103 protein-coding genes, 6 tRNA genes and 1 pseudogene (1 of these 110 cut by a window edge) are annotated in these 115,343 nt (G+C 30.8%); 60 read left to right on the forward strand and 50 right to left on the reverse strand.

The window, feature by feature from the left end; translation table 11 throughout:
- Both GFV00_RS03620 and GFV00_RS03625 read left to right on the forward strand, forming a co-directional pair.
- Positions 1 to 448: the 3' portion of a citrate synthase gene (locus GFV00_RS03620; protein WP_160557182.1), read on the forward strand. The gene continues 836 nt to the left of window position 1, outside the view; only the last 448 of its 1,284 coding nucleotides appear in the window; the start codon falls outside the window, past its left edge; it ends in the stop codon at positions 446 to 448.
- Between the two features lie 97 nt (positions 449 to 545).
- The gene (locus GFV00_RS03625; protein ID WP_160557181.1) at positions 546 to 1,814 is read left to right on the forward strand and encodes a DUF2851 family protein; all 1,269 of its coding nucleotides are present in this window, start codon (positions 546 to 548) and stop codon (positions 1,812 to 1,814) included.
- 120 nt (positions 1,815 to 1,934) lie between these two features.
- On the opposite strand, the gene GFV00_RS03630 is transcribed toward GFV00_RS03625, so the two are convergent.
- The 10 genes from GFV00_RS03630 to GFV00_RS03675 form a co-directional block, all read right to left on the reverse strand.
- Positions 1,935 to 2,603 (reverse strand): rhomboid family intramembrane serine protease, encoded by a 669-nt coding sequence (locus GFV00_RS03630; protein ID WP_160557180.1) that lies wholly within the window; start codon positions 2,601 to 2,603, stop codon positions 1,935 to 1,937.
- Between the two features lies 1 nt (position 2,604).
- Positions 2,605 to 3,648: an FAD-binding oxidoreductase gene (locus tag GFV00_RS03635; protein WP_160557179.1), complete on the reverse strand. Its 1,044-nt coding sequence runs from the start codon at positions 3,646 to 3,648 to the stop codon at positions 2,605 to 2,607.
- A gap of 105 nt (positions 3,649 to 3,753) precedes the next feature.
- Positions 3,754 to 4,689 carry a gliding motility protein GldN gene (gldN, locus tag GFV00_RS03640; protein WP_160557178.1) on the reverse strand — a complete coding sequence of 312 codons (936 nt, stop codon included), beginning with the start codon at positions 4,687 to 4,689 and terminating at the stop codon, positions 3,754 to 3,756.
- A gap of 28 nt (positions 4,690 to 4,717) precedes the next feature.
- Positions 4,718 to 6,244, reverse strand: coding sequence for a gliding motility protein GldM (gene gldM / locus GFV00_RS03645; protein ID WP_160557177.1), 1,527 nt, complete (start codon positions 6,242 to 6,244; stop codon positions 4,718 to 4,720).
- Positions 6,245 to 6,276: 32 nt separating this feature from the next.
- Complete coding sequence (gldL, locus tag GFV00_RS03650; protein ID WP_160557176.1) at positions 6,277 to 6,960, reverse strand: gliding motility protein GldL; 684 nt, start codon at positions 6,958 to 6,960, stop codon at positions 6,277 to 6,279.
- Positions 6,961 to 7,013: 53 nt separating this feature from the next.
- Positions 7,014 to 8,426: a gliding motility lipoprotein GldK gene (gene gldK, locus GFV00_RS03655; protein ID WP_160557175.1), complete on the reverse strand. Its 1,413-nt coding sequence runs from the start codon at positions 8,424 to 8,426 to the stop codon at positions 7,014 to 7,016.
- Positions 8,427 to 8,535: 109 nt separating this feature from the next.
- Positions 8,536 to 9,654: a hypothetical protein gene (locus GFV00_RS03660; protein WP_160557174.1), complete on the reverse strand. Its 1,119-nt coding sequence runs from the start codon at positions 9,652 to 9,654 to the stop codon at positions 8,536 to 8,538.
- The gene (gene topA / locus GFV00_RS03665; protein WP_160557173.1) at positions 9,655 to 11,979 is read right to left on the reverse strand and encodes a type I DNA topoisomerase; all 2,325 of its coding nucleotides are present in this window, start codon (positions 11,977 to 11,979) and stop codon (positions 9,655 to 9,657) included.
- A 471-nt stretch (positions 11,980 to 12,450) separates the two neighbouring features.
- A complete protein-coding gene (locus GFV00_RS03670) occupies positions 12,451 to 13,770 on the reverse strand; it encodes an aspartate kinase (protein WP_160557172.1) in 1,320 nt (439 codons plus the stop codon).
- A 281-nt stretch (positions 13,771 to 14,051) separates the two neighbouring features.
- Entirely contained in the window at positions 14,052 to 14,336 is a 285-nt protein-coding gene (locus tag GFV00_RS03675) for a hypothetical protein (protein ID WP_160541966.1), read from the reverse strand.
- A gap of 296 nt (positions 14,337 to 14,632) precedes the next feature.
- On the opposite strand from GFV00_RS03675, the gene dnaE reads away from it, so the two are divergent.
- Positions 14,633 to 19,003 carry a DNA polymerase III subunit alpha gene (dnaE, locus tag GFV00_RS03680; RefSeq protein WP_160557171.1) on the forward strand — a complete coding sequence of 1,457 codons (4,371 nt, stop codon included), beginning with the start codon at positions 14,633 to 14,635 and terminating at the stop codon, positions 19,001 to 19,003.
- Between the two features lie 48 nt (positions 19,004 to 19,051).
- Here the strand turns inward: dnaE and GFV00_RS03685 are convergent, their stop codons facing one another.
- Together GFV00_RS03685 and GFV00_RS03690 are read right to left on the reverse strand one after the other, a co-directional pair.
- A complete protein-coding gene (locus GFV00_RS03685) occupies positions 19,052 to 19,741 on the reverse strand; it encodes a family 16 glycoside hydrolase (RefSeq protein WP_221411013.1) in 690 nt (229 codons plus the stop codon).
- A gap of 49 nt (positions 19,742 to 19,790) precedes the next feature.
- Positions 19,791 to 20,438 carry an NADPH-dependent F420 reductase gene (locus GFV00_RS03690; RefSeq protein WP_160557170.1) on the reverse strand — a complete coding sequence of 216 codons (648 nt, stop codon included), beginning with the start codon at positions 20,436 to 20,438 and terminating at the stop codon, positions 19,791 to 19,793.
- A 208-nt stretch (positions 20,439 to 20,646) separates the two neighbouring features.
- Between GFV00_RS03690 and GFV00_RS03695 the strand changes: the two genes are divergently transcribed.
- Positions 20,647 to 21,003, forward strand: a complete 357-nt coding sequence (locus tag GFV00_RS03695) for a helix-turn-helix domain-containing protein (RefSeq protein ID WP_160557169.1) — start codon at positions 20,647 to 20,649, stop codon at positions 21,001 to 21,003.
- 16 nt (positions 21,004 to 21,019) lie between these two features.
- Here GFV00_RS03695 and GFV00_RS03700 read toward each other — a convergent pair whose 3' ends face one another.
- From GFV00_RS03700 to GFV00_RS03730, 7 genes and pseudogenes are all read right to left on the reverse strand, one after another.
- Positions 21,020 to 22,030 carry an FUSC family protein gene (locus GFV00_RS03700; RefSeq protein WP_160541962.1) on the reverse strand — a complete coding sequence of 337 codons (1,011 nt, stop codon included), beginning with the start codon at positions 22,028 to 22,030 and terminating at the stop codon, positions 21,020 to 21,022.
- An 84-nt stretch (positions 22,031 to 22,114) separates the two neighbouring features.
- Complete coding sequence (locus GFV00_RS03705) at positions 22,115 to 22,720, reverse strand: CDP-alcohol phosphatidyltransferase family protein (RefSeq protein ID WP_160557168.1); 606 nt, start codon at positions 22,718 to 22,720, stop codon at positions 22,115 to 22,117.
- A 50-nt stretch (positions 22,721 to 22,770) separates the two neighbouring features.
- Positions 22,771 to 23,652 carry a DMT family transporter gene (locus tag GFV00_RS03710; protein ID WP_160557167.1) on the reverse strand — a complete coding sequence of 294 codons (882 nt, stop codon included), beginning with the start codon at positions 23,650 to 23,652 and terminating at the stop codon, positions 22,771 to 22,773.
- Positions 23,653 to 23,959: 307 nt separating this feature from the next.
- On the reverse strand, positions 23,960 to 24,253 hold the full coding sequence (locus GFV00_RS03715; RefSeq protein WP_160557166.1) for a Dabb family protein: 294 nt from the start codon (positions 24,251 to 24,253) through the stop codon (positions 23,960 to 23,962).
- A gap of 50 nt (positions 24,254 to 24,303) precedes the next feature.
- Positions 24,304 to 24,792, reverse strand: a complete 489-nt coding sequence (locus tag GFV00_RS03720) for a GNAT family N-acetyltransferase (RefSeq protein ID WP_160557165.1) — start codon at positions 24,790 to 24,792, stop codon at positions 24,304 to 24,306.
- A 55-nt stretch (positions 24,793 to 24,847) separates the two neighbouring features.
- A pseudogene (locus tag GFV00_RS03725) lies at positions 24,848 to 26,382 on the reverse strand (YifB family Mg chelatase-like AAA ATPase).
- 143 nt (positions 26,383 to 26,525) lie between these two features.
- Complete coding sequence (locus tag GFV00_RS03730) at positions 26,526 to 26,927, reverse strand: hypothetical protein (protein WP_160557164.1); 402 nt, start codon at positions 26,925 to 26,927, stop codon at positions 26,526 to 26,528.
- A 177-nt stretch (positions 26,928 to 27,104) separates the two neighbouring features.
- Between GFV00_RS03730 and typA the strand changes: the two genes are divergently transcribed.
- Positions 27,105 to 28,859: a translational GTPase TypA gene (gene typA / locus GFV00_RS03735; protein ID WP_160557163.1), complete on the forward strand. Its 1,755-nt coding sequence runs from the start codon at positions 27,105 to 27,107 to the stop codon at positions 28,857 to 28,859.
- A gap of 83 nt (positions 28,860 to 28,942) precedes the next feature.
- Here typA and trxA read toward each other — a convergent pair whose 3' ends face one another.
- Positions 28,943 to 29,263, reverse strand: coding sequence for a thioredoxin (gene trxA, locus GFV00_RS03740; protein WP_105298011.1), 321 nt, complete (start codon positions 29,261 to 29,263; stop codon positions 28,943 to 28,945).
- A gap of 496 nt (positions 29,264 to 29,759) precedes the next feature.
- Here trxA and lipB point away from each other — a divergent pair, with 496 nt between their 5' ends.
- The 6 genes from lipB to GFV00_RS03770 all read left to right on the forward strand — a co-directional run bounded on the left by lipB (position 29,760) and on the right by GFV00_RS03770 (position 36,944).
- Positions 29,760 to 30,473: a lipoyl(octanoyl) transferase LipB gene (gene lipB, locus GFV00_RS03745; protein ID WP_160557162.1), complete on the forward strand. Its 714-nt coding sequence runs from the start codon at positions 29,760 to 29,762 to the stop codon at positions 30,471 to 30,473.
- Between the two features lie 388 nt (positions 30,474 to 30,861).
- A complete protein-coding gene (locus GFV00_RS03750) occupies positions 30,862 to 32,811 on the forward strand; it encodes a DUF349 domain-containing protein (RefSeq protein ID WP_160557161.1) in 1,950 nt (649 codons plus the stop codon).
- Positions 32,812 to 32,839: 28 nt separating this feature from the next.
- Positions 32,840 to 33,892, forward strand: coding sequence for a bifunctional diaminohydroxyphosphoribosylaminopyrimidine deaminase/5-amino-6-(5-phosphoribosylamino)uracil reductase RibD (gene ribD / locus GFV00_RS03755; RefSeq protein WP_255448788.1), 1,053 nt, complete (start codon positions 32,840 to 32,842; stop codon positions 33,890 to 33,892).
- Positions 33,893 to 33,925: 33 nt separating this feature from the next.
- Entirely contained in the window at positions 33,926 to 34,546 is a 621-nt protein-coding gene (locus GFV00_RS03760) for a YigZ family protein (protein WP_160557160.1), read from the forward strand.
- Positions 34,547 to 35,064: 518 nt separating this feature from the next.
- Positions 35,065 to 36,495 (forward strand): chromosomal replication initiator protein DnaA, encoded by a 1,431-nt coding sequence (dnaA, locus tag GFV00_RS03765; protein WP_105298016.1) that lies wholly within the window; start codon positions 35,065 to 35,067, stop codon positions 36,493 to 36,495.
- Positions 36,492 to 36,944 carry a low molecular weight protein-tyrosine-phosphatase gene (locus GFV00_RS03770; RefSeq protein WP_255410618.1) on the forward strand — a complete coding sequence of 151 codons (453 nt, stop codon included), beginning with the start codon at positions 36,492 to 36,494 and terminating at the stop codon, positions 36,942 to 36,944. The genes dnaA and GFV00_RS03770 overlap by 4 nt, the downstream gene beginning before the upstream one ends.
- A gap of 12 nt (positions 36,945 to 36,956) precedes the next feature.
- On the opposite strand, the gene GFV00_RS03775 is transcribed toward GFV00_RS03770, so the two are convergent.
- Positions 36,957 to 37,826 (reverse strand): NifU family protein, encoded by an 870-nt coding sequence (locus GFV00_RS03775; protein WP_160557159.1) that lies wholly within the window; start codon positions 37,824 to 37,826, stop codon positions 36,957 to 36,959.
- A 77-nt stretch (positions 37,827 to 37,903) separates the two neighbouring features.
- Here GFV00_RS03775 and GFV00_RS03780 point away from each other — a divergent pair, with 77 nt between their 5' ends.
- Together GFV00_RS03780 and crcB are read left to right on the forward strand one after the other, a co-directional pair.
- On the forward strand, positions 37,904 to 38,446 hold the full coding sequence (locus GFV00_RS03780) for a gamma carbonic anhydrase family protein (protein ID WP_160557158.1): 543 nt from the start codon (positions 37,904 to 37,906) through the stop codon (positions 38,444 to 38,446).
- An 80-nt stretch (positions 38,447 to 38,526) separates the two neighbouring features.
- Complete coding sequence (crcB, locus tag GFV00_RS03785) at positions 38,527 to 38,901, forward strand: fluoride efflux transporter CrcB (protein ID WP_160557157.1); 375 nt, start codon at positions 38,527 to 38,529, stop codon at positions 38,899 to 38,901.
- Positions 38,902 to 39,062: 161 nt separating this feature from the next.
- Here the strand turns inward: crcB and GFV00_RS03790 are convergent, their stop codons facing one another.
- Positions 39,063 to 40,622, reverse strand: a complete 1,560-nt coding sequence (locus GFV00_RS03790) for an Rne/Rng family ribonuclease (protein WP_160557156.1) — start codon at positions 40,620 to 40,622, stop codon at positions 39,063 to 39,065.
- A 263-nt stretch (positions 40,623 to 40,885) separates the two neighbouring features.
- Positions 40,886 to 41,179, reverse strand: a complete 294-nt coding sequence (locus tag GFV00_RS03795) for an HU family DNA-binding protein (protein ID WP_105298021.1) — start codon at positions 41,177 to 41,179, stop codon at positions 40,886 to 40,888.
- A 95-nt stretch (positions 41,180 to 41,274) separates the two neighbouring features.
- On the opposite strand from GFV00_RS03795, the gene mutY reads away from it, so the two are divergent.
- The 4 genes from mutY to GFV00_RS03815 all read left to right on the forward strand — a co-directional run bounded on the left by mutY (position 41,275) and on the right by GFV00_RS03815 (position 44,956).
- Positions 41,275 to 42,267: an A/G-specific adenine glycosylase gene (gene mutY, locus GFV00_RS03800; protein ID WP_160557155.1), complete on the forward strand. Its 993-nt coding sequence runs from the start codon at positions 41,275 to 41,277 to the stop codon at positions 42,265 to 42,267.
- A gap of 47 nt (positions 42,268 to 42,314) precedes the next feature.
- Complete coding sequence (locus GFV00_RS03805) at positions 42,315 to 42,695, forward strand: single-stranded DNA-binding protein (protein WP_160557154.1); 381 nt, start codon at positions 42,315 to 42,317, stop codon at positions 42,693 to 42,695.
- Between the two features lie 332 nt (positions 42,696 to 43,027).
- On the forward strand, positions 43,028 to 43,609 hold the full coding sequence (gene gldD, locus GFV00_RS03810; protein ID WP_160557153.1) for a gliding motility lipoprotein GldD: 582 nt from the start codon (positions 43,028 to 43,030) through the stop codon (positions 43,607 to 43,609).
- Between the two features lie 21 nt (positions 43,610 to 43,630).
- Positions 43,631 to 44,956: a hemolysin family protein gene (locus tag GFV00_RS03815; protein WP_160557152.1), complete on the forward strand. Its 1,326-nt coding sequence runs from the start codon at positions 43,631 to 43,633 to the stop codon at positions 44,954 to 44,956.
- Between the two features lie 300 nt (positions 44,957 to 45,256).
- Here the strand turns inward: GFV00_RS03815 and GFV00_RS03820 are convergent, their stop codons facing one another.
- The 6 genes from GFV00_RS03820 to GFV00_RS03845 form a co-directional block, all read right to left on the reverse strand.
- The gene (locus GFV00_RS03820) at positions 45,257 to 46,888 is read right to left on the reverse strand and encodes a M1 family metallopeptidase (protein ID WP_160557151.1); all 1,632 of its coding nucleotides are present in this window, start codon (positions 46,886 to 46,888) and stop codon (positions 45,257 to 45,259) included.
- Between the two features lie 363 nt (positions 46,889 to 47,251).
- A tRNA-Arg gene (locus GFV00_RS03825) sits at positions 47,252 to 47,325 on the reverse strand.
- Positions 47,326 to 47,408: 83 nt separating this feature from the next.
- Complete coding sequence (locus GFV00_RS03830) at positions 47,409 to 48,479, reverse strand: acyltransferase (protein WP_160557150.1); 1,071 nt, start codon at positions 48,477 to 48,479, stop codon at positions 47,409 to 47,411.
- A 10-nt stretch (positions 48,480 to 48,489) separates the two neighbouring features.
- On the reverse strand, positions 48,490 to 49,155 hold the full coding sequence (locus GFV00_RS03835) for an HAD family hydrolase (RefSeq protein ID WP_160557149.1): 666 nt from the start codon (positions 49,153 to 49,155) through the stop codon (positions 48,490 to 48,492).
- Between the two features lie 12 nt (positions 49,156 to 49,167).
- Entirely contained in the window at positions 49,168 to 49,746 is a 579-nt protein-coding gene (locus tag GFV00_RS03840; protein WP_160557148.1) for a sugar transferase, read from the reverse strand.
- A 104-nt stretch (positions 49,747 to 49,850) separates the two neighbouring features.
- Complete coding sequence (locus GFV00_RS03845) at positions 49,851 to 51,173, reverse strand: ammonium transporter (protein WP_160557147.1); 1,323 nt, start codon at positions 51,171 to 51,173, stop codon at positions 49,851 to 49,853.
- Between the two features lie 682 nt (positions 51,174 to 51,855).
- Between GFV00_RS03845 and GFV00_RS03850 the strand changes: the two genes are divergently transcribed.
- The 3 genes from GFV00_RS03850 (at position 51,856) to GFV00_RS03860 (ending at position 56,227) form a co-directional block, all read left to right on the forward strand.
- A complete protein-coding gene (locus GFV00_RS03850) occupies positions 51,856 to 53,526 on the forward strand; it encodes a hypothetical protein (protein ID WP_160557146.1) in 1,671 nt (556 codons plus the stop codon).
- A 234-nt stretch (positions 53,527 to 53,760) separates the two neighbouring features.
- Positions 53,761 to 55,461, forward strand: coding sequence for a lysine--tRNA ligase (gene lysS / locus GFV00_RS03855; protein ID WP_160557145.1), 1,701 nt, complete (start codon positions 53,761 to 53,763; stop codon positions 55,459 to 55,461).
- 181 nt (positions 55,462 to 55,642) lie between these two features.
- Positions 55,643 to 56,227, forward strand: coding sequence for a cysteine dioxygenase family protein (locus GFV00_RS03860; RefSeq protein WP_160557144.1), 585 nt, complete (start codon positions 55,643 to 55,645; stop codon positions 56,225 to 56,227).
- Between the two features lie 251 nt (positions 56,228 to 56,478).
- On the opposite strand, the gene GFV00_RS03865 is transcribed toward GFV00_RS03860, so the two are convergent.
- The 3 genes from GFV00_RS03865 to GFV00_RS03875 all read right to left on the reverse strand — a co-directional run bounded on the left by GFV00_RS03865 (position 56,479) and on the right by GFV00_RS03875 (position 59,319).
- A complete protein-coding gene (locus tag GFV00_RS03865) occupies positions 56,479 to 58,137 on the reverse strand; it encodes a hypothetical protein (RefSeq protein ID WP_160557143.1) in 1,659 nt (552 codons plus the stop codon).
- Positions 58,138 to 58,244: 107 nt separating this feature from the next.
- Positions 58,245 to 59,132, reverse strand: coding sequence for a PstS family phosphate ABC transporter substrate-binding protein (locus tag GFV00_RS03870; RefSeq protein ID WP_160557142.1), 888 nt, complete (start codon positions 59,130 to 59,132; stop codon positions 58,245 to 58,247).
- Entirely contained in the window at positions 59,122 to 59,319 is a 198-nt protein-coding gene (locus GFV00_RS03875; protein ID WP_105298037.1) for a C4-dicarboxylate ABC transporter, read from the reverse strand. Before GFV00_RS03875 ends, GFV00_RS03870 begins: the two co-directional genes overlap by 11 nt.
- A 99-nt stretch (positions 59,320 to 59,418) precedes the next feature.
- Here GFV00_RS03875 and tsaE point away from each other — a divergent pair, with 99 nt between their 5' ends.
- The 6 genes from tsaE (at position 59,419) to GFV00_RS03905 (ending at position 64,605) form a co-directional block, all read left to right on the forward strand.
- Positions 59,419 to 59,820: a tRNA (adenosine(37)-N6)-threonylcarbamoyltransferase complex ATPase subunit type 1 TsaE gene (gene tsaE / locus GFV00_RS03880; RefSeq protein ID WP_160557141.1), complete on the forward strand. Its 402-nt coding sequence runs from the start codon at positions 59,419 to 59,421 to the stop codon at positions 59,818 to 59,820.
- 1 nt (position 59,821) lies between these two features.
- The gene (locus GFV00_RS03885; protein WP_160557140.1) at positions 59,822 to 61,015 is read left to right on the forward strand and encodes an alanine dehydrogenase; all 1,194 of its coding nucleotides are present in this window, start codon (positions 59,822 to 59,824) and stop codon (positions 61,013 to 61,015) included.
- A 2-nt stretch (positions 61,016 to 61,017) separates the two neighbouring features.
- The gene (locus tag GFV00_RS03890) at positions 61,018 to 61,374 is read left to right on the forward strand and encodes a DUF4258 domain-containing protein (RefSeq protein ID WP_160557139.1); all 357 of its coding nucleotides are present in this window, start codon (positions 61,018 to 61,020) and stop codon (positions 61,372 to 61,374) included.
- Positions 61,375 to 61,455: 81 nt separating this feature from the next.
- Positions 61,456 to 62,310: an acetyl-CoA carboxylase, carboxyltransferase subunit beta gene (accD, locus tag GFV00_RS03895; RefSeq protein ID WP_105298041.1), complete on the forward strand. Its 855-nt coding sequence runs from the start codon at positions 61,456 to 61,458 to the stop codon at positions 62,308 to 62,310.
- A gap of 86 nt (positions 62,311 to 62,396) precedes the next feature.
- Positions 62,397 to 63,815 carry a nucleoside recognition domain-containing protein gene (locus GFV00_RS09695; protein ID WP_221411012.1) on the forward strand — a complete coding sequence of 473 codons (1,419 nt, stop codon included), beginning with the start codon at positions 62,397 to 62,399 and terminating at the stop codon, positions 63,813 to 63,815.
- Between the two features lie 118 nt (positions 63,816 to 63,933).
- A complete protein-coding gene (locus GFV00_RS03905) occupies positions 63,934 to 64,605 on the forward strand; it encodes a DedA family protein (RefSeq protein ID WP_160557138.1) in 672 nt (223 codons plus the stop codon).
- 247 nt (positions 64,606 to 64,852) lie between these two features.
- Here GFV00_RS03905 and GFV00_RS03910 read toward each other — a convergent pair whose 3' ends face one another.
- Positions 64,853 to 65,455 carry an RNA polymerase sigma factor gene (locus GFV00_RS03910; RefSeq protein WP_160557137.1) on the reverse strand — a complete coding sequence of 201 codons (603 nt, stop codon included), beginning with the start codon at positions 65,453 to 65,455 and terminating at the stop codon, positions 64,853 to 64,855.
- A 315-nt stretch (positions 65,456 to 65,770) separates the two neighbouring features.
- On the opposite strand from GFV00_RS03910, the gene GFV00_RS03915 reads away from it, so the two are divergent.
- Positions 65,771 to 66,151, forward strand: coding sequence for an START-like domain-containing protein (locus tag GFV00_RS03915; RefSeq protein ID WP_105298045.1), 381 nt, complete (start codon positions 65,771 to 65,773; stop codon positions 66,149 to 66,151).
- Between the two features lie 69 nt (positions 66,152 to 66,220).
- Positions 66,221 to 67,030 carry an aminotransferase class IV gene (locus GFV00_RS03920; protein ID WP_160557136.1) on the forward strand — a complete coding sequence of 270 codons (810 nt, stop codon included), beginning with the start codon at positions 66,221 to 66,223 and terminating at the stop codon, positions 67,028 to 67,030.
- Positions 67,031 to 67,316: 286 nt separating this feature from the next.
- Here the strand turns inward: GFV00_RS03920 and GFV00_RS03925 are convergent, their stop codons facing one another.
- The 4 genes from GFV00_RS03925 to GFV00_RS03940 are packed head-to-tail and all read right to left on the reverse strand — an operon-like array spanning position 67,317 to position 71,005.
- Positions 67,317 to 68,018 (reverse strand): SAM-dependent methyltransferase, encoded by a 702-nt coding sequence (locus GFV00_RS03925; protein ID WP_160557135.1) that lies wholly within the window; start codon positions 68,016 to 68,018, stop codon positions 67,317 to 67,319.
- Positions 68,019 to 68,020: 2 nt separating this feature from the next.
- Entirely contained in the window at positions 68,021 to 69,697 is a 1,677-nt protein-coding gene (gene gldG, locus GFV00_RS03930) for a gliding motility-associated ABC transporter substrate-binding protein GldG (protein WP_160557134.1), read from the reverse strand.
- The gene (locus GFV00_RS03935) at positions 69,697 to 70,425 is read right to left on the reverse strand and encodes an ABC transporter permease subunit (RefSeq protein WP_160557133.1); all 729 of its coding nucleotides are present in this window, start codon (positions 70,423 to 70,425) and stop codon (positions 69,697 to 69,699) included. Before GFV00_RS03935 ends, gldG begins: the two co-directional genes overlap by 1 nt.
- Before the next feature lie 7 nt (positions 70,426 to 70,432).
- Complete coding sequence (locus GFV00_RS03940; RefSeq protein ID WP_160557132.1) at positions 70,433 to 71,005, reverse strand: CopD family protein; 573 nt, start codon at positions 71,003 to 71,005, stop codon at positions 70,433 to 70,435.
- A gap of 356 nt (positions 71,006 to 71,361) precedes the next feature.
- On the opposite strand from GFV00_RS03940, the gene GFV00_RS03945 reads away from it, so the two are divergent.
- From GFV00_RS03945 to bla, 4 genes are all read left to right on the forward strand, one after another.
- Positions 71,362 to 71,901 (forward strand): DUF1440 domain-containing protein, encoded by a 540-nt coding sequence (locus GFV00_RS03945; RefSeq protein ID WP_160557131.1) that lies wholly within the window; start codon positions 71,362 to 71,364, stop codon positions 71,899 to 71,901.
- A 124-nt stretch (positions 71,902 to 72,025) separates the two neighbouring features.
- Positions 72,026 to 73,390 (forward strand): histidine--tRNA ligase, encoded by a 1,365-nt coding sequence (gene hisS / locus GFV00_RS03950; RefSeq protein ID WP_160557302.1) that lies wholly within the window; start codon positions 72,026 to 72,028, stop codon positions 73,388 to 73,390.
- Between the two features lie 138 nt (positions 73,391 to 73,528).
- Positions 73,529 to 73,963 carry a hypothetical protein gene (locus tag GFV00_RS03955; protein ID WP_160557130.1) on the forward strand — a complete coding sequence of 145 codons (435 nt, stop codon included), beginning with the start codon at positions 73,529 to 73,531 and terminating at the stop codon, positions 73,961 to 73,963.
- A gap of 61 nt (positions 73,964 to 74,024) precedes the next feature.
- Entirely contained in the window at positions 74,025 to 74,909 is an 885-nt protein-coding gene (gene bla / locus GFV00_RS03960) for a class A beta-lactamase, subclass A2 (RefSeq protein ID WP_160557129.1), read from the forward strand.
- Positions 74,910 to 74,995: 86 nt separating this feature from the next.
- Here the strand turns inward: bla and GFV00_RS03965 are convergent, their stop codons facing one another.
- A complete protein-coding gene (locus GFV00_RS03965; RefSeq protein WP_160557128.1) occupies positions 74,996 to 75,280 on the reverse strand; it encodes a hypothetical protein in 285 nt (94 codons plus the stop codon).
- Between the two features lie 159 nt (positions 75,281 to 75,439).
- Here GFV00_RS03965 and GFV00_RS03970 point away from each other — a divergent pair, with 159 nt between their 5' ends.
- The 3 genes from GFV00_RS03970 (at position 75,440) to GFV00_RS03980 (ending at position 76,950) form a co-directional block, all read left to right on the forward strand.
- Positions 75,440 to 75,847 carry a helix-turn-helix domain-containing protein gene (locus tag GFV00_RS03970; protein ID WP_160557127.1) on the forward strand — a complete coding sequence of 136 codons (408 nt, stop codon included), beginning with the start codon at positions 75,440 to 75,442 and terminating at the stop codon, positions 75,845 to 75,847.
- Between the two features lie 300 nt (positions 75,848 to 76,147).
- On the forward strand, positions 76,148 to 76,387 hold the full coding sequence (locus GFV00_RS03975; protein ID WP_160557126.1) for a hypothetical protein: 240 nt from the start codon (positions 76,148 to 76,150) through the stop codon (positions 76,385 to 76,387).
- 32 nt (positions 76,388 to 76,419) lie between these two features.
- Entirely contained in the window at positions 76,420 to 76,950 is a 531-nt protein-coding gene (locus GFV00_RS03980) for a DUF2335 domain-containing protein (protein WP_160557125.1), read from the forward strand.
- 96 nt (positions 76,951 to 77,046) lie between these two features.
- On the opposite strand, the gene lpdA is transcribed toward GFV00_RS03980, so the two are convergent.
- From lpdA to GFV00_RS03995, 3 genes are all read right to left on the reverse strand, one after another.
- Positions 77,047 to 78,450 (reverse strand): dihydrolipoyl dehydrogenase, encoded by a 1,404-nt coding sequence (lpdA, locus tag GFV00_RS03985; RefSeq protein ID WP_160557124.1) that lies wholly within the window; start codon positions 78,448 to 78,450, stop codon positions 77,047 to 77,049.
- Between the two features lie 155 nt (positions 78,451 to 78,605).
- Entirely contained in the window at positions 78,606 to 79,160 is a 555-nt protein-coding gene (locus GFV00_RS03990; RefSeq protein ID WP_160557123.1) for a YcxB family protein, read from the reverse strand.
- A gap of 172 nt (positions 79,161 to 79,332) precedes the next feature.
- Positions 79,333 to 80,871: a glycine--tRNA ligase gene (locus GFV00_RS03995; RefSeq protein WP_160557122.1), complete on the reverse strand. Its 1,539-nt coding sequence runs from the start codon at positions 80,869 to 80,871 to the stop codon at positions 79,333 to 79,335.
- Positions 80,872 to 81,089: 218 nt separating this feature from the next.
- Between GFV00_RS03995 and rpsU the strand changes: the two genes are divergently transcribed.
- The 20 genes from rpsU to GFV00_RS04095 all read left to right on the forward strand — a co-directional run bounded on the left by rpsU (position 81,090) and on the right by GFV00_RS04095 (position 101,118).
- Positions 81,090 to 81,284, forward strand: a complete 195-nt coding sequence (gene rpsU, locus GFV00_RS04000; RefSeq protein WP_055425292.1) for a 30S ribosomal protein S21 — start codon at positions 81,090 to 81,092, stop codon at positions 81,282 to 81,284.
- Positions 81,285 to 81,354: 70 nt separating this feature from the next.
- Complete coding sequence (locus tag GFV00_RS04005; protein WP_160557121.1) at positions 81,355 to 82,275, forward strand: tyrosine-type recombinase/integrase; 921 nt, start codon at positions 81,355 to 81,357, stop codon at positions 82,273 to 82,275.
- Entirely contained in the window at positions 82,265 to 82,555 is a 291-nt protein-coding gene (gene hpf / locus GFV00_RS04010) for a ribosome hibernation-promoting factor, HPF/YfiA family (protein WP_160557120.1), read from the forward strand. The genes GFV00_RS04005 and hpf overlap by 11 nt, the downstream gene beginning before the upstream one ends.
- A gap of 131 nt (positions 82,556 to 82,686) precedes the next feature.
- A tRNA-Thr gene (locus GFV00_RS04015) sits at positions 82,687 to 82,760 on the forward strand.
- A 10-nt stretch (positions 82,761 to 82,770) separates the two neighbouring features.
- Positions 82,771 to 82,853 (forward strand) — tRNA-Tyr (locus GFV00_RS04020).
- An 81-nt stretch (positions 82,854 to 82,934) separates the two neighbouring features.
- Positions 82,935 to 83,007: transfer RNA gene (locus tag GFV00_RS04025), tRNA-Gly, on the forward strand.
- Between the two features lie 13 nt (positions 83,008 to 83,020).
- Positions 83,021 to 83,092, forward strand: a tRNA-Thr gene (locus GFV00_RS04030).
- A gap of 176 nt (positions 83,093 to 83,268) precedes the next feature.
- On the forward strand, positions 83,269 to 84,456 hold the full coding sequence (gene tuf / locus GFV00_RS04035; RefSeq protein ID WP_105298061.1) for an elongation factor Tu: 1,188 nt from the start codon (positions 83,269 to 83,271) through the stop codon (positions 84,454 to 84,456).
- A 51-nt stretch (positions 84,457 to 84,507) separates the two neighbouring features.
- Positions 84,508 to 84,580: transfer RNA gene (locus tag GFV00_RS04040), tRNA-Trp, on the forward strand.
- A gap of 14 nt (positions 84,581 to 84,594) precedes the next feature.
- Positions 84,595 to 84,801 (forward strand): preprotein translocase subunit SecE, encoded by a 207-nt coding sequence (gene secE / locus GFV00_RS04045; RefSeq protein WP_105298062.1) that lies wholly within the window; start codon positions 84,595 to 84,597, stop codon positions 84,799 to 84,801.
- Between the two features lie 12 nt (positions 84,802 to 84,813).
- Complete coding sequence (gene nusG, locus GFV00_RS04050) at positions 84,814 to 85,359, forward strand: transcription termination/antitermination protein NusG (RefSeq protein ID WP_105298063.1); 546 nt, start codon at positions 84,814 to 84,816, stop codon at positions 85,357 to 85,359.
- Positions 85,360 to 85,405: 46 nt separating this feature from the next.
- Positions 85,406 to 85,849: a 50S ribosomal protein L11 gene (gene rplK, locus GFV00_RS04055; RefSeq protein ID WP_105298064.1), complete on the forward strand. Its 444-nt coding sequence runs from the start codon at positions 85,406 to 85,408 to the stop codon at positions 85,847 to 85,849.
- 11 nt (positions 85,850 to 85,860) lie between these two features.
- A complete protein-coding gene (rplA, locus tag GFV00_RS04060; protein WP_105298065.1) occupies positions 85,861 to 86,553 on the forward strand; it encodes a 50S ribosomal protein L1 in 693 nt (230 codons plus the stop codon).
- An 18-nt stretch (positions 86,554 to 86,571) separates the two neighbouring features.
- Positions 86,572 to 87,096 carry a 50S ribosomal protein L10 gene (gene rplJ, locus GFV00_RS04065; RefSeq protein WP_105298066.1) on the forward strand — a complete coding sequence of 175 codons (525 nt, stop codon included), beginning with the start codon at positions 86,572 to 86,574 and terminating at the stop codon, positions 87,094 to 87,096.
- A gap of 52 nt (positions 87,097 to 87,148) precedes the next feature.
- Positions 87,149 to 87,526, forward strand: coding sequence for a 50S ribosomal protein L7/L12 (gene rplL / locus GFV00_RS04070; protein ID WP_105298067.1), 378 nt, complete (start codon positions 87,149 to 87,151; stop codon positions 87,524 to 87,526).
- A 91-nt stretch (positions 87,527 to 87,617) separates the two neighbouring features.
- Positions 87,618 to 91,442, forward strand: a complete 3,825-nt coding sequence (gene rpoB, locus GFV00_RS04075; RefSeq protein WP_160557119.1) for a DNA-directed RNA polymerase subunit beta — start codon at positions 87,618 to 87,620, stop codon at positions 91,440 to 91,442.
- Between the two features lie 61 nt (positions 91,443 to 91,503).
- On the forward strand, positions 91,504 to 95,778 hold the full coding sequence (gene rpoC / locus GFV00_RS04080; protein WP_160557118.1) for a DNA-directed RNA polymerase subunit beta': 4,275 nt from the start codon (positions 91,504 to 91,506) through the stop codon (positions 95,776 to 95,778).
- 17 nt (positions 95,779 to 95,795) lie between these two features.
- Positions 95,796 to 96,098, forward strand: a complete 303-nt coding sequence (locus GFV00_RS04085) for a DUF3467 domain-containing protein (protein WP_105298070.1) — start codon at positions 95,796 to 95,798, stop codon at positions 96,096 to 96,098.
- A 227-nt stretch (positions 96,099 to 96,325) separates the two neighbouring features.
- Complete coding sequence (locus GFV00_RS04090; protein WP_160557117.1) at positions 96,326 to 99,523, forward strand: SusC/RagA family TonB-linked outer membrane protein; 3,198 nt, start codon at positions 96,326 to 96,328, stop codon at positions 99,521 to 99,523.
- 14 nt (positions 99,524 to 99,537) lie between these two features.
- A complete protein-coding gene (locus GFV00_RS04095) occupies positions 99,538 to 101,118 on the forward strand; it encodes a SusD/RagB family nutrient-binding outer membrane lipoprotein (RefSeq protein ID WP_160557116.1) in 1,581 nt (526 codons plus the stop codon).
- An 85-nt stretch (positions 101,119 to 101,203) separates the two neighbouring features.
- Here the strand turns inward: GFV00_RS04095 and GFV00_RS04100 are convergent, their stop codons facing one another.
- The 5 genes from GFV00_RS04100 to GFV00_RS04120 are packed head-to-tail and all read right to left on the reverse strand — an operon-like array spanning position 101,204 to position 105,007.
- Positions 101,204 to 101,740, reverse strand: coding sequence for an adenine phosphoribosyltransferase (locus GFV00_RS04100; RefSeq protein ID WP_160557115.1), 537 nt, complete (start codon positions 101,738 to 101,740; stop codon positions 101,204 to 101,206).
- Between the two features lie 32 nt (positions 101,741 to 101,772).
- On the reverse strand, positions 101,773 to 102,915 hold the full coding sequence (locus tag GFV00_RS04105; RefSeq protein WP_160557114.1) for a hypothetical protein: 1,143 nt from the start codon (positions 102,913 to 102,915) through the stop codon (positions 101,773 to 101,775).
- A 30-nt stretch (positions 102,916 to 102,945) separates the two neighbouring features.
- On the reverse strand, positions 102,946 to 103,764 hold the full coding sequence (locus GFV00_RS04110) for a 3'(2'),5'-bisphosphate nucleotidase CysQ (protein WP_160557113.1): 819 nt from the start codon (positions 103,762 to 103,764) through the stop codon (positions 102,946 to 102,948).
- Positions 103,764 to 104,507, reverse strand: coding sequence for a deoxyribose-phosphate aldolase (gene deoC / locus GFV00_RS04115; protein ID WP_160557112.1), 744 nt, complete (start codon positions 104,505 to 104,507; stop codon positions 103,764 to 103,766). Before deoC ends, GFV00_RS04110 begins: the two co-directional genes overlap by 1 nt.
- A 26-nt stretch (positions 104,508 to 104,533) precedes the next feature.
- Positions 104,534 to 105,007, reverse strand: a complete 474-nt coding sequence (locus GFV00_RS04120; protein ID WP_160541906.1) for an Lrp/AsnC ligand binding domain-containing protein — start codon at positions 105,005 to 105,007, stop codon at positions 104,534 to 104,536.
- 158 nt (positions 105,008 to 105,165) lie between these two features.
- Between GFV00_RS04120 and GFV00_RS04125 the strand changes: the two genes are divergently transcribed.
- Positions 105,166 to 106,239 carry a hypothetical protein gene (locus GFV00_RS04125; RefSeq protein ID WP_160557111.1) on the forward strand — a complete coding sequence of 358 codons (1,074 nt, stop codon included), beginning with the start codon at positions 105,166 to 105,168 and terminating at the stop codon, positions 106,237 to 106,239.
- Positions 106,240 to 106,267: 28 nt separating this feature from the next.
- Entirely contained in the window at positions 106,268 to 107,239 is a 972-nt protein-coding gene (locus GFV00_RS04130) for a deoxyhypusine synthase family protein (RefSeq protein WP_105298079.1), read from the forward strand.
- A gap of 67 nt (positions 107,240 to 107,306) precedes the next feature.
- Here GFV00_RS04130 and GFV00_RS04135 read toward each other — a convergent pair whose 3' ends face one another.
- Genes GFV00_RS04135 through GFV00_RS04150 form a run of 4 tightly spaced genes read right to left on the reverse strand, consistent with a single transcriptional unit; the run spans position 107,307 to position 109,935 of the window.
- On the reverse strand, positions 107,307 to 107,855 hold the full coding sequence (locus GFV00_RS04135) for an RNA methyltransferase (protein WP_160557110.1): 549 nt from the start codon (positions 107,853 to 107,855) through the stop codon (positions 107,307 to 107,309).
- A 45-nt stretch (positions 107,856 to 107,900) separates the two neighbouring features.
- On the reverse strand, positions 107,901 to 108,668 hold the full coding sequence (locus GFV00_RS04140; protein ID WP_160557109.1) for a class I SAM-dependent methyltransferase: 768 nt from the start codon (positions 108,666 to 108,668) through the stop codon (positions 107,901 to 107,903).
- Between the two features lie 8 nt (positions 108,669 to 108,676).
- Entirely contained in the window at positions 108,677 to 109,495 is an 819-nt protein-coding gene (gene map, locus GFV00_RS04145; protein WP_160557108.1) for a type I methionyl aminopeptidase, read from the reverse strand.
- On the reverse strand, positions 109,492 to 109,935 hold the full coding sequence (locus GFV00_RS04150) for a BT0820 family HAD-type phosphatase (protein WP_160557107.1): 444 nt from the start codon (positions 109,933 to 109,935) through the stop codon (positions 109,492 to 109,494). The genes map and GFV00_RS04150 overlap by 4 nt, the downstream gene beginning before the upstream one ends.
- A 252-nt stretch (positions 109,936 to 110,187) precedes the next feature.
- On the opposite strand from GFV00_RS04150, the gene GFV00_RS04155 reads away from it, so the two are divergent.
- The 3 genes from GFV00_RS04155 to GFV00_RS04165 all read left to right on the forward strand — a co-directional run bounded on the left by GFV00_RS04155 (position 110,188) and on the right by GFV00_RS04165 (position 115,047).
- The gene (locus GFV00_RS04155; protein ID WP_160557106.1) at positions 110,188 to 110,721 is read left to right on the forward strand and encodes a DUF4136 domain-containing protein; all 534 of its coding nucleotides are present in this window, start codon (positions 110,188 to 110,190) and stop codon (positions 110,719 to 110,721) included.
- Positions 110,722 to 111,407: 686 nt separating this feature from the next.
- Complete coding sequence (locus tag GFV00_RS04160; protein ID WP_160557105.1) at positions 111,408 to 113,075, forward strand: amino acid permease; 1,668 nt, start codon at positions 111,408 to 111,410, stop codon at positions 113,073 to 113,075.
- A 352-nt stretch (positions 113,076 to 113,427) separates the two neighbouring features.
- Positions 113,428 to 115,047 (forward strand): aldehyde dehydrogenase family protein, encoded by a 1,620-nt coding sequence (locus tag GFV00_RS04165; RefSeq protein ID WP_160557104.1) that lies wholly within the window; start codon positions 113,428 to 113,430, stop codon positions 115,045 to 115,047.
- Positions 115,048 to 115,343: the final 296 nt, after the last annotated feature.

The following is a 115,343-nucleotide window of genomic DNA, read 5'->3' on the forward strand; positions in this document are numbered from 1 at the left end:
AAATGACGGAGGTGATCTTCAAAAATGGATCGATAAAGCAAAATCGAAAGATGATAGTTTCCGTCTTATGGGATTTGGACATCGGGTATATAGAAATTTTGACCCTAGAGCTAAGGTTATAAAAAAGGTGGCAGACGATGTATTCAATAGATTAGGTGTTGAAGATGAAACCCTTGAAATTGCTAAGAAATTAGAAGAGGTAGCTTTAAATGATCCTTATTTTATTGAGAAAAAGCTTTATCCTAATGTCGATTTTTATTCCGGAATTATCTACAGAGCTCTTGGCATTCCTACAGAGATGTTTACAATTATGTTTGCTTTAGGCAGATTGCCCGGGTGGATTGCACAATGGAAAGAAATGAGAATGAATAATGAGCCTATTAACAGGCCAAGACAAATTTATATCGGCAATCCTAAAAGAGATTATATCGATATAGATAAAAGATAAAACATAAATTCATTGTAGAAAAAGTTTTAGTTATTAGCTAAAACTTTTTTTATTTTCATTAAATTTATCTTATTAATTACTTGAATAAGACTAAATTATGAAAGAAAAGTTACTGCATTATATTTGGCAATTTAAAAAATTTAACACTTTAGATCTGTATACTAATGATGGCAAAAAAGTTGAAATAATTCAAGCGGGAACTTATAATACGAATGAAGGACCGGATTTTATTTTTGCTAAGCTAAAAATAGATGATATTGAATGGAACAGTAATGTTGAAATTCACGTAAAATCATCGGATTGGTTTAAGCATAAACATGATCTCAATAATTATTACAAAAATATAATTCTTCACGTTGTATACGAAATTGATGATAATAACGATAAAATACAAAATTTATCTTTCCCTATTCTTGAATTGAAATCCTATGTTTCCAATGAGATTTATAATAATTATGATTTATTGGATCATCAAACATTCAAATTTATCCCTTGCGCAAATTTAATTGACAACTCATTAATTTCTGATATTTTTTCTTTTTCAGAAAATTTATATTTGGACAAATTAAAAAATAAATGTGAACGTATCTATGAAATTTTGAAAAGAAAAAAGAATGATTGGGAAGCCACCCTAACTACTGTTTTAGGGTACACATTAGGTCTCAAAATAAATGCTTATGCATTTGAATATATATTTTTATATTTAGATTATGGGATAATTAGAAAAATTTCTAAAAATCTATTTCAAACCGAATCTTTATTATTTGGAACAACTCATAAACTGGAAAATAGCGTTGATTCGTATCCTCAAGATTTATATAAAGAATTTAAATTTTTGCAATCAAAATTTAAACTATCGGAAAAAATTACTGACGTAAAATACTTGAGATTAAGGCCTTCAAATTTTCCTACCATTAGATTATCCCAACTTGCAAACATTATCTCTACTTATCAAAATTTATTTTCTTATATCATAGGTATCAAATCTGTAAATCAGTATTATAGGCTATTAGATGATGTCAAAGCATCCGGCTATTGGAATGATCATTATGTTTTTGATAAAAAAACATCATCAACCTTTGAAAAAAAATTATCTAATTCACAAAAAGATTTGCTAATACTAAATGCATTTCTTCCCATAAAATATGCTTATTCTTTAAGTATCGGAAAACCTATGGAAGAAGAAATTTTTGAAATACTTTCTGAAGTTAAAGCTGAAAATAATTCGATTATAAAAAGTTATAATCAATTAGGTATTAAAATTAATTCTGCTTTAGACTCTCAAGCATTTCTATATTTATATAAAAATAAATGTTTAAAAAAACAATGTTTAAGCTGTAAAATAGGATATAAGATTTTAAAGTAAATAAGTAATTGTTTCTATGATTATTTTAACCAATTAAGTTATATCTTAAATTTTAATTATAATACAATCACTATTACTTAAAATAAAAATCATTTAAAAATTATAGTTGATTAAAAGTGCTTATTCTTTGCGTTTATTAACAATTAAGTAAATTAAATATGCGATAGGAATTAGCATTAATAATAAATAAATGGGTCTAAAATTAGTAAAAGGATAATAGGGATATTCACTAACAAATAAGAGTCCACAAAGAATACCAAAAAGAGCTCCTCCTATATGAGCATCATGTCCAATATTACCCAATTGAGTCTTCATCCCATATAAAGAATAGGTTAAATAAACAACACCAAAAATCCATCCCGGAATAGAAAATGGTAAAGGAAAAATTCCTATTGAAATTTCTGAATTTATAATAATTGTAGCAAATAAGATCCCGGATACACCGCCTGAAGCTCCTATTGCACTATATTGTGGATTATTTTTATGCATCCATAATGCCAATAAATTACCGCTAATAATGGATCCAAAGTAAGTTATAAGAAAAAACAGATTTCCATAATTTAGTAAAAAGACTGAAAAAAAATAAAAGGTATACATATTGAAAAACAAATGAGCGATATCTCCGTGTAAAAATGTTGAAGTAATCATCCTTTCCCATTGTTTTCCTTTTAAAATAGCATCGATGTTAAACTTATAACGGTTAAAAAAATTCTGATCATTAAACCCTTTAAAACTAAGTATACTGGTAATTATAATAATACCTATTACAATAATATTTGAATTTTCCATTTTATAAATTAAATCTATTAATATTTACTTCAGACATTAATTCTTTTCCATTTTCCATATAATCAAATAACTCTTCTGCCATAATAGGGGCTAACATAACTCCCCTACTGCCCAAACCATTAAATATAAACATATTTTTATGTTCAGAATGCTCTCCTAATAAAGGTCGACGATCAACAACTGTAGGTCGTATTCCTGCAAATTTTTTAATAATTTTATAATCAATAGTTAAAAACTTATTTAAATTATTAATTAGTTCGCTCTGTCCCTCTTCAGATATTTCATCATTTACTTCACGATAATGATAAGTAGCCCCTATATAATAATAGTCTTTTTCCATAGGCATAACAAAAACCTTAGCTTTTACGATATCAGTAAGGCCTAATCCATTGGCATGAATTACCATGGTTTCCCCTTTGACACCTTCCATAGGAAGATAGCTAAAAAAAGGGTTATACTTCAAAGCATAACCATCACAAAATACGACTTTTTTAGCTTTAATTCCTTTATATTCATAATTATTTATCTCTTTATTTAATTGATTAAAATCAAATATATCATCAATTATCCTATTTTCATTAAGTAAAAATTTTCTAAATTCCCTTAAAAGTTCTCTTACAAATATCTTCCCAGCCTTGTATACTCTTCCCATTCCAAATTTTGCTAAAATATTTGGATTAATCGAATCATAAATTTCAGGATCTAAAAAGGGTTTTAAATTTTCATTCTTTACAGACTTTTTTTTCCAAGTTTTAACTTCGTCCTCATTTGCAAAAATTCTGTATAAATTTGAATTATAAACTAGTTTTACCTGTAATAAATCTTCAAATTCTGTAAATTCTTTACGTAATTTATCAATTTCAATTTCTGCGTTCCAAACAGGCGTAAATCGTTTTAATACCACGGGATTATACATTCCCGATGAAACAAATGAAGCCGAATTGGAAACTATATCTATTATTTTAAATGATTTGTTTTCTTTATATAATTTATGAGCCAAACAGGAACCTGCCAATCCTTGACCTATAATAAGATAATCTAGCATATTTTTTATATTATCGGAAGTAGTATTTTTTATTTGTAAAGTTAAAAAAAAAGTCCTGAATCAATTTGTGTGATTCAGGACTGTATTTTATTAAAATTCATTTAATTAATAATTCCACATATTGTTTTCTTTCTGTAGAATTTCATTTTTAATTCTATTACTTTCTTCAAGCTGAGATTTTGCATCTCCGGGTATATAATTTGTTATCAACCCGTCGCCATATTCAGATTGCGATTTATAAATAATGGAACTGAATCGTCTTGCGTTAAGCACATCATCATAGGTAATTGATGAAGATCCGTTTTTAGGATTATACACTGTACAACTGGATAAAACCTCTCTGGCTCCAGGATAAAATACCCAAAATAAGTCGATCAACTCTTCATCTCCTTGATATCCAAGCATAGCAGCTTCTGAAAGACCCATGACTTGAGGATCCGGTCCCATAGGTGCAATTCCTAACAAACGATATTTCATTTGACCTAATCGTTTATCTATATACCACATTCCTTTAATCTTAATTAATTTCACGCTACGTGTATCCGTTTTAAAATGATCCACTCCTTCAATCAAATCTTGAGCAGTAATTTCTTCTCCGGAAGCTCTTTTATCTTGAAGCCATTCAGATTCTCTTATTGCTTGGATTTTATTTTGAAGATTTTCGGGTGAAATCCTTGAAGTAAAGTTATCATCATCATATACTTCAGTTATATTTCCTGAATCAATACCCTTAAAAAGAGCATCGTATAGGGAGATATAAGTAGCTGAAACATCCTCATAAGAATAGTAATAAGGTTGATTTAATTTTTCATTTAAATCTATAATCTCCCATACTACTTTAGACCATAAAATATCTTTATCTTCAATATACCCATAAGGTAAGACAGTCGGAGCAGTTGAAATTGTATCTGTTCCATTTACAATATCATATCTCTCTTCTCTCATTTCTCTTAATTCAACAGGAGATTTTGCATTTAAGATATTTTGTGCAAATACTCCTGAACTTATTAAGACTGTTATGCTAAGTAATAAAGATTTCATGTTAAAAATAGTATTATTAATTTCTTTTTTATTGAACATTTATAAGAATAGGTGAAATACTTTGTTGAGATATTCCGGATGCTGTAGCAGAAATATCAAATATTAATACTTGATCACCTGATTTTAATCCTTTTAAATAATCTGCAGCCGGTCTTAGCGAATTTCCGGAATAAGGTCTTGCTGCAGCTCCCGGTCTCTTCAATTTAAATCCGGTAACGTTGAAGTTAACAGGGAATTCAAAATCCGGTATAGCTGCTGATACGGTTTGATTAGATACAGAGCTTGGCGGCATACTTACTACATTCGCACCTCGTATGGTACCTTGCGCTTTAGGTACATTCTTAATTCTAAATGGTACGGTTGTAGAAACTGTTTTTCCAGAAGAAGTTTTTCCTGAAATGGTAAAGTTTGTAGTTTTTCCTGAACCTGCTTTATATATCCAACCCTTTCCTGATCTTGAAAGACTACCGTTTGAAGTACTCATACTGATAGTAGATGCATCAACTCCGGTAACCGATCCGCTCATAGGGTTATCTACCCCTCTATAAACTACATTCATATTATCTGCTACTACAGTTCCTCCGGTTGGTAAATCCTTAACAACATCTTGTACAACTTCGTATGTTTCGTCGAACGACTCTGTTTTAACACCATTTGCTGTTTGGTATGATATATTACCTGATAAACGTTGTTTTCCTACTCCTGAAGCAACCATATTAACTATAGCTTTTCCTCCAGATAAAGGAATATTCCGTCCGTTCAGAGTTATAGATCCTTTTAATGTGTTATCGTACGCACCGAAACCAATTGTAACATTAAATTTCTCTCCTGCTCTAACAAATTTAGGTGCAGAAACGATTGGAACAAAGGCTTTCAATTCGATTTCATCTTGCAGTTTATTAGCTAATAAATCTCTAACTCTATTCCCTTCTTCAGTTCTAATATTTGATTGTAATCTTGTTAAGTTAGTTAGAGCTGAAATCATAGGTTGATCATAAAATTGATTAACAATCCACGGTTTATTTTGTTTATCTGTAAAATCAAATAATTGATCAATCCTTTTCTTTGCATTCTCATTCGCTCCTTGCAAAATAAATTGGGTAAATGTTTTAACCTTTGCAATCATATCTTGCACATCTTTTGTAGCTGTGTTATCATTTGCAAAGAACACTTTATTAACTACATCTGTATTTTGAAGTGAGTTGTAATTTGTTTCTTCACCTGCTGAAGGAGGAGTATATTCTGCAGCTGTCGCTAAACGATTTTTTACTTCTTCAATCGCATCTACAGCTGTCTGTGCTTGTCTTTTAACTTCATCTGATTTTTTTGCTATCTCTACATACCCTTCATTTCCATCGGCTTTTTTAGCATCGATTTGATCATAAAAGGTTTTATTATTTTCATCCGTTAATTTTGTGGATAATTGTAAAGATTCATTTATACCTTCGAAAGAACGTAAAACCTCTCTGTCTACATTCATTGCCAACATAGCAATAAACACTAAATACATTAGGTTTATCATCTTCTGGCGTGGTGTCTGTTTTCCTGCTGCCATTTTTACTTATTTAATTTTTGAATTTAAAATTATTAAGCTTTCATGGCATTAAGCATACCACCATATACCTTATTTAAGTTGTTTAGATTTGCTGTTAATTCAGCCAATTGTTTTTGGAATGTATGTGAATACTCTCCTGCTTTAGATAAGTCATCCACAAATTTTTGATTTGCTTCTGAATATTTTTTACCATTGTCTAATTGCAATTGGTATAAAGCATTTAAATTTTCTAAATGAGAGGAAGCTATACTTAATTGGTTTTTATATTTTTCTGTAACAGAACTAGCTTCTACGGTTTTGTTAATTCCTTCAACTGCTTGTCCAAAGTTTTCTATACCACCTCGTAATCTTTCCAATAATCCTGCATCTAATTTAGCTTGAGAAAGCATTTGGTCTAATTTAGTTGACAAAGATATTTCAGCTTCTTGTATGGATGAGTCCTGTATTTGAGATTTTGATTTTCTCTGTGCTGATGAACTGTCTAATAATTCCGGATATGCTTTTTCCCATTCATATTCAGCAGGAGGTGGATCAAACGCAAATACCACAAATATAAAAGCTTCAACAATTAAACCTATTGCTAATATGGTACTACCGGTTATAGGACCTAATCCCCAGTGATTAATTTTAAATAAAGCACCAATGATAACTACTGCTGCACCTAAAGAGTACACCATATTTAACACTTTATCCTTTGATTTCGTTTGATTTGCCATTTTTCTAAATTTTCTAAATTATTATCTATGTATTATTTAATTATCAGTACTAATTATCTTACCGGAGCATGTTTTTTAACAGCCGGATATTTACCCTTAGACCCTTCCGGTATGGTTTGAACACGTCTAAAACCAATAAAACTTCTGGCTGAATCTTTATGTTCCCAATCTCTTTCACTCACCATAAGCATGTAACCTATGTCTTTCCATGATCCTCCTTTTATAACTTTTCGAGGGTCTTCAATTCTATTTCCTAAATAAGGATTTAAAGTGGATGATATTATATAAGAACTATTATTATATGCGGAAACTGTCCATTCAGAAACATTCCCTGCCATATCATATAATCCAAATCCATTTTTATGAAAAGATTTTACAGGAGCTGTGTATAAATAACCATTTTGATTTTCCATGTAATCCCCTCTTTTAGGTTTAAAATTAGCTAAATAGCAACCTCTATCATCTATTAGATAAGGTCCACCCCATGGATAAGGGGCATTTTCTAAACCTCCTCGTGCAGCATATTCCCATTCAACTTCTGAAGGTAATCTATACGGAAATATTTTATCTATTTTTCTTTTTCTGCTTTGGTTATAATCGTTTTTGGATTTTGTGCTATAAGCACAAAAAGCCCTTGCTTGATCCCATGTCACACCCACCACAGGGTATTTAGAATAAGCTTTATGCCAAAAATACTGTTCAAATAAGGGCTCATTAAAAGAGTAATTAAAATCTCTTAGCCACACTGTCGTATCCGGATAAATAGCTATTTCTTCTCTTCTAAGAAAATCTTTACCTCTACCTTTATTTTTAACTGCTTCCAGTTGATCAATCCATGTAAATTGGTAAATTAATTTTCTAGCATCTATGACTCTTTCATTGTTAAATCTTTCTTCAGGCGGGTAATATAATGATTCTAATACTTCTGCATAAGCAACATCAGGGTATCTGGAAGTATTCCATTCTAAAGGTACCGACCAATCTAACTTTTTAGATTCGTCATATCCTTCTCTACCTCCCTGTTCTTCCAACATTTGCTGATATGCAGTCTGTTCTTTTTCTGATTTTTTGTTTAAATAAGAATATCTTCCTATCCCTTCACCTCCTTCTTCACCTCCTCTTTCTGCTAATAGGGAACGAACAATGGAATCTTTCACATAGTTTACAAATACTCTATATTCAGCATTGGTTACTTCAGTATCATCCATATAAAATGCTGATACGGTAACAGTAGTTAAAGGGGCTTTTGTGTTTGTGCCGGTGAAATCCATGTCAGATTGCCCTAAAATAAAAGCTCCACCTGGAATAGGAACCATACCATACGGTTTTTTGTTATTCCATTGCTGACTCTTTTGCGTAACTACAATCTCTCCTTGTGATCCCGGTTTTCCTGCTCTTCCTTTTTTGGATGAATTACAAGAAATAATTGTTGACGTTGCCAATAAGAGTAATAATACTTTTCTCATTATAACCAAAATGTTTCTTTTAAAAATTGTAAAACTACTATTTTTTTATTTTATTTAAAAATTTTTTTGTTCTTCTATTAAAATCAGCGTTAATTTTATCTGTGACCGTTTATAAAAACTTTTTGAATGTTTTCCAATATCGCTCGGGAACATTTCCTTCTAAAGCTTCTTTGTAATCATTTGATGAACAAGGAACTAAAAAAGCAGGACTTTCATTGTCCTCAAAATCGATAGCCAACCACCACCTATCGACATATTTATCTTTTAAAAAGACCAATTCTTTATCTTCATGTAAGACTGTATATTTTATGTATTCATCATTTTCATAATATTCTTGCTGATTTTTACCTTCTATTATATACCACAAAATTTGTGAAACTAATTTTTCATTCATTTTATTGTATGAGTATCCTAAAAAATTATAGATTCCTATTATTTTTACCTGTTTAGACAAACCTATATACCTTGATAAACCACAAATTTCACGATTGGTGAATCCGTTTACCGTACTTCCGGTTGAGAGAGTACCATCATAAGACTCTACAGAGTCCAAATTGATCCCTACAAAATCAGAGCTTCTGAATATAGGCTCTGAATCTTTTATATTCGTTGTTATATTCCCTAAACGTATGCCTTCAAAATCTAAGGTGATAAATTTTTTTAATGTTGATTGTGGTACGTAGTAACTTTGATATCCTATATTGGTAAAATTGAAAAGTAAATTAAAATCTTCAACTATCATCTTGGAAAGATAATTTTTATCCGTTAGCTTTCCTTCTGTATTTCCAATTTCAATTTTCGTATCAACCGCGGTATAATTTAAAGGCTTATTTAGTATAGAAAGTGCTTTATAGGCGGTATAATTCAGTCCCATATTTCCACCTAAGATTATGGGTTGTACCTTCATTTCCAATAATTCTTCTAATACTTTTTTGAGAGCAAAATCTGTATCCTCCCATTCATTTCCAGGAATTATATCTCCCAAATCATACAACTTTAAATTCCAATCATTCCATACTAATTGATAGAATTCTTCACGGATCAACCTTAAATTGGAAAACTCTTTTTTATGGCCGGTACCTCTTAAATCGGGACAACCAATAATTACAACACTATTCTCTTCAAGTTTTTTATCCCAGTAAAATTGTATCTTGCTTCCTATTGAATCCGGTTGTGCATATATTAAGGATTCATCTACCGGATGTAAAAAATCTCGCAATGCTTCCACTTATTTCTTTTTTGATTTGGTTTTGGATTTAGGCTTGGTTTTATTACCTGATTCCGAGATTAATTTTTTGACATCTTCAAGAGTTAATTTATCGGCTTCCGTGTCTTTAGGGATTTTATAATTTTCTTTTCCTTGTTTAATATAAGGCCCCCATCTTCCATTTAAAATTTCAATAATTGGATCTTCTGATTCAAATGCTTTAATAAATTTATTTCTGTCTGCTTCCCTTTTCGCTTCTATTAATGCGATAGCTCTTTCTAAAGTAATGGTTGAAATTTCATCTCCTTCTTTAGGTTTCAAAGAAAAAAACTTGCTGTTATGTTTTACATAAGGACCAAATCTTCCCGTATTTACTTCAACTTTTTTATCTTCATAATCTCCTAAATACTTAGGCAATTCAAATAATTTAAGCGCTTCTTCTAAAGTTATTGAATTTATGTGTTGCCCTTTCATTAAACCGGCGAATTTTGGCTTTTCTTCATCTTCGGTTTCCCCCATCTGAATCATCGGACCGAATCTGCCTATGCGAGCATAAATATTTTTACCGCTTATAGGATCTTGACCTAATAATCTTTCTCCTGTAGCTCTTTCTGCCGTTTCTTTTACTTCTTCTACATGGGGGTGAAAATCATCATAAAAACCGGTCAACATTTCTTTCCAGTTTTCATTTCCTCCGGCTATATTGTCAAAGTCTTCTTCAACCTTTGCTGTGAAGCCATAATCTAATATGGTTGGAAAATGTTCCGTTAAAAATTCATTTACGACTAATCCTATATCTGTCGGCATTAATTTTCTTCGATCCGCTCCATAATTTTCAATTTCAATACTTTCTTTTATAGTATCATCTTTTAAAAGAATCTTCTTAACCTCCCTTTGTTTGGGATCTAAATCTCTGATTTCCACATATTGTCTTTTTTGAATTGTAGAAATAGTAGGAGCATATGTGGAAGGACGCCCGATTCCTAATTCTTCTAATTTCCTTACTAAAGAGGCTTCATTATATCTAGCTGCCGGTCTACTGAATTTTTCTTCGCCGATAATTTGAGATAATTGTACTTCTTCTCCTTTTTCTACGACAGGTAAGAGTCCTTCATTATTGTCTTCATCGGCTGAATCTTCTTCTTTTTGAATTTGGTATACTTTTAAAAATCCATCAAAAACAATAACTTCTCCTTTTGTTACGAACTTCTCTTTTAATTCCGGATTTGATATATCGACAATTGTTCTTTCTAATTTAGCATCGGCCATTTGTGAGGCCAAAGTTCTTCTCCAAATTAAATGATATAGTTTCTTTTGTGAATCATCTGCCCCTGCTTCTTGTACGGATAAATTGGTTGGACGAATAGCTTCGTGAGCTTCTTGAGCCGACTTATTTTTTGTGGTATATTGTCGTGTATTTAAATATTCTTTTCCATATTGTCCAATAATTACATCTTTTGCAGAATTCAACGCTTCTTCTGATAAATTGACGCTATCGGTTCTCATGTAGGTAATGTACCCCGATTCGTAGAGTTGCTGAGCTAACATCATTGTTCTACTAACTGAAAATCCTAATTTGGCAGCTTCTTGTTGTAAAGTAGATGTAGTGAAAGGGGCTGATGGACTTCTTTTACTTGGACGAGTCTCAACATTGGATATAGTGAATGTTTTCCCTTGGGCTCTTTGTATAAAATCTAATGCCTTGGAATAGTCTTGAAAATCTGTATTTAATTTACTTTTTAATAAATTATGAGATTTATTGTAAAAATCTGCTTCAACTTTATACGTGGGAACCGGAATAAATTTTTCAATTTCCTTTTCTCTTTCACAGATCAAACGTACAGCCACAGATTGTACTCTTCCTGCAGATAATCCGGCTTTTATTTTAGACCAAAGAATAGGTGACATTTCAAATCCTACCAATCGGTCCAACACTCTTCGGGCCTGTTGTGCATTAACCAGATTAATATCTATATTTCTAGGGTTTTGAATGGCTTTTTGTATGGCATTTTTGGTTATTTCATGAAAAACAATTCTTTTAGTGTTTTCTGATTTAAGTTGTAATTCATTAAATAAATGCCAAGCAATGGCTTCCCCTTCACGATCTTCATCGGAAGCCAACCATACAGTATCTGCTTTTTTTGCTAATGATTTTAGTTTTTTAACGACTTCTTTTTTATCTGAGGAGACTTGATATATGGGCTCTAGAGTTTTCATATCTATACCCATATCTTTTTTTGCTAAATCAGTTATATGACCATAACTAGATTCAACTTCAAAGTCATTTCCTAAAAATTTTTTTATTGTTTTGGCCTTTGCGGGCGATTCAACAATTACCAAATTCATGCTAAGATTTTTTTGCGAAATTAGAAATTTTTTATCAATATAATAGTTCAACTTTGATTTTTTATTTTCTAATAAACAAATTTATCCAGATATAAATAATTAATACTCATAGCATTGTATTTTTCTTACAGTACCGTAACGGTAAAATTCATTTCCTTTATTTTATTTCATCTATTCAAGTTTGTTTAATGCTTTTTTTGGGTAAATTTTATATTACTTGCACCTATTTTTAGATGGTATTTTTAAAGTAAAAATTAGTAGTGATAGATTCTAATATTGAAAAAATATAATTATGTTACATGTTATCTATTTTCAAAAATCAATTAGAATCATTACATCGATAAAATTGCATTTACAATTAAGATTAATAGTATAATTACGATATAAAAAAAACCTTTAAGTAATTAACTTAAAGGTATTTTGATTAATGATATATTTATTATTTAAATTTAACTAAATTATCTTATATTTTTAATATCCAAAAAGAGTGGTATTCAAAGCTTGTAATGCTTCTTTTTTACTATTGCTGTCAATTACTACTGATATATTATGCTCACTTCCTCCATAAGATATCATATGCAGAGGAATATTTTTAAGAGCTTCCAAAATTTTAACAGCATAACCTGATTCATTTTTTGCAATATTTCCTACTATGGCAATAATGGTTTGATCTTTTTCATATTCAACATTGGCTATTTCTCTTAATTCCTTTAATATATATTCTAAATTAGAAGGATTGTCAATGGTTAATGAAACAGCAACCTCTGAAGTGGTTATCATATCTATAGAGGTTTTATATTTATCGAATATTTCAAAAATTGTCTTTAGAAATCCATACGCCAATAGCATTCTACCACTTTTTATGGTTATGGCGTAAATACCATCCTTTGCTGCTACGGCACGAATTCCTTCCGGAGTATTAATATTACCTATTAAAGTACCTTTAGCTTCAGGTTGCATTGTATTTTTCAAAGCTACGGGTATTCCTCTTTTCTGTGCAGGAAGAATACAGGTTGGATGTAAAATCTTTGCTCCGAAATAGGCTAATTCTGCAGCTTCATCAAAACTTAATTCATTTATGGGATGAGTTTTATTAACAAATCTAGGATCGTTATTATGCATCCCGTCGATATCGGTCCATATTTGTATTTCTTCAGCATCAATTACGGCTCCAATTATACAAGCTGTGTAATCACTTCCCCCTCTTTGCAAATTATCTATATCTCCTTGAGCATTTTTACAAATATATCCTTGAGTAATAAAAAAATCTATATCAGGATACTTTTTAATTTCTTCTTTAATACGTTCTTCTATATAGGGAAAATCCGGTTCACCGTCTTTGTTTATTCTCATAAACTCCAATGCCGGAAGTAATATCGTTTTTTCTCCGATTTCACTCATGTAAAAATGGAACATATGAGTGCTCAAAAGTTCACCTTGAGCCAAAATTATTTTTTCTTCTTTGGAAGTAAATATAGGAAAATCCAGGAATGAAGTTATATAATTGAAATAATCATCCAAAAGTTCGCTCCCTTTCTTGACTATGGTTTCATTCTTGTACAGATCTTTTATTTCCTTTCTGTATTTATCTTCTAGAGATTGTATTAATTCTTTCGCCTTAGAAGTATTTTTTTCATAAAGAGCTTGGGATATTTCTACTAAGGCATTAGTTGTTCCACTCATAGCAGACAAAACAACAATCATCGGTTTTTTACCTTTAGTTAATTCAGCTAAATTTTTTATACGTTCTGCACTTCCTACGCTGGTGCCTCCAAATTTTAATACTAACATTTTTATCCTATTATAGAAGAGATACAAAAATACATATTTTATGGTTTATCAACTATTTTTATATTAAAAACATTAGTAATTTTTTATCATGAATTTAGAACAAATAATAGGTTTTTAAACTAAATTCAATTTCAGCCCTAATTAAATTAATTCATTAAAAATCTATCTTATTTTTATAGCTGAAATTCTAATTTCTAAATCAAAAAATGATTTTTTTAAATAAAAAAAGAAGCTTAATTGATAAGCTTCTTGCACAAATTTATATAAGTTAAAAACTTAATCTATTCTTTTTTAGATGCATCTCTAATTTTTCGTTTCGCATCTGTGGTTAAATCCTCTACCTTATCTCCTATTTTATCACCCCAATCTTCTGCCTTATTGGATATTTTACTAAAAAAATTAGATACTGAATCTTTAAAATGTTCGTATTTCCCTTTAAAGAATTTTTCCCAATCAACATGTAAATCTTCTTTATCCATATATTCTTTTATTACATTTAAAGATTTCACCGCCTGATCTTCACTGAGACCTACTTCTTTTTGAAGTTTTTCAATAATATTTTCCATACACTATGTTTTTTTATTGTTTTAGTAAAATAAAAAATCAAAAATTAGACCTAATAAATGATTTGCTTATAAATATTTTATATGTAATACATGTAAAATTTCAGGCTGTTAAATTATATTTTACATTCTGTTTAAATAGAAACTAATCTTTCTTTACCCTGTAATTTTTTTAATGTAAAATTACACTCTATTTTATTCAATTCCAATATCTTTCAAAGTTATTTTTAAGAAATGAAATATTGAAGGAACTTAAGATTTAAAAGTTAGATTCATAAAGAAATCCCTAACTTTGTATTATGAAATTCCTAGTTTTTGATACTGAAACCACAGGTCTTCCTGCAAATGCAAATGCACCTGTTTCCGATTCAGACAATTGGCCTAGAATGGTTCAAATTGCCTGGCAGTTACATGATGAAAATGGTGATTTAATTGAAAACTATGACTATATAATTAAACCCGAAGGATACGACATACCTTTCAATGCTCAAAAAATTCACGGTATAAGTACCGAAAAAGCATTAGCGGAAGGTCATGATCTTAAAACCGTATTGGATCAATTTAATGCGGTACTAGCAGATAATCCGATTTTAGTCGGACAAAATATAGCATTCGACATCCCGATTGTTGGAGCTGAATTTTATCGAAAATCAATTGAAAACCATATTGCGGATCTTCCGTTAATAGATACAGCCCGTGAGGGAACTAATTTTTGTGCTTTGCCCGGAGGTATGGGAGGTGGATTTAAATTTCCTAAACTTTCCGAATTATATGAAAAATTATTTGGGCATGGTTTTGATGAGGCACACAATGCTGCGGCAGACGTTAATGCTACCGCTCAAGCATTTTGGGAGTTGGTTAGACGAAACCAAATAAGTGCAAATAAGCTGAATTTTACAGAAGAAGAATTAAGCGCTTTTATTGAAACTCATCCTGAACCTTTTCAACCTTTTGATATTGTTATTCGTGAACAGGTCAAAGATTTTAATAAACAACTAAAAGGGAAATCAGAAAGTACTAAAAAATCTGTAGATGAAATAAATTATTCATCTTTTTTCCACTTTCACAATCATTCGGTTTATTCAATACTTACTTCTACCAGTAAACATTCTGATTTAATAAAAAAAACCTTAGAATATAACATGCCCGCTTTAGGTGTAACGGATACGGGCAACTTGATGGGTGCATTTGCTTTTCTCAATGAAATAAAAAAAGCTAATGGATCTATTAAAGATCATAATGCTAAAATTTTAGAAGACAATGGTTCTGAACCTTTAAAAAATGAGATTTTACCAATTATCGGTTGTGAACTGTATATATCTGAAACTTATTTACAAAATAAGTTTACAAAAGATAATCCGGATCGTAGATATACTCAGATATTACTTGCTAAAAATCATGAAGGATTTAAAAATCTTTCTAAATTATCAACTTTAGGATATAAACTAGGTTTGTATGCAGGCTATCCCAGAATTGGAAAAGAACTTATTGAACAATATAAAGAAAATTTAATTGCAACTACCGGAAGTTTATCTTCAGAAATTCCCAGTCTAATTTTAAATGTGGGAGAAAAGCAGGCAGAAGAGGCCTTTATCTATTGGCATGGATTATTTGGTGATGATTTTTATGTAGAGTTATTAAGACACCATTTAGATGAAGAGGAACACCTCAACAAAGTTTTAATAAAATTTGCCAAAAAATACGGAGTCAAGGTTTTAGCTCAAAACAATACATTTTATATTAGTAAAAAAGAAGCAGAAACCCAGGATATCCTTTTATGTATAAAAGACGGAGAAAAACAATCTACCCCTAAGGGCAGAGGTTTTGGAAGAAGATACGGTCTTCCTAATGATGAATATAATTTTAAATCTCAAACAGAAATGGCTCAATTGTTTACAGATATACCGGAAGCAATTGAAAATTTTGAAGACTTTATCAAAAAATTTGAACCCTATCAATTAACCCGAGATGTTTTACTTCCTAAATTTGATATACCTGATGAATTTAAAGACCCTCAAGATGAAGTGGACGGAGGTAAGCGAGGAGAAAATGCCTACTTAGCATATCTTACCTGGGAAGGTGCTAAAAAAAGATATGGTGACCAATTATCCGAAGATACTAAAGATCGTTTACAATTTGAGTTGGAAACCATAGCCAAAACGGGATATCCCGGCTATTTTCTCATTGTACAGGATTTCACTTCTCAAGCGCGTAAAATGGGTGTATCTGTTGGTCCGGGGCGAGGTTCTGCAGCCGGATCAGCCGTTGCTTATTGCATAGGAATTACTAATATAGACCCTATTAAATATGATTTACTTTTTGAGCGTTTCTTAAATCCGGATCGGGTATCCTTACCCGACATAGACATCGATTTTGACGATAGAGGACGTGAAAAAATCATTCAATGGGTGGTAGATAAATACGGAGAAAATCAGGTTGCACAAATAATTACTTACGGTACATTAGCCGGACGTTCCGCAATAAGGGATGCAGGAAGAGTGCTTGAATTGCCCTTAAGCGATACGGACCGCTTATCAAAAAACCTACCCTCTACCTTAAATTTAACTAAGCTAAAAAATAAAACAGAAAATGAGTTAATTAAAGATTTCGGTAAGGAGGAGTCTGTTCCTGTGCTTCAACTCAAACAAAAATTTAATGAATATGACCTGGAAGGGCGGGTAATACAAAATGCTTATCAATTGGAAGGTAGTTTACGGAACACGGGAGTTCATGCGTGTGGAGTAATTATTACTCCGGAAGATATTACTAATTTAATACCTGTTGCCGTTGCCAAAGATTCCTCTTTGTTGGTATCCCAATTTGACAACTCCGTGGTAGAAAGTGCCGGATTGTTAAAAATGGATTTTCTAGGCTTACGTACCTTGACGATTATTGCCGATACCATTGATATTATTAGAAAAAGGACCGGTGAAGTTTTAAATCCCGATGATTTTCCTTTGGATGATGATAAAACCTATGAGATATTCAAAAATGGAAATACAGTTGGTATCTTCCAATACGAGTCCCCCGGAATGCAAAAGCACCTCAAAGCATTGCAACCGGATAAGTTTGAGGACTTGATTGCCATGAATGCCTTGTATCGTCCCGGACCTCTACAATATATTCCCAACTTTATCAATCGTAAACATGGAAAGGAAGAAATTTCTTACGATTTAGAGGATATGGAAGAGTATCTTGCGGATACTTACGGTATTACTGTTTATCAAGAACAAGTAATGCTTCTTTCTCAAAAATTAGCCGGATTTAGTAAAGGTGATGCGGACGTGCTAAGAAAAGCTATGGGTAAGAAGCAAATTCAAGTCTTAAATAAAATGGAAGCTCGTTTTCTTGAGGGAGCTATCGAAAGAGGTCATCCTGAAGATAAATTAAAAAAAATATGGGAAGACTGGAAAGCTTTTGCTCAATATGCTTTTAACAAATCTCACTCCACTTGTTATGCTTTTATTGCCTTTCAAACCGCTTATTTAAAAGCTCATTTTCCTGCAGAATTTATGGCCGCATTGCTCAGCAATAACCTTAACAATCTTACTACTTTGAGTTTCTTTATGGAAGAATGTAAAAATATGGGATTGGAAGTGCTTGGACCTGATGTTAATGAAAGTGATTATGAATTCACCGTAAATGAAAAAGGTGCTATCCGTTTTGGAATGGGAGCTATTAAGGGAATCGGTGAAAATGCTGTTGAAGCTGTAGTAAGTGAAAGACAAACTAAGGGAAAATATAAAAATCTGTTTGAATTTTTTGAAAGGACAGATTTAAAAAATATAAATAAAAAAGTTCTGGAAAATTTAGTATTGGCAGGGGCTTTTGATGGATTAGCCAATAATAATCGTGCTCAATTTTTTAAAGAAGAAAATGGTACCAGCACTATTGAAAAGCTGGTAAGATACGGGATTGCCTATCAGGATAATAAGAATTCTGCTCAAAATTCTTTATTTGGAGACTTGGGGGATGAAGGATTTGATGTTATGAAACCGGTAATTCCTGAAACGGAAGAATGGAGTACCATGTATAAATTGGGTAGAGAAAAAGAAGTAGTAGGTATCTATATATCTGCTCATCCAATGGATAATTACAAATACGAAATTGCGTTGATTAAACCTATTGATATTTCTGAAATTAATGAAAATAAAGAAAATTATATTAATAAGGAAGTGTATATTGCCGGTATGATCTCTCGTTTTGAGCATAAGGAAATAAACGACGGCAGAACAAGAATCGCCTATTTTGATTTGGAAGATAAAACAGGTACTATTTCTCTTAAGCTTAAAAAGAATTATCTGGATTTGCAAAAATATCTTATTCCTAATTTATTTGTTTTAGTAAAAATCACGGTAGGTATGATTAAAGATAACGGCTTTGTATATATAAACGTGCTGAATATCGAAGAACTTAGCGATGTGATCGGAAAACATGCTAAAAAATTAACCATTAAGATAAACTTGGAAAATTTAGATGAAAATACCATTACTACTTTAAATAAAGTATGTGATGAAAATGCAGGTTCTAAAGATATACACTTTGAAATTATCGATAAAAAGAACAATGTGTATTTAGAATCTCAATCAATGAACCGAAGAGTAAATATAAATAAACAAATTTTAGATGTATTAAGAAACGATCTGTATTTAGATTTCAGGTTGAATTAATAAAAATTCCGACTCTATTTTAAAGTCGGAATTTTGTTTTAGGTTTTATTATTGTAGATAAACCTTCAAATCTTTAAAATATCCTTCAGTGCCTACATCAACAAAGAGTCCGATAGCTCCTGTCGCATTTCCTCCTAATTTTAAATCATTTACGATGAGTGAGGGTTGTTTATTATCATTTATATATAATTTAGCTTTTTGCCCTTGAACTTCAATTCTTAATTGTATCCATTCGTTTAGTGCCATATCTGCATAGGACTCGTATTTATTTTGAGATTCATTTCTCAATCGTTGATACTTATAATTCGGATAAGAAAAATATTGTATGGTCCTGTTTCTGTGTTCCTGATTCTCGGATCTTCCGTTTAAAGGGCGAACATATATACTTTCAAACTTAGTGTTTGAATCATTTATATGAAAGGCTATACCAATAAAACCTCGGGCAAAATTCGGAGCATCATCCAAAATTCGACTTAACACTTTTACTTCTATGATCCCATTGGCAAAATTTACATTATTGATTCGTACATAAGTAGGTTCATCAAATTTCTTGATTGATGGATCCTTAACAACTCTTACTACTTTATCGCCATCCATTTTTTCAAATGTCATAAATGTATTTATCGCTTTCAAATGGGGCGTTGTTAAATCTATAACTTTTTGTGCTTTTATTTCAGAAATGTTTATAATCAAAACAAAAAGTAGAAAATATGCATTTTTAATAATATTTATTTTCATCGAATTTCAATTTACTTAATTTATATATGTTTTTATTACATGATAAAATTTAATCTATATACTTAAAAGTCGAATTCCATTTATTATATAAAACACCTTGAGCTACATATAATTGTCCCATATACTCTAATGCTCGTGAAGATTCTAGTTTACCAGCATCATAGATATTCCAACCTAAAGATTTAATTATTGTAGAAATTGTATTTTTAACCTCTTCATTATTTCCGGCAATAAATGCGGTACCGTTTTCTTTCAGTGAGGGCTGATACATAAGATGCGCACCTATGGTATTCATTCCTTTAACAACATGCGATAATGGCAAAAGCTTTTGTACACTTTCTGACAGAGATTCTTCGGGAGATGAAATTAATTTTATTACTCCATTAGTCGGAGCTTCCGATGAAAATGCATTTGTAATATCCCAAAGTATTTTACCTTCAAAATTTTTAATTCCAAGATCCTTTATGGTTTCTATAAGCGCAAATCCGGGAATTGAAAGAAGTATAATTTCACTTAATGCAACAGCCTCTTGGTAGGAAACAATGGATAGGGTTTTATTAACTTGTTTTAGTTTTTCTATATTTTCACTTCCTTTTTCGAAATTTCTTGAACCAACTACCACATTATACTTTTCATTAATTAATCCGTTAATTAACGCTTGTGCAACATTTCCTGTTCCTAGTATTGATATTTTCATTTTTATATATATTTAAATAAGTTTATGATTCGAATTTAGCCCGAACAACTTATGTTCACAAGCAGGCTCGTAACGAACCGCTAAAGTTAGAATTATTGATTATCAGCTAATTATATGTTTAATTTTAACATTTATTTAACTATAAATTATTACTTTATTATTTATAGTTGTACTCTATTGGAGAGTAATATGTATATTTGATAGAAAAATGAAAGCTCATAAACTCGATTTAAAATATCCCATCTGTCCCATAAGAAATATATTAAGCCGATTTAGCGATAAATGGTCTTTATTATTATTAGCTGTTTTATATTCCGGCAAAACGATGCGTTACGGAGAAATAAAAAATGAACTTCCTGATATTTCTCAAAAGATGCTTACCAACACGCTAAAAAATTTGGAAAAATATAATTTAATTAAAAGAAAAGCCTATGCTGAAATCCCGCCTAGGGTTGAATATAGTCTTACGGAAACAGGTATCAGTTTAATGCCTTCCATTCAGATGATGATCACTTGGGCTGAAAATCATTTTGAAGAAGTTTTAAAAAATAATAAAAACCACTAATTCTAAAAGATCAGTATTAGTTTTTACTTTTTAAAAATCGAATATGCAATAAACTTAAACTCATAATTAATATGGCCGATACTCCTCCAATCGAGGTGGCAATTAATCTGTCCATAGCTATTTCATTACCCGATGACCCATTAATTGCAAACATTAATACGGTTGTAATCGTTAAAAAGGTTGACAAAATTGCATATCTGTGGTTGGCAAATACATAGCAAACATATAAAGATATCAGAATTTCCAATGCCATGATATATCTTGATGGAAACCACCATATTAAAAAAGTAGCTATGACAATACCCAGAAGTGTTCCCATCAACCTTATACTTGCTTTTTTCAGGGTATCAATAAAATCAGGTTTCAAAATAACTAAGGCAGTCATAACAGCCCAGTAATAATATTTGATATCGAAAACAGTTATAAAGAAAAAGCAAACTAAAATGGTTAATGCGGTATAGATGATGGTCATATGGAAGCGTATTTTTTTATCAATATCTTCATATATGTTTTTAAAAATGATCAGAAGCTCCTCAGGGTTACTAATATTTCTTTCAAATGATGATTTCTCAATGAGAAAAATAATACAAATAGATTGAAATAAACCTCCTGCAAGAATTAAAACACCTCTATGCAGAGCGGCATAAATATCTCCCACATAATAGCCTCCTACAAAAAAAGCAATAGACCATTGTAAAACAATCCACCAAGCATTTTGATCGATAGTTCCCACACAGGTTGCTAAACAGGCCAATAATACACAACAGACTATATACCAAAAATAGAAATGTCCTATTAATGATCCCAATGCAGCACATATACTCATTCCTAGAACGGCTATGATCATGGGCGCAAAAGGATATTTTAATATTTTTTTATTTGCTCCATATCCCGCCGTCACAGCACCTCCTGCAGCTATACTTGCAAAAATGATATTATTGAAGATAAATCCGAAACTATAGATTATTAATATACCCGGTAAGGAATATAGCGCTATAATTAGGTCTTTTTTGTAATCTTTCAACATTTAAAATTAAAATTTTAAATTTTTTAAAATAAGTTGTTTCCGATTGGTATGTTCTATTTTATTTAAACTTTCTAAAGTATTTAATTAGTAACTGAACCTAATGTACTTCTTCTTTAAATTAATTTTTTTTCTAATTAAATAAGCATGAAAAAAACTCGGTACGTCATGCACCCAATGAGGTAATAATATAAGTATAAGTAAAACATCAACATAGGAAATATATCCCACAATTATAGTCAGATATAAAAAGAATCCACCGTAATTAAAACCCAGTATTGATATAAGCGCTAAAAATAACGTTATTCCCCAAAATTTTGAAGAATACGCATGGGTACTTGCTTCTTTTCCGAATCGCAAGAAACTAATTAGCGCACTTATTCCTTCTAATATTACTAAACCTACAATAAATATCAAATTGGCTTCTATGATCCCAGGTCGAACTATTCCTGTTGATATTGCAAGAGATAGCCAAAATATAATATCTATAAAACTATCCATTCTTCTTAAATTTTCAGTTGCTACCTGATACTTTCTGGCAATAATTCCATCCAATATATCGGAAATCAACCCCAGGCATAGTATTAAAACAAGCATAGGAACACATCTTTCTCCATAGTGATAAGATAAAATAATGCTTAGAGGAGCCAGTAAGAGTCTGAATATCATAAGAATTTTAGGGACAGTACGCATATGTCTAATATTAATCTTATGTAAACTCAAAAATAATGCAAATGCTAACTTTATTGATTTTGGATCTTTTTATTTTTAGATTTTAAATAACCGTTAAAACAGATGGCAGCAATCATGACAGCTGTTGAAATATAAAATACTGGACTCATTTTTTCCGAATCTTTCCAAATTAAAAAGGCTATTAAAATAGCATATACAGGCTCTAAGTTTATGGAAAGCATGAGTGTAAAAGGCGTAATGTGTTTCATCAGCTTCATGGTCATAACTAAAGGAAAACTGGTTAAAAGTCCGCCCAACATTAAAAGCCATAGGATATCCCAAGCTTTTATGGTAGCTATGGCTTCCCAATCATTGAACAAAAACATAAAAACCGTCAAGGTTACAAAAGCTCCTGCCATTTCATAGAAAGTTATTATTTCTGGACTTTCTTTTGAATGCATTATTCCGTTTACTACTGAAAACAATGCCGACAAGAATGCACATCCGATACCAAGTAGTATACCTTTCCAATAACTCATTTCTGTATTAAAGATAAAAAGTATACAAATTATAATAACTAAACTTAAAATTATTTCAGAAATTTTGATTTTTCGTTTGAAAAAAAAGGGCTCTAAAAAAGCCACAAATAAAGTTCCTGTTGATAGGGTTGAAGTGGCAATAGAAATGTTGGATATTTTAATGGATCCATAAAACAATGACCAATGAGTACCTACAATTACTCCACACCCCAAAAGTTGGAACATCAGCTTTTTGGAAATTTTAAAATTTTTTCCTTTTGAAAAATATAAATAACAAAATAAAATAAAAGCTGCAACCAAGGTCCTACCCCATACCAGAGGTATAGCATTAAGAGAGATAAGCTTACCTATTACACCGGTAAATCCCCAAATAAATACGATAATATGCAATTGAACTATTGCCGGTAATTTCATGAATAATTAATTTGTTAAATAGTGGATGCAAATTTAATCATCTTTGTTTAAATTCTAAAAAAAAGAGTCATTTAATAAATAATTTGTAATTTTTATATATAAATATTCTAAAAAATTACATTATTCGCATTTCACCATCCATCATTTTACCCATAAATTGATCGTATTAGGGGAAAGAATAATCGGATATTTTATTTAGTTGTTGAAGTTAAATTGGCATTAAAATTTATATTATCCATAAAGCAAGAATAAAAAAAGGATGTGTAGTGTAAGTAAACATCCTTTTTAATAATCAATTACTATGTAACTATATTTCGTAATCGATAGCTACTCTTTGTTCAACCACTGTTTTTATAAACTCCACCACTTTAAGATGTTCCGGATGATTTGCATATAGAGTTAAATCTTCAAAATTTTTAAATCGGGAATCTAAAAGTATATCAAAATTTGACTGTGGAGCAATCTCCATATTGGTATTTACTTGGATATATTGTAACTCCTTAATTCGATCTTTTAAGGCTTCTAAATCATTTTTTATTTTTAAAGCATTATTTTTTTTATCGCTTTCTTTAAGCTTCCACATTACAATATGATGTATCATTTTTATTATTTTTTAAATTATTTTGATTTTTATTATAGATTTTAATTTATTCAATCCAATAGTAGTTGCCAAAATTCAACATCTATCAATTGATTAAATTTTTTTCCTGATTCTTTAAAATTTCCTATCAGATTAAATCCTGTTTTCCGATGCAATTTTCTACTGGGCTCATTCGGTAAAGATATTACTCCTATAATGGAATGTATATCTATCTTTTTTGATTCTTCAATCAGGGCTGTAAGCAATTCATTACCTATTCCTTGATGGGTTTGATTATAATCCAGGTAAATACTGTTTTCTAATGTTATATCATAAGCCGAACGTTCTCGCCAAGTATTCAAATATGCATATCCTAGTATGATTCCTTCTTTTTCATATACTATATAAGGATAACCTTTTGCCGATATTTTTTGAATTCTGTTTTCTATCTCCCGGGCACTAACTTTTTTTTCTTCAAAGGTAATGACCGTATTTTCTATATAATAATTATAAATTTCAGCTATTCTTAATGCATCGGATAGTTGAACATTTCTTATCATAATTTATTATTATTTTCTTTGTTCAAATTAATAATAATTTTTCAAAAATTTACATTTATTTACACCATCCTTCCCGATCAAGGCTACGATATTGTATAGCTTCTCCAATATGGTGTGCTTGGATAACTTCTGATTTATCTAAATCTGCTATCGATCTGCCCACTCTTAAAATTCGATCATAGGCTCGGGCAGATAAACCCAATTTTTCAATGGCAGATTTTAGTAAATTTTTGGAAACGTCGTCCAACAAACAAAATTCATCTAATTGTTTAGGTCCAATTTGAGCATTATAATGGATTCCTTCCGCTGTTTTATATCTTTGAGTTTGAATTTTCCTTGCTTCTACCACTCTTGCCCTTATTTCTGAACTTGACTCTCCTTTCCTTTTATCCGATAAATCATCAAAAGGAACGGGTGAAACTTCCACATGAATATCGATTCGATCGAGTAACGGCCCGGATATTTTATTCATATATCTTTGCATTTCTTGTATAGTGCTCGTATTTTTAGGGTCATTTGGAAAATATCCGGAAGGAGAAGGATTCATGGAAGCAATCAACATAAAACTGGCCGGATAGGTGATCGTAAATTTTGCTCTTGAGATAGTTACAATCCTGTCTTCTAAAGGTTGTCTCATGACTTCCAATACTTGGCGATTAAATTCAGGCAGTTCATCCAGAAAAAGTACGCCGTTATGAGATAGAGAAATTTCTCCGGGTTGCGGATAGCTTCCTCCTCCAACTAATGCTACTCCTGATATGGTATGATGAGGATTACGATAAGGTCTTACTGTCATTAAAGAAGATTCTGATCCTAATTTTCCGGCAACGGAATGTATTTTCGTTGTCTCTAGTGCTTCCGATAAGGTCAATGGAGGTAAGATGGAAGGAATTCTTTTTGCCAACATGGTTTTTCCACTTCCCGGCGGACCGATTAAAAGTACATTGTGACCTCCGGCAGCAGCAATCTCCAAAGCTCTTTTTACATTTTCCTGACCTTTAACTTCTGAAAAATCAAATTGAAATTTACTATTATTCTCAAAAAACTCTTCTCTTGTATTTACTATGGTTGGATTTAATTGAATGTTTTTATCAAAAAAATCAATGACTTCTTTTATATTGTCAACTCCATAAACTTCGAGATCATTGACTATAGCAGCTTCTTTAGCGTTTTGTTTAGGAAGAAAAAGCCTTTAAAACCATCTTCTCTTGCTTGTATTGCAATAGGTAAAACACCTTTTATGGGTTGTAAAGAACCATCTAAAGATAATTCGCCCATAATTAAATATTGATCGAGATGATCTCCTTTTATTTGCTCGGATGCCGCCAATATTCCCATAGCAATTGTTAAATCATAAGCTGATCCTTCTTTCCTTAGATCTGCAGGTGCCATGTTTACTGTGATTTTTTTACCCGGCATTTTATATCCACAGTTTTTTAAGGCTGCCGAAATTCGATGTGCACTTTCTTTTATTGCCATATCCGGCATACCTACCAACTGATACCCTACTCCTTTATCTACATTTACTTCAACGGTTATTAATTGAGCATTGACTCCATAGACAGAACTTCCATACGTTTTAATTAGCATAAAAAATAGTTTTATCCGTATAAAGATAAAACTATTTTAGTTTATTTTAGATAATGTATGATGATGAATATCTGCTTTATACTTAAAATACTACTTTCATTATTTTTTAATAGGTTCAAAGACGATAAAAAAATATGCAGTTATTACTTGGATGCGGCATCGACTAATTGCATATACCAATTTCTAAGATTTTTTTGTTGTTCGGTATCTAATTTTTTTAAGACCTTTTTGTAATTTTCATCTATATCATTGGCTTTAAGTTGCAATTCTAAAATTTTACTTTCATTACCTGCTTGAGTAGCTTCTGCTATTTGCTCAAAATATAATTTAGTTTCCTGAACAAAGTTGTCCGCCTCTTTATTTTCAAATTTCGGTACTTTTTTAATTGGAGATAAACTTATCGTATCTAATGACGTAGTCTTTACCACCGGAGTACTATCCTTTGATTGATTAGTATTTGGATCCTTCTCTGATTTTTTAGAATTGTTACATGAACTTATGCTTAAAGCAATACCTAAAAAAAATACGATATAAGATATTTTCATTTTCTTATTTTTAAATACTAATCAAAAGTACAATTAAATTATTCATTTTAATAGTGTTTTTAAGTTTCTATTAATAAAACCTTAAATTATGAATAATAGTATGCTTTTATTTACTAACACAAAACCATATATTTAGCAATAATATCTTACATTTGCACCTGAATTTTAATATCATATATGCAATCAATTAGAAATATAGCAATTATTGCTCATGTCGATCATGGAAAAACAACATTAGTAGATAAAATTATTCAGTCTTGTAATGTTGTTGAAAAAAATGACGGGGATTTGATTCTGGATAATAATGATCTGGAACGTGAAAGAGGAATAACCATTTTATCCAAGAATGTATCAGTAAACTATAAAGGTGTCAAAATTAATATCATTGACACTCCCGGACACGCGGATTTTGGAGGAGAGGTTGAACGTGTTCTTAAAATGGCTGACGGTGTTTTATTGCTTGTGGATGCGTTTGAAGGACCAATGCCTCAAACTCGCTTTGTTCTTAGTAAAGCGATTGAATTGGGATTAAAGCCCATCGTAGTAATTAATAAAGTTGATAAAGAAAACTGCCAACCGGAACATGTACATGATCAGGTATTTGAATTAATGTTTAATTTAGATGCTACTGAAGAACAATTGGATTTTGAGACGGTATACGGTTCTTCTAAACAAGGTTGGATGTCCGGAGATTATAAACAACCTACCGATAACATTACATATTTATTAGATAAAATTATTGAATTAATACCGGAAGCACCTTATGTAGAAGGAACGCCTCAAATGCAAATTACCTCTCTTGATTTCTCAAGTTTTGTGGGAAAAATTGCCATAGGTCGTGTGTATCGTGGAGATTTAATTTCCGGAAAAGATTATACTCTTTGCCAGGAAGACGGTAAAAATAAAAAAATACGCATAAAAGAATTACAAGTCTTTGAAGGTTTAGGAAGAAAACCTGTTGAATCTGTAAGAAGCGGTGATTTATGTGCTGTAATCGGTATCGATGATTTTGAAATCGGTGATACTATTGCTGACTTGAACGAACCGGAAGCTTTGCCTCGTATTGCGGTTGATGAGCCTACGATGAGTATGTTGTTTACTATCAATACTTCACCGTTTTTCGGTAAAGAAGGAAAATACGTTACTTCAAGACACCTTAGAGATCGATTAATGAAGGAAACTGAAATCAACTTAGCCCTTCGAGTGGAAGAAACTGATTCCGAGGATAAGTTCAATGTTTTTGGTAGAGGTATTCTTCACTTATCTGTCCTTATTGAAACTATGAGACGTGAAGGATATGAATTGCAAGTAGGTAGACCAAAGGTAACTATTAAAGAGATTGACGGTGTTAAACATGAGCCCTATGAACATTTAGTAATTGATGTTCCCGATGCTGTATCCGGCAAAGCTATAGAATTGGTTACTCAAAGAAAAGGAGAATTAAAAGTGATGGAACCTAAAGGTGATTTACAACATTTGGAATTTGATATTTCTTCTCGAGGTCTTATCGGATTACGTAACCTTCTTCTAACAGCAACTTCCGGAGAAGCCATTATTAATCATCGTTTTAAAGATTTTGAACCGGTAAAAGACATTATTCCGCAAAGACAAAACGGATCTATGATTTCATCTGAAACGGGACAGGCTTTGGCTTATGCAATCGACCGACTTCAGGATAGAGGTAAATTTTTTGTTGAACCGGGAGATCAAATATATAAAGGTCAAGTAGTCGGAGAACATAGCCGTGATAATGATTTGGAAGTAAATCTTATTAAAGGTAAAAAGTTAACCAACGTGAGAGCTTCCGGATCTGACCAAGCTGCTAAAATTTTCCCTAAAGTTGAATTTTCATTAGAAGAAGCTATGGAATATATTAAAGATGATGAATATCTTGAAATAACTCCTAAGAGCTTACGTATGCGTAAAATTTAATTTATACTTTTTAAATAGCATTTTATATAAATAAAAATATCCTGAATATTTCAGGATATTTTTATTTTCATCATTTAATTGGATTAATCCAATAATGCATTCATTTTTTCTGCTAGCTTTTCTTTTGGCTGAACCCCTACTACTTTGTCAACAACTTGTCCATTTTTAAAGAATAAAAGCGTAGGAATATTTCTGATTCCATATTCTACCGAAACTTCTTGATTGGCATCAATATCAATTTTAGCAACTTTTACTTTTCCTTTAAATTCTTCAGACAATTCATCAACTATAGGTTTTAAACTTCTGCATGGTCCACACCATTCAGCCCAAAAATCAACCAAAACCGGTTCTTTGGAACTTAATACCTCATCTTTGAATGTTTGATCACTAATTTCTAAACTCATATTTGTATTATTTATATCTATATCTTCACTAATTTTCAAAGCAAAATTAATTTAAAAATTTCATTTTGCACTAGTAAAGAAATTGCATTTTTAATGATTTATGTGAATAAAAAATTAATATATATTAATTCTTGAAAATAAAATGAGCGCAAATTATTTTTTTACCTCAAACTTTAGCCTTAACATTATAGTAACAAGTTTAAACGTTTTATTAACAATTTTTACTTAAATCTATTAAATAATTTTGTATTTAAGAAAAATGATGTATATTTGCATCAATAATTAGTTGTTCTTTAATAAAGTTTTTTAGTGTTAATGAACCCTTTCATAGTTTCTATTGAAAGGGTTTTACATATAATAATGTTACATTAATGTTAAAATTTTTTTTTCTTATACCAATCCCCTGCTATATTTTAACAAGTTATTAATCTTAATATTTCATTTATAACATATATAAATATTATCTTTTTTATATTTATACAATTATTTTAGCTTAATGAATAAAATCCAAAATAAAAAAGTAATATATAAAGATTTACTTCATGCTGATTATCTTAAAACTTGGAAGTTGCAAGAAAAATTACTCCAATATATTGTTTCAATCAAATTAAAAAACAAAAAATCAATAACTAATGAAATAAATCTTACTCCCAATTATTTTTTATTTGTTTCTCATCCGCATATATTTACCTTAGGTAAAAATGGTAATTTAGACCATCTTCTTATCAGCAATATCAAACTTCAAGAAATTAATGCTCAGTTCATTAAAACCAATCGAGGCGGAGATATTACGTATCATGGTCCCGGACAAATTGTTGGATATCCTATATTTGATCTTGATAATTTTTTTAATGATATCCACAAATACATGCGCTTGTTGGAAGAAGTAATTATAAAAACCATAAATTTTTATGGAATTAAAGGAGAAAGATCTAACGGGGAAACAGGCGTATGGATTGATGTAAATAAACCTATGGCCAGGAAAATATGTGCTATTGGCGTAAAGGCCTCTCAATGGGTCACTATGCACGGTTTTGCACTTAATCTATCCCCCAACCTTTCCTATTTTGACTACATCGTTCCTTGCGGCATACAAAACAAATATGTTACTTCTTTAGAAAAAGAATTGGGTATATCCGTAAACCCGGATGAGGTGAAAAAAGTTATTAAAAAATACTTTTCTGAAATATTTGATGTTGAATGGATTTAATATTTATATTCTATAATTTTTAATTATAATTACTATTTCATCTTCCATAAATTAAATTCTTCACTAATTTAATTCTTCATCTTAAAATTCGAAATAGTAAAAAAGATAAAATTTTTTTTTTATTAATTTTTACATTGTGCTTTATATCTTTAAGAATTTGTTAATATAATTTTTAGATTTTAAATTTTTAAAAACTAAAAAAATTGAATTTCTACTTTATTTAACACTTTTTGTGATTTATTTAACTCTAATATTTTTTTTTGATTTATTTATTTAACAACATAAAAATCATGTTTTTTTGAATATTTAATCCATTTACATTTTATTATCACTTATATAGCACATTTGCAATATTTTTTATATTTTTGTTTGGAAAAATATCAAAAATATGGGTACTGAATCGGATAACCTGCATAATGCAGAAGGAAATGAAAAAAAGGTTGAATCAACTCAAAATTTAGAATCAACATATAATAAAAATTCTTCTAAGGAAGATTCTATTGATGAGCTAAATTCTGAAAACAACAAGGAGGATCAATCCGTTGAAGAAACAACCATTCCTGAAAAAGATTATGAATCTTTTTCATTAGAAAAACTCATTGATGAGCTTAAATATCTTCACAATCATTATCCAGTTCAATTAATTGGAGAAAATATTAATTCCATAAGGGATATATTTTTAAAAAAATTTGATGAACATGAAACGGAACGAAAACAAAAGTTCCTTAATGAAGGTGGAGACGAGCTAAGTTATCAACCCGATCAATTCTTAAAAAACAAATTCAATTCAGCCTACCACGACTATAAAACAAAACTAAACTCATATTATAAAGAACAAGAACAAAACGAGCAAAATAATCTCAATAAAAGACTTCAGATAATTGAAGAATTAAAAGAGCTGTATACAACCCCTATGGAATCGATCAGTTCTTTTTTTAAAAAATTCAGAGATATAAAAGAAAGATGGCATAATGCAGGTAAAATTCCTAAATCAAGAGCCGGTGATGTTTTCAGAACCTATTTTCATCATTTAGATAATACACATGAATTCATCAAATTAAATAAGGAACTTGAAGAATTAGATTATGCACATAATTTGGAACAAAGAAGGGCAATTATTAGCAGAGCCGAAGAATTGACAACTGAGCCTAGTGTGCAAAAAGCATTAAATGAGCTGCAATATTTGCACAAGCTATGGAAAGAACAAGCAGAACCTGTGGCGGAAGAGTTTAGAGAAAGTACTTGGCAAGAATTTAAAGCAATAACCCAAAAAATTCATGAACGCAAATCTGAATTATTTGAAAAAATTAAAGAAGAGCAACAAGCGAATTTGGAGAAAAAACAAGCCATCATTTCTCAACTTGAAACCATAGCATCCGCTGAAAATCCCGATCATTCCTTCTGGCAAAATAATGTTAAGAAAATAGAAAATTTAAGAGAAGCTTTCTTTACTACAGGAAGAATTCCTAAAGAAACCAGTAGTGACACGTGGAGTAAATTTAAAAGTCTGCTTCATGAAATTAACAATAAGAAAAATACATTTTATAAAGATTTAAAAAAGATCCAACAAGAAAATCTTAAAAAGAAAAACGACCTATTGGAAATCGCTAAAGCTAATAAAGACAGCGAAGATTGGGAAGTTGCTTTAAATCTTTATAAAAAGATTCAGAATGAATGGAAAAATATTGGTCATGTTCCAAGAAAATATTCTGATAAACTTTGGGATGAATTCAGAGAAAATTGCAATTATTTCTTTAACCGATATAAATTAAGAAATAATAAAGTTAATGAAGAATGGATCGAAAATTTAAAAAGAAAGCAAGATCTTTTGGAAGAAATTTCCTCCATTTCTGCTATAGATAAAGAAGATGCTCTTGCTAAAATCAATGATTACAGTATTCAATGGAATTCTATAGGAAAAGTTCCCAGAGAGAATATGAACATCAATAAAGAATTTAATTCAGCTATTAAAAATCTTATTAAAAAATTCGATATTGACAAAAACATCATTGATGAAATTCAATTAAATATTAAAGTAGAAAATTATAAGCAATCTAAGGATGATAAAAAGCTGGATGAAGATCTACGAAAAATGAGAAAGCAAATTCAAGATTTGGGACATGAAATTGTTCAATTGGAGAATAATTTATCATACTTTTCAAATGCCAATCAAGACAATCCGCTTTTACAGAATACATTAAACAATATTGAATCCAAAAAAACTAAATTGGATGAATTAAAACAGACTTATTCAAAACTGGTTAATTTAAATTTGTCTGAAAGCGATTCAAATTATGAAGATGGTGAAGGTATTTCTGAAGAAACTGAGGAAGAATAATCTATTTCACCGCTTATAAAAAGAATTTATGGGTAATACTGTCGATGAAGTCTACATGCGGCGTTGTATAGATCTTGCTCAAAATGGTTTGGGAACCACTTATCCTAATCCTTTAGTAGGTTCTGTTATAGTTTACAACAATACAATAATTGGAGAAGGCTGGCATAGAAAATCCGGTGAAGCTCATGCTGAAATTAATGCCATTTCCTCGGTTAAAGATCAAAGTTTACTTAAAAAAAGTACCATTTATGTTTCCTTAGAGCCTTGCGCTCATTACGGAAAAACTCCTCCTTGCGCTTTAAAAATAAAGGATTTAAAGTTTAAAAAAGTGGTGATCGGTACTCAGGATCCAACGAGTAAAGTTAACGGTAAAGGAATTGAAATAATTCGCAATTCAGGTATAGAAGTAGTTACCGGTGTTATGGAAAAAGAATGTAAAAGATTAAATAAAAGATTTTTTACTTATCATTTGAAAAAACGACCGTATATTATTTTAAAATGGGCAGAAACTTTAAATAAGAAAATAGATAACGGCAGAGATAGAAACCATCCGTTCTGGATCAGCAATCCTTTTTCAATACAAAAAACTCATGTGTTAAGGAATGAAGAACAATCTATATTAGTCGGAAAAAATACTGTTTTAATAGACAATCCTAGTTTAACTACCCGATCTGTTTATGGTAATAACCCAATAAGATTACTCATCGATAAAAATTTAGAAATTCCCCTCAGTCATTCTATTTTCGATGACCAAGCTGAGACTTTTATCTTTACGGAAAAAAAATCTCAATCAACTACTCATTTAAACTATTTTCAATTAGATTTTAACAAGGATTTAGTTCCCCAAATTATAAATGTTTTATACGACAAAAATATTCAATCGGTAATCATCGAAGGCGGTAAACAAACCTTACAACATTTTATTGATAAAGGAATGTGGGACGAAGCAATGATCATCACGTCTCCAAATATATTAAAAAATGGCACTAGTGCTCCTATTCTTTTCGGAGATATTAGTTATCAAGAATTGGTGGGAGACAATCTTATTTCATATCTTAAAAATCCATCAACGTTATTTTAATCAATTATCTACAAATCAATATCTTAAATTTACATGGATGATAAATTTATTTATAAAACTGTTGATACTGAAATAACGGATGCTCTTTTAAAAATTAAAGGAAGTAAATTTTACGGGCTAATATTTAATGTCAATAATGAACAAGAAGTAAAGGATTATCTAAAATTTAGTGAAACAATATACCCCAATGCAACGCATTATTGTTATGCTTTTCGAATGGGCATTTCGGGAGAGCTATACAGAGCCAATGATGATGGAGAACCTTCGGGTACTGCCGGATTACCTATTTATAATCAATTGCTTTCTTCAGGACTAACCAATGTACTTTTAATTGTAGTACGATATTTTGGAGGAACTAAACTTGGAGTTGGGGGATTGATAAAAGCTTATAAAGAAAGTGCTCAATATACTATTGAATGTGCAAAAATCATTTCTAAGGAATTAAGTGAGAACTATGAGCTCTTATTTGATTATGCGTATCAATCTTCTATTATGACTCTTTTAAAAAAATTATCGATTGAAATGTTATCAAGCACTTTTTCCGATAAATGTTATCTTGTAGTTGAAGTTCCCATGAAAAATAAAGAATTATTTTTTGAAAAATTCGATTCTTATTTGGCTCAAAATTTTATTGCCATAAAAAAAATTTTATAGCTCACTTATCGTACTGAGCAACAAATTTTCTACCGATTTATTAATCCAAAATAACACTAATTTTCCTTCTTTAAAAGCCATAAAAAATCATCTTGTTTTTTAATTTCACAGACCTAAAATATACCTATTTCTTTAGAAAAATGATGGATATTAAAATAAATAATTTGTTCAACAACATTTCAATTCTATTTTTGTCTATTTGATGAATAAATTGTTTTTTACAACTATTGGCTCATATTCTGCAATCCCTTTATTGGCCTTATATAGATCGAATTTATACAATCCAAATTATTACTAATAATCAATATTTTTAAACTATTGTTTTTTATCCAATTTATCCTATCTTATTCTTATTTTTACGCTTTATTTAATCCAAGATAGAATATATATTTACTTACTAATAAATTTCTAAAAATACAACAGGTAATCCTCTTTTTTTTTCTAAAATAAATTAACAATTTTGTGATCTAAAAGGTGGGTAAAATTTTATCCTTTATTTTTTATACAAATTTAAAAAAATGTTAAATTCTGCGATTTCAATATGGGAAGCCTGTCTACAATATATCAAAGATAATATCTCTGAGAAATCCTATTTTACATGGTTCCAACCTATCAAGGCCGTAAAGCTTCAAGATAAAATATTAACCATACAGGTACCCAGTAAATTTTACTATGAATATCTTGAAGAAAATTACATAAAGATAATAAAAAGTGCCTTAACCAAAAACTTGGGAAAAGATGCCAAATTGGTTTATTCCATTATGATGGAAAAAAACCAACAATCTGAAAATTCCTATACCGTTAACATTCCAAGTTCTCAAAAAGCACAAATAAAGGTTCAGGAAGTGGAAGCTCCCCTATTTATTGAAAGAGGAGTTAAAAATCCATTTATTATTCCCGGATTACAAAAATTAAAGATTGATAGTCAACTCAACACAAATTATACATTTGATAATTTTATTGAAGGAGATTCTAATCGTCTTGCCCGTTCTGCGGGAAAACAAATTGCTAAAAGACCCGGCGGTACTTCTTTTAATCCTTTATTTATTTATAGTAGTGTAGGTTTAGGAAAAACCCATTTGGCTCATGCTATCGGCTTAGAAGTTAAAAGAATTCAATCTGAAAAAACTGTCTTGTATGTTTCCATGGAAAAATTTTGTCAACAATTCCAGGAAGCTACTAAATCAAACAATAGAAATGATTTTATTCATTTTTATCAAATGATTGATGTGTTGATCGTCGATGATATTCATTTCATATCGGGTAAAAAAGGTACACAAGAAGTATTTTTCCATATTTTTAATCATTTACATCAAAACGGAAAACAGATTATATTAACCTCGGATAAATCGCCGGTAGACATTCAAGATGTTGAGCAACGATTAATCTCTCGATTCAAATGGGGACTTTCAACTGAAATACAATCCCCTGATTATACTACGAGGTTAGCAATTCTCCAACAAAAAATGGAATTTGATGGTATTGCGCTTTCTGATGAAGTTTTAGGATATATTGCTAAAAATATTAAAACCAATATTAGAGAACTGGAAGGATCTCTAAATTCCATAATTGCTCAGGCAACTTTCAATAAAAAGGAAATAACTTTAGATCTTGTTGAAAAAACATTATCTAATCTTATTACTAATTCCAAAAAAGATATTACCATAGATTATATTCAAAACTTGGTTTGCGATTATTTTAAAGTATCAATTGATGCTTTACAATCAAAAACCAGAAAAAGAGATATTGTTCAGGCGAGACAATTAGCTATGTATTTCGCTAAAAAATATACCAATGCCTCCCTTTCTTCTATTGGTATTCAAATTGGTAAAAGAGACCACGCAACTGTATTACATGCTTGTAAAACGGTTGACAACTTATTTGAAACAGATAAGTTATTCAAATCTTATGTTGACGATTTAAATAAAAAATTGACTTCTGATATATGAAAATATTAATGGTTTGTTTAGGTAATGTTTGTCGTTCCCCTATGGCAGAAGGAATTTTACGTTCAAAACTTCCTGATAGTTTTACTGTAGATAGTGCCGGGATAACCGATTATCACGTAAATGAAAAACCTGATAAACGTGCGATTCAGGTTTGTAAAAAAAACAATATTGATATTTCTCAGCTAAGAGGCAGAAAATTTATTACTTCTGATTTCGACGAGTTTGATGCCATATATGTTATGGATCATGCCAACTACAGCGATATAATCTTCAAAGCAAAAAAAGAAGCAGATAAAAAAAAGGTTAAGTTAATTATGTCCGAATCTCCCACTGCTGTTAAACAAAGTGTTCCGGACCCCTATTACGGTGATATAGAAGATTTTGAAAATGTTTTCAACCTATTGAACGAAGCTTGTACTAGTATTGCTGAAAAGCTTACAAAGGATTAATGGATAAGTTACTTACCCATTAATCGCTTCTACAGCTTCAATTTCATTAGGTAACATTTGTTTTAAAAGTTCCTCAATTCCATTTTTTAAAGTAAATGTTGAGGATGGACAACCATTGCATGCGCCTTGTAAAAGCATTTTAGCTACCTTCGTTTCTTCATCGAAAGAAATAAGTTCTATATTACCTCCGTCTCCGGCAATTGCAGGTAACACATATTCATCCAAAATATTTTTAATTTTAATTTCAATTTCTGAAAATTCTCTTTCCGTATGATCTGTAGTTTTATAGGTGGAAAAATTTTTTATATTGCTGATCTCTTTTTCTTCTCTTAAATATTCAGAAATAGTATACCTTAGTTCCATAGAGATATCTTCCCATTGATAATCATCGGCTTTGGTTATGGAAACGAAATTATCCGATATAAACACTTCTTTTACATAAGGAAAACTAAATAAATATTGTGCTAAAGGGACTTCTTTAGCTTCGCTCTCATTTTTTAATTCAATTATTCCTTCAACTAAAATTTTGTTGGTAACAAATTTCATCACAGAGGCATTAGGCGTCATTTCTACATACACAGATATGGGAGTATTACGCGGCTGTAAAACAACTGAAGGATTCGCCAGTAATTCGTCTTCAATTAGTTCTTTTACTTCATCTAAGACCATATCCCATTCTACCATATCATTTTTTTGAACAGCAATAAAATTTGCTGTAATAAAAATATGAGTAACAAATGGCAATTGAAGTAATTCTTGTGCTATAGGAATATCACCTGCTTTTTTTATATCCGATATTTCATAACTGCCTTCTACTAATGTTGAGGGGGCAACGAATTTAACTATATTTTTATTGGGAGTTTTTTCAATTTTTAATTTCATGTCATTTAGTTTAATTCTTCAAAATTACATAACTTGCTAGTATCTATAAATAGATTATTATAATATTATTTAAAAATATGGCGCTACTTAAAAAAGTATTAGATAAATTTCCTTCAATTGAAAATGATTGTTATTTATCAGAAACATGCGTAATCATCGGAGATGTGACTATAGGAAGCCAAAGTTCTGTTTGGTTTAATGCTGTAATCCGTGGTGATGTTAATTTTATAAAAATTGGCAGCAGAGTTAATATTCAAGACAATACAGTCATTCATTGTACCTATATGAAACATCCTACCCTTATTGGAAATAACGTATCTATAGGTCATAATGCAATTGTCCATGGATGTTCCATTCACGATGATGTTCTGGTTGGTATGGGAGCTATAGTCATGGATGAAGTAACCGTAGAAAGCAATGCAATTATTGCTGCCGGAGCTGTAGTCACTCAAGGTACGTTTATATCACGTGGTGAAATTTGGGCAGGAATTCCGGCAAAAAAAATAGGTATGGTTTCAGAAGATTTAATGAAAAATAAAATATATCAAACGGCTTCCAATTATCTTAAATACAGCAAATGGTATAATAATGAAGATGATGATGATGACAATGGCATTTAAGGATTCGATGCAAGAAATTTATTAACTTGATTACACTTTTTTATTAATAATAAAGATTTAGATAAAGATAATTTTATTTTATGATTTATAATATTTTTTTAGTAGGATTAGGTGGATCTTTAGGTACAATCATTCGTTATCTATTAACACTTTATATCCAAAAATATTATGGAGGAATATTTCCTTTAGCTACCTTTCTTATAAATTGTAGCGGATGTATTGTCATCGGATTATTTTTGGGATTATCAGAACGATTTAATTTTATAAACAATGAAATAAAATTACTATTGGTAACCGGTTTTTGTGGTGGATATACTACTTTTTCTACTTTTTCAGCTGAAAATTTGCAATTATATCAAAATCATCAATTCTTCACTTTAGCTTTATATATAGGTATCAGCATTTTGGTAGGAATTTTGGGTGTTTGGATAGGAAATTTTATTTCTAAAATCTGATATACCAATAAATTTTAGAGTAAAAGTCGAACTATGATGGTTGTTTCTAAGAACGATAAGAATCGGATCTTTAAGCTTAAAATCTACTATTCAATTAAATTTTTCTGCTGAAAAAAGAAGGATAGAAAGAGTGTATAATGAATGAAAAATAAGTATAGGGTTTAATTTGAAAATTTATAAATGACTTCCTTCTCTTCGTTTTGAATTTGAAATTCAAGATATTTAAAGCTGTCTCTAGGAATTACCCTAATCCATCGTTTGTAATTTAGAAACCATTCATTACGTATGCTTTTGATGCCTTTAGTTAAATATGCTGCAACAAATGGATGTGTATGCAAATACAATTTGCCTTTATTTGAAACTATAGCATTTAAGATTTGTTGTTGAATTTTATCTACTAATACAATAGGAGATTCTACTTTTCCATTAATATTAGGATTTTCCTCTGTTGTATTCAACTGTTTTTGAGGACGTACTCTTTGTCTGGTGATTTGAACTATTCCAAATTTACTTGGAGGTAAGATTTTATGTTTTGCTTTATCATCTTTCATTACCTTTTTTAGATATTCATAAAGATCTTTTTTGTGTTGAGATGAAGTTAGATCAATAAAATCTATAACGATGATTCCTCCGATATCCCGTAAACGTAATTGACGAGCAATTTCTGCTGCAGCTAATTTGTTGATATGTAAGGCTGCATCTTCTTGGGATTTTTGATTGGCTGTAACGTTCCCTGAATTAACATCTATAACATGCATGGCTTCAGTATGTTCAATTATCAAATACGCGCCTTTCGATTGATAAATATTAACATGCTTACCAAACAATTGTTTTATTTGCTTATCTATATTGTAATATTCAAAGATGGGAATATGGGAATCGTAATATTTAACTAACTTAGATTTTTCGGGAGCAATAATATTAAGGTATTCTTTCATCTCTCCGGCCAATTCCTCATTATCACAAACGATACTAACAAAATCTTCATTTAAATTATCCCTAAGAATTGATGAAGCTTTATCTAACTCTCCCAAAATTTTGGCAGGTGCTTTGCTTTTTTTTATATTACGAAAGCACACATTGTTCCATTTATTTAAAAGATTAGTTAATTCCGATTGTAATTCTTGAGCGGATTTACCTTCTGCTACCGTTCTAATAATAAGTCCGAAACCATTAGGGCGTATTTGTTCTCCGATTTGTTTCAACCTGTCTTTTTCTTCAGCAGTAGATACATTTCTTGAAACTGATGTCTTGGATGCAAAAGGTATCAATACAAGATACCTTCCGGCTAAAGAAATTTCGGAAGATAATCGAGGTCCTTTGGTTGAAATAGGCTCTTTGGTAATTTGTACGAGTATATCCTGATTAGGAGCTAGAACATCTTGTATAACTCCATCCTTGTTTATATCTTCTTCAAAAGGGAACGAAGTTAATTTGGGTGAATTTATTTTACCGGAAGATACTCCTTTACAGTATTTTAATGAAGATTTAATTTGTGGACCTAAATCAAGATAATGTAAAAAAGCATCTTTTTCGTATCCGATGTTTACGAAACAAGCATTAAGACTTGGGGCAAGTTTTTTTACTTTGCCCATAATAATATCTCCAACCGTAAAATTATTTCCTATTTCTTCTTCATGAAGTTCTTGAATCCTTCCTCCTTCTAATATTATAATTCTAACCTTTGAATGTTCGTATGATACTATTAATTCTTTACTCATCTTTTACATTAATTATCCACCCTTATACACATTCATTTTTGAACAAAAACATTCTTTACCTATTGTTTTTGAGTTTAAACTTTGGTAAAGAATGTACAAATATCTTAAGTAAAAAAACCTTAGTTTTATGTTAGAAGAAAATTATTTATTTTTCTTTTTATGACGGTTTAATCTTCTTCTTTTTTTACGTTTATGGGTCGCTACCTTATGACGTTTTCTTTTTTTTCCGCTTGGCATAGTGTTCTTTTATTTATTAATTATTACTAATTTTTGACTTTAACATTTGTTTTTACGTCTTCAACAAAAGACTTAGCTGGTTTAAAAGCAGGTACATTGTGAGCCGGAATCTTAATAGTTGTATTTTTAGAAATGTTTCTTCCTGTTTTAGCTGCTCTTTTTTTAATTAAAAAAGTTCCAAAACCTCTTAAATAAACATTATCACCCTTAGCCATAGCAGTTTTAATCTCATCCATAAAAACTTCCACGACTTTTTGAGTTTCAACTTTTTCAAGACCCAGTTTACTTGAAATCGAATTTACGATATCTGCTTTTGTCATACTTTTAATATTATATTATTATACTTCTAATTAAATTTTGAGTTTGCAAATATAATATTATTTTTGGAAAGTAAAACTTATAAACATTTAAAAGTGTGAATTTTATTAGTCTTTTACAGAAATGGTATAAAATTAATAAACGCTTACTGCCATGGAGGGAAACTCTTTCTCCTTATAACATTTGGATTTCGGAAATTATTTTTCAGCAAACTCGTATTAATCAAGGATATGAATATTATTTAAATTTTATTCAACGGTTTCCTAATGTTAAAGTTCTGGCAAATGCCTCCGAAGATGAAGTATTAAATTCCTGGCAGGGATTGGGGTATTATTCTAGAGCGCACAATTTACACTTTACCGCAAAATACATTGTAAATGAATTAAATGGTATTTTCCCTAATTCTTATCATGAAATAATTAAACTTAAAGGAATTGGAAAATATACTGCCGCTGCCATAGCTTCAATATCTTTTAATGAAAAAGTGCCTGCTCTGGACGGTAATGCATTTCGAGTATATTCCAGAGTTTTTGGCTCAGAAAAGGATATAAGTAAAAGTAGCACTTTTACCTACTTTTTTGATTTAATCAAACCTTTAATGCCGGAAAATCCAGGTGATTTCAATCAAGCGATCATGGATTTCGGTTCGATGGTCTGCACACCGTTACATCCAAAATGTGATCAATGTATTATTCAGGAGGAATGTTTGGCCTATACTAATAATTTACAAAACGTTCTTCCTATTAAATCTTCCTCGGTTAAAATTAAAGAAGAAAGTATACATTATGCCTATCTTTTTTGTAAAGACTTAACATTAATAAAAAAAAGAAATAACAATTCGATTTGGAAAGGGTTATATGAATTCCCCTTATTTGACCAAAATTTCAAGAATTACCAAATTATCCATAACCATCAGATTAAACATAAACTTAGTCATAGACTGTTAACTATTACCATTTCAGAAATTGAAATTGATGAAAATGATTTTTATCAAGTCGCCCATAAAATAAATGCTATAATTTTGAATAAAAACAACTTAAAAAGCTACGCTTTTCCAAAACCCATGGAAAATTTTTTATTTTATAATTAAATTTTTTATTATTTTTGCTCATCAATGCGATCAATTTATATATAAAAATGAGTACATCTATTAATAAAGTAATTTTAGTTGGGAATTTAGGTACTGACGTAAAATCTTATAGGTTTAGTGATGGAAATATTGTTGTTAACTTTCCGGTTGCCACATCTGAAAGTTATATGAATAAAGAAACCGGAGAAAAAGTAGATGTAACTGATTGGCATAATATAACTGCAAGAAATAAACTGGCAGAACTTTGTGAAAAATTTTTGAAAAAAGGAAGTAAAGTTTACATTGAAGGAAAACTTAAAACTCGTAAATTTGATGATAACGGTATTACTAAACATATTACCGAAGTTATTGCAGATAATATTTTATTTTTATCCAACTTATTGGGTAAACAACCTGAAAATGAAGAAATAATTCAGCATGATTTTTAAACTTCAAAAATACTTATAATAAAATTTCAATTTATATGGACGAGCCCGGGCCCACGAGTATTTCATTAATTTATATCCTCTTATTATATAATTTTCTCTTCTCCTATTGTTTTAAGAGAAAAACTTTCTTTAAGTTATTTAGTAAAATTCTACAGGTATGTGCATTGACTGCTTTTGCATATACTTTATCCCCTCAAAAATATTTTTATTATAAGATAGAATATTTATATAAAAAGTTTCTATTTATAGGTAATAGATGGGATAATATACGTATTGTATCTAAAAATCCGTTATATATATTATTTAATTAAATACTAAATTTATTTATTTAGATGAGTAAATCATTAAAAAAATTATATCTTTTATATTTTATTATTCTATTTTCTTTGTTTTTACTTAGTTGTAAGAAAGAAGAATATTTACCTAAGCCAATCGGCCAGGTAAGATTAGAATACTCTGCACCCAATTACATACTTTTTAAAAAAGAAAAATGTCCTTTTGAATTTCAGTATTCGAACCTCACTAAAGTAGAGGATAAACACAAAAATTGTTGGTACAATTTTAGTTATCCATTCATGAAAGCAACTCTATATTTAACTTATTCTGAGGTAAACGGAAATTTAAATTCGCTATTAAAAGAAGCTCAGAGACTTGTATATGAACATACCATAAAAGCCAATTCTATAAAAACCAAATCATTTTCTTATCCGGAAAAAAAGGTATTTGGGAATCTTTATCGATTGGGAGGCGAATCTGCTTCAAATATTCAATTTTATGTAACAGACAGTATTAAACATTTCCTTTCAGGAAATTTATATTTTAAAGTTCAGCCTCGGCCTGATTCTTTACAACCTGCTGTTGAATATATTGAAAAAGATATTATTAAAATGATTGAAACAACTACATGGGAATAAACTTAATTTTTTTATATTAAAATGTTAGAAATAGGAATTCTTTTATTATTAACTCTTTTAAATGCCTTTTTCGCTATATCTGAGATTGCCTTAGTATCTGTAAAGAGGCAAAAAATTGAAAACAAAGTTAAAAAAGGAAATAAAAAGGCTCAAATAGTACTCAATCTTTTAGAAAAACCGGAAGATTTTTTATCTTCTATTCAAGTGGGTATAACTTTGATCGGTATTGTATCGGGTGCTTATGGAGGCGCTACCTTAGTAAAATACGTTACTCCATTTTTTGAGCATTTCTCATTGACAGCAACCCATGCTAATGAACTGTCTTATATGGTAATTATAGCATTGATTACTTATGTATCCATAGTTTTGGGAGAGTTGATTCCTAAGACCTTCGGCATGAGAAATCCTGAAAAAATAGCGTTGACTGTTGCTCCAATTATCAAAGTTTTTTCAATGGCTTTGTATCCATTTGTTAAAATCCTTTCATTTTCAACCCATATATTTAACAAGATATTTAAAATTTCAAATGTGGAAGGTGAAAAAATTTCTGAGGACGAACTAATTTATATGCTTAAGACAGCTAGTTTACAAGGGGTTTTAGAAAAAGAGGAAAGTGAATTGCATCAGAATGTTTTTGCTTTTTCAGAACAAAAAGCTAAAAGTTTAATGACATACCGCAAAAGAGTTGAATGGATTAATTTAAAAGATAGTTTCGAAGAAATTGAAAAGCAAATTAAAGACAGCAATTTTACTAAATTTCCCGTGTGTGACGGTAATTTAGATGAAGCTAATGCCTATTTGGCTATAAAAGAATTTTATGAAAATATAAACACTCCAAATTTTGATATAAAAACCATTTTAAAAACTCCGATCTTCATTCATGAAAATATGCATTCTGTTGATATTTTACAAGAATTCCGTAAAAATAAACAGCATATGGGTTTTGTTGTAGATGAATATGGTACATTCCAAGGTATTATCACTTTGCAAGACCTTATTGAAGGTATTGTGGGTGACATGCCTGAGAGCGATGAAGAGGAGACAGAAATTGTGCAACGTGAAGATGGTTCATATTTAGTTAACGGAAATATAGGAATTAGAGATTTAAATTCTTTTTTTGATGATACTATTATAGAATTAGACGATGATGAATATGTTACGTTAGCCGGATTTATTATTTATCACATGGAGTATATTCCTGAAGTTGCCGAAAAATTCAATTATAACGGATTTTCATTTGAAATTGTAGATAAAGATGCAAATAGAATAGATAAAGTATTAATGGAAAAACTTAATTCTACGGAGGAAAACGAGGAGAGTTCCGCTGAAGATGAAATTACTGATTAATACTATTTTTTATGATTTACTTTATTTATAGTTTGTTCTTTATTGGATTTATTATTATTTCATTTATGCTTTATCGGTTTTTACTAAAAACTACCGATATAATGAAGTATATGTTTTTCATTATTTTATACATAGTCGGTATATTACTATTTTTTCAGGCAGCAGAAATGATTATTATCTATTGGTATGATCCCATATCAGCTAAGTATTTAAATTTTATGTTCTTAACCTATCTTTTTGCTACAATGATAGGATTTATAAGTATTTCAATTATTACCATTAAAAAGTTAAAAAAATGATTTATTCATTTGATTTATAGACTTTAACATAAAAATTTTCATCAACATAAAATTTATTGATTAAATTCTTACGTTTGACGGATTTCCAATTTTCTGTTGGTTTTATTTTACCTATGGACGTGTTTATTTCCATTGAAAAGCCTTTAACAACGTTTGACCATTTATAAAATAAGGTATTACCTTTTATATAATAATTTAATACGGGTATATCTACAGTTCTTAAATATTGGTCAAAAATTTTAGAAAAATTAATTCCTGATTTTTCTGATATATAATTTTCTACTTGACTGGAAGTAACAGTTTGATGATAAAAATCTTGGTTTAAACCTCTGAGTATATTTCTGAATAGTTCATCATTTCCGATAATTTGTCTTATGGTATGTATCATATTGGCTCCTTTATCATACATATCTATACTCCCTTTTTTATTTTTAGAATACGTTCCTATAATGGGAAAATCATTTTTAATATTCTTTCTTTGTCCTATTATATACCTATTTGCTTTTTCCTTTCCATAAAAATATTCAACAAATAACGTTTCCGAATAGGTAGTGAATGCTTCATGTATCCACATGTCTGCAATATCTGCATTGGAAATATTGTTGCCAAACCATTCGTGTCCGGATTCGTGAACTATAATAAAATCCCATTCTAATCCTATACCCGTGCCGCTTCTGTCTTGACCTAAATAGCCATTTTTATAATTATTGCCATAAGCAATTGCACTTTGATGTTCCATGCCCAAATAAGGCGCTTCAACGATCTTATAGCCATCCTCATAAAAAGGATACGGGCCGAACCAATATTCAAATGCTTCAAGCATCTTTTTTACTTGTGAAAACTGGAATTTTGCTTTATTTAAATTTTTAGGCATAACCCAATAACTTAATTCTAAATTTCCTTTTTCTCCCTTATATTCATCTTTAAAATTTACGTAATCTCCTATATAGGGAATTATATTGTATGAATTTATGGGATTAATTACCTGCCATTTAAAATAATTTTTTTGTGATTCATTCCAATTACCTATAAGTTTCCCATTGCCTATACCTTTTAAGTGGTTATTGGTAACAATAGTTAAGGTCATTCCTTCATCCGGCTCATCTCCCAAATAGCCCTTGCATGGAAACCACACACTGGCACCAATGCCTTCACAAGCAACGGTCATCCAATCTTTACCATTTCTATCTTTAGAAAATATCCAACCTCCATCCCAGGGAGCATTTTCTGCAATTTTGGGTTTTCCGCTAAAATAAAAAATGAGTTCCTGATCAACATTTTCTTTTTCTGCATTGCGACTTATGTCTAAATAATAAAAATTTCCTTTTTTTACATATGGTATATGGTTATTTTTTACAGTCAAAATACTATCAATATTCATTGGATTTTGAAGATCTATTTGAATTATTTCAGATCCTTTATTTTGGAATTTAATTTTGTTTGATCCTTTTAGTAATTTTGCTTTAAAGTCCGGTTCAATGATTAGATCATAATGTTTTACATCCCAATGATCTATATACTTATTTTTATTACTTTCTATCGAATCTTTAAATATAAATAAAGCTCTTTCTTGAGCAACAAAAATTAGAGGGAAGAATAAAAATATAACGTGTTGAAATTTAAGAGATTTCATAAAGAATACTTTAACGATGGATCTATTTGCTAAAATTAATTATATAAAAGAACGTATAGGATGTAAGTATCTTGTACTTTACTTTAATTATTGTAAAAATAGTTTTATAACAATGAAAGGTTTATTATACGTATTGGTAAAAAAATTTTAGTCACTAATGAACTTCACTCTAATTTAATCGTATTTCACTTTTGAAGTCAAATTACTTACTATGTAGTTAATTTCTTTTAGTAAATCCCTATTAACTATTTTGATGAAATTTGATTAAGCTTTATACATTAAATAACACTGTTAAATTCTAATTTCAATAAAAAAAGTCATTAAAAACAAGCAATTTAACTCGTTTAAAATGACTTACTTTAGTGACCGCGGAAGGAGTCGAACCCTCAACCTTCAGAGCCGTAATCTGACGCTCTATCCAATTGAGCTACGCGGCCATTTATTTTGCGTGCAAAGCTAATAAAATTTTTTTTTCTATTAAAATCTTTTTGAATTTTTCAATTAATTTTCATTATTCATTTCAAATCTTTTTATTTAATAATACTTTTTTTAAAACTTTGGATATAGGGGTTTCTAAATATTTATAGCTAAACAATGAAAAAATGCAAGCTAATGAAGCAATAATTAAAGGTATGAAAAGTATTTCTTTTCCAAAATAATTATATATAGTTTTTATTGTTGCAACGCCAATGTGGTAATGAATTAAATATAATGAATATGAGGCTATGCCTAATTTTACAATCCATTTATTATTTAAAAAGGATAGATATTTAGGAATGTATATTAAAATTAAAAAAACGGATATTATTATAGTATGAATCAATAGATATTTAACGTGTCTACTCCAAAACGCTAATATGATAGATAATATAAAAATATAAACTATAATTTTATAGTCTTTTTTATTGTTATATAGTTTATATAAATACATTCCTATTAGAAACCATAAACATTCATGAAAAAATACAAAAGATCTACTGACGTATTTATAATAATTTATTTTTTCAGATGAAATGAAATTTTGTAAAATAATATGCCCTGCTTTACTCCAAAATAACACGTAGAAAAATATACCTATGATACAAATTATTATATAATTTCTCATCATTTTTTTTGGCGAATAAAAATATAAAAAACCTATTAAAAAATAAAAATTCACTTCAACCCATAAACTCCAGTAGCAATTATCTATATAATAAAACTTATTATAACCATAGGGTATATTACAGAAATACGGGTCAATAAAAGCATTTGCAATTAAATAATTATAAATATTTTTAGAATGTGAGTAATCTTCTCCTAAATAAATGTATTTAAAAAATAAAAAAGTTAATGTTGAACATACAAACATTCCAGGAGCTAATCTAATATATCTTTTTTTAAGAAATTCTAAATAATTTCTCGATTTTTCTAAAGAAATGGATATAACAAATCCGGATATAATAAAGAAAATTTGAACTCCAATATATCCATATATAGCTATATTTTTAATAATTTCATTTTTCGAGAAATTGTAATAATGCCCTAGCATTACCATACCAATAGATAAAACTCTTAATCCATCTAAAACCGGCACCCTAGAATCTTTCATTACTGATTTTTTATAAGTATTTATTTACTATTTCTAATAATTTTTCTGGATAATTTATAATATATTGAGCTCCTTGCTTTTTTAATTCCTCTTCGGATCTGAATCCCCACAGAACCCCTATACTTGTTATGCCTGCATTTACTGCTGTTAGCATATCTGTTCCGGTATCCCCCACATAAATAATTTCTTCTTTATTAGTTACATTTAAATCTTTCATAATATCGTATACAATCTGTGGATTCGGCTTCATGGGAACATTAGTTCTTTGTCCTAAAACAGATGAAAATTTTATTTCACTAAAATATTTTTTTACTAATTCTTGAGCACCTTCCATAAATTTATTGGATGCTACTGCCAATTTTATATTCATGGAACTCAGTGATTTTAACATTTCAATTACTCCGTCATATGGTGCTGTCTTTATAGCTGAGTGCTTAGTATAGTATTCAATGAATTCATTTTTAATTTTTTCAATTACCTCAAGATCACTTTTTAATTCGGATGGCAAAGCTCTTTCAACCAATTGGGTCATTCCATTACCAACAAAATTTTTGTATGACTCTAAAGTATGTAACGGTAAATGATTTTTTTCTAAAATATAATTACATGAATCAGCTAAATCATTTAGCGTGTTAAGTAAAGTTCCGTCTAAATCAAAAATAGCCAACTTAATCATAATTTTAATTTTTTATTTTACAAATATAGTTTTAAACAGATAGTTAAAGTCTCCTGTTAATGACCAATTTTTTACATAATCTTTATTTATATTAATTTTATCCTTCCAAATGATCGTATCATTATATAATTGTGGATTTTCAACTTTAGATAAAATTTCCTCTTCATTTCTGTATTTTAGTTGAGCCGGACCTGTAATCCCCGGCTTTACGGAAAGAATAATTTTATCTTCCCCTTCTAATTTGTCCGCATAACCCGGCACATCGGGCCTGGGACCCACCCAAGACATATCACCTATAAGAATATTTAAAATTTGGGGTAATTCATCCAATTTATATTTTCTTAATAATTTACCTAATTGGGTGATTTGCATTTTATGTGTAGTGACCGTTGATGTATATACCCCTTTCATCGTTCTAAATTTGAACAAATTGAAATGTTTACCATTTTTACCTATTCTATTTTGAGTAAAGATTCCAATCATACCTGTGTCAAATGTAACCGCAATAAATATAATTATCATGGGGACAAGAAAAATAATAAAGCATAATAATGCTAATAAATAATCTGCTATAATTTTATTTTTCTTCATACTATTTATTATACAAAATTATAAAAGAAAAAGGATTTCTTACGAAATCCTTTTCCTATTAAGCACCTTTTAAAATAAACATTGAATAAATATTCTAATAACTATTAAAAAACTTTTTCTCCGTGTTGTGTTATATCTAAACCTAATTCTTCTTTCTCAGGATCAACCCTTAATGGAATAATTTTATTTACAATAAATAATAATAATAACGTTCCAAAAAAAACAAATATGGAAACGGCAATCATTGCTATAAAGTGATTAACAAACAATGAGGTCTCTCCAAAAAACAATCCGTTTGAAGGAATATCTTCATTTATAGACTTATCTGCGAAAACTCCGGTTAAGAGCATTCCTACCATACCTCCCACTCCATGACAAGGAAAAACGTCTAAGGTATCATCTACCCCGTTAGTATGGAAAAATTTAACCATGTAAAAACTAATCACGCTGGCAATTAATCCGATAAACAATGAATGCCCTAAAGAAACAAATCCTGCGCCCGGGGTTATAGCTACTAAACCCACTACTGCTCCTACACAAACTCCTACTGAAGATAATTTTTTTCCATTTATTTTTTCTAAAAATCCCCAGGTTAGAGCACTTAAAGCAGAGGCTGCCGTTGTATTTGCAAAAGCTAGTACACCTAACTCATTAGCCGCAAACGATGATCCCGCATTAAATCCAAACCAACCAATCCAAAGCAAACTGGCGCCTAAAATTACATAAGGTATTTGTGCAGCTGCTAGAGTTGTATCTCTTCTTTTTTTCAAAAAAATAGCTCCTGCTAAGGCCGCCCAACCGGAACTCATATGAACCACCGTGCCTCCGGCAAAATCCAATATTCCTGCCTTTGCCAATATTCCTTCCGGATGCCATGTAGCATGTGCCAGGGGGGAGTAAATAAAAATTGAAAACATAACTATAAATAATAAATAACCCCAGAATTTTATACGCTCTGCTACACCTCCTGAAATTAATGCCGGAGTTATAATGGCAAATTTTAATTGAAAGAGGGCAAATAAAAGTATGGGTATGGTAGGCGCTCCTACCCAGGCAGAAGTTGTTCCAATTCCTTGCATAAACATATGAGGTAATGGATTTCCTATGATACCCCCTATATCCGGTCCAAATGCCAATCCAAACTCAAAGATAAACCATAAAACGGTTATTGTCACCATAGCTATAAAGCTCTGAAATATAGTGCTTATTATATTTTTACTGTTAACCATTCCTCCATAAAAAAAACCTACTCCGGGAGTCATTAAAAAAACAAGCACTGAAGCTACTAACATCCAAGCTACATCAGCAGAATTAAAATTTATGCCTTCTGCAACTGCTTTTGAAGACTCTGCTGAAAATAATGTATTTGAAAAAAGGCTTACTAAACCTACAAATATTAAAATTAGAATTAAAATATATTTACGCATACCCAATATTTTATACAGCAAAAATATAATTTTTTAATTAAAAACAAAATAAACATATTTTTTTTAACGGGTACAAATTAGAAATATTAATAAATTATAAAATATACCCCTATTTTTTAACATCACAATTTATTTTTATTGCATTTAATTTATATATTATATTGGATAAAAATTTAATCTAAACATTTGATTATTTAAATCGTTTAATATATTTATCTCTTATTTAAAGAACTCTTCGTGTACTTTCTTAAAAGAAAGTATTTCGTTACACAATGAATTATTCAACTTATAAAAACTATAAAAATATATTTATAAACATCTGTAAGTACTCAAATTAAATTTATTTTATATAATTTTTTTAAAAAATTTTTATAATATTTGCGATTCATTCAATAATATTTTAAAAATAAAACCCACAAGTTCTTTTCAAACTAGACTTGCAAAATTCTTTTAAAAATGTACTTAGTATTAAACATTTCTCATGCAAACACCAATTCTATAAAAATTATTACATATAAACTACTATACAATTTTACGTTAAAAGTATTTAGATAAATATTAATGTATTTTATTTCTATATATTAAAAAATAATATATATTTATCCGAAATTAAAAACTATATTAATGAAAGTTATAAACAACTGATTTTAAATGAATTACTAATTTTTTAATAACAATTTTTATGAAAAAAATTCTTTTAACACTTAGCACTATTTTAGCGCTATATTCATGTAATAATGAAGACTTACATGATGGTTCATCCCCCTCTCATTCTTTGAATGATAAGAAAATTATCAATCAGTCCGGCTCTATACAAGGAGTTACCTATTCATTTGATAATGTGGAAGTAAATCCTAATTTAGTAACCTTGAATACAGAAAATAGTTCTATTCTTAGTACTAAAGAGGAGTTATCAAGAGGATTTATTAGTTTACAAAACATATCTGAAAAAATCGGTAAAGAATTAATCCCGGGTAATACGGTTTATTTAATTACCCAAGATTCAACGTATATAAGAAATATCACCTCAATTAATCAGAAAAATGATATTTATAATTTAGAAACAACGGATGCCAATATTGGCGATGTTTTTGAAAACGGTACGCTAAGCTTATCTTTAAATATTGATGATACTAACAAAAATAAGAATAGTTCTTTACTAGCGCTTAAAAATGCATACGATAAAGATTATGTTTTTCATCCTTTGATTTTTAACAAAGAATTTCGTGTAAAAGGGCTAATTTTTAACCCGGACAGTAAATTAACCCCTTCTATAGCTGTGAAATTAGGTTTTGATAAATCACGCGTTATACCTAGCGTAATTGAGATGTATTTTAACAGCCATACAGAATATAATCCAACTATAACTTTAGATAAAGATGTTAAGGGTAAATTTTCTCATGATTTTATTGATAATGTCCCACAAATACTTATCGATTATTTAAAAAAGTATAGTGTAACTATTAAAATTCCAACCGGCAAATATTTAGGAGACGTTCCGGTTAAAATTAATGTAAACCAAATTAATTTTCCAACTGAAATTGAAGCAAACGTTTATAGAGGATCTAGCGTGAGCTTTAAAGCAGAAGGTAATGTGAAATTAGGAGTTAAATTTACACTTAATAATAATCCGGATTATATTTATGAAAATGGAATTCAAAAAATAGACGGATTTACTAATAATTTATACGGAGAAGTTTTAACCGATATGAAATTTATCATCATACCTCAAGTTCAAGTTTTCCAATCTAAATTAATTGATGTTAAAGGTAAAATAACTGTAGGACTTAAAACTTCTAATATAGGTAATGGAGCTTCTTCAGATGATTCTAAAAGTTTTTCACAAGGAACAGTCTATACTTCTGCGGCATTCACTTTTTCAAGTTTAGGTTTACCTGCCTATAGCACCGATATTTTCAAAAAATCTATAAATATATGGAAAAAAGGAGACTATGTTAATTCTGTTTCTTTTTCAAATTTTAAAGCAGGTAAAGCTACCATTGTACCATGTAGCGGTTTGACCTCTTTTGGTTATGATGTGTTATTAGATTATAAATACAGCTTACCAGGTAAAGTAATTTCCGGTGATCTAGAAATAACTTATGATGTATATGCTGATAATGGTACTCTTCTTGAGTCCAATAAAACAGTTAAAGTTCTGCCATATAATGTAACTTCTAACTCATTTAAATTCAATATGTGTATTCCTTTCAGAAAAATCAATATCTTCAATATATCTAAAATTAGTTATGTTAAAAATATAACTATTAAAGATGCTAACGGTTATATAGCGAATGGAATATTAGACCCATTGACCGGAAGCCCGGTTACTGAAATTGCATTTGTAAGGTAATTTTTCTTAGTAATATATTAGTAAAGGTAGACGCTCATTGTCTACCTTTTTTTATAGAACTAATATTTCCTCAAAAAAATCAAAATGTATAACATTAAAATTATCAATTTTTAAATTTTTCTTAAGATGTATAAGATATCGTGAAGAATTTTTAAAAAGAATAGTAAATAAATACGGTAAACATTTTAAAGGACTTACAGATTATTACTAAATTTGCACGATAAAATTGTTATTATGCAACTTTCAGAACAAGAACTAATTCGAAGAGAAAAATTACAAAAACTTAAGGATGCGGGTATCGATCCATATCCCGCTGCAGAATATAAAGTTACGCATACTGCCCATGAAATAAAAGATCAATTTAAAGAAGGAGAGAAGGTTGTGATTGCCGGAAGACTTATGTCTAATCGTATTCAGGGAAAAGCGGGTTTTTCTGAGCTGCAAGACACCACCGGGCGTATTCAGCTGTATTTTAACAGAGATGTAATTTGTCCCGACGATGATAAATTTAAATATAACGATTTTTATAAAAAATTGCTCGATTTAGGTGATTTTATAGGAGTTGAAGGAGAATTATTTGTCACTAAAATGGGCGAAAAAACCGTAATGGTTAACGATTTTAAACTTCTTTCAAAGGTATTGAGACCGCTTCCTCTACCTAAAGTTGATGAAGAAGGAAAAGTCCATGATGCATTTAATGATCCTGAATTAAGATATAGAATGAGATATGTTGACTTAGTAGTCAATCCTCATATAAAAGAAATTTTTATTAAACGGACTCGTCTGTTTAATGCTATGAGATCCTTTTTTAATGATAAAGGATATTTTGAGGTTGAAACCCCTATACTTCAATCCATTCCCGGTGGAGCTGCGGCTCGACCGTTTATAACCCATCATAACGCCTTAAATATTCCTTTGTATTTACGAATTGCAAATGAGTTATATTTAAAACGTCTTATTGTTGCCGGTTTTGAAGGTGTTTACGAATTCTCTAAAAACTTCAGAAATGAAGGAATGGACAGAACGCATAATCCTGAATTTACTGCAATGGAAATTTACGTTGCTTATAAGGATTATAATTGGATGATGAAGTTTACTGAACAATTATTGGAACATTGCGCCCTAGCAGTAAACGGAACAACCCGAGCAACATTTGGAGAGCATGAAATTGATTTTAAAGCTCCATATGCCCGAATTTCCATGACCGATGCTATTAAAAAATTTACGGGATTTGATATAACAGGAAAATCTGAGGAGGAATTGAGAAATGAAGCAAAAGAAATGGGTGTTGAGGTGGATGAAACTATGGGTAAAGGAAAAATCATCGATGAAATATTCGGAGAAAAATGTGAAGGTAATTTTATACAACCAACCTTTATTACTGATTATCCCAAAGAAATGTCTCCATTAACTAAACAGCACCGAGATAATCCTGAATTAACCGAACGTTTTGAATTAATGGTTTGCGGAAAAGAAATTGCTAATTCTTATTCAGAATTAAATGATCCCATAGATCAAAGAGAACGTTTTGAAGAACAATTAAAATTGTCTGAAAAAGGAGATGATGAAGCGATGTTTATTGATCAGGATTTTTTACGTGCATTGGAGTTCGGTATGCCTCCTACTGCAGGTTTAGGTATAGGAATGGATCGATTAATCATGTTCCTTACTAATAATCCGTCTATACAAGAAGTATTATTTTTCCCGCAAATGAAACCCGAGCAAAAAGCATTTTCTATTGAACATTCTGAGGAAGAAAAGATTATCATCAAATTATTACAAGATAATAATTCTTCTATGGAATTAAGTGAATTAAAATCTTTGGCCGGGCTAAGTGGAAAAAAATGGGACAAAGCCATGAAATCGCTTTCTAAACATTCATTGATTACTGTTACTGTTACAAATGAAAATAAAACAGTTGAATTAATTTCTTAAAATAAAATTTTTAAAAAATACAATATTTAAGGCTATCTTTTTTAGATAGCCTTTTTAAATTAAAATTAAATTTAAAAATGAACTAAAAAAATGTTTTCATTATCTACTAAATCTATAGGGATTGGATGATATTAAATTCATATTTATTATCTTTGTTTAAAATCAAAATAAATAAATGATTATGGAAACCATATTTAAAAATAAAAGTCAAGAATTACTTAGCAGTATTGAAAATCTAAAATTAAGTAATTCTGATTATGAACAAGTTGCATCAGAATTATTTAAATATAATTTTAATGATTACGATGCAGCTTTTTCAATTAATAAAGTAAATGTTCCGGAAGGCAGTTATGTTCGTTTACCTATTTATGCTAATAAATGCTGTGCGATTTTAATGCTTTGGGGAATAAATAATAAAACTGCCATTCATGACCACTTAAATTATGATGGATTAATAAAAGTTTTAAAAGGAAATCTTACAGAAGTTAGTTACATTGAAGATAAAAATTTCATAGTATATGAAGGAGAAGGCGTAGCTCCTGAAGGTGCTATTTTTCCTGAAGATTTAGGAGGTATTCATTCGGTAGTTAATAATTCTTCGGAAATATCTGTTAGCTTACATATCTATCACACTCCTCAAACTTCTTTAAAAGGTGTTAGAATTTTTGATATTGAAAATAGAAAAATAGCCATCTTAAATGATAAGGCTACATCCTGTTCATGGAATTTACCTGAAGATAATTACGAGAAAATCACTCAATTATAACTAGTATAATCTGGTATAATTTTAAAATATTTAAATTCTAACTCAGATTGAGTTAGAATTTTTTAATTAGATATTAATTCATATCCGTCAATTTTAAAGCCTAACCAAGAATTCAATCTCTACCTTTTCAGATATTAAATCTAAACTTATATTTTCTAAATTTTTTTGAACTTTACAACTTTTAAAGTTTAGCAATAAAAAAGCTATTTCATTTAAATGAAATAGCCTTTTAATCTTGTTAATTGTAAAAATTATTGTAAAAGTTTTTGAAGATTTAAAGCATCTGCATTTTGAGGATCCACAGATAATGTTTTGTTCAAATAAGTTTCTGCTTTATCTTTATTTCCTTCATGATATTCTTTGTAAGCGAAAAATGTATATGCAATAGCTAAATATGCTTTTTCATTGGCTGAATATTCTTTCTTCGGTTCAACCATATCAATATATTTTTGGAAGGCTTGAGCTGTAAGACCGCTTTTATCACTCGAATCATACGCGTATAATGCCATACCTTTTCCGGCATAAGCTACTTCCCAGGTAGGAATTAAAGAAATCAATTGATCCCATGAAGCAACAGAGCCTAAGTAATCTTTAGCTTCGTATTGTTCTAAAGCTAAATTATACCATGAAGTTGTATCGTTGGCATCAGCCGCAACCGATTTTTTCAAAGCCTCGATTTTGGAATTAGTTATAGATGCTTCTGTTTTAGCTCCCGGTTGTAAGGATAAAAGAATAGATTGATAATCATAAGTTTTATCTCCTTGACCGATGGCTTTGGTTAAATTCAGTATCGCGGTTTTGGTTAATTCCTCTTTTTCTTGTCCGCTTGCAGTTTTAAGTAATGAGGATTGTATTTTTCCTAAAACTCCATAATCTGAACCTTCTCTTTTTGATTCAGGAATGGTTTGTAAGTATTGATTTATATTTTTATAGGCTTCGGAAAAATCAGAATTTTCAATTAAATCCAATGCTTTTAGCTTAAATTTTAACGGATCGGATATATCATTCCAATTTTTAGTCAGTAAATCTAAAGACTTTGCATAATCCTTAATAAAATAGGAAACTTTAGCTAATTCAAATTGAGTCTCGGCATCGTTGTTCCCTGACAAAGAAATATATTTTTGTAAGTTTTTAAAAGCTTCATTATAATTACCGCTTCTCACATTAAAGTCTGACAAATATTTGTATGTTAATGGATAATTAGGATTAGCTGCTATGGCCTTGTCAAAATTTTCTGCAGCTAATTTTCCTTGTCCATTGGTTCGCCCCCATATGTTTCCTATTAATGCATAAGGTATGGATTTATCTTCGGCAATTCCTAAGGCTTTGGTATAATTGGAAACGGCCTTACCCGGATCTTTTTTTTCAAAATAGGCATTTCCTAAAACTATATAGTATTCGGAATTATCTTTATTCTTAACCAAGTCTAATAACTTTTGGCCATATTCGATACTTTTATCATAATCTGTACTTTCCGGCTTATTGGTAAATAATTGATAGGCTTTTGATATTTGAAATAATACATCCGCATTTTTGTACTTAGATCCTTTGGCGATGGATTCAAATTCTGCATTTGCTTCCGATTTTTTTCCTTGATATAATTTTATTATCGCCAATCCGATTTTGTTTAAATAAGATTTTGGATCTAAAGCCAAACCTTTATTAAAATATTGTGAAGCCTGTTCTAGATCAGGTTTAGAAATTGTTAAATAATATGCTCCTAAATAATAATAATTGTCTGCTGATGGTGATTGAGCTGCTAATTTTTCAAAAGTATTTTTAGCCTTGCTATATTGATCGCTTTCTAAATACTTAATACCTTCTTGAATACTTTGTGCATTCATAAATCCTGATAACATCAAAGCAGAGATTACAAATGTTGCACCTATTTCTTTTTTCGCGTAATTCATTCTAAATTTTTATTTATTTTTCTTTTTATTTTATTTTTAACTATTATTTGTATTCTAATAGTATTAAAATTATTTATTTTTTAAAACTTTTTTTTTCAGGATTAATATCAATGAAGCTCAATCCTTCTTTCATACAAATAATAGGGTTGAAGTCCTGCCCTTTTAACAATAAGCTGTCCTCTTTGAGAGCCACAAAATCTCGAAAAGCTGCTTCCTATTTTAAAACTGTTTTCAGCATTTAATAGAAAAACTCTTTTGGTGAAAGGGTATATACCTTCACGCAAATTAGGCACCGTTGGATCTATTAATTTACCATCCGCTCTTCTTATAGGCAATATTCTCACTTTTGAAAGGAACTCCTTCACTTCATTACTATTTTCTTCACTTAATACATCCAAACCAATAATTCCTATATGAGAACTATTTTTACTAATAAATTGGATTACCTCTTTTCCATCTGAAAACGAGTTAATTTTTTGATTTTTAGTAAGTTTAAACCCTATTTTTTTTTTTAAATTATTAAAATTACTTGAATTTCCTCCATCAAATACAAATTTACTATCATTTGAAATAATATTTGATTTTAAAGAAGTTTGGTCAATTTCTTTAATGGAACTTTCTTTTGACACAACAAAAATGGTTGCATCACATGCTATTTGTGTTGAAATATAAGTAACATTGATATGATTGTATAAAATTCCGGCTTCTTCTGAAGATAAATCCCTGGTAGTCATTGCTATGGGAACCTTACCGTTTAAAAGATCACCGATCACTAAATCTTCAACTTCCGGCTTGAATAAAATTTTTGTTTCGGGATAAGAGGATTGAAAAACTTCAACTAAAGCAGAGCCTAAATTCATAAGTGACGGATCAATAGCTAAAGTTATATTCCCTTGCCTATACGCTTGTTTCTTTTTTATATCTTCTTGGCACGAAATACATATAATTAAAAAAGCTAAAAATACTATGGATCTGATTATTAATCTATTGTTCATTTTGTCTAATATATTTAGTCGCTCGATAAGCTCTAAAAAAACCGTAAACTATTAATAATCCCCCTAAAATCCAAGAATATTCCGGTTCTAATTCAATAAAAAACTTTTTATAAACAATAATTAATATTCCTATTATAAAATACCCAATTCCAATAAATATGGAAAGTGATTTATAACTTAGCTTCATACTTCTTTTTTTGAAGAATTCTAAATAACAAATATAAAAATATTTATTTACTTATTTTTGCAGTTACTATTCTTATAATCTTTTTAAAAAATAAATTATATGGATTTTGTTATTAATACATTTTCAGACTTAGAAGATGTTGCTAAAGAAATAATTTCAAATTCAAAATATAAAATTTTTACACTTAAGGGAAATCTAGGTGCCGGAAAAACCACTTTAGTCAAATATTTATGCAAAACACTTGAATGTCCGGATACGATAACAAGTCCTACTTTTTCATTAGTAAATGAATACCTATGTCCTGCTGGTAGAATTTATCATTTTGATTTATATCGAATTAAATATATGGAAGAATTAATAAATATTGGTTTTTATGAATACATAGATTCCGATAATTATTGTTTTATAGAATGGCCGGATATATGTGAAAATGAATTACCTGAACATCATAAAATTTTATTAAATTTGATGGATCAAACCAGGCACTTAACATTTAACTAATATGGGTATTTATACACCTTTTTCCGAAGAAGAGCTGATTCCCCTGGAGGAACGAATTGAAGTGATAAAAAAAGGAGGAAAATGCAGTATTGGTATTCCTAAAGAAGATCATTTGATTGAAAGCAGGATTGCTCTCACTCCCGATGCTGTATCGGTTCTAAGCTCTAATGGTATTGAAATCATAATGGAAAGTGGAGCCGGTTTAGGGGCTCATTATTCCGATGCTTTATATTGCGAAGCAGGGGCAAAAATTTCATACGACCCTAAAGAGGTTCTGTCTCAACCCATCATTTTAAAAGTTGAACCTTTATCCATAGATCAGATAAAGCACTTGCAGCCAAGTTCCTATTTGATTTCTGCTGTACAAATAAATACTCAATGCAAAGAATATTTCGAAGAACTTTCTAAAAAAAAGATTACGGCTTTAGGATTTGAATACATTCGAGACAGCCATAATGAATTATCCATTGTACGACTTATTGGTGAAATAGCCGGAGTTTCCAGCATACTTATCGCCGCTGAATTACTATCTTCTACTCATGGGGGAAATGGTCTTTTACTAGGAGGAATAACCGGCGTTAGACCATCCAACGTAGTAATTATAGGAGCAGGAAATGTGGGAGAAAGCGCCGCACGTTCGGCTTTAGGGTTAGGAGCCACCGTAAAAGTTTTTGACAATTCTCTTACTCGACTTAGAAGATTTCAAGAATTACTGGGACGACGGTTATATACATCTACGATAGACCCGAAAGAGCTCAGCAAAGCGTTAATTCGCTGCGATGTTGCCATTGGTTGTTTAAAGGGAGAACTTAGAGCTCCGATTATTGTACCTGAAAATACTGTTAAAAGAATGAAACCGGGATCTGTTGTCATTGATATAAGCATTGATAACGGAGGAGTTTTTGAAACCTCAGAAATAAATGCTAAAAATGAAGCTTTTATTAAACATGAAGTCCTACATTATTGTGTTCCCAACATCACTTCTAAATTTGCAAGAACCGCTTCAAAAGCTTTAAGTAATTTCTTTTTAAGTTATTTTCTTAATCTGAACAATCAAGGAGGATTTGAAGCTATGTTTAGAAAAAACCGTGGAATTTGTCAGGGCATTTATATGTACAAAGGCAGAATTACCAATAGACAGATAGCTTCTTGGTACGACCTGCCGTACCAAGACATTCATTTACTAATTATTTAAGCATGTCATTTTCTAAAAGATTAAGACTCTATTTTACGGGCTTTTTTATGGGTCTTGTATTTATATTATTTGTATTTGGTAATAAGGTATTTTCTTGGTCATATTTGCCCAATGACAGGGTTTTAGCTGAAATACAAACCAAACCTTTAAAATTTTCAAATCAAAGTCAGGAAAGTCTTAAACTAAAAAAAATATCTCTCAATTTTATAAAAGATACAGTTCTTAGTAAAGGTAAAATAAATTTTAAGATGAGTAATGCTCAAGCATTGCCTTGTCCTCATTATGTCCTTCATTATGAAAGCTTAAAAGTTACATTTACTAAATGCAAAGACACGGTAGTCATAAACACGATTGATTAATCCTATTAAGGATTTTTTAACATAAAATTCCGTTTGTACAATTTTTTCCTATCTTTACAATCTAAATGTAAAACAGAATATATGAGATGGTTTACTAGACAGAAAAAAAACATCAGTACTGACATTAGCGAAAAGAGGGAGGTTCCTGAGGGATTATACTATAAAACTCCATCCGGGAAAATTATTGAAACTGATCAATTAACAGCTAATTTCTATGTAAGTCCGGAAGATGATTTTCATGTTAGAATTGGTAGTTCCCAATATTTCCAGATTTTATTTGATAATGGTAAATTTAAAGAACTTGATGTAAAAGTTCACAGCAAAGATTCATTAAATTTCGTCGATTCCAAACCGTATAAAGATCGATTAAAAGAAGCACAATCTAAAACTAATTTAACTGAAGCCATAAGAAATGCCGTAGGTAAAGTAAATGGAAAAGAAATTTATATTTCTTGTATGGATTTTAGTTTCATCGGGGGATCTGTGGGATCTGCGGTTGGAGAAAAAATAAGAAGAGCCATCGATTACTGTATTAAAAATAAGTTACCATATGTAATTATAAGTCAATCCGGCGGTGCTAGAATGCAAGAAGCAGGGCTATCTTTAATGCAATTGGCTAAGGTTGAAGCTAAATTAGCTCAATTAAGTGATGCCGGACTTCCTTATATATCTGTACTAACAGATCCAACCTTTGGAGGAATAACTGCTTCATATGGTTCTACCGGTGATATTATAATTGCTGAACCCGGCGCATTAATCGGATTTGCAGGACCAAGAGTAATTAAAGAAACTATCGGAAAAGATTTACCTCCTGGTTTCCAATCTTCTGAATTCCTTTTAGAAAAAGGCTTTATAGACATTATCGCACACAGAAAAGATTTAAAAAATACCATTTCACATTGTGTTGACATGTTAATGAATAAAGAAGTTAAATAAAATATAAAAAACAAAGAAAAAGCTAATAATTATTAGCTTTTCTTTTTTTAAACCATTACCTAAAAATTTATAATCTCCTCAAATAAATGACCCTTAATTATATTTGGATTGCCTTTATTATCTTATCTTTTTTTGTAGGAATTCTTAAGTTCGTGTTTTTAGGAGATACGGTAATCTTTAAACATATGGTTGACGGGTTGTTTAGTACGACCAAAGTTGCAGTAATGGATATAGCTTTGCCTTTGGCAGGAATGATGACTTTCTGGTTAGGAATAATGAAAATTGGTGAAAATGCAGGTGCTATACGTTTTCTCTCTAAACTGGTATCTCCTTTTTTTTCCAAATTATTTCCTTCCATTCCCAAAGGTCATCCTGCAATAGGAAATATGATGATGAATTTTAGTGCCAATCTTCTTGGGCTGGATAATGCCGCCACTCCTTTAGGGTTAAAAGCAATGGACAGTTTGCAAACACTGAATACTAAAAAAGATACTGCAACGGATGCACAGATCATGTTTTTAGTTTTGCATACCTCGGGATTAACATTAATCCCGACTTCCATTATGCTCTACCGTTATTTAAATGGCGCACAAGATCCCACCGATATATTCGTACCGTGTATTGTTGGAACTTTTTGCACTACTTTATTTGGTATAATTATAGTAGGAATTAAACAACGCTTAAACCTATTTAGTCGCCAAATATTGATTGGTTTATTAGGGGCTCTTGTAATGATTTTTGGTCTTTCCTACTTCATTAAATATTCCACAGATTCTCGAACAAAATATGCTGTTGAGTATGTATCTCATATCACCCCTCAAACTGTATCCGGTGAAAATGTGACTACAGAAGATTTCGTTAACTTATATCCTGATTCATTTCAGAAGGAGATTAACATAAAAGATAAAAAAATAACTCCTGAGTTGATCCGTAAAACTAACCAAGAATATATAAATTTTGAGCGTGGTACAGCCTCTCGAGTGATTAGCAACGTACTTTTATTACTAATTCCCGTTGTATTTATTACAGGCGCTTTTATAAAAAAAATAAATGTTTTTGATAGTTTTATTGATGGTGCTAAAGAAGGTTTCGGAGTATCTGTAAAAATAATTCCTTATTTAGTAGCCATGTTAGCTGCTATCAGTTTATTGAGAACCAGCGGTATAATGGATTATCTAATTAATTCTATTTCTTATTGTTTATCCTCGTTTCATATTAATACCGATTTTTTACCTGCACTACCTACTGCTTTAATGAAGCCCCTTAGTGGGAGTGGTAGCCGTGCATTAATGATTGAGGCCATGCAAAATTATGGTGCTGATTCTTTTGTAGGAAGACTTACCTGTATATTTCAGGGAAGTGCTGATACTACTTTCTATATAGTTGCCCTTTATTTTGGAAGTGTAGGTATTAAAAGAATTAGATATTCTCTTTCTGCAGGTTTGCTGACCGATTTATTAGGCGTAATCACAGCCATTTTTATTACCTATTTTTTCTTTGGGTAGCCATTAACTATAAATATGTTAATTTTTTTAACACATCATCGAACTCCTATAACAATATTTTTCTTAATTAAATATTAATATCTTTGCACCTGTTAATATTTAATTTTTCTTTGTTCCTATGAATGATTTTAGTTGGGGCCAATTAGTTAATCCGGAGTTTTATATAAAGTTAGGCGGTATTTATTTAGTTTTATTTATAGTTTTTGCTGAAACAGGTCTCTTTGCCGGATTTTTCCTTCCCGGAGATAGTTTATTATTCCTCTCAGGTATATACAGTAAGGAATTAATACGAGAAATTTTTTATATTGAATCAGATTTTTTAAGTGTTTTTTTATTATCGTGCTTAATTTCAATTGCCGGTATAATTGGCAACGAAATAGGCTATTGGTTTGGAAAAAAAAGCGGAACTTATCTTTATAATAAAAAAGATACCTTTTTATTCAAAAAAAAATATCTTTTCCAAGCAAAAGAATTTTATGAAAAACATGGGGGAAGAGCAATTATTCTTGCTCGGTTTTTACCTATTTTAAGAACATTTGCACCTATAATTGCCGGAATTGTTCAGATGAATAAGGGAAAATACTTATTTTATAATGTTTTAGGATCAACGGCTTGGTCTTTTTCCTTATTATTTGCGGGACATTACCTTTACCAAATATTCCTTAATGAATTTAATTTCGATTTGAAACGTCATATTGAAACTATAGTATTAGTAATGGTTATAGTAACCACCGCCCCTGTAGTAGTTAAGTTATTTTTCCAAAAAAATAAAGATATTTCAGAAAATTAATGTAAAAAACTAATAGATATATATAATTTTAAAAATTATATATATCTACCAGCTGCTTTTAGTTGCAATAAATTATTGAATGTTTAATTTTACTTAATTCAATAATTTTTATACTTTTAGAAAAGTTTAAAATTAAATTTATAGTATAATTGGAAGGACCTCTCCTTTCATTTGACAAATTAATAGATTTTTTGTACATTGAATATTGTTCTTTACTAGTTATTATAGTATAGATAACGATATTACATTAAATTTTATTATTGTAAATGAATGTTAAATTTTTGGTCTCAATTAGTTTTCTTAGATTTAAAATTGCATATCTCATTCTACCTAATGCCGTATTAATTCCGACATTTGTTTCTTCTGCAATTTCTTTGAAGCTTAAACCTTTATAAAAGCGTAATTCTAAAACTTCTTTTTGATCTTCAGAAAGTTCATTTATAAGCCTTTTAAGATCCAGGTTAATTTGCTCATTAATAATCAATTCTTCAATGGATTGTTCCGAAACCGTAACAAAATCAAATATATTATATTCTTCGTTCGGTCCACTCGATTCATTAATAAATTTGGTTTTATTCGAAACTCTAAAATGATCAATAATTAAGTTATGTGAAATTCTCAAAACCCAAGGTAAAAATTTGCCTTCTTCATTATATTTTTTCTCTTTTAAAGTTAAAATAACCTTTATAAAAACATCTTGAAATAGATCTTCTGCAAGCTCAGGATTATTTACCTTTCGATTAATATAATTATATATCCTTAACTTATGCCTATTCAATAATATTTTAAGAGCATTTTCATTACCATTAATATAAGAATGAACTAATTCACAGTCAGTTCTTTTTATCATTACTTATGATATTTGATAGTTAACTAAAGTAAAAATCTATTCAATACATTTAAATTCTTTAAACTTATAAAACTTTCTTAATGAGCAAATGTATACATAAATTTTTAAAAAAACCTAAAAACTGTTAATGAAATTATAATATTTTATTTATGCAACATAAATTTGTTTTATTTTTTCTTATTTATTATGTAAACGTCTATTATTACTATCAAAACTCATATGCCAAATTATAAAATCAAAACTTTTGCTTTAGTAATATAATTTTTAAAATATAGAACAAATTTATATATTGCAACTTGAAATCTAAATATTAATATGAATAAGATAAAATACCAATTAGAATTTGCTATGAAATGTTCCACCACTCTTTTATTTGAATATATTGGAACTTCTTCAGGTATGAGTGAGTGGTTAGCAGATGACGTAATTGAAAGAGGAGATAAATTTACTTTTGTATGGGGTGATCAAGAAGAATCAGCCAACTTAATACGATATAAAGAAGAATCTTTTGTGCGTTTCAGATGGGAAGAAGATGAAGGAACCAAATATTTTTGGGAACTTGCCATACATGTTGATGATGTAACCAGTGACGTAGCTCTTGTAATTACTGATTTTGCCGAAGAAAGCGACTTAGAACACTCTAAATTATATTGGGAAAATTTAATTGAAGACCTAAAAAAGATTATAGGTTCTTAAATAATATAATTACTCCCCGTACTAGGGCCAATAAAAAAACCACTAACACAAAAATACTAATGATTTAGTATGAAAATTATTTTCAATCAAAAATGTATTGAAGAAAATCAATTAGTAATCAATTACACTGAAAACAATTATTTTTCCGGGGATTTTGTAAATGGTTTCTGTTGGCTATTTCAAAATAAACTCCTTTATTGGGAATATGTATATTTCCAATTGATGGCATCCATGAGAAAAATGAGGATAGATATACCTCTAGCTTTTACTCCGGAATTATTTGAAGATCAAATTAAAATACTTTCTGAGAAATTAAACACCACAGAAGGTAGAGTAAAAATAACAATCTATAGAAATATCCAAAATCATCCCCCTTCATTTATAATACAAATTTTACCCCATAAAAATTTCTTTGTGACTACTGAAAATGAAGTTGATGTTTATAAAGAAATTCTTATATATCCCAATTTATTGTCTGATTTATTAATTTATCAGCCTCTTAATAGCATAGCAGAACAATATGCAAGAGAAAATGAGTTACAGGACGTTATTTTGCTGAATAGTGAAAAAAGAATAGCTAGATCTGTATTAGGTAACATATTTTTAATTCAAGATAATATGATAGTTTCCCCTCCCACTGCGGAAGGTGCCATCCAATCTGTTTTAAAGAAAAATTACATCCTTTTTCTACGTGAAAAAACAAATTACATCTTTAAAGAAGCACCAATATCTCCTTTCGAAGCTCAATCTGCAGATGAATTTTTTATACTTAGTGATGAAAATGGATTACTGCCCGTTACCCGGTTGAGAAAAAAAGTTTTTAAAAAAGATCAAACTCGTTTATTGACAAAAAAATTTATCGGTTATTCTTTAGAATAGTTAGTAACTCAAAATATCTGTTTTGTTTTAAATAAAAAAAGGTCGCATAAGCGACCTCAAACTAAAACCACAAAAAAATGAGAAAGCGATTACATTTAAGTAATCATGTCTTGAAAGATCATTAAAAATCTTTTTAAAGATATCTCTTACTTTCTTGATGCAAAAATAATCTAATTATGGTTCTATAAAGGGTTTTATCAATAAAATTATTTTATAGTGTAAATAGTACGTTTTTTATTACCCCTCAATTTTAGATAGATAAACACGCTAAAGTGTAAAATAAAATTTAAGCTTGTACTATAAAAATAGTGGGTTCTTTGTGAAAATTTGGTTTTTTAGCTTTCCAATCTTTGCAATATAAAGTTTTAATAGATTCGTTGGGAAGAGTAACATTCGTGGCAATACATAAAGAAGTTTTTGGATTTAAGTATTTAATCAAGTCATCAAATAACGCTTGATTTCGATACGGAGTTTCCATAAATATTTGCGCTGATCCTTGATTTCTGCTCACCTTTTCAAGATTTACTATTGTCTTTTTCCTTTCATTAGAATCTATGGGAAAATAACCGTTAAAAGCAAAACTTTGACCATTTAAGCCACTGGCTATTAAGGCTAATATGATGGAAGAAGGACCTGTAATAGGAACTACTCGAATATCGTGTCTGTGACACCAAGAAACTAAAATATTACCCGGATCTGCTATGCAAGGTAATCCCGCTTCTGAAATTAATCCAACATCCTCCCCGTTTTTCAAAGGCTGTGAAAGATATTCCAATTCCTCTTCCGTGGTTCTTTTATCTAAAATTGAAACACTTAATTCGCTTTGATTTATATCCGGACATAAAAATTTAATAAATTTTCTGGCCGATTTTTGATTTTCAGCAACAAAAAATTTTAACGTATGTAATAATTCGATTTCTCTCGGAGAAAATATATCTTTGGGTGAGGTTTCACCTAAATAGGCAGGAAGTAAATATAATACAGCCATAATTATTTTTTACTAAACTTTTTTCTTCTTACAAATATAAAAGAACCTCCTACGATACTGACTAAAACTATAGGAACCCCTAAATTTAACCATTGCCAATACGATTTTTCCTGAACAATTAGAGGCTTATTCAACATTCTCATTTGTACCGTCCTGTTTCTTAAAAGCATTAAACCGTGATCATCTAATAAATAGTCCAGGGCGTTTATTAAAAATTCTTCGTTTCCATAAGTAATACCTGTTGAATAATCAAAACCTAAAGGCAAAGGTTGACCTTTTATCACCTGATTTCTTGCTATGTCACCATCGGATATAACGATCATCTTATTATTATTTGACCGGTCCACAAAATTTTTAATTCCACTAGACTCTATCCTATCCTTGTATGCAGAGGTAAATTTCCCTTCAAGCAAAACTGCCAATATTTTAGGTCCTTTATTGTATTCGTTCCAATTTACGTTTTCTCTTTCAAATAACTTTGCTTCCTCAAGTGATATATAGGAGGGTACTCCTTGAAGCGCGGTATAGGAAGAACTTTGATAGAGAATTGTTTTTTTAACTCCGGGAGTATCTAAAGTATCAATGGAAGTAGGAAACTGAAAAGATACCGGATTAATATTTTTGGTTATCGGATGATTATTTAATGAAAATCCCATAGGAAAATATACCCAAGGAACTCTTGCATTTTGTGCATTCCCTTGTATTTCCCCAACCTGTAAATTTATATAAGTAGGATTTTTTATATCCTTAACAATTCCGGAATTTATCCTTACTCCGTAAGAAAATAATAAATCAGTTAAATTAAGATCATACGGATAAGCCAATATTTTACTGGACTTAAGCAAAGTATCCATTTCGGCATTAACTTGATCAATTGCCCATAGTGTTTTACCTCCACTCATGATATATTGGTCAATCGTTAATTTTTCCTTATCAGTAAAAGCCTTTCTTGGTTTAGCAATCAGTATGGCGTCAAATTTTTTAAGAGTTGGTAAATCCTGAAGTGACAAGGTCTGACTATCTTTAGGAAAAATAGGTCCGAAGTTATAACTTTGATGAATCCTGTTAGCCAGGCTGAACATTTCCAATCGATTCAGTTCTTTTTGATTTACTAAAATGCCTACACTTTTCAAACGTTTATTGGATAACTTATCAATAGCACTTATAAAACCGTATTCCAGATTTTCGATAGATTTAGCCATTTGCTCATCTCCTGTTATTCCTGCCTGAGAAATTATTAACGGTACTGTTTGCCCATTGCCTTTATATTTTATGGTTGCATAAGGAAATAAAATTAGTTGAGATGATGCTCCATCTTTTTCAACCCGCAAAGCCGAAGGAGCCATTCCCATAGCTTCTAATGTCTCTTGTGAAAATTTTTCCTTTATTGGATCTATTAATTGAAAATTAATATTGGAATTTAACCTTTTAAATTCATCCAGCAGACTGAGAGTTTCAGATTGCAATTGTTTAAAATCCGCGGGAAAATCTCCTTCTAAATATACATCAATCTGCATGGGCTCATCAATTTTTTTTAATACTTGACGAGTACTTTCAGTTAACGTATATCGTTTATCCGAAGTTAAGTCAAACCTTTTATAAAAAAAACCACTAGCCAATATAAGACCTGCAATAAGTAGGAATACTAAGCTAATATTTATCTTTTTTAAATATCTCATTACTTTTTGCTGTTGATTATTCGAATCGATAATAAAAGAAATCCAACTATTACAAAGATAAAATAACCTATATCTCTTGTATCTACAATCCCTTTGGTAAAACTGGTATAATGTTGAAAAAATCCTATTTTTTGCAGGGTATAATCTAAATTCCCTAACAGATTATACGATGCTAAATTTTCAAATCCATAAAAACAAATAAAACAAAAAAAGACACCCGTTACAAACGCTAATACCTGATTTTTTACTAAGGAAGAACAAAAAATACCAATTGAAGCAAAGGTCATAGACAAAAAGAGTAATCCGATATATCCGCTAACAATGATTCCTGAATCTATATTTCCTTTCGGTAAACTTAAATTATTAATCGTATAAACAAAGGTAAAAGTAGGAAGTAAAGAAAATAAGACTAGAATTAGAATCGCCCAATATTTACCTAAAACAATAGATGAAACAGACAATGGTTGAGAAAATAACCAGACCAAAGTACCGTTTTGCTCTTCTTCCGCAATGCTTTTCATTGTCAAGGCAGGTAATAGGAACATCAATACCCAGGGAGCAAGTATAAAAAAGTTATTTAATGTAGCCAATCCTACATTGAAAACATTAAAATCATTATCGAAAAACCATAAAAATAAAGAACAGATTAACAAGAAAGCAGCTGAAACAATATAAGCGCCTAATGTTCCAAAATATGCCCAAAGTTCTTTTTTAAAAATTGAAAACATACGATTCTTACTTTTTCTTTTTTCTGTTAACTAATTTAACAACTAACATAATTACAAGAACCAGAACAATAAAACTGATCAATAAGCTTAGCCACATTCCCATAAAATATTGTTTGAAAATAACTATAAATATTACAGCAAATAAAATAATAGTAGCAACTTCATTCATCATACGGAGCTTAATAGAAGTTGTATTGAATTTTCCAGCCTTTATTCTCCTAATACACCTCCAACTCCAGTAATGATATAGAGCCAATGCTCCAACAAATACCAGTTTGATATGGAACCAAGGTTCTCTTAAAATGTAAAAAGTAATATCCCCGCGAGTATTAATCATCATTAATGTTCCGGTTATAAGCATTATTATTCCTGCCGGAACCGTTATGATATCCCATAAACGAGAAATCATATATATGTATTGCTTTCTAAGAATATCACGCTCAAGCTCCGGTTTTTCATTGGTATCTATAAAGTAAACAAATAAACGTATTAAGTAAAAAATCCCCGCAAAATAGCTTACCATAAAAATAATGTGAATCGCTTTTAAGGCAAAATAACTGGGAATATCAGGAATATGCATTATACAATCAATTTTGAATGCGAATTTAATAAATTTAATATTATCAATATTTTAATATATAACCTTGTGAACAGGTTATATATACACACCATATATTTAAGCTAAAATTATAGTTCTTTGAATATTTGAATAATTGATATAACTTTTGGTAATAAAGAAATAAGTAAACATTGCTTAACCATCCTATCAATTTTATAAATAAAATTGTAATAAAATTAGCATTATACTGAATAAATGTAAAATTTTAGGCATTTTTTTTGAAAATAACTTTAAACATATGTATTTAGATAGCATACATTAGTATCAAAAAATTGTGTTATTATTTCAATTAATTAATCATTTATATAATTCTGTTTATGAAAAATGCTTTACATCCTAAGAAAAATGTTGCCGTATGGGTAGGAATCATTTCAGGAATCATTTCAGGTTTTATCAAATTCGGTTGGGAAGTTCCATTTCCTCCCCGTACTCCCGAAAGAGATATGACCAATCCACCACAACACCTCCTGGAACAACTGGGAATGTCTCATGACCTCTCCCATCTCATGTATTATTTTAATGATAATCCGCGACCGATCATGAGCTTTATTATTCATTTTTCCTTCTCAATTATCTGTGCAATAATCTATTGCTTAGTTGCAGAATATTATCCTAAAATTAAATTATGGCAGGGGACAGCCTATGGAATATTTATTTACATAATGTTCCATATTATTATAATGCCAATACTGGGAACGGTACCTGCCCCGTGGGATCAGCCTTTTGCAGAACATTTCTCTGAATTTTTCGGACATACGTTCTGGACCTGGATAATTGAAATTACGCGTAGAGATTTACGAAACCGAATTACGAAACAACCGGATTCCGAAATCCCTCTTACTTCTCCTTTCAGGTAAAAATTTTATATTTCAATATACATGTAAAAAGGAGCATATGTTTTATGCTCTTTTTTTACCTTATTTACCTAAAAAAAAATCAAAACATTTCTATACCTTTGTTTTAAAAATAAGACATAAAGAAATGAAACCCGGAATTCCTAAAGGCACCAGAGATTTTACCGCTAAAGAATTACAAAAGAGAAGATACATAATTACTAAGTTACAATCCAATTTTGAAAAATTTTGCTTTCAACCGTTGGAAACTCCTTCTTTTGAAAATTTAGATACATTAACCGGTAAATATGGAGAAGAAGGAGACCGTTTAATTTTTAAAATATTAAACAGCGGTGATTTTCTAGCTGAAGCGAAAAAAAAGAATCCGGATATGTCTCAATGGAGTTCAAAAAATATAATTGGTTCCATTTCGGAAAAAGCTTTGCGGTATGATCTTACCGTACCTTTTGCGCGTTATGTTGCCATGAATCACGGGCAACTTCCCCTACCTTTCAAAAGATACCAAATACAACCGGTTTGGAGAGCAGATCGTCCTCAAAAAGGACGATATCGTGAATTTTGTCAATGCGATGCCGATATCGTTGGTTCAGCCAGTTTGTGGCATGAAGTAAATCTTACTTTATTATATGATTCGGCTTTTTCGGATTTACATATCCCTATTGAAATTCATGTAAACAACCGAAAGTTATTGGCAGCTGTCGCTCAATATGCATCTATCGAAAATCAATTAATCGATTTTACCGTTGCTTTGGACAAGTTGGACAAGATTGGTTTGGATAAAGTTTTAGAAGAAATGTCAACTAAAGGTATTGGACAAGATTCTTTACAAAAACTTATTCCGATTATTGAACTTTCAGGAACTTTTGAAGAAAAAATTTCTCAACTTAAAGATATACTCACAGATATTGAAATAGGGCAAGAAGGTATACAAGAAATGGAATTTATCTACAATCGGGTAAAAGAAATTGGTCTTACCTCTGCAGAACTGATCTTCAACCTCACCCTAGCGCGAGGTTTGGATTATTATACCGGAACTATTTATGAGGTGAAAGCTAAAAATATCTCCATGGGATCAATTGGCGGAGGTGGACGATATGACAACCTCACCGAAATATTCGGCGTTAAAAACATGCCGGGAGTAGGTATTTCTTTCGGATTAGACCGAATATATTTGGTTATGGAAGAGCTTAATCTTTTTCCTGAGGCTACGTTACACCAAAAACAAATTCTTTTTTTCAATTTCGGTGAGAATGAATGTCTTCAAGCATTGAAACTAATTAAAGAACTTAGAAGTAAAAACATTGCTTGTGATTTATATCCTGAAAAATCTAAACTTCAAAAACAATTTACCTACGCAGAAAAAAAGGAAATATCTTTCGTAGCCTTTTATGGAGAAGATGAAATTAATACGAATACAGTAACACTTAAAAATATAAAAACAGGCGATCAGAAAAATTTATCTATTGATGAAATTGAAGAATTTTTATCTTAACTTTAATGGGTTTTATCTCAAATGATTCACGAAATTACAGTTATGTAACTAGTAATTAATCACATAAAAGCTTTTAAAATTGGCATATTTTTAGATTGGTTTTTCTTTGTTAATTAATTTAATAAAACCAAAATAATAATGAACAAGTTTTTAACTTTAGCATTTCTAGTAATGCTGTCCACATCTGCCTTTGCTCAATCCGGAAGAAAAGAAATGAATAAAGAATACGGCAGACAATATAAAGAGATAGGCAAAAATCAAAATTTATCCGGATATGAAAAAGCACAAAAAAAACGTGAACTTTCACTTAAACAAAAACAAGATAATTTAAATTACTCGAACTCTCATGATCATGTATACGATCGCCACTCAGAGCTTGCCGACAAAAAGAAGAAAGAGTTGGACGCTCAAATTGATCAATTAGAAGAAAGATATAAAAGAGATAAAGAAAGGATTGAAAACAATCGTCAATTAAGCAAAAATGAAATAAAAATTCAAAAAAACGAACTTGAGAGAACATATAAAGATAAAAAAAATGAATTAATTAGAGAAAAGAAAGCGATTAAGAAATAGATTTTATTAATGAAATAAAAAATAATTTCTTTATTTAAAAAATAGCATTTAACTTTATCTTATGAAATATTTTAAATTACTATTTTTTCTCTCAATGCCTTTTTGCATTCTAAAAGCGCAAACGCAAAGTTTAGAAAAAAAAATCCATTCCATTACTAAAAATAAGAAAGCCACTGTGGGTGTGGCCGTAATTTTCGACGGAAAGGATACCTTAACAGTTAATAACGATATGGAGTATCCGGCGATGAGCGTTTTTAAATTTCATCAAGCACTTGCTTTGTTGGACTATATGAACAAAAATTTACTTTCTTTGGAATCTAATATTTATCTGAAAAAATCAGACATAAAAAAAGATACTTACAGCCCTTTAGCAAAAGAGCATCCGGAAGGCAATTTTACTATTCCTATTGGCGATTTGTTAAATTATACGGTTTCCAAAAGTGACAACAACGCCTCTGATGCTTTATATTATTATATGAACGGTACTAAAATGACAGATCTGTATTTACGTACACTAGGAAGTAAAAATTTTTCCATTCAAGCAACCGAAGAGGAAATGAGCAAAGATTTTAATAACCAATATATAAATTGGACGACTCCGTTGGAAGCTGCTCGTTTATTGGATATTTTTATAAATAAAGATATCTTTTGTAAAAATTATAAAGATTTCTTATTCCAAGCATTGACTGAATCTGAAACAGGTTCGGATAAGTTAAAAGCTCTTTTACCTAAAAAAGTTTTAATTGGACATAAATCCGGCAGTTCTTCCCGAAATTTTGAAGGTTTAAAAGCCGCCGATAACGACATCGGTTTTGTTTATTTACCCAATGGGAAACAATATTCTATTGCAGTATTTATTAAAGATTCCAAAGAAGATGACAAAACCAATGCTCGAATGATTGCCGATATTTCTCAGGTAGTATATAACTTTTATAAAAATAAATAATTTTTCATTTTAAAATGTTACATATATCAAACCGGAATGATTTTTAAAAATCATTCCGGTTTTTTAAAACTAACAATAACTAGATATTACGCTATTTCCTTTCTAATTTCATCCAAAAATTCCAATTCAGAACGTGGAATTAATTTTTTAGCTATATCCAATAGATTATATATATCTGTACGCACCTCTTCTTCTAATTTTTCTTCTCTAAAAAACAACGATTTTTGTGAAATATGAATAATGGAGTAAAGCAAAGCTCCCAACTGCACATAATTTTCAAACGCAACTCCCGATTCAATATCCTCTGTTCCTCGAGAAGATTGTAAATAATGACGCGCTTTATCAAGCCAAAAATCTTTAGTATTTGTCATTCTCATTTGTTATTATACTGTCAAAATTAGCTCATTATTGAGATGGTATTTTACAAGTACTTACTTGTATAATACAATTAATGAGATGTATTTCACAAATACATTATTTTTAGCCGTATTTTTAGTATTTTTGTATACATAAATAAATAGTAACACATAATGAAATTAGATATTGCTCCTCAAAAAACACATCATGGTAGAAATATCAAACGATTGCGCGAAATGTTAGGAATTAAACAAGAGGCGATTGCTATTGATTTGGATATTACCCAACAATCCGTTTCTGAACTTGAGCAAAAAGAATTTATCGATGATTCTACACTAAAAAAAGTAGCCAAAACTCTTAATGTTCCTATTGATGCTATTAAAAATATGAATGATGAAGCAACTTTTAATTATATCAATACTTTTAATGATAAAGTAGAAAGTTCATTTTTAAATAATCCAATAAATTGTACCTTCAATCCTATTGATAAAATTGTAGAACTCTATAACGAAAAGGAGGCTTTATACGAGCGCATGCTGAAAGAAAAAGATGGATTATTGGAAAAGTTATTGAATAAATAAAGGATTTCAATTTAGATAATAGTTTAAAGAGGTTTTAGTGTTAAAATCTCTTTTTTATTTTTAAAATAGATTCTTTTACTTTAAACACAATAATAAAAGCAAAAGCTTAGCTAGGATTTAACATTAACTTTATTAATATAAAATATTTTTTAATTAATATTATACCATCAATCACAAATAAATTGATTTTTTAATGTTAAAAAAATATTTTTTTCAAATTAAATTTGCATTTAAATTCATTCTATATTTAAATTATATATTAAATTTATTTTATTATATATGTTATGTAAATTCATAAATATGAAAAAGAAATTTAATAAACTTATAACTAATTTTAATCTTCCTAAAAATAATTTTTTTATAGGAATTGGAAGTATATTAAATGTATTCGGTTTCTATTATGATTATAATTATTCTAAAACTTATAAAAAAACAGATTTTGAAGCAATTTTTTCAGATTGGAAAAATGTAGGTGAAGATATAATAACGGCTGAAAAAAAATTTTTAAAAAAAAATAAATATATTTTATATAATAATTAAAAATTTTTTATCCTTACTATGAACGATTACTTATGAATGAGACAGAAGTTAATAATAATGCTTTCAACGAATCTGATAATGACGAAAGTTCAGGTCATGAACCAAATCTATCAAACATAGAAAGAAGTATTAAAGAAAATTTCCCAAAAATTTATAAAATTATTCCAGATGAGGATAAAAATAGTTTTTTTGGATTCATAGGAAATTCATCTTCGATATCTTTTACTGAACAGAAATTACATTCAGGTCCTATCCCATCTCCAGAATCTTTAGATAAATATAATTCTATAATACCCAATGGCGCAGATAGAATTATGAAAATGGCTGAAAATCAATCACAACATAGAATGAAAATCGAAGAAAGAGAAATTAACTCTCAATATAGACAAAATGTCTTAGGTCAAATTTTTGGATTTATAATCAGTATTTTGGGTATTGTAGGAGGAATAATTTCAGGAATATACGGTTCTCATTGGGTTGGCGGAATAATCGGAGGAGGAACGGTCGTAAGTTTGGCGACCGTGTTTGTATTAGGTAAAAAATATCAAAATAATAATAATTAATTATATTTTCAATTTCATTTAGAACTAATTATTTTAGTTCTAAATTTTTTATAAATAACGTATAATCATTAATTTAATTTTATCATTCATTTTTAATTATTTATGAATTGCTCTTTTTTCGGTAGCTTCTAAGGCAGCCTCTTTTATGGCTTCAGCATACGTAGGATGTGCATGGCTCATTCTAGCTATATCTTCAGCTGATGCTCTATATTCTAATAAAGTCACGGCATCCGCAATTAAATCGGCGGCACGAGCGGCTATCATATGAATTCCCAAAACTTCATCGGTTGCCTCATCAGCCAATATTTTTACAAATCCGTCCGTATCGCCACTGGCTCGAGCCCTTCCTAATGCACGAATGGGAAATTGTCCTATTTTGAAACTACGCCCCTCCTCTAACAATTGTTCTTCTGTTTTTCCCACTCCCGCAACTTCCGGCCAGGTATATACCACAGCGGGTATAAGATTATAATCTATATGAGGTTTTTGTCCTGCTAACTGTTCGGCAACTAAAACTCCTTCTTCTTCCGCCTTGTGTGCCAACATAGGTCCACGAACCACATCTCCTATAGCATAAATATTCGGAATATTCGTTTGCAAATGTTCATTTACTTTTATTCTTCCTTGATCATCCAATTCAATACCTGCCTTTTCCAATCCAAGATTTTCAGTATAGGGTTTTCTTCCGACAGCGACTAAACAATAATCACCCTCAAACCTGATTTCCTTACCATTCTTTTCCACTGCTTGAACAAATATTTTATCTCCCTTAAGTTCTATCTTGGTAACTTGAGTGGATAAAGAAAATTTCATTCCCTGTTTTTTTAACACTTTAAGTAATTCCTTAGATAAACCGCCATCCATTGTAGGAATTAACCGGTCTAAAAATTCTATGACGGTCACTTCTGCTCCCAACCTTTTGTATACAGATCCTAGTTCTAATCCGATAACTCCTCCCCCGATAACCAATAAATGCTTAGGTATTTCTTTAAGATTTAATGCCTCTGTTGAAGTGATCAAACGTTCTTTATCTGCGGGAGCAAACGGAAGGTTTGCAGGTTTAGAACCGGTGGCTATAATGAAATATCGAGCTTCCAGGTTTTTTATATTTCCTTTCTCATCTTTAACTTCCAATTGATTGGAAGACTTAAAAGTACCCATACCATGAAAAACCGTAATCTTATTTTTATCCATTAAATAATCGATTCCCTTACTTGTTTGTTCAACGACTTCATTTTTCCGTTGAATCATTCTGCTAAAATCAATCGTTGGCTTAGTAATTTCAATTCCGAAGTCTTTAAATTGGTGTAAAGCTTTATCATAAAGCTCGGAAGCATCTAACAAGGATTTAGAAGGAATACATCCCACATGTAAACAGGTGCCTCCTAAATGGGAATATTTTTCTACCAATGCGGTTTTAAATCCTAATTGTGCACAACGAATGGCTGAGACATACCCCCCGGGCCCCGATCCAATGATTACTATATCGAAATCACTCATGATTTATTTTTCTACTGGGTTGGAATTCAAAGATAAAAAATATACGTTCAATTTATACATCTCAACTAAACAATTTTTTAAATTTAAAATTACTTAGCCTATACCTTTACATAACGTATTTACCATAGTTAAACAGTAAAAGGTCTTAATAGAAATTATTTCCATTTCCAATCCAACATTCTTTTATACGGAATCGATTTTGATTCTGCTAAATCAGTAAGAGTTTTAGTAAGTGAGTCTATAGCTTCAATTTGAGATTTAGGAATAATAATATTTCTTCCTCTGTCTAATTTTATAAAAAAATGCGAGGGAATTTCATAGATTAGTTCTATATTGGAAATAGGAATTTTTCCTTCATTTTCACCGTTGGAAAGGATTATATCATCCGTTGAAAAAGTAAGTCCAATGGTCTCTAATTGAGTTTTATTAAAATTTCTATAAACAAAACGTTTATAAAATCTTTTATATATCCAGCGGGAATAAATCGGATAAATAAATATAAAACCAATTCCAAATACTCCAAAATAAGCGGCTAATGCATAGTTTTTTAAAAAAACAAAAATTACAGCAAGTACAAAAAAAGCGGAAGTCCATAAAAGTAGGCCTTTTTTCCTTTGTTGTTTTACTACTTCATTCATTGAAGCACTAAAAAGCTGATGAGTAAGATAATCATCTGCTGAAATTTTATAAGTATATGTATAATCTTTCATAATTGTAAATGTATGAAATCCGTTGTATTTATGTTAGTGATTTAATAAGTAAGAATTAAATACGTATAAATAAATATTCCTATCTTCCTATATTATAAAAATTAATTTATAATTGTAACTAGTAAAGATAGGAATAAGTATATGTCCCGTTAGTAACGGAAGCATATTATGGTTATATTTTCTTTAAAAGAGATTTTAATTCAACATTCTCTCCTAAAATAGTGCGTAAGGAATCTACTGAAACTCTTTCCTGTTTCATAGTATCTCTGTTTCTTATAGTAACCGTATGATCGGAAAGCGTATCATGATCTACGGTAATACAGTAAGGAGTACCGATAGCATCTTGTCTTCTATATCGTTTACCAATGGCGTCTTTATCTTCATACATTACATTATAATCAAATTTCAAATCATTGAAAATCTTTTCTGCATATTCCGGCAATCCATCTTTTTTAAGTAATGGAAATATAGCTACTTTATTAGGCGCTAAAGCAGGAGGCAAACTTAAAACAACTCTTGATGAGCCATCTTCCAATGTTTCGTCTTTTAAACATTTAGATAAAAGAGCTAAAAACATTCGGTCTAATCCTATAGAAGTTTCCACTACATAAGGAACATAACTTTTATTTTGTTCCGGATCGAAATATTGAAGTTTTTTACCGGAATATTTTTCATGTGCCGATAAATCAAAATCGGTTCTGGAATGGATACCTTCCAATTCTTTAAATCCGAATGGAAAATTAAATTCAATATCGGTGGCAGCGTTTGCGTAATGCGCTAACTTTTCATGATCGTGAAATCTATAGTTATCTTTACCCAATCCTAAAGCTAAATGCCAATTTAAACGTTTTTCTTTCCATTCTTTAAAATAAGACAATTCTGTGCCCGGAGGAACAAAAAATTGCATTTCCATCTGTTCAAACTCTCTCATCCTAAAAATGAATTGTCTTGCCACAATTTCATTTCTAAACGCTTTACCAATTTGTGCAATTCCAAAAGGTAATTTTTTTCTTCCTGTCTTTTGAACATTTAGGTAATTTACAAAAATTCCTTGTGCCGTTTCAGGTCTTAAATATAAATCGGTAGCAGAATCAGCAGTAGAGCCTAATTTTGTCCCAAACATTAAATTAAACTGACGAACTTCTGTCCAATTTTTAGAACCTGTTTCGGGATCACCAATTTCCAGTTCTTCGATTAAAGCTTTAGTATCTGCTAAATTAGTTTCCAAAGATTTAGCTAATCTTTGTATGATATCTGCTTTTTGCTTTCTATATTCTAAAACTTTAGGATTAGTAGTCTCAAACTGTTCCAAATCAAAAGCTTCTCCGAATCGTTTTCTTGCCTTTTCAATTTCTTTTTTGGCTTTATCTTCAAATTTCTCCGCAAAATCTTCCACTAAAACATCCGCACGAAATCTCTTTTTACTGTCTTTATTGTCAATTAACGGATCATTAAACGCATCAACATGTCCGGAAGCCTTCCAGATAGTAGGATGCATAAATATAGCAGAATCCAATCCCAAAATATTTTCATTCAACTGCACCATTGCTTTCCACCAATACTGTTTAATATTGTTTTTTAATTCAACACCATTTTGACCGTAATCGTAAATGGCTGATAATCCGTCATAAACTTCACTGGAAGGAAAAACAAACCCATATTCCTTGGCATGGGCAACTACCTTTTTTAAAACATCTTCTTGAGATTTCATATATATACTTGGTTAGATATTTATATTCAACGTTCAAATTTACTATAAAAAATGAGATATTACCCTATAACTGTTATATACCTCTATCAGGGAAAACAAAATATATCTAATAATTAAACCGAATCTTTCGTTGATATTAAAAATAAATTTGTGTTTGCAAATTATCTTCATATATTTGCACTTCGAAAATAAATGAAGAACAAAAAAGAGATGTTATTATGTTAATTATTCCAGTAAAAGATGGAGAGTCTATTGATAAAGCTCTAAAAAAATATAAAAGAAAATACGATAAAACCGGTGTTGTTAAAGAATTAAGAAAAAGACAACAGTTTATTAAGCCTTCTGTTACTAAAAGACAACAGGTAATTAGAGCAGCTTACAAACAAAGATTGCAAAGTCAAGAAGAAGCATAAGAAACTTTTTCTATAAAATATTAGCCTATTTTTCGAAATTATTTTTAATTTTGAAAAGTAGGCTTTTTATATGTTACAAAAATTTCTTGAATACCTTACCTTAGAGAAACATTATTCTCCTCTTACCATACAAAGTTATGAAAGAGATTTGCTGGATCTTCAAAGCTTTCTTTTAGAATCTGAAAGCATTTCTGATGCAGAACATGCTACTGCCAAACAACTAAGGAATTTCATTATTTATCTATCCAATAAAAATTTATCGGAAAAATCCATCAATAGAAAAATTTCTTCTATAAGAAGCTTTTATAAATTTTTGCTTAAAATTGGTTATTTGGATATAAATCCAACCATACACTTAAAAAATCTTAAACAAAAGAAAAAAGTTCTACTCCCTTACACTGAAGATGAAATTTATTCCATCGAAACTTATATAAATTCTTGTGAGGCAGGAAAAGATAATTCAGATTCCTTTGAAACTCTTAGAAACCATCTCATTTTTGAGATATTTTATCAAACAGGTATCAGAAGAATGGAGCTTCTGCAACTTAAAACTTCAACAATCGATTTAAAGAATCACACGATTAGAGTTACAGGAAAAAGAAATAAGGAAAGATTAATTCCTATAACTCAAAAATTATCAGAGCAAATAAATGCATTTCTAGCCTATAAAATCAATTTTGGTATACCTTATGAATATCTATTTACCAATAAAAACGGTAAAATTTTAAGTGAAAAGTATGTATATAACCTGATTCATAGATATGTTAGCATGGTAACTACTAAGGATAAAAAAAGTCCGCATATGCTTCGTCATACCTTTGCAAGTCATCTCTTACACAACGGAGCTGAAATCAATTCCATAAAAGAATTACTGGGTCACAGTAGTTTAGCAGCTACACAGGTATATACTCATAATACTATAGAAGATTTAAAAAAAGTATTCAACCGGTCCCATCCTTTTGGGCTTAAAAATAAAAAAGATGAAAATTAACGTACAAGCAGTAAATTTTAATGCACAAGACACCCTATTGGCATTTTTAAATAAAAAAGTATTAAAATTAGATAAATATTACGATAAAATTATCAATGCTAATATATTCCTAAAATTGGAAAACGTTGGAAATAAAGAAAATAAGACTACAGAAATCGTTTTAGAAGTTCCCGGTGATGAATTAGTAGCTAAAAAAACGTCCCCTACATTTGAAGAAAGTATTGACTTAGCCTGTGAAGCCGCTAAAAAGATGATACTCAAAAGGAAAGAAAAAATGTAGGTAAAAAATCATATTTTTTTTTCATAAAAATTTGGAAATATTAAAAATTTATCTACCTTTGCAATCCGTTAGACGAAGATAATGATCTTAGAAAAATAACGAAATATTTTCTTTGAAATAAAAAATTTAATGCCGGTATAGCTCAGTTGGCCAGAGCACGTGATTTGTAATCTCGGGGTCGTGGGTTCGAATCCCTCTACCGGCTCGTTTTTGAAGGGGAGATACTCAAGCGGCCAACGAGGACAGACTGTAAATCTGTTGGTTTTTACCTTCGGAGGTTCGAATCCTCCTCTCCCCACAAAAAAAATAAAAAAAATTTTGTAATTCAAAAAAAAAATTCTACCTTTGCAACCGAATTACAAAGGTAATCAAAAAATAAGCGGAAGTAGCTCAGTTGGTAGAGCGTCAGCCTTCCAAGCTGAATGTCGCGAGTTCGACCCTCGTCTTCCGCTCAATTTTTTAACAGCCGATGTAGCTCAGGGGTAGAGCGCTTCCTTGGTAAGGACGAGGTCACGGGTTCAATTCCCGTCATTGGCTCTCAATTATCCAAACATACAATCACAAATTTTATTAATAAGCCTAAACTTTCTTAAAGACATATTTACAAAACAGTTGTTTATAAAAAAGTATTTATTTTTTATAAGCTATTGTTATTTAAAAAAAATTGAGTATATTTGCACTCATTTTTGGAAATATAAACAAACATATTTATCATGGCAAAAGAAACTTTTCAGCGTACCAAACCACATCTTAATATAGGTACAATCGGTCACGTAGACCACGGAAAAACGACTTTAACAGCTGCTATTACAAAAGTATTAGCAGAAAAAGGGTTAGCAGAAAAAAGAGATTTCTCTCAAATTGATGCAGCTCCTGAAGAAAAAGAAAGAGGGATCACAATCAATACTGCACACGTAGAATATCAAACAGAAAACCGTCACTATGCACACGTTGACTGTCCGGGGCATGCTGACTATGTAAAAAACATGGTTACCGGTGCTGCTCAAATGGACGGAGCTATTCTAGTAGTTGCTGCAACAGATGGACCTATGCCTCAAACAAGAGAGCACATCTTGTTATGTCGTCAGGTAAACGTACCTAAAATCGTTGTATTCATGAACAAAGTGGATATGGTTGACGATCCTGAATTATTAGACTTAGTTGAAATGGAAGTAAGAGAATTATTATCTTCTTACGATTATGACGGAGATAACACTCCTGTTATCCAAGGTTCTGCTTTAGGTGCACTTAACGGAGATCCAAAATGGGTTGCTACTGTTGATGAATTAATGGCAGCAGTTGATAACTGGATTGATTTACCGGTACGTGACCAAGATAAACCATTCTTAATGCCAATCGAAGACGTTTTCTCTATTACAGGTCGTGGAACTGTAGCTACAGGACGTATTGAAGCCGGAGTTATTAACTCAGGTGAAGCTGTAGATATCGTTGGTATGGGAGATGAAAAATTAACATCTACTGTAACCGGAGTTGAAATGTTTAGAAAAATATTAGATAGAGGTGAAGCCGGAGATAATGTTGGATTATTATTAAGAGGTATTGAAAAAACTGATATCCGTCGTGGTATGGTTATCGCTAAACCGGGTTCAATCACTCCTCACAAAAAATTCAAAGCAGAGGTTTATATCTTAACTAAAGAAGAAGGTGGACGTCACACTCCATTCCACAATAACTACCGTCCTCAATTCTACGTTAGAACTACTGACGTAACCGGTACAATTACTTTACCGGAGGGAACTGAAATGGTAATGCCTGGTGATAACTTAACTATTACAGTTGAATTACACCAACCAATCGCACTTAACAACGGTTTAAGATTCGCTATCCGTGAAGGTGGTAGAACTGTTGGTGCAGGTCAGGTAACTGAGATTTTAGATTAATTTAAATAAAATCATAACAAAAGAAAGAACTTAAAGTTCTTTCTTTTTTAAGCGGGTGTAGCTCAGCTGGTAGAGCAGTGGTCTCCAAAACCAAAGGTCGTGAGTTCGAATCTTTCCGCCCGCGCAAAATAATAATAAATGAACGGACTCATTAAGTATTTAAAGGGCGCAATAGAAGAATTTAAAGATCACGTCGAGTGGCCTAAATGGTCCGATCTGCAATCCTCAACAACTGTTGTAGCGATTACATCGATCATTTTGGCTATGTTCTGCTTTGGTGTAGATTGGATTTTTGCTAAAGCGCTTCAGAATATTTATTCTATATTAATAGGATTAAAATCTTAATATTAGGAAGCGATGGATGAAATGAAATGGTATGTACTGAAAACGATCAGTGGGCAAGAATCTAAGGTGAAAATGTATATTGAAAATGAAGTTTTAAGATACGAACATCTTAAAAAAAATCTTGGCCAAGTAGTTGTACCTATGGAAAAAGTAGTACAAATTAGAAACGGAAAAAAAATTCGTAAAGAAAAAGTCTATTATCCCGGTTATGTTATGGTTGAAGCTAATTTAATTGGTGAATTACCACATACTATAAAGAATATTCCCGGTGTAATTAGTTTTTTAAGTGCTACTAAAGGAGGAGATCCACTTCCAATGAGACGAAGCGAAGTGAGTAGAATGTTCGGTAAAATGGATGAATTATCAGAATCTGAAGATACCGTAAACATTCCCTTTGTATTTGGTGAAACCGTGAAAGTTATTGATGGACCATTTAATGGTTTTAATGGAACCATCGAAAAAATAAATGAAGAGAAAAGAAAATTAGATGTGATGGTGTTGATTTTCGGAAGAAAAACCCCCATTGAATTAAGTTTCTCTCAAGTAGAAAAAATATAGGCTGCTTCCACAGATATAAATAAAACATTTTTAAGTAAAAATTAAAATGGCAAAAAAAATTTTTAAAATGGTAAAACTCCAGGTGAAAGGAGGTCAAGCAAATCCTTCACCACCAGTAGGACCTGCATTAGGTGCTGCCGGGGTTAACATTATGGAGTTTTGTAAACAATTTAATGCCCGAACACAAGAAAAGCAAGGACAAGTATTACCGGTTATCATTACTGTATATGAGGATAAATCTTTTGACTTTGTAGTTAAAACTCCTCCTGTAACCGTTCAACTTTTAGCAGCTTCTAAAGCTAAAAAAGGTTCCGGCGAACCAAACAGAGATAAGGTAGCATCCGTTACTTGGAGCCAAGTACAACAAATTGCTGAAGATAAAATGGTAGATTTAAATTGCTTTACTATAGAATCAGCAGTTAGCATGGTTGCAGGTACAGCAAGATCTATGGGTATTAGAGTAACTGGGCAAAATCCCTTTAATAATTAATTGTAGGAATCATGGCAGTTTTAACGAAAAAACAAAAAGCAGTAGTTGCTAAAGTAGATAAATCAAAACTTTATACATTAGAGGAAGCTTCCAATTTAGTTAAAGAAGTTAATTATACTAAATTTGATGCATCCGTTGATATAGCTGTACGTTTAGGAGTAGATCCACGTAAGGCTAATCAAATGGTGCGTGGAGTTGTATCCTTACCTCATGGTACAGGTAAAGAAACTCGCGTTTTAGCTTTAGTTACTCCCGATAAGGAAGAAGAAGCTAAAAACGCAGGTGCTGATTATGTAGGTTTGGATGATTATCTACAAAAAATAAAAGATGGATGGACAGATGTTGATGTAATTGTTACTCAACCTCAAGTAATGGGTAAATTAGGTCCTTTAGGAAGAGTTTTAGGTCCTCGTGGATTAATGCCCAATCCTAAAACCGGAACAGTTACCACTGAAATAGGAAAAGCAATTTCAGAAGTGAAAGCAGGTAAAATAGATTTTAAAGTAGATAAATACGGAATTGTACATGCTGCAATAGGTAAAGTATCTTTCGATGCAAAAAATATTCAAGAGAATGCACAAGAAATTATTTCTACTTTAATAAAATTAAAACCTCAGGCAGCAAAAGGAGTTTATGTGAAAAGTATATACCTATCCTCTACTATGAGTCCGGGTATTGCTATTGATCCTAAAGGTATTAACTAATTTTAATTTTACCAAAACATGACAAAACAAGAAAAAACAGAGGTAATTAAAGAATTACAGGAAGTACTTGAAAGTACAAATGTATTATATATAGCTGATACTGATGGATTAAATGCACAACAGACTTCAGAACTAAGAAGAGCTTGTTTCAAAGGTGAAATTTCTATGAAAGTTGTTAAAAACACCCTTCTTAGAAAAGCAATGGAAAATGTAGAAGATAAAGATTTTTCAGGTGTTTTTGAAAGTCTAAAAGGAAACTCTACTATTTTCATTTCAGAAAAAGGAAATGCTCCGGCTAAATTAATACAAAATTTCAGAAAGAAAACTGAAAAACCATTATTAAAAGCTGCTTGGATTGATTCTGCAGTATTTGTAGGAGATGCTCAATTAGAAACATTGGCAAATCTTAAATCCAGAGAAGAGCTTATTGGAGAAATTATTGGATTACTTCAATCTCCAATTAAAAATGTTGTTTCTGCCCTTAAATCCGGTGGGAATACCATTGCCGGTTTGGTTAAAACCTTATCTGAAAAAGAAGAATAATTTCACACTCATAATAAATAGTTGTTAAACAAAAATTAAAACAAAATTAAAAATGGCAGATTTAAAACAATTAGCTGAAACTCTAGTAAATTTAACAGTAAAAGAAGTTAATGAATTAGCTGAAATATTAAAAGAAGAATACGGTATTGAACCTGCTGCTGCTGCTGTAGCTATGGCTGCACCTGTTGCTGGTGCTGATGCTGGTGCTGCTGAAGAAAAAACAGAATTCGATGTTATTCTTAAAGCTGCAGGAGCTAACAAATTAGCTGTTGTTAAATTAGTTAAAGATCTTACAGGTAAAGGTCTAAAAGAAGCTAAAGATGCTGTAGATGGAGCTCCTACTCCAATTAAAGAAGGAGTAGCTAAAGACGAAGCAGAAAGTCTTAAAAAACAGCTTGAAGAAGCTGGAGCTGAAGTTGAATTGAAATAATTCATTCTACCTAAAAATAAAGGTTTAGGCCTCCAATTTAACATTGGTAAGGTCTAAGCCTATTTGTGTTTTAAAGATTTTAATATATCATATGAGTAAATCATTGGCGTCAAAAACTCAAAACCCTAAGAGATTTAGTTTCTCTCACTCTAAAGGACAAATTGAATTTCCTGATTTCCTGGATATACAGGTTAAATCATTTCAGGATTTTTTTCAATTAGAAACTCGTCCTGATCAAAGAAAAAACGAAGGACTTTTTAAAACGTTTACTGAAAATTTTCCTATTTCCGATACTAGGAATCAGTTCGTTTTAGAATTTTTAGATTATTTTGTTGATCCTCCAAAATACTCTATTGAAGAATGCATTGAAAGAGGATTAACTTATAGTGTACCACTTAAAGCACGTCTTAAATTATATTGTACCGACCCCGAACATGAAGATTTTGAAACAGTAGTTCAAGATGTATATTTAGGGCCTATTCCTTATATGACACCAAGCGGTTCGTTTATTATAAACGGTGCTGAAAGAGTTATGGTATCCCAATTACATCGTTCACCTGGTGTATTTTTTGGACAATCTTATCATGCCAACGGTGCTAAATTATATTCTTCCAGAATTATTCCATTTAAAGGATCTTGGATGGAATTTGCTACCGATATCAACGGCGTGATGTATGCTTACATTGACAGAAAGAAAAAACTTCCGATGACAACCTTGCTTCGTGCAATCGGTTATCAAAGTGATAAAGATATATTAGAAATATTTGATCTTGCAGAAGAAGTAAAAGTAAATAAATCCAACCTTAAAAAGATGTTAGGAAGGACTCTAGCTGCAAGAGTTTTAAATACTTGGTTTGAGGACTTTGTTGATGAAGACACCGGTGAGGTGGTTTCTATTGAAAGAAATGAAATTATCCTTGACCGTGAAACTGTTTTAGAAAAGGAACATCTTGATTTAATCATAGATTCCGGAATTAAAACTATTTTAGTTCATAAAGAAAACAGTAATGAATTCTCAATAATTCACAACACATTACAAAAAGACTCTACCAATTCCGAAAAAGAAGCTGTAGAATATATCTATCGTCAATTACGTAATGCCGAACCACCTGATGAAGAAACGGCTAGAGGAATTATCGATAAATTATTCTTCTCTGATGCTCGATATTCTTTAGGTGAAGTAGGTCGTTATCGTATTAATAAAAAGTTAGGATTAAATATATCAGAAGATATTCAAGTTTTAACAAAAGACGATATTATCGCAATTGTTAAATATTTAATTGAATTAATCAACTCAAAAGCTGAAGTTGATGATATCGATCACTTATCTAACCGTCGTGTTAAAACTGTTGGTGAACAATTAGCCGGTCAATTTGGTGTAGGTTTAGCTCGTATGGCTCGAACCATTAAAGAAAGAATGAACGTTCGTGATAACGAAGTGTTCACTCCTATTGACTTGATCAATGCTAAAACCTTAACTTCAGTTATCAACTCTTTCTTTGGAACTAATCAGTTATCTCAATTCATGGATCAAACCAATCCATTATCTGAGGTTACCCATAAAAGACGTATGTCTGCATTAGGTCCTGGTGGTTTATCAAGAGAAAGAGCCGGATTTGAAGTGCGAGACGTACACTACACTCACTACGGTAGAATTTGTCCTATCGAAACTCCGGAAGGACCTAACATCGGTTTGATATCTTCTTTAGGCTGTTACGCTAGAATCAATGACTTAGGATTTATGGAAACCCCATACAGAAAAGTTGTTGATGGTAAAGTAGATTTAGAATCCGAGCCTCAATATTTAACTGCGGAAGAGGAAGAAGGAAAAATTATTGCTCAAGCGAACATTAATATGGACAGCGACGGTAAAATTCTTGATGAGAGAATCGTTGCCAGAGAGGAAGCTGATTATCCGGTTGTTGAACCTGATAAGGTGGATCTGATGGATGTTGCAGCTAATCAAATTACAGGTATTTCCGCTTCATTAATTCCTTTCCTTGAGCACGATGATGCGAACCGCGCTTTGATGGGTTCAAACATGATGCGTCAAGCAGTACCCTTATTGAAACCTCAAGCTCCGATTGTAGGAACCGGTTTAGAATTTCAAGTAGCTAAAGATTCGCGTATCTTAATTAATGCAGAAGGTGAAGGAGTAGTAGAATATGTGGATGCTAATATTATTACTATAAAATACGACAGAACCGAAGAAGAAGAATTAGTTAGCTTTGATTCTGCAAGTAAAACATATAAATTAACGAAATTCAGAAAAACCAATCAAAGTACTTCTATAACGCTTAAACCAATCGTTAAAGCAGGTGATAGAGTTTCTAAAGGTCAAGTTTTAACTGAAGGTTATGCTACCGAAGATGGAGAACTTGCTTTAGGTAGAAACCTATTAGTAGCTTTCATGCCTTGGAAAGGATATAACTTTGAGGATGCGATTGTTATTAATCAAAGAGCAGTTAGCGAAGACTGGTTTACTTCTATTCACGTAGACGAATATTCTTTAGAAGTTCGTGATACCAAATTAGGTATGGAAGAACTTACACCGGATATTCCAAACGTAAGTGAAGAAGCTACTAAAGACCTTGATGAAAACGGGATGATCCGTATTGGAGCAGAAGTTAAACCCGGAGATATTTTAGTAGGAAAAATTACTCCTAAAGGAGAATCTGACCCAACTTCAGAAGAAAAATTACTTCGTGCCATATTCGGGGATAAAGCCGGAGATGTAAAAGATGCTTCTCTAAAAGCAGAACCTTCTTTAAAAGGTGTGGTAATTAATAAAAAATTATTTACACGTAACATTAAAGACAAACGTAAAAGAGGAGACGAAAAATTAAAAATTGAACAATTAGAAGCTGAATTTAAAGTAAAGCTTAATGATTTAAAAAATCAACTATTAGAGAAATTATATGTCCTTCTAAATGGTAAAACTTCTCAAGGAATCTATAATGATTTAAATGAAGAAGTAATACCAAAAGGAGTTAAATTCACTCAAAAGCTTTTATCTAGTATTGATGACTATTTTAATTTAGCTGGAGAAAATTGGACTTTAGATGATAACAAAAACAATTCTATTAAAGAATTGCTTCACAACTATAAAATAAAACATAACGATTTACTAGGTTCTCTAAATAGAGAAAGACATACTATTTCTGTTGGAGATGAATTACCGGCCGGTATCGTTAAATTGGCAAAAGTTTATATTGCTAAAAAACGTAAACTAAATGTTGGAGATAAAATGGCAGGTCGTCACGGTAACAAAGGTATTGTTGCTAGAATAGTACGTGATGAAGATATGCCATTCCTAGAAGACGGAACACCGGTAGATATTGTCCTTAACCCATTAGGGGTACCTTCCCGTATGAACATTGGACAGATTTACGAAACAATTTTAGGATGGTGCGGTAAAAAATTAGGTAAAAAATTCGCAACTCCTATCTTCGATGGAGCTACTTCCGAGCAAATCGATGAACTTACAAAAGAAGCAGGAGTACCTCAATGGGGAACTACTTATTTATATGATGGAGGAACCGGAGAACGTTTTGAGCAAAAAGCAACTGTGGGAGTTATCTATATGTTGAAATTAGGACATATGGTTGATGACAAAATGCACGCACGTTCAATCGGACCATACTCATTAATTACTCAACAACCATTAGGAGGTAAAGCTCAATTTGGAGGTCAGAGATTCGGAGAAATGGAGGTTTGGGCTTTAGAAGCTTTCGGAGCATCAAACATTCTAAGAGAAATTATAACAATTAAATCTGATGATGTAATAGGTAGAGCTAAAGCCTATGAATCAATTGTTAAAGGTGAACCAATGCCGGAACCGGGTATACCTGAATCATTTAATGTATTCTTACATGAATTACAAGGTTTAGGGTTGGATGTAAGATTGGAAGAATAAATATTTCTTTCTTAACTCTTAATAAATTTAAATTTTTTTCAATTTAATTGATTACAAAATAATGGCAGTTAAACAAAGAACTAGCAAATTTAGTAAAATTATAATCGGATTAGCTTCTCCGGAAAGTATATTACAACAATCTAGAGGAGAGGTTTTAAAACCTGAAACAATCAATTATCGGACTCATAAACCTGAACGAGACGGTTTGTTTTGTGAAAGAATATTCGGTCCGGTAAAGGACTACGAATGTGCTTGTGGGAAATATAAAAGAATACGTTACAAAGGAATTGTTTGTGATCGATGTGGAGTTGAAGTAACGGAAAAAAAAGTTAGACGTGAAAGAATCGGACATATCAACTTAGTAGTGCCTGTGGCACATATCTGGTATTTCCGTTCATTACCCAATAAAATTGGATATTTATTAGGTATTCCATCCAAAAAACTGGATATGATTATCTACAACGAACGTTTTGTAGTAATTCAAGCCGGAATAGCTAAAAAATTAAATGGTGAAGAATTAGAACATCTTGAATTTTTAACGGAAGAAGAATATTTAGATATATTAGAAACTCTTCCTATTGAAAATCAATATTTAGATGATTCTGATCCGAATAAATTTGTTGCCAAAATGGGAGCAGAATGTTTGGAAGAACTTTTAAAGAGAACAGATTTAGATGCTTTATCTTATGAATTAAGACATAAAGCCAATAATGAATCTTCCAAACAAAGAAGAACAGAAGCGTTAAAACGATTACAAGTAGTTGAATCTTTCAGAGATGCTAATTCCAATGGTCGCATTAACAGACCGGAATGGATGATCATGAGAGTGATACCTGTAATTCCACCGGACTTACGTCCGTTAGTTCCCTTAGATGGAGGGCGTTTTGCTACTTCTGACTTAAATGATTTATATCGTAGGGTTATTATCAGAAACAATCGTTTAAAACGATTAATTGAAATTAAAGCCCCTGAAGTAATTTTACGTAATGAGAAGCGTATGCTTCAGGAAGCTGTTGATTCTTTATTTGATAATACCAGAAAATCATCTGCGGTTAAATCTGAATCTAACAGACCTTTAAAATCTCTGTCTGATTCCTTAAAAGGAAAACAAGGACGTTTCCGTCAAAACTTATTAGGTAAACGTGTGGATTATTCTGCTCGTTCGGTAATTGTTGTAGGTCCTTCCCTTCAACTTCATGAGTGCGGACTTCCTAAAGATATGGCTGCAGAGCTTTATAAACCTTTTATCATTCGTAAATTAATTGAAAGAGGAATTGTAAAAACTGTAAAATCTGCCAAGAGAATTATTGAAAGAAAAGAGCCGGTAGTTTACGATATCCTGGAAAATGTAATGAAAGGACATCCGGTATTGTTGAACCGTGCCCCTACTCTTCACCGTTTAGGTATTCAAGCATTTCAACCTAGAATGATTGAAGGAAAAGCTATTCGTCTTCACCCGTTAGTTTGTACTGCGTTTAATGCAGACTTTGACGGTGACCAAATGGCAGTGCATTTACCTTTAGGACCTGAAGCTATTTTGGAAGCTCAATTATTGATGTTAGCTTCTCAAAACATTTTAAATCCGGCTAACGGATCTCCTATTCAAGTACCTTCACAAGATATGGTTTTAGGATTATATTATATGACTAAACCATTAACACCTACGGACGAAATTAAAGTTAAAGGACACGGATCTATTTTCTATTCTTCAGAAGAGGTAGACATTGCTTATAATGAGAAAGCAGTAGATTTAAATGCTATCATTAAAGTAAAAGCAACAGTTGTAGAAGGTGAAGAATTAGTTGAAAAAATGATTGAAACTACTGTAGGGCGCGTGTTATTTAACAAAATCGTACCTAAAAAAGTAGGTTTCATCAATGAAGTATTGACTAAAAAATCATTACGTAACATTATCGGTACCATATTACAAAGAACCGATTTCCCTACCACAGCTAAGTTTTTGGATGATATGAAAACTTTAGGATATGCAACTGCATTTAAAGGTGGATTATCATTTAGCTTAGGTGATATTAAAACTCCTGAAGAAAAGAAAATCATGATTCAGGAAGCGAATGAACAAGTGGATGGGATCAGAGCTAACTATAATATGGGATTAATTACCAATAATGAAAGATATAATCAGGTAATTGATGTTTGGACTAATACCAATGCACGATTAACAGATTTAATCATGCAACGAATGAAAACCGACAAAGGTGGATTCAACTCTGTATATATGATGCTTGACTCCGGTGCACGGGGATCTAAAGAACAGATTCGTCAGTTAGCAGGTATGCGTGGATTGATGGCAAAACCTCAAAAAGCGGGATCTTCCGGAGGTGAAATTATTGAAAACCCTATTATCTCTAATTTCCGCGAAGGACTTTCCATCCTTGAGTACTTTATTTCTACTCACGGGGCTCGTAAGGGTCTTGCAGATACTGCATTAAAAACCGCTGACGCAGGTTATTTGACTCGTCGTTTAGTGGATGTGGCTCAAGATGTTATTATTAATGAACAAGATTGTGGAACTTTAAGAGGTATCGAAATTTCTCCGTTGAAGAAAAATGACGAAATTGTTGAACCATTATCTGAAAGAATTTTAGGACGTGTATCTCTTCATGATGTATACCATCCTGATACAGATGAGCTATTAATTGAAGCGGATCAAATGATAACTTCCGAAATAGCTAAATTAATTCAACAATCCGGAATAGAATCAGTGGAAGTTCGTTCGCCTTTAACTTGTGAATCTAAAAAAGGTATTTGTGCTAAATGTTATGGTGTAAACCTTTCAACCAATAAATTAATCAACAAAGGAGAAGCGGTTGGAGTTATTGCAGCTCAATCTATCGGTGAACCGGGTACACAGCTTACCTTAAGAACCTTCCACGTGGGAGGTACTGCAGGAAACGTTGCAGAAGTTAGCAGCATTGTTGCTAAAAGAGACGGAAAAGTTGAATTTGATGATATTAGAACTGTTGAAAGTGAAGACGAAAACGGAAATAAAGTTTCAATCGTTGTTTCTCGTTCTACAGAATTTAAATTATTAAATGCGGAAGGAAACATTCAAATGCTTACCAACATCCCGTATGGTTCTACTTTATTAGTTGAATCTGGTGATGAAGTTAAGAAAGGAGATATCATTTGTAAATGGGATCCGTATAATGCAATTATACTTTCTGAAACTGCCGGTAAGATCGAATACGAACAAATTGAGCAAGGTTCCACTTATCAACTAGAAATAGACGAACAAACCGGATTTGAAGAAAAAGTAATTTCAGAATCTAGAAATAAAAAATTAATTCCTACCTTAAAAATATTAGATACTAAAGGGAATGAGTTAAAATCAATTAACTTACCGGTTGGTGCACACCTTATCGTAAATGATGGTGAAAAAATTAAGGCAGGAAGAATCTTAGTAAAGATACCAAGAAGATCAGCTAAAGCTGGGGATATTACAGGTGGTTTACCACGTGTTACCGAGCTGTTTGAAGCACGAAATCCTTCCAATCCGGCTGTTGTTTCAGAAATTGACGGTGTAGTTAGTTACGGTAAAATTAAGAGAGGTAATCGAGAAATAGTTATTGAGTCTAAAACCGGTGAAATTAAAAGATATTTGGTTAAATTATCTAATCAGATTCTTGTACAGGAAAATGACTTCGTACATGCTGGAGATGCCTTATCTGACGGTGCTATAACTCCGAACGATATTCTTAACATCAAAGGGCCTACTGCCGTTCAGGAATATTTAGTAAATGAAATTCAAGAAGTATACCGATTACAAGGGGTAAAAATCGATGATAAACATTTCGAAATTATTGTTCGTCAAATGATGACTAAAGTAGAAATTGTTGATTGCGGTGATACTAAATTCTTAGAAGGTAATCTTGAACATAAGATTGACTTTATTGAGGAAAATGATCGTATTTTCGGAATGAAAGTTATTACTGATCCCGGAGACAGTTTGGAATTAAAAGCGGGACAAATCATTACTTCAAGAGAACTTCGTGATGAAAATTCTAAATTGAAACGTGAAGATAAGAAATTGGTTGAAGCCAGAGAAGCGCTTCCGGCTACTGCCAGTCCTGTACTACAAGGTATTACAAGAGCATCTTTACAAACTAAATCATTTATCTCTGCAGCATCTTTCCAAGAAACAACTAAAGTTTTAAATGAAGCTGCTGTTGCCGGTAAAGTTGATTACTTAAACGGATTGAAAGAAAATGTAATTGTAGGACACAGAATCCCTGCCGGTACCGGTTTAACTGAATATCAACACGTAGTTGTAGGTTCGAATAAGGAATTTGAGGAAATGATAACCGAAAAAATTTAACCAAAAACTAATTCGAAATGGAAAATCAAAATCAGAATCAACAAGACTTAAATATTGAATTGACGGATGAGGTAGCTTCCGGGGTATTTTCAAATTTGGCATTAATAAATCATTCTCCGACTGAGTTCGTAGTAGATTTTATACAAATAATGCCGGGGGTCCCTAAGGCTAAAGTTAAATCAAGAATCATTTTAACTCCTGAACATGCGAAACGATTATTAACAGCTTTAACTGATAATATTCAAAAATTCGAACAACAATTTGGTGCAGTTAAAGATGATACCTACCATTTAAATTTTGGTCCTAAAGGTCAAGCTTAAATAATCTAAAAGTCAACAAATTATTTATAATAATAATGAAGCCGAGGTAAACCCTCGGCTTTTTTTGTTAATGGTTTAATAGTTTACATCATAAAAGGCCGATATTTTTATAATATAGACGACTAAATACAGGAATTAATTTGTGAATTATGTAATTATTTAACAATTATTTTACGATAATTAAAAAATATATTATATATTTGAAACGATAAATTAATGTATTAGATATGAGAGTAAACCGAATTTTCTTAGGATTTTCGTTTATCTTCTTGGGTTCGGCTTTTGCCTGGGCTCAGATGAAAACGATTAGCGGGAAAGTTCTTGGGAGTGACGGTCAGCCACAAGCTGATGTTTCTGTTACGATACAAGGATCTACCAAAAAAACGTATACTGACGACTCAGGAAATTTTTCAATTGATGCTGAACCCGGACAAACCATCGAAATTTTATCATTTGATGACGAAACTGCAAGTTTTATTGTTAATGATCAAAGTTTCTATGATGTGGTTCTACAGTCTCCAGTTACAGAAAACAAAGAACCTGCTGAAAAAAAGGAAACAGTAATTGAAGGAGTCGTAGTAACTGCTTTAGGTATCACAAGAGAAAAAAAGTCGTTGGGTTATGCGACTCAATCAGTAAATGGCGACGATCTTTCCATTACCAGGGAAAGTAATCCAATTAATTCACTTTCGGGAAAAGTTTCGGGATTGCAAATCGTTAATAATAGTGGAACCATGGGAGGTTCAACACAAATCAGATTAAGAGGAATGAGGTCTCTATCTCAATCCAATAAACCTCTTATTGTTGTAGACGGTATTCCTTTAATAGATCAAAATATCAATGATAAAAACACTGAACGAGGTGCCGGTGGTATTGATTATGGAGATTCATTCGGTGATATTAATCCCGACGATATAGCAAATATTTCCGTGCTTAAAGGAGCTACTGCCGCGGCATTATACGGATCCAGAGCCATGAATGGAGCGATTATGATTACCACAAAAAAAGCAAAAAGAGGTAAAACTGAGATTGTCTTTAATTCAGGAGTTGTATTTGACAAAATATACAAAATGCCTCATCAACAAAAATTATATGGTGGTGGCGGAAGCAAAACATTTGCAACAAAAAATATTAATGGTGTGGATTATTTGGTGGTTGACTATAGAACCGACGAATCTTGGGGGCCAAAATACGATCCAAATGTTAAAGTATTACATTGGAATGCATTCGATCCTGAATTTTCAAATGATTATTTAGTTGCAAAACCATGGATATATCCTAAAAATGATTACAAGAAATTTTTCAAGACCGGTGTAACATACAATAATGGTATATCTTTTAGCAGAAGTGTTGAAAATACTAATATCAGATTAGGATATAATAATACTAAATCATCCGGAATAACTCCAAATTCAGACTTAACCAAAAATTCATTATCCATGAATCTGAATTCTAAATTATCTGATGATTTAAAAATAAATGCTTCTGCAGCTTATACTTCAACAAGAGGTTTCAACAGACCTGAAGTGGGATATGACAATAACAACATTATTCAAAAAATGTTTCATTTTGGTCAAACCTCATTAGACTATAATGATCTTCAAAAATATGAGTTAGCAGATGGTACTCAAAGAACTTGGAACAGAGAATCTTGGGATAATCCAAAACCCGCTTATTCAGATAATCCCTATTGGACAATAAACAAAAATACCAATAAAGATAATAGAGATCGTTTATATGGTACCGCTGGTTTAATTTATAATTTAACAAAAGATATGTATGTAAATGGAAAGGTAATGCTTGATACCTATACTCTTCATACAGAAAACAGAACAGCTGTTGGATCACATGCTCTTTCTCAATTTAAAATTTCAGAGAGGAAATATACTGATCTAAATTATGAAGCTACTTTACATTATGACAAAAATATAGGAAACTTTTCACTTAATTCTTTTGCCGGAACTAATCGAAGGGAATACACATATAGAAGAATGAATGGAAAAACTAAAGGAGGGCTAATTATAAGAGACTGGTATAATCTAAATAATTCATTAGAGCCATCTTTAGTTATGAATGAAAAAGAAAAGAAAAGAGTAAACAGTTTGTTTTATTCTTTTAGTTTAGGATATGACAATTTTGTATTCTTAGAAACTACCGGTAGAAATGACTGGTCTTCTTCTTTACCTTCTAAAAACAATTCTTTTTTCTATCCATCGGTAGCAACCAGTTTTGTAGTTACTAGATATCTTACCAGCAATTGGTTGGAATTTTTAAAAATTAGAGGGGGATATTCTGAAGTTAGAAATGATACTGATCCTTATCAACTCATCAATACATTTTACAATATAGATGAGGAAGAGGATCCAGATTATGGCAGCTTGTATTTAAAAGATCCTTGGTTTTGGTTAACAACTGTTGCTAAAACAGATAAATTAAAACCCGAAAAATTGGAATCTTTTGAATTGGGAGTAGAATTTCAAATGTTTCAAAGAAGATTAAACGGGGATATTTCATTATATCAAACTACCACCAAAGACTTAATAACTAAAGTACCTTTAGACGGTTCTGCTGGTTTCAAATATGCAATGATGAATGCTGGAAAATTAGTTAATAAAGGAATAGAAGTTTCATTGAATATAGTTCCAATTAGAAAAGAGAATTTTAGATGGGATTTTAATTATAATTTTTCAAAATCTGATAATGAAATCAAATCTTTGAGTGAGGATTTAAGTTCATTAACCATAGCAAAAGCTCCATTTAATGCTTTTGTAGTTGCACTTCCAGGATATAGATACGGACAAATTTATGGGACAGACTTTGTTTATAAAGATGGAAAAAAAGTAGTGGGTAGTGATGGGCTATATCTGAAAACCGATAAAAACGTACCTTTAGGATCAATACTTCCCGATTTTAATATGACATTTAGAAATTCTTTCACTTATAAAAATTGGAGTTTAGGATTTCAAATAGATTGGCAAAAAGGAGGTAAATATTTTTCTACAACCCATATGTGGGGGATGAGCTCAGGAATATTGCCCGAAACTGCTGCTAATGGAATTAGAGAAAACGGTATTATTGTAGACGGTGTTAAAGAAGATGGAAATCCTAATGATATTAGAGTTTCGGCAACCGATTATTCTAAGCATTTTTTTAGTGGACCTAGCGCACAAAATGTATTCGATGCGGATTACATCAAACTACGTGAATTATCATTGGCTTATTCCCTTCCTACTCAATATTTAGGAGATTTTATTAATTCCATAACATTTTCTGCCTTTGCAAGAAATTTATTTGTATGGGGATTAGATTGGAAATCCATGGATCCTGAGGTAGCTAATTATGGTAGTGGAAATGCTTCAGGGATTGAAGGAGGATCCATGCCTACTACAAGATCATTTGGAATTAATGTGCAAGTTAAATTCTAATTAAAATATTTAATATGAAAAAAATAACCATCTATATAGCTTCTCTAATTTTTCTGTCTGCCACTATATCTTGCGATAATGATTTTGAAAACATAAATACCAACCCCAATAATCCGGAGAAAGTACCCGGTTACACTACATTTAGATACGGTAGCCGATATTTTATTGATAACACTCGAGATGAATGGGGATCTGGAAGAATGGTTCTTCCTTGGATACAATATTGGTGTCAGGTAAATTATACGGAAGAAGATCGATATCAATATAGAGACGGAGCTAATCAAAGCTTGTGGAAAGATTATTATCGCGCTGCAGAAAATCTTAAAACCTCCATTGAATTAGTAGAAGCCGATCCGATAAGCAATGTGCAATTTGGTGCTATAAATAATCAAATAGCTGTCGCAAGAATAATGTTAAGTTATTTATTTATGCAACTTACAGATACCTACGGAAATGTTCCTTATTGGTCTTACGGGGGACAATCTAATCCAGATTTTCAGGCCTTACAGGTTGAAAAATATAAAACCCCTAAATTTGCTTCACAAATAACCATATATAAAGACATTTTAAAAGAATTAAAAGAAGCTTCCAGCCAACTTGATACCTCTGAAAAAGTTACAACAGGAGATCACATATATGAAGGTAAGGGAATAAAATGGAAAAAATTTGCTAATTCTTTACGTCTAAGATTAGCTAATCGTTTAAAAAACGTTTTACCTGAAGCATTAGCCGAAGCTAATGATGCAATTTCAATGGGTGTATTTACATCTAATGATGATAATGCAGTATTTGCGTATGGGAATACTACATCAGATGCAAATCCAATGTGGATGGCTTATTTTGTTAAAAATAGAACTGATTTTGCAGTCACAAATACTTTTATTGATTTATTAAAAGGAAAAACAGGTAATTTTTCTGCTGATCCAAGACTTTATAAATTCTCCTCTCCTAAAAAAGCAAGTATAGACGATGTAAAAAATAATACGTATAAATCATCCACTAATTTGGATGATTATGAGGGAATGCCTTACGGTATAACAAGCGGAATGGCATCTGAAATTTTTACCTCCAGCACTATTTCTTTCCCTAGTTATGACGTTTTACATATTAACAGAGGTGAAGTACTTATGGAATATGCTGAAGTTGAATTTATATTATCCGAATTAAATAATTGGGATCAAATACATTATGAAAGTGGTGTAAAAGCTTCACTCGATAAGTGGAATGTATCTGCTGCAGATCAAACAGCCTTTTTAAGCATTTTGCCGCCAGCAAACGAAGAAAATGTACTTACACAAAAATATATTGCACTTTATATGCAACCCCATGAAGCATGGGCTGAATATAGAAGAACCGGGTATCCTAAAACTTTATTATTACCTGATCAATCGCATACTCTTCCAGCGTATAATACAACTCCCGAAGGTACTACCTATACTTTTAAGCCTTTAGTCATTAATGTGACTGATCTACCGTCACGTATTCCTTATCCTTCTCATCTTTCTACACAGAATTCAAAAAATTATTATGAAGCTGTTAAAGGATTGGGAGGACCTGATGATATGAAAACAAAATTAGTTTGGGATGTAAATTGATACTTAGTTAAAATTTCATATATGAATAACGCTCTGTTTAATTATAAACAGAGCGTTGTTATATTTATAAAGCAATTTTTAAAATTTAATATTCTACCAATAATTGAATATCCTGTGTATACTTTTTTAACTCGTCTAAACCTCCTAAAAAGGAAAGTCCCAATATAAAGCTAAATTGAGAGACTACTGCATCACAATTTTGCACTAATTTAGCACACGCAGAAGCTGTTCCTCCTGTTGCTAGAACGTCATCATGAATAAGAATTTTTTGTCCCGGCTTAATGTGTCCTTTTTTAACTTCAATAATTGCTGAACCATATTCTAAATCATATTCTTGGGAAATTATCGGAGGAGGCAATTTCCCTGCTTTACGTACCAATATAAACGGCAAACCAAGCTCCCTGGCAATTTGAACTCCAAATAAATACCCCCTACTCTCAATACCACAAACTGCATCAATTTTACCTCTACTTAAATCAGCAAAAGCTTTTACAATTTTGGTACACAAATCTGCATTTAAAAATATGGGAGAAATATCTTTATATTGAATGCCTTCTTTTGGAAAATCTTGAACTCTATCAATATGTAAATCTATTTCTTGGCTTAAACTTAATTCTTTCATTCAATTCATTTTTAATTTTACTTAAAATAATCTTATTTCCAAGTATCTTCTTTTATTTCTTTAGTTTCTGTATTTGTTATTAACCAATTATCTTTAACTTTTTTTAGTATAAAATTTTGAGTTAAAGTTTTTATTTTTCCATTAATGTCTTTGATCTGATATTGTACATTAACAGTTTGTTTATCATCATTCTTTTCTTCTAATTGTGCGTTAATTAAATTAGTAGCAGCAATAGTTCCAAATCCATTGGTAGTAGACGAAAATTGATCTAAAGAAGTCCATTTAGGATTCTGTGCTAAATTATAAGCTTCGGAATATTGCTTATCACCAATTAATTGTATAAATTTTTTAACATTGTCCAACGCAACTTGTTTATTTATTTCATCCTCTATAGGAGTGGATGCATCTCTTGTTTTGGATAAATCTATAGGAATACCCGACAGTTTACCGTATAGGTATTTATCTTCGGCATTAATCTTTATTTCAACATCCAGGGAGGAAGTCGCCAATTTTTTGTTATCAAACATGAAAAAAGGAATTTTAATGCCTTTATTTAATGAGGGATCTCCCACTGCCGAAGAATTAATTTCTCTTTGGATTACATATACTATGGTACCATTGTTTATAAATGATATGGATAAAGTCAATGGTAAATCATCATAAAAAATTTCTGATCCTGAATCATCAATTAATTCGGGGTATAAATAAAATCCATCATTGATGGTTTCATCTTTGCTAATCGGAGAATAACGAATATTGATCCGTGTTGCTTTTTCTATTTGTTTTAGTTTTTGCTCAGCTTCTGTTAATGGCTTTAACTCATTATCGAATACAGAAGGATCTACTGAGTTCATGGAAGTGCTGGACCAAGGAATCTTGTTTTTCTTTGCTATATCCTCTGCAATATCGAAAATTTGTTCGGCATTTTTACCATTAAGTAATGTATAGAGTTGTTCCCATCTCTTATTTTCATCGGATCCTTCTGTTTTAAACTTATAAATCAGTTTAACCGCTTCTTGAATTTTATCCTGTTGTAGGATAGTCAATTTGGACGATATAGATTTTACACTTTTAGTAAAGGTTTCCTTTGATGTCCCGTCAATTACCTTATATTCTTTTTCACAAGAAGAACATAAGAAAATAAAGGTTAACCCTATCAAAAATATTTTTCTCATAAAAGTATGTTTGTCACAGGTAAAAATACATTAATTATTTTTAACGATATACCCCGATATTTTTAATGATGAAAGATTTTTATAAGTAATTAGTGCTTTGGTTTCATAATCTATGATATTCAATCCGGCATATTTGGCAATGGCGTGTCCACCGGCAATATCCCAAAAATTTATGGGACTTAATCGTGCATATTCGTTTGCTTTTCCTTCTGCTACCAGGCCAATTTTAATGGCGCTGCCCATCTGTAAAACAACAATTTCTGAATGTTGTAATTTTAAGTTTTTTATATACTCTTCATCCACATGACTATAGTGGGAACGACTTGTTAAAACGGTATATTTTTTTAAATCGGGTTTTAAAGGTAATGTAACGGATTGTTCCAGTAGTTTGTCAGTAAGATCATCTTCATTCAGTAACGCATATAAATCTTCATACTTTCCATTCCATTTATAGCTACCTAATCCTTCCGCAGCAAAATAAAACAATCCCATAGAGGGAGCAGCTAAAACTCCGAGCAAAGAAGTTTCGGGAGTCAGTAAGCCAATTGAAATACAATATTCTCCGGTTTTATTTACATATTCTTTAGTTCCGTCAATTGGATCTACACACCAATATTTTTCCCAACTTGCCATTACCTTTTCCGATTCGTGCTCGGTTTCTTCACTTAAAATAGGAATTGATGTTTGTTTTAAATAAGCGGTAATAATTTCATTTGACTTAAGATCACCCGTTGTTACGGGTGATTGGTCTTTTTTTAAGGAAACTGAAAAGCCGTCCTCATATATTTTATGAACTTCTTGAGAAGCTTCTATAGCAGCTTTTAGCGCTATATTAATTAGTTTTTTCATTAGTATGAATCATTTGTATTACCTTTTTGAGATAAGGCTTTTGCCGAAGAAGTTCCAATTCTTTTTATTCCCATTTCAATCATTTTCACTGCTTCATCATAAGTTCTAACTCCACCAGCTGCTTTTACCGGCAAGGGTTGAGAATATTTAAGCATAATTTCCATTGCATGGAACGTCGCTCCATTTGGTTTTCCCTCTTCTGCTTGGTAAAAACCGGTGGAAGATTTTACAAAAATGTTACCAAATTCATTCTTTTCAAAGTTTTCTTGAGCCCAGGTGGAAAAATAAGAGCAAATAGACTGGATTTGTTCGTCAGTTAATGCCGCAATCTCAATAATCCATTTAACCACTTTGGATGCTTTTAAACCTAATGACGTTCCGGTAATAAATTCTTGTTTAATTAAATCGATATCTCCCTTTTTAAAAGCCTCGTAGTTGATTACATAATCCAACTCATCCACTCCATCTTCAATAGCTTTCTGTGCCTCTGCGATTTTTTCAGTTAATGAATAGGTACCTTCATGAAACCCAATGACGGTTCCTACTTTTACCTCAGAATCAACTTTTTGAATCATTTCTTTCACTTTTTTAATGTATTCGGGACGAATCATTACTAAATAAAAATGATTTTCAATTGCTTCTTCAGTAAGTTTTTTAACTTCTTCCCAAGTTTGTTCTTCGGTTAATCCACTTTGAGAAGGTAGCTTAAGGTAAGTTGAATCTAAATACTTTGTTATATCCATTTATCTTATAATTTTTAATTGTGTTTTTAGGGTATAATTTGTCGTGAAATACTTTGTTCTAAAGAAATAATGGTTTCAGTCCTTTCAATTCCCTTTATATTTTGTATCTCATTTCTTAAAACCGACATGAGATGATCATTATCTTTACATAATATTTTGATGAAGATAGCATAATTTCCTGTTGTAAAATGTGCTTCGATAATTTCAGGAATTTGCATCATGCTTTTAATGGCTTCTTTGTATTGAGCCGATTTTTCAAGAAAAATACCGACATAAGCGGTAGTTTTATATCCTAATAATTTATAATTTAAAGGGGTAACCGGATCTTCTATGATTTTTGCTGCTTCCAGTTTCTTAATTCGTTGATGAATTGCTGTGGATGAAACTCCTACCTGTTTTGCTATTGTTGAAACCGGTATTTTCGAATTTTCCATTAATGCTTTTAAAATGATTTTATCGATACCGTCTAATTCTACTGTATGTATATCTGATATTCTCATTTTTCGGTAAAATTACAAATACTAAATTAATATTATACAATTTTATATTTTATCTTTTATATTTTTAACAATTTCTACAAGATTTAAATTATTCTTACTTTTTGCCCTTGTATTTAAAAATAAGTACCTTTGGGATTAATAATTTTAAATAGCTGTACATGCAGGACAATATGCTTAATCATCCCGGATTAATTACCATATTCGCGGTTTCGATTATTATTATGTTACTTCTTGACTTAGGAATTCTCAATAAAAAATCTCATGCTGTTTCTAATAAGGAAGCTGCGATATGGTCGGTAGTTTGGATATCATTAGCCATGATTTTCAGTGGGATTATTTATTTTGTTTTTAAAGGAGCGGATGGATCAAAATTCGCCCTTGAAAAATTCTCTCAATTTCAGTCTGCTTATTGGATAGAAAAAGCCTTATCCGTTGACAATCTTTTTGTATTTATAATGGTTTTTGGATTTTTTAAAATCCCGAAAGAATATCAACATAAAATTTTATTTTGGGGTATTATTGGTGCCTTGGCTTTCCGTGCCGTATTTATTTTCTTAGGTGTAGAAATGATTAATAAAACCTATCTTCCTCCTTTTTCTATTGGAAATTTTCATTTTATTTTAGACCAACAAAGTGCGGAACATGCCGATTATAGTCAAATGCTGTTTTTCAGACCTAATATAATTTTAACTATTTTTGGATTCTTCCTTATATATGCCGGTATCCATTCTTGGACATCCAAAGAGGATGACAACTCCGACAAAAAAAATCTAAATGAGAGTTTAGGTGCTCGTTTTGTAAAACGGTTTTTTAAAGTATCTGATGAATTAGACGGAAGTAAATTTTTTACAGTTAAAAATGGGATTAAAATGGCAACCCCTTTATTTACTGCTCTAGTTATCATTGAATTTACTGATTTAATTTTTGCAGTGGACTCCATACCTGCTATTTTTGCTATTGCACCCAATGATCCATTTATATTATATACCTCTAATATATTTGCCATTTTAGGTTTGCGATCTCTTTACTTTTTACTGGCTAATTTTATGTATATGTTCAGTAAATTAAAATATGGATTGGCTGTGATCTTAAGTTTTATAGGAGTTAAAATGTTGGTAGCTCCTTTTATACATATTTCATCCATAGTTTCTTTAGGAGTTGTGGCAGGAGTACTTTTAATTTCAGTATTGCTTTCATTAACTTTTCCTGAAAAAAAAGAAAAAAATGTTTAATAATTTAAAATAAAAATTAGAATTTACAATGAATAAACCTATTTCGGAATTTATTGAAAAATATTTTTTACATTTCAATTCTGCAACCTTAGTAGATGCTGCTAAAGGTTATGTAGCTCATCTTAAAGATGGGGGTAAGATGATGATTACTATGGGAGGTGCCATGAGTACCGCTGAATTAGGAAAAATTTTGGCTGAAATGATTCGCCAAGATAAGGTATCCATTATTTCTTGTACGGGAGCTAATTTAGAGGAAGATATCATGAATTTGGTGGCTCATTCCCACTACAAGAGAATTCCTGAATATCGCGACCTAACTCCTCAACAAGAATGGGAATTGCTTGAAAATCATTTAAATCGCGTTACTGATACGTGCATTCCGGAAGAAGAAGCTTTTCGACGTATTCAACAACATATTGAAAAAATATGGAAAGATGCAGACGATAAAGGAGAAAGATATTTTCCTCATGAATATATGTATCAAATGCTTCGTTCGGGAGTATTGGAACAATATTACGAAATAGACCCAAAAGACAGTTGGATGTTGGCCGCTGCTGAAAAAAACTTACCTATTGTAGTTCCAGGTTGGGAAGACAGTACTATGGGTAATATTTTTGCTGCTAATGTGATTAAAGGAAATTTAAAAGCTTCAACCATGAAAAGCGGTATTGAATATATGATATATTTAACCGAATGGTATCGAAACAATTCCGAAGGTAAAGGTGTAGGATTTTTCCAAATAGCCGGAGGAATATCCGGAGATTTTCCTATTTGTGTAGTTCCTATGATGTATCAAGATTTAGAGTGGGAAGATGTTCCGTTCTGGAGCTATTTCTGTCAGATATCTGACTCAACTACAAGCTATGGCTCTTATTCGGGGGCTGTTCCCAATGAAAAAATAACCTGGGGAAAGTTAGATATTGATACTCCTAAATTTATTATTGAGAGTGATGCAACTATTGTAGCTCCGTTAGTTTTTGCTTATATTCTCGAAATGTAGTAAGATAAAATTATTAATTTATACTATAAAAAAGTTCGGAATTTTAGTTCCGAACTTTTTTTTAATACTATCTTAAAAGATTACGATACCATTCCCAAAGAACTATTCCGGCACAAACGCTTACATTTAAAGAGTGTTTTGTTCCAGATTGAGGGATCTCAATAAAAATATCTATTAAATGGAGAATAGAATCACTGATCCCTTCAACTTCGTTTCCGAAAATTAGAACATACTTTTGTTCCTTATTTATTGGATAATCTTGTAATAAAATGCTTCCTTTCACTTGTTCAACTCCTACAATAATATATCCTTCGTTTTTTAAGTTAGTTATTAATTCACTTATATTTTCCTGATGTTCCCATCCAACGCTTTCCGTAGCTCCCAAGGCTGTTTTTTGGATTTCACGATGAGGAGGGCAAGGCGTAATTCCGCATAAATAAATTTTCTCTATAGCAAAAGCATCTGAGGTTCTGAAAACCGATCCTACATTATGCATGGAACGAACTTGATCCAGCAATACTATCACGGGAATTTTTTCACTTTCTTTATAATCTTCAAGGGATTTTCTGTTTAATGATTCTAATTTTAATTTCTCTACTTTTTCCTGTTGCTGCATATTTTCAGTAATGTTGATTGATTTTTAGGAGTTACATATATTTTTTTACCTTTTCCTTACTACCGGTAAAATTTCATTTTTCGATAATGCGTATTTTTCCATTTCACTTTCGGGTAAAGTTTCATAATACTTTACTTGCTCTACTTGAAACCCCGCGTTTTCTAAACGTTCAAAATAATCCAACCCATACCATCTCACATGATCATATTGTCCGAAATGTTTTTTTCTTTCTTCTTTGTCTATGATAGAGAAATCTTCGTATGTTTTGTCAGATCCATATCTCATAGGCACTTGAAAAATTCCCCATCCTCCCGGTTTCATCACCCTGTATAATTCTGACATTGCTTTACGATCATCTTCTATATGTTCCAAAACATGATTGCAAAAAATCACATCAAATTCATTATCTTTAAAAGGCAGGTTCAAAATATCCGCTTTAACATCTACAATAGGAGAATAAAGATCAGCTGTTGTATACTCTAAATTTTTTAATTTTTTAAACCTTTTTAGGAAGCATTGCTCCGGAGCTATACTTAAAACTTTTAAATTAGCTGAAAAAAAATCAGTATCTTTTAGCAAATACAACCACATTAGCCTATGTCTTTCAAGAGATAATGTCCCCGGTGCTAAAGCATTATTTCTAGGTTTACCGTAACCGTACGGCAAAAATTTTCGGTATTTTTTACCATCTATTGGGTCTACAAATTGATCTCCTTTGTAAAACCACGCAAAAAAAGGAGCAAAGAAATAGCTGAATTTAATAAGAATCGGTCTAGGTATTAAATTCAAAAAAAACTTAAATACTTGCTTCATTAACTAAATTAATTCTGCACGGGTTGGTATAAAAATTCATCTTCTTCATTGGAAGTAATGCCTAAAGCATTATATATGTATTTATAGGTTGAAAGCAGTTTTGGCTCTCCATCTACTACTGCAACATCGTGTTCAAAATGACAAGAGGGTTTGTTATCCCGCGTGGTGACTGTCCATCCGTCGTTATGGAATTTAACTTTATAAGTACCTAAATTGACCATCGGTTCAATTGCTATTACTAATCCTTCTTCTATTTTCGGACCATTGCCTTTTCTTCCATAATTAGGAACTTGCGGATCTTCATGCATTTCTTTACCTAAACCATGACCTACTAATTCGCGTACTACTCCATATCCTGCATTTTCACAAATTAATTGAATCGCAAAACTTATGTCCCCTATTCTATTTCCTGCTTTGCATTTTTTTATTCCTGCATATAAGCTTTGTTTAGTAATTCGCATCATTTTATCAACTTCAGGATCAATGCTTCCTACAGAAAATGTATACGCTTGATCTCCATAAAATCCATTTTTTAATGCTCCACAATCAATGGAAATTATATCTCCATCTTCGAGCGGTTTATTATTAGGTATACCGTGAACCACTTGTTCATTAGGAGACATACATAAAGTATTAGGAAAGTCATACAATCCTAAAAAACCGGGAATAGCACCGTGATCTCGTATATATTCTTCAGCAATTTTATCTAAGTGTAAGGTAGTCACTCCGGGTTTAACTTCTTTAGCCAGTACTCCCAAAGTTTTAGAAACTAATTGAGCGCTTTCGTACATCAATTCAATTTCTTCTTTTGTTTTTAATTGTATCATAATTTAAAAATTCTTGAAAAAAAACCTCTCTTATTTTTATGTTTTCTTTTTGAATAAACTAATATTTGTCTTCCCTCTACTCCAAATTCTATCTTTTCCTTTATAATTTCGTAAACTTCTCCCCAACCGGGAAATCCGCCTAAATTCCTGTCATCTATGAAATAGTCGGCATTTATTTTTCTACTCTGATTTTCACTTTCAAATATTTCCCCCTCAAAATTTGAATTAACTGAATAAAATTCAATTCCATTTTTTTTGCAAAATTCTATTGCTTCATTCAATCTATCTCCATATCTATAAGTCCACAAAATCAGTCTATAACCTTTTTTTTGAAGTCTTTTCATAGTTTCAAAAGCAAAAATCATCGGTCTACCAATTTCCGGATATTTATCTTCTACAATTGTTCCATCAAAATCAATAGCTATTATCTTATTATTCATATAATTATACTACAAGTTAGTTCTGTTTACTCTTTTAAGTTTAGTGTTCAAATTACTGTTCTAAATTGTCATTAATTTTCCAAATTTACAAGTTTTTAATCAATAAATTTTATGTTATCCACTTGGATATTAGCCTGAAATAATTTAAGAAATCTTTTATAATAAATTCGGTTATAATTTTTATAATTTTTGGTATAATATTAGATGAGAAAATTTTTAGTTCTGAAATATTAATTAAAAAAATAAAGGTCTATGAAATTAAAACTTTTAGTTATGACTGCTTTTTGCATCTTACTTTCCAGCTGTGCATTAACTACTTCCTATGATTTTGACAAAACGGTTGATTTTTCAAATTATAAATCATTTACCATTTATCAACAGGGTATCGATAAATTAAAATTGAATGATATTGATAAAAGTCGTATCATCCGTGCTTTAGAGGATCAATTAAAAAGCAAGGGATTAACCGAAAGTGCCGACGGAGATTTGATCGTAAATGTTCTTGCTTCATCAAAAAAAGTAATTAATGTTGATAATGATCCATATTGGAACGGCCCGTGGGGATGGGGATATTATTGGGCTCCTTCCAGCACAGTTTATGAAACTCGTGAAGGTAAATTAACGTTTCATTTAGTGGATTCTAAAAAAAATATTCTAGTTTGGGAGGGTATGGTTGATGGTTTTGATGTTGGTAATATCAAAAATAAAGACGAACAAATAAATAAAGCCATTCAAAAAATATTTAATTATTATCCGCCTAAAAAGAAAAATAACTCATATTATTAAAAAGGATAAACTCATCTAAAGCCTCAAAATATAAATTTTGAGGCTTTAATTATTTATCTAACCTAAATTATTTTATTTTTTACTAATAAATTATTTTTGAGATCTTTATCCAGAAATTAACATCCTTTGCTTAACGAGATCATCCTCTTAAATTTGTTGCAAAAAAATTTTTACTCTAAATTTATTAATGAGACTTTTTAGTAATTTAATCCATAAAACTTTTGTAGGAAATTAAGTACCCAAATAAATTCCCCAAAAAATCTTTACTCTTTCAAGTTTTTAAATATTTACCCTATCTGCCAAAGTGACATAATGAATGAAAAATGGTTTATCTAAGTCAATAGGGATATGAAAACCTCTCACTATAAGTAAGAACGCTACACTTATTGCCACAAAATTTAGTACAATATTGATGCTTTACGGTAACAATTGCAAAACTTCTTCCAAAGTATCGACTCATTATTTGTTCATAATTTCTTTAAAAAAAAAATACACTTCTGATGATTTACTATGTGTTTCATTTACTATTTATTTTAATAATAAATGAGATAATTTTAAACTAGCTAAATCATTATTTTTTTATGAACATTTGTAAAAACTATTCAATATTTAAACAAGAATTAAAAGATATTTATACTTTTGCACTTGATATCATTTCCCTTATTTAAAAATTCAAAAAAGCCGGAATGAATTTTAACACATTTTTTCGTAAAAAAAATATTTCTGATTTACAGGATACAACACAAAAATCTGAATTAAGCAGAGTATTAACTGTAAAGGATTTAACTTTTTTTGGAATTGCTGCGATTATAGGCGCCGGCATTTTCAGTACCATCGGAAGAGCCTCTTATGAAGGAGGACCCGCCATTTCATTACTCTTTATCTTAGTGGCTGTTGCTTGTATTTTTACCGCATTATGTTATGCGCAATTTGCTTCAATGATTCCGGTGAGCGGCAGCGCTTATACTTATGCTTATGTTTCTTTAGGTGAAATATTTGCTTGGACTATTGGGTGGGCTTTAATACTTGAATATGCTGTATCAAACATGGTGATCGCAATCTCTTGGTCGGGATATTTTGTCTCTATGTTGCAAGGTTTTGGCATTCATTGGCCTGATTGGCTTTCCATTGATTATTGGAATGCTCACAGAGCTTATCTTGAATATCTTACACATCCTCAAAGTCTATCTCAAAATGATCTTAAATTATTGGAAATATATAAATCTGCTCCGGAAATTGCCAACATAAAAATAATATTTAATTTACCGGCGGGATTAATTACCTTATTAGTTACCACCCTGGCGTACGTAGGAATTAAAGAATCTACCCGTGTAAGTAATGCTTTAGTTTGGATTAAATTATCTGTAATTATAGGCATTATTTTAATTGGTGTATTTTATATAAAACCGGATAATTGGTCGCCTTTCTTTCCTAATGGTTTAGGAGGAGTTATGGGAGGAGTGGCTGCCGTATTTTTTTCTTTTATCGGGTTTGATTCTATATCAACTACAGCTGAAGAAGCTAAAAATCCACAAAGGGATTTGCCACGCGCCATGCTATATTGTATTATAATTTGTACCGTTTTATATGCTTCAATTGCATTAATATTGACCGGTATGGTTAATTATAAAGAATTACGCGTTGATGACCCGTTGGCGTATGTTTTCAATAAAATAGGAATAAATTTTATAGCCGGAATCATTTCCGTGAGTGCGGTAATCGCCATGACAGGAGCCATTCTTGTTTACCAGATCGGACAACCGAGAATATGGATGACCATGAGTCGAGACGGTTTATTGTGGAAGCCTTTTGGTACTATTCATAAAAAATATCATACCCCCGGATTTGCAACTATTATTGCCGGTTTCTTTGTGGGAATACCTGCTATGTTCCTGGATATGCAGTTGGTTGTGGATTTGACAAGTGTGGGAACTTTTTTCGCTTTTATTTTAGTTTGTTCCGGAGTTTTATATTTAGATAACAAAGGTCTTTCTCATCAAGCAAAATTTAAATTAATTTATATCAACGGTCAATATTTAATTCCTTTATCTTTTTGTTTGGCAATCATTTTGTTCTTATCCCAAACCAATTATAAGGAAATCCTTGCCGATAAACCTTTATTAGCTATTTTTTGGATTATCTGGTTCGGTTTATCTTTAGGTGCATTCAAATATAAATTTTCGCTAATACCTATTCTCGGTATTTTGTTTAATTTATATTTAATGACGGAATTAGGATGGTCTAATTGGGGAATGTTTATATTATGGCTATTGATCGGATTATCAATTTACTTCTTATATGGAAGGAAAAACAGTAAACTCGAAAAATTAATTCAAACTTCTCATAATCATTAATTATTTTAAATTATTTATACTATACTAATTTTATCTACAAATAATTTTGTATTAAATAAATTATATTAATCTTAAATATTTTCATTTTCATAAAATTTTGCGTCTTTCCAATATAAATTTTGGATACAAACAATTAAAATATGCTAAAAGATATTTTTGTTTCAATTAACTATATATAATTATCCATCAATACTTTAGAAAATAAAGTTTCTTTTAATTTCAATATTTATTTTATTTCTTTCATATGAATCTAAAAATAATCATGACGAAAAAAAATAAACTTATTATCTTTGCAAACGCTAATTAGCTTGAAAGTAAATTTTTTCTTGCTCAATAAATATAATTAAGTATTATGAATCAGAACTTAATAAATTTTTTTCCAAAAGAAAATGAAATTCCTGAACATTTTCGACTTCAAAACGAAATCTCTCAGAAAAGAGTATTGATCGATGGAGAATTTATTGAATGGGAAGGTCCATTTCAAGAAGTTTATTCTCCTATTTATACCCGTTCAAACTCTACAGATGAGTTAGTACAAACTAAATTAGGCAGCTATCCAATCTGTACTTCTAAAGAAGCTGAAAAAGCCTTACAGGCTGCTTTAAAAGCTTTTAACGGAGGAAGAGGAGAATGGCCGTCTATGTCTGTTTCTCAAAGAATCTCTGCGATGGAAAATTTCATCGTTAAAATGGTTGAGCAAAGAGAAAAAGTAGTAAAATTACTAGTTTGGGAAATTTGTAAAAGCTATAAAGACTCCGAAAAAGAATTCGACAGAACGGTTGATGCAATAAAATGTTCTATTGAAGCTCTGAAAGAATTAGATATAAATTCATCTCGTACAAAAACAGATGAAGGGGTGGTTGCTCAGGTTAAAAAATCTCCTTACGGAGTTGTCCTTTGTATGGGCCCTTACAATTATCCGTTAAATGAGACTTTTGCGACTTTGATACCTGCTTTATTAATGGGTAACACCGTATTGTTCAAACCACCGCGTCGTGGTACATTATTGTTTGAACCTCTATTAAATGCATTTAAAGAATGTTTTCCTGCAGGGGTTATCAATACTTTATACGGCAGAGGTAAAGATGTTATTCCTACTTTAATGCAATCAGGTAAAATTAATGTATTAGCATTTATCGGATCCAGTAAAGTAGTAAATGGAATGATTAAAGAACATCCTAATGCAAACAGTCTTCATTCCGTATTAGGATTAGACGCTAAAAATGCAGCTATTATAGACAAAACTGCTGATATCGATTTAGCGGTTAAAGAAGCTATTTTGGGTACTTTTTCTTTCAACGGACAAAGATGTACGGCTTTAAAAATACTATTTGTACATTCTTCAATTGCTGATGAATTCAATAAAAAATTCACTGAGGAAATTTCTAAATTGAAAGTGGGAATGCCATGGGAAGATAATGTAACCATTACTCCGTTAGCTGAGCCGGATAAACCTCTATATGTTCAAAAATGTATTGATGAAGCTTTAGAAAATAACGGTGAAATTATTAATAAAGAAAATGGAGGAGGACAAATTTTAAATTCATTAGTTAGCCCAACTGTAATTTATCCGGCTAATGAGAAAATGAATCTATTATATAATAATGAGCAATTTGCTCCTATCATTCCGATAGTTCCTTTTGACGATCTTGAAACTCCGATTAGCTATATTACCAATTCAACTAAAGGTCAACAAGCAGCCATCTTCAGTAATGATGAAGATACTGTATCATATCTTGTTGATGCCCTATGTTGTCAAGTAGGTAGAATCAATATTAATGCTCAATGTCAACGTGGACCTGATACGCTTCCTTTTAACGGTAGAAAAAATTCAGCTTTAGGTACTCTATCAACCATTGATGCTTTATATGCCCTATCTATCGACTCTGTTGTAGCTACTAAGGATACTAAATCAAATGACAATTTGATTGACTCTGTTATAAAGAGTGGTAAATCTTCAAGATTAAGCTAATTTGAGGTTTTTTATCTTATAATATCAATTATTTTATAAAATGGAACCATCTATCTTCGTATAGATGGTTTTATTTTTTTATGAAGTATGCTAAGCTTTATAAAAAAGAGAAATTCTTACATTTAAAAATTTATTTCATTAATCGATCATTTCCTCTTACCTCTTATTTATCTTTTCAAATGCGGGACTCCGTTTTAGTTAACAATATTTTTTACTCTGTTAGATTTATAATTAGTTTAGTAAAAGTTTTAAATATTGAGGTTATACAGCATATATCAGATAAATATATGACAAAG

Origin of the sequence: Apibacter sp. B3935 (assembly GCF_009827705.1) — a bacterium.
Lineage (GTDB): Bacteria > Bacteroidota > Bacteroidia > Flavobacteriales > Weeksellaceae > Apibacter.

Bases quoted from the DNA above. Each gene is read 5' to 3' on its own strand.
- GFV00_RS03625 (WP_160557181.1), top strand. From the start codon at position 546: ATGAAAGAAAAGTTACTGCATTATATTTGGCAATTTAAAAAATTTAAC.
- GFV00_RS03630 (WP_160557180.1), bottom strand. From the start codon at position 2,603: ATGGAAAATTCAAATATTATTGTAATAGGTATTATTATAATTACCAGT.
- GFV00_RS03635 (WP_160557179.1), bottom strand. From the start codon at position 3,648: ATGCTAGATTATCTTATTATAGGTCAAGGATTGGCAGGTTCCTGTTTG.
- gldN (WP_160557178.1), bottom strand. From the start codon at position 4,689: ATGAAATCTTTATTACTTAGCATAACAGTCTTAATAAGTTCAGGAGTA.
- gldM (WP_160557177.1), bottom strand. From the start codon at position 6,244: ATGGCAGCAGGAAAACAGACACCACGCCAGAAGATGATAAACCTAATG.
- gldL (WP_160557176.1), bottom strand. From the start codon at position 6,960: ATGGCAAATCAAACGAAATCAAAGGATAAAGTGTTAAATATGGTGTAC.
- gldK (WP_160557175.1), bottom strand. From the start codon at position 8,426: ATGAGAAAAGTATTATTACTCTTATTGGCAACGTCAACAATTATTTCT.
- topA (WP_160557173.1), bottom strand. From the start codon at position 11,979: ATGAATTTGGTAATTGTTGAATCGCCCGCAAAGGCCAAAACAATAAAA.
- GFV00_RS03670 (WP_160557172.1), bottom strand. From the start codon at position 13,770: ATGTTAGTATTAAAATTTGGAGGCACCAGCGTAGGAAGTGCAGAACGT.
- GFV00_RS03675 (WP_160541966.1), bottom strand. From the start codon at position 14,336: ATGGAAAATATTATTGAAAAACTTCAAAAAGAAGTAGGTCTCAGTGAA.
- dnaE (WP_160557171.1), top strand. From the start codon at position 14,633: ATGAAATTCCTAGTTTTTGATACTGAAACCACAGGTCTTCCTGCAAAT.
- GFV00_RS03685 (WP_221411013.1), bottom strand. From the start codon at position 19,741: ATGAAAATAAATATTATTAAAAATGCATATTTTCTACTTTTTGTTTTG.
- GFV00_RS03690 (WP_160557170.1), bottom strand. From the start codon at position 20,438: ATGAAAATATCAATACTAGGAACAGGAAATGTTGCACAAGCGTTAATT.
- GFV00_RS03695 (WP_160557169.1), top strand. From the start codon at position 20,647: ATGAAAGCTCATAAACTCGATTTAAAATATCCCATCTGTCCCATAAGA.
- GFV00_RS03700 (WP_160541962.1), bottom strand. From the start codon at position 22,030: ATGTTGAAAGATTACAAAAAAGACCTAATTATAGCGCTATATTCCTTA.
- GFV00_RS03705 (WP_160557168.1), bottom strand. From the start codon at position 22,720: ATGCGTACTGTCCCTAAAATTCTTATGATATTCAGACTCTTACTGGCT.
- GFV00_RS03710 (WP_160557167.1), bottom strand. From the start codon at position 23,652: ATGAAATTACCGGCAATAGTTCAATTGCATATTATCGTATTTATTTGG.
- GFV00_RS03715 (WP_160557166.1), bottom strand. From the start codon at position 24,253: ATGATACATCATATTGTAATGTGGAAGCTTAAAGAAAGCGATAAAAAA.
- GFV00_RS03720 (WP_160557165.1), bottom strand. From the start codon at position 24,792: ATGATAAGAAATGTTCAACTATCCGATGCATTAAGAATAGCTGAAATT.
- GFV00_RS03730 (WP_160557164.1), bottom strand. From the start codon at position 26,927: ATGAAAATATCTTATATCGTATTTTTTTTAGGTATTGCTTTAAGCATA.
- typA (WP_160557163.1), top strand. From the start codon at position 27,105: ATGCAATCAATTAGAAATATAGCAATTATTGCTCATGTCGATCATGGA.
- trxA (WP_105298011.1), bottom strand. From the start codon at position 29,263: ATGAGTTTAGAAATTAGTGATCAAACATTCAAAGATGAGGTATTAAGT.
- lipB (WP_160557162.1), top strand. From the start codon at position 29,760: ATGAATAAAATCCAAAATAAAAAAGTAATATATAAAGATTTACTTCAT.
- GFV00_RS03750 (WP_160557161.1), top strand. From the start codon at position 30,862: ATGGGTACTGAATCGGATAACCTGCATAATGCAGAAGGAAATGAAAAA.
- ribD (WP_255448788.1), top strand. From the start codon at position 32,840: ATGGGTAATACTGTCGATGAAGTCTACATGCGGCGTTGTATAGATCTT.
- GFV00_RS03760 (WP_160557160.1), top strand. From the start codon at position 33,926: ATGGATGATAAATTTATTTATAAAACTGTTGATACTGAAATAACGGAT.
- dnaA (WP_105298016.1), top strand. From the start codon at position 35,065: ATGTTAAATTCTGCGATTTCAATATGGGAAGCCTGTCTACAATATATC.
- GFV00_RS03770 (WP_255410618.1), top strand. From the start codon at position 36,492: ATGAAAATATTAATGGTTTGTTTAGGTAATGTTTGTCGTTCCCCTATG.
- GFV00_RS03775 (WP_160557159.1), bottom strand. From the start codon at position 37,826: ATGAAATTAAAAATTGAAAAAACTCCCAATAAAAATATAGTTAAATTC.
- GFV00_RS03780 (WP_160557158.1), top strand. From the start codon at position 37,904: ATGGCGCTACTTAAAAAAGTATTAGATAAATTTCCTTCAATTGAAAAT.
- crcB (WP_160557157.1), top strand. From the start codon at position 38,527: ATGATTTATAATATTTTTTTAGTAGGATTAGGTGGATCTTTAGGTACA.
- GFV00_RS03790 (WP_160557156.1), bottom strand. From the start codon at position 40,622: ATGAGTAAAGAATTAATAGTATCATACGAACATTCAAAGGTTAGAATT.
- GFV00_RS03795 (WP_105298021.1), bottom strand. From the start codon at position 41,179: ATGACAAAAGCAGATATCGTAAATTCGATTTCAAGTAAACTGGGTCTT.
- GFV00_RS03805 (WP_160557154.1), top strand. From the start codon at position 42,315: ATGAGTACATCTATTAATAAAGTAATTTTAGTTGGGAATTTAGGTACT.
- gldD (WP_160557153.1), top strand. From the start codon at position 43,028: ATGAGTAAATCATTAAAAAAATTATATCTTTTATATTTTATTATTCTA.
- GFV00_RS03815 (WP_160557152.1), top strand. From the start codon at position 43,631: ATGTTAGAAATAGGAATTCTTTTATTATTAACTCTTTTAAATGCCTTT.
- GFV00_RS03820 (WP_160557151.1), bottom strand. From the start codon at position 46,888: ATGAAATCTCTTAAATTTCAACACGTTATATTTTTATTCTTCCCTCTA.
- GFV00_RS03830 (WP_160557150.1), bottom strand. From the start codon at position 48,479: ATGAAAGATTCTAGGGTGCCGGTTTTAGATGGATTAAGAGTTTTATCT.
- GFV00_RS03835 (WP_160557149.1), bottom strand. From the start codon at position 49,155: ATGATTAAGTTGGCTATTTTTGATTTAGACGGAACTTTACTTAACACG.
- GFV00_RS03840 (WP_160557148.1), bottom strand. From the start codon at position 49,746: ATGAAGAAAAATAAAATTATAGCAGATTATTTATTAGCATTATTATGC.
- GFV00_RS03845 (WP_160557147.1), bottom strand. From the start codon at position 51,173: ATGCGTAAATATATTTTAATTCTAATTTTAATATTTGTAGGTTTAGTA.
- GFV00_RS03850 (WP_160557146.1), top strand. From the start codon at position 51,856: ATGAAAAAAATTCTTTTAACACTTAGCACTATTTTAGCGCTATATTCA.
- lysS (WP_160557145.1), top strand. From the start codon at position 53,761: ATGCAACTTTCAGAACAAGAACTAATTCGAAGAGAAAAATTACAAAAA.
- GFV00_RS03860 (WP_160557144.1), top strand. From the start codon at position 55,643: ATGGAAACCATATTTAAAAATAAAAGTCAAGAATTACTTAGCAGTATT.
- GFV00_RS03865 (WP_160557143.1), bottom strand. From the start codon at position 58,137: ATGAATTACGCGAAAAAAGAAATAGGTGCAACATTTGTAATCTCTGCT.
- GFV00_RS03870 (WP_160557142.1), bottom strand. From the start codon at position 59,132: ATGAACAATAGATTAATAATCAGATCCATAGTATTTTTAGCTTTTTTA.
- GFV00_RS03875 (WP_105298037.1), bottom strand. From the start codon at position 59,319: ATGAAGCTAAGTTATAAATCACTTTCCATATTTATTGGAATTGGGTAT.
- tsaE (WP_160557141.1), top strand. From the start codon at position 59,419: ATGGATTTTGTTATTAATACATTTTCAGACTTAGAAGATGTTGCTAAA.
- GFV00_RS03885 (WP_160557140.1), top strand. From the start codon at position 59,822: ATGGGTATTTATACACCTTTTTCCGAAGAAGAGCTGATTCCCCTGGAG.
- GFV00_RS03890 (WP_160557139.1), top strand. From the start codon at position 61,018: ATGTCATTTTCTAAAAGATTAAGACTCTATTTTACGGGCTTTTTTATG.
- accD (WP_105298041.1), top strand. From the start codon at position 61,456: ATGAGATGGTTTACTAGACAGAAAAAAAACATCAGTACTGACATTAGC.
- GFV00_RS09695 (WP_221411012.1), top strand. From the start codon at position 62,397: ATGACCCTTAATTATATTTGGATTGCCTTTATTATCTTATCTTTTTTT.
- GFV00_RS03905 (WP_160557138.1), top strand. From the start codon at position 63,934: ATGAATGATTTTAGTTGGGGCCAATTAGTTAATCCGGAGTTTTATATA.
- GFV00_RS03910 (WP_160557137.1), bottom strand. From the start codon at position 65,455: ATGATAAAAAGAACTGACTGTGAATTAGTTCATTCTTATATTAATGGT.
- GFV00_RS03915 (WP_105298045.1), top strand. From the start codon at position 65,771: ATGAATAAGATAAAATACCAATTAGAATTTGCTATGAAATGTTCCACC.
- GFV00_RS03920 (WP_160557136.1), top strand. From the start codon at position 66,221: ATGAAAATTATTTTCAATCAAAAATGTATTGAAGAAAATCAATTAGTA.
- GFV00_RS03925 (WP_160557135.1), bottom strand. From the start codon at position 68,018: ATGGCTGTATTATATTTACTTCCTGCCTATTTAGGTGAAACCTCACCC.
- gldG (WP_160557134.1), bottom strand. From the start codon at position 69,697: ATGAGATATTTAAAAAAGATAAATATTAGCTTAGTATTCCTACTTATT.
- GFV00_RS03935 (WP_160557133.1), bottom strand. From the start codon at position 70,425: ATGTTTTCAATTTTTAAAAAAGAACTTTGGGCATATTTTGGAACATTA.
- GFV00_RS03940 (WP_160557132.1), bottom strand. From the start codon at position 71,005: ATGCATATTCCTGATATTCCCAGTTATTTTGCCTTAAAAGCGATTCAC.
- GFV00_RS03945 (WP_160557131.1), top strand. From the start codon at position 71,362: ATGAAAAATGCTTTACATCCTAAGAAAAATGTTGCCGTATGGGTAGGA.
- hisS (WP_160557302.1), top strand. From the start codon at position 72,026: ATGAAACCCGGAATTCCTAAAGGCACCAGAGATTTTACCGCTAAAGAA.
- GFV00_RS03955 (WP_160557130.1), top strand. From the start codon at position 73,529: ATGAACAAGTTTTTAACTTTAGCATTTCTAGTAATGCTGTCCACATCT.
- bla (WP_160557129.1), top strand. From the start codon at position 74,025: ATGAAATATTTTAAATTACTATTTTTTCTCTCAATGCCTTTTTGCATT.
- GFV00_RS03965 (WP_160557128.1), bottom strand. From the start codon at position 75,280: ATGACAAATACTAAAGATTTTTGGCTTGATAAAGCGCGTCATTATTTA.
- GFV00_RS03970 (WP_160557127.1), top strand. From the start codon at position 75,440: ATGAAATTAGATATTGCTCCTCAAAAAACACATCATGGTAGAAATATC.
- GFV00_RS03975 (WP_160557126.1), top strand. From the start codon at position 76,148: ATGAAAAAGAAATTTAATAAACTTATAACTAATTTTAATCTTCCTAAA.
- GFV00_RS03980 (WP_160557125.1), top strand. From the start codon at position 76,420: ATGAATGAGACAGAAGTTAATAATAATGCTTTCAACGAATCTGATAAT.
- lpdA (WP_160557124.1), bottom strand. From the start codon at position 78,450: ATGAGTGATTTCGATATAGTAATCATTGGATCGGGGCCCGGGGGGTAT.
- GFV00_RS03990 (WP_160557123.1), bottom strand. From the start codon at position 79,160: ATGAAAGATTATACATATACTTATAAAATTTCAGCAGATGATTATCTT.
- GFV00_RS03995 (WP_160557122.1), bottom strand. From the start codon at position 80,871: ATGAAATCTCAAGAAGATGTTTTAAAAAAGGTAGTTGCCCATGCCAAG.
- rpsU (WP_055425292.1), top strand. From the start codon at position 81,090: ATGTTAATTATTCCAGTAAAAGATGGAGAGTCTATTGATAAAGCTCTA.
- GFV00_RS04005 (WP_160557121.1), top strand. From the start codon at position 81,355: ATGTTACAAAAATTTCTTGAATACCTTACCTTAGAGAAACATTATTCT.
- hpf (WP_160557120.1), top strand. From the start codon at position 82,265: ATGAAAATTAACGTACAAGCAGTAAATTTTAATGCACAAGACACCCTA.
- tuf (WP_105298061.1), top strand. From the start codon at position 83,269: ATGGCAAAAGAAACTTTTCAGCGTACCAAACCACATCTTAATATAGGT.
- secE (WP_105298062.1), top strand. From the start codon at position 84,595: ATGAACGGACTCATTAAGTATTTAAAGGGCGCAATAGAAGAATTTAAA.
- nusG (WP_105298063.1), top strand. From the start codon at position 84,814: ATGGATGAAATGAAATGGTATGTACTGAAAACGATCAGTGGGCAAGAA.
- rplK (WP_105298064.1), top strand. From the start codon at position 85,406: ATGGCAAAAAAAATTTTTAAAATGGTAAAACTCCAGGTGAAAGGAGGT.
- rplA (WP_105298065.1), top strand. From the start codon at position 85,861: ATGGCAGTTTTAACGAAAAAACAAAAAGCAGTAGTTGCTAAAGTAGAT.
- rplJ (WP_105298066.1), top strand. From the start codon at position 86,572: ATGACAAAACAAGAAAAAACAGAGGTAATTAAAGAATTACAGGAAGTA.
- rplL (WP_105298067.1), top strand. From the start codon at position 87,149: ATGGCAGATTTAAAACAATTAGCTGAAACTCTAGTAAATTTAACAGTA.
- rpoB (WP_160557119.1), top strand. From the start codon at position 87,618: ATGAGTAAATCATTGGCGTCAAAAACTCAAAACCCTAAGAGATTTAGT.
- rpoC (WP_160557118.1), top strand. From the start codon at position 91,504: ATGGCAGTTAAACAAAGAACTAGCAAATTTAGTAAAATTATAATCGGA.
- GFV00_RS04085 (WP_105298070.1), top strand. From the start codon at position 95,796: ATGGAAAATCAAAATCAGAATCAACAAGACTTAAATATTGAATTGACG.
- GFV00_RS04090 (WP_160557117.1), top strand. From the start codon at position 96,326: ATGAGAGTAAACCGAATTTTCTTAGGATTTTCGTTTATCTTCTTGGGT.
- GFV00_RS04095 (WP_160557116.1), top strand. From the start codon at position 99,538: ATGAAAAAAATAACCATCTATATAGCTTCTCTAATTTTTCTGTCTGCC.
- GFV00_RS04100 (WP_160557115.1), bottom strand. From the start codon at position 101,740: ATGAAAGAATTAAGTTTAAGCCAAGAAATAGATTTACATATTGATAGA.
- GFV00_RS04105 (WP_160557114.1), bottom strand. From the start codon at position 102,915: ATGAGAAAAATATTTTTGATAGGGTTAACCTTTATTTTCTTATGTTCT.
- GFV00_RS04110 (WP_160557113.1), bottom strand. From the start codon at position 103,764: ATGAAAAAACTAATTAATATAGCGCTAAAAGCTGCTATAGAAGCTTCT.
- deoC (WP_160557112.1), bottom strand. From the start codon at position 104,507: ATGGATATAACAAAGTATTTAGATTCAACTTACCTTAAGCTACCTTCT.
- GFV00_RS04120 (WP_160541906.1), bottom strand. From the start codon at position 105,007: ATGAGAATATCAGATATACATACAGTAGAATTAGACGGTATCGATAAA.
- GFV00_RS04125 (WP_160557111.1), top strand. From the start codon at position 105,166: ATGCAGGACAATATGCTTAATCATCCCGGATTAATTACCATATTCGCG.
- GFV00_RS04130 (WP_105298079.1), top strand. From the start codon at position 106,268: ATGAATAAACCTATTTCGGAATTTATTGAAAAATATTTTTTACATTTC.
- GFV00_RS04135 (WP_160557110.1), bottom strand. From the start codon at position 107,855: ATGCAGCAACAGGAAAAAGTAGAGAAATTAAAATTAGAATCATTAAAC.
- GFV00_RS04140 (WP_160557109.1), bottom strand. From the start codon at position 108,668: ATGAAGCAAGTATTTAAGTTTTTTTTGAATTTAATACCTAGACCGATT.
- map (WP_160557108.1), bottom strand. From the start codon at position 109,495: ATGATACAATTAAAAACAAAAGAAGAAATTGAATTGATGTACGAAAGC.
- GFV00_RS04150 (WP_160557107.1), bottom strand. From the start codon at position 109,935: ATGAATAATAAGATAATAGCTATTGATTTTGATGGAACAATTGTAGAA.
- GFV00_RS04155 (WP_160557106.1), top strand. From the start codon at position 110,188: ATGAAATTAAAACTTTTAGTTATGACTGCTTTTTGCATCTTACTTTCC.
- GFV00_RS04160 (WP_160557105.1), top strand. From the start codon at position 111,408: ATGAATTTTAACACATTTTTTCGTAAAAAAAATATTTCTGATTTACAG.
- GFV00_RS04165 (WP_160557104.1), top strand. From the start codon at position 113,428: ATGAATCAGAACTTAATAAATTTTTTTCCAAAAGAAAATGAAATTCCT.